Here is a 115343-nt window from a genome sequence, read left to right on the forward strand (position 1 = left end):
ATCAGCACCTATAAGTGCTGATCAGTGATAACTGGCAGGTGTTGTGATCTCCTTGCCCAAGGTGTGTGCTAATGAGTTATTTTTTTGTTTCCGTGCTACAAGCCTTTTTGCCCGTGGCCTTGCTACTGGGGTTAAGTTGGGTGATTCGTCCCGCCCCTGCATTGAGTCGGGTGGTATGGATAACAATACTTATGGCTATAGTCGGGATATGGGCCGGTACTCATTACCCTAAATCGCAGCAGTTGCAGTTAGCACTGGCGGGGATTCAACTGCTCGCGCTGTTGTTACTCTTATTCAGTCAATTCACTCCCCGCCGCTCATTAGGCTACTTCTGGCAGGCAGTTCTGGTATTCGGCGCAGCACTCAATTGGGGAAATAACCCTAATTTGGGGGCGTTTACCAACATCCATGTTATCAACACTGACCTGCTTCTCAATCTGGCGGCTATTATCGTCGCATTCGCTTGGGTAATTTTCTGTGCAGTATTATTGCTGATGATGATTCGGCAACTGCCACGCTGCCGCTGGCCGCTGTTGCTGCTATTAACACTGCTACTCATTTTGCCGTTGAGTGGCGATGCTATCCTGCTACTGATGAAGTTGCAGGTGTTGCCGTTAACCAAATCACTGCTCAGTTATGTTGCTTTGGTGACTAACGGACATGCCTGGCTCAGCTATATTTGTGCGCTGCTACTGGCATTGACGACCCTCTGTTATCTGCTGCCGCTGCGCCATGCTCGCCAGATGGTCAGTGAAAATTCAGAGCCGATTGCTCAACGTAAAGCTTTGGCAGCTTACCGCAATGTGCGCAGAATTTTTGTGTTGGCTTTATTGGCATGGATTGTGGTGACGGGCGCGCAACTCTATTGGGACAAAGTGGCTTCTCAGCCGCCACAACTCTCCGAAGCCTTACCCGTCACGCTAGCCGCAGATGGCTTAGTCCATATTCCGGTAGAGCAGGTGCGGGACGGCAAGTTGCACCGTTTTGTTTGGGTCGCTGATGATGGCAAAGCCGTACGTTTCTTCATTATTAACCGCTATCCCGACCGTTTGCGCCTTAGTGTGGTCTTTGATGCCTGCCTGTTATGTGGTGACCAAGGCTACGTGATGGAGGGTAATCAGGTTATTTGTGTTGCTTGCGCGGTGCATATTTTCATTCCTTCTATTGGCAAAGCGGGGGGATGCAATCCGATTCCGCTGGAAGAGTGGCGAAGTGATGATAAAGAGCTGGTGATCCCCAAAGCCTCTCTGGAGGCCGGGGTCAATTACTTCACCACGGTTGTGACATTAGATGTCATTGATCCGGTTGATAAAACGCACCTGACTAACCAAAAAGCCGAATTTAAGTACAGTTATGGCGATAAAACCTACTTCTTCTCATCAGAGGCGAATTACAACCGTTTCCGCGATAGTCCAGAACAATTTGTCACCCCGGTTATCAGCAGTGAAGAGAGTGATACTCAGGAGAACCCATAATTATGTTGTGGCGTATGCTCAAGCAGTCTTGGTTTAGGAATGTCCGCCGCAAGTCGCTGGCCGTATTTACGGTATTCCTTGCCGCAGGGCTAATCTCTTCACTGTTGGCGGTGTCGATAGATATTGGCGATAAAATGTCCCGTGAGCTGAAATCTTATGGTGCCAATATTCTGATTGAACCTGCCGGTCAGGTTGCGCTGCCGTCGCTGTTTGGTGAGCAGAGTAATCCACTGAGTGGCCAGGATTTCCTGGATCAAGCTGAGTTACCCAATATTAAAGATATTTTTTGGCGTAACAATATTGTCGGTTTCGCCCCATTACTCAGCGGTGAAACTGAGATCAATGGGCAGACTATTCCGCTACTAGGCACCTATTTTAATCAGCCAGTGGATGTGCCTGATGAAGAGGATTACCACACGGGTCAGCAAATTATCAGCCCATATTGGCAGGTCAATGGCGCTTGGCCGCAAGAGCCAATCAAGGCCGATGCTCACGAGGTTCAGGCGCTGCTGGGTAAACAATTGGCGCAACAAACCGGCTGGAAAACCGGCGATGAGCTGCATCTGAACGGCGTTTCTGGCCCGTTAATGGTGAAGATAAGCGGCGTGTTGAGCAGTGGTGGTGAAGAGGAGAGCCGTCTGGTGTTACCGCTGGCAGCAGTGCAATCATTACTGGGGCTGCCGGGGAAAATTCAGGCCGTACGGGTATCGGCACTGACGGTGCCGGAAAACGAATTGTCACGTAAAGCGCGTGAAAATCTTGAGGCCCTCAACGCCGAAGAGTATGACCTGTGGTATTGCACCGCCTATGTCTCTTCAATCGCCCACCAACTAGAAGAGGCCATCTCTGGATCAGTGGTCCGGCCCATCTGGCAGGTGGCGGCATCGGAAGGGGTGGTGATTGAAAAAATACAGCTGCTGCTGGCAGTCGTCACCGTGGCGGCGTTGATTGCCGCGGCCATGGGGATAGCATCACTGATGACCAGCACCATTATGGAGCGGGCTAAAGAGATCGGTTTGATGAAAGCATTGGGGGCGCGCCAGTGGCAAATTCTGATGTTGTTCTATCTTGAGGCCGCTATCAGTGGTCTGATTGGGGGCTTAGCGGGCTGTCTGGCGGGGTGGGGGTTAGCAAAAACCATCGGCTTGATGCTGTTTGGTGCGCCATTGAGCTTCGCCTGGATGGTGGTGCCTTGTGTGTTGGTGATCTCGATTTTGATTGCGGTCATTGGTACTTGGTTCCCTGCGCGGCGTATCGCCAGCCTCTATCCGGTGGAGGTGCTCTATGGCCGCTAATCATCCGGCAGTGCAACATAAAGGTAGCCATAGCATGTTTTGGCGGCTCGTGCTCCGTGCCTTACGCTTGCGGATGCAGCGGGTCAGTGTGGTCTTTGCGGCACTGACTGTCGGTGCGGCGATTGTCACGGCTATGTCGGCCGTCTATTTCGATATTAATGCCAAGATGAGTCAGGAGTTACGCACTTTCGGCGCGAATTTCTATATCGGCCCTGGGCATGGCAGTGCATTTGAGCAAGCGCGATTCCAGCCAATCATTGATGCGGCCCCGAAAGGGCTTATCAACGCCTCCAGCCCCTATATCTATGGCATGGCGCGGACTGAACTGGAGAAAGTGGTGTTGATGGGGGTGTGGTTTGAATCCCTGCAACAGCTTGTGCCTTACTGGCAAGTCACTGGCAATTGGATTGGCGTCAGTTTTGATGATCGCAACGCGATGATAGGTGTCAAACTTGCGCAGCGGCTGCATGTCAAAGTGGGCGATACCCTCACCTTAGTCAGTGAAGGTGCGCGGCAGCGTCTGCAAATCAAAGGCATTGTTGAGGCTGGCGATGCCACCGATAACATGTTGATTGTTAACCTGGAACTGGCCCAGAAATGGCTCAATCAACCGGGGCATATCAGTAACGCGCTGCTTAGCGTCAGTAATGATGTGGGTCAGGTCGAGACTTTTGCCAGCCATCTGCGTGAACAATACCCTGACCTTGAAATTCGGCCAATTCGAAAGGTATCCGCCTCTGAAGGGCAGGTGCTCGATAAAATAAAAGGGCTAATGGGGTTGGTGTCAGTTGTGATTCTTATTTTGTCCTCCCTATGTGTCAATACCACACTGATGGCTATCGTGGGCGAGCGCGCGAAAGAGTTTGCCTTACAAAAAGCACTGGGAGCCAGTGGTGGTGACATTATTCGCCAAATGTTGACCGAAACCCTGATTATCTCGCTGGCTGCCGCAATTTGTGGTGCTTTGCTGGGCTATATATTGGCACAAGTCTTGGGGCAAACAGTATTCAGCGCGTCAATAGCCTTACGCGCCCCGGTATTACCGCTGACACTGGTATTGTCATTGTTAGTGGCCGCTGTTGCGGCAATTGTTCCCACCCGCCGGGCTATTCATATTGAACCCGCTAAAGTCCTTAAAGGAGAGTAGCAAATGACATCAAAGCTAACACAGGTGAAACCTGAGCAAGTTACGGATGCTGTCATTGAAACCCGGCACTTATATAAGCGTTTCGGGCAGGTGACGGCGCTGGAAGATATCAATATTCGCATCAATCGTGGTGAGTTTGTGGCAATTATGGGGGCATCTGGCTCAGGTAAAACCACGTTGATGAACATTCTGACTTGCCTGGACACGGTAAGCGAAGGGCAGGTGTTGCTCGATGGCATTGATGCTGCGGGCCTGGATGAAGAGGGGCGCCGGAAATTTCGGGCTGACAAAATAGGGCTGGTTTTCCAGCAGTTCCACCTTATCCCCTACCTGACGGCGCTAGAAAATATTATGTTAGCGCAGCATTACCACAGTGTGGTGGATGAAGAGGCGGCGCGGCAAGTATTGGAGCAGGTTGGGATGACGCCACGTATGGGTCACTTACCCAGTCAGCTTTCTGGTGGCGAACAACAGCGGGTATGTATTGCGCGCGCACTGGTCAATCAGCCGCCGATTATTTTTGCCGATGAACCTACCGGCAACCTTGATGAAGAGAATGAACAGCGGGTCTTGGATCTGTTAAACCATATTCATCGCCAAGGTAGAACCATCGTTATGGTTACTCACAATCCAGACTTAGGCTGTGTTGCTGATCGGATAATCCGACTCCAGCACGGTAAATATCTTAACGAAGAGAGTCGTCATCATGTGGCTTAACGGGTTAAAAACGGTGGGCCTTTGTAGTCTGCTATTGCTGCTTAGCGCCTGTAAACAAGAAGAGGTTGCGGTGGGGGAAGTGGCCCCGCAACTGGCAGCTTATGATATGCAAGGTAAACCGGTCGCACTCGATCAATGGAAAGGTAAACAGATATACCTCAACTTTTGGTCGGCAAGCTGTGGCGGTTGTCTGGCTGAAATGGCAACACTGGATAAGCTGAGTCAGCAATATCAGAATGATATTGTGGTGGTGGCTATCAACACCGATCCGGCGCAGGTGGATATTAGCCCGGTATTGGTGCAACGCAATCTCAGCTACCCTGTCATTCGTGATCAACTGGGTATCACGCAGGAGCGCTATCAGGTTATTGGCACGCCAACCTCTTTTCTGATTGATCAAAGCGGCAAGGTAACTGAATTGCATCAGGGTGCACGTAATGAGAAGGATTTGACGGCGTTGTTCCAACAATGGGCAACGGGTGCATAATGAAATTAATGCTGTTGGCTCTGGGCATGATGACGTTTAGCTTAACCGCACAGGCGGCCACTGACGGTGAGCATATCTATAAACAAACCTGTTCAAGCTGCCATGGGCGTTTGGCTGACAGGAAAGGTTTGGATAAAGCTCCTCCGCTAATATCATTATCTCGCAATGAAATAGTTGACGGCCTCACTGCGCGGCGTGATGGCAAGATTGTCGGCAGGGGGAATAAAGCCAAAGCGCATCTGTCAGATGACGATATCCAAAAGCTTGCTGATCATATTGAAAACCTAAAAATAGCCAAGCCTAAAGCCCCTTGATATCTTGTCGTGATGCTATTTGATTGATTTTTAAAATTAAATTCGCGTAGGGTTATCACTAAATAGGCGTTTTCTTGCTGCTTCATTTGATCAGATGAATGCTGTATTATATGTTGCATATAAAATGCATCTTTAGGTTATTTGAGGAGTATCAGCATGGAAAATAGATCAACGCTACTTTGCTATAAAAAGTTACCTATCTGGAACAGTAGTGATGTGCCAGCGATGTTTCGTGAGAAACACAATACCAAAGCAGGCACTTGGGCCAAACTCACTATTCTCAGCGGGGAGATGGATTTTCTGATTCTGGATGAAGCAGGAAACACCCTGGAAAGGCACTCATTTTCAAATGAACATCAGCCACCGTTTATTGAGCCACAAGTTTGGCACCGTATTGCAGCTTGCTCAGATGATCTGCAATGCCAGCTTAGTTTTTACTGCACAGCAGAAGATTTTTACCATCAGAAATACAATTTAACCCCGACACACTCCGAAGTGATTGAAGCGGTAAAATGGGTTCAACCGGGTAAAGCATTAGACTTAGGTTGTGGTTCTGGGCGTAACTCGCTATACCTGAATTTATTGGGTTTTGATGTTACGGCGCTGGATAAGAGTGCCGATAGCATCAGTAACTTACAGCAGATCATTGCACAAGAAGAACTGCAAAAAATAACGGCCAATAGCTATGACATCAATGAGGCCAGTTTGGATAACCGCTACCACTTTATTCTGTCCACGGTGGTTTTGATGTTCCTGCAACCGGAAAGAATCCCCCATATTATTAACAACATGCAAGAGTGTACCTTGCCCGGTGGTTATAATCTGATTATCTCCGCCATGTCGACTGATGACTTCCCCTGCACGGTGCCATTCTCCTTTACGTTAAAGTCAGGTGAGTTAAGCCATTACTATAAAAATTGGGAAATTATTAAGTACAACGAAGATGTTGGGCAATTGCATAAGACTGACGCCCAAGGCAATCGGATAAAATTACGTTTTGCGACCTTGCTGGCGAAAAAACCATAATTGCAGCCTCGAATAAAGCTTGCCGCTGCGTGATATTTAAAATCTCATACTACATTGCGGTTAATTTAACGGGCGGTAAGTTGGGGCGTTCCTATCACGGCCAGTGAATGCTGTTGAGAATTATTAATTAACTTTATTGATAATCATTATCACTGAGTGTAATAATACCACCATACAGGTTCCGCGGAGTATGGATTGTGTCGAATGCAGCTGAAGTGATTATCCCTTCAACAACGGCGATTTCTGATGAAATCGCCAGTTTGTTTGCCCGTACATTCGTACACTTCTCAGAAACCTTTCATGTGGATGCGGTTGTCATACCGCAAGAGAGTCTGACACTGAACCAATGGTCTGCTGACAGCTGTTTGCCACGATTGATGCAAGCGTATGAAAATAGCTACTACCACGATGGTGCACTAACAGCGAATCATAAAGCACTGCACTCACTCTGGGGGCAGTGGTATTTTGGCCTGGTTATTCCACCTATCATATTGATGTTACTGGTATTACCCGCAACTATAGAGACTCGCCCGGAAAGATTTCGCATTAAATTTCATACGACGGGGCGACCTGAAGCTATCTATTATCAGCACAGCTGGTTGGACAAATCGCCCTCGTCGCTATTGGCGCGTCTCTATTTACTACTCGATCACCATATTATTCCTATTATGGAGAAAATAGCGCATCAGCCGCAGGCTAATATCCGGTTGATATGGAATAACATTGGCTATTTGATGTTTTGGTATCTACGTGAATTCAGCAATAAGCTGGGTGAAATTGAAGGTTTTGACGATATTATTGAAAACCTTTTTCTCTCCCCATACTTGCCTGACGGGCGAGAAAATCCACTCTTTCGTACGGTTATTCTGCGTAATGGCAGTATGCAGCGCCGTACTTGCTGTCAACGTAATAAGCTGCCAGGGGTGGGCAGTTGCCTCGATTGCCCGGTAGAATCTCGCCCATAATAACCCGCCTGGCTGCAACTTCAGTGACTTTGGGTATATGATTCAACTCACAGATAAAGAAAAGAGTTGAGGGCAGTTTCGGTGAATAACGAAAAGATTGCGCATTTAGACGCGGTAAGTCATAACGCCCGTAGGGTAATGGAACGAGAAGGGATAGATGCTTTGGTGGTCACAGTATGTGATAATTTTTATTATCTGACTGGGTTTGCTAGTTTCTTTATGTATACCTTCCGGCATACCGGCGCGGCCGTTGCTATCATGTTTCGCGATGACACCACTCCTTCGCAAATCATTATGAATGAGTTTGAGGCTGCCAGCACACACTTTGATATGCCCAATATGGAGCTGAAAACTTTTCCAGTATGGGTTGATGTCGACGATCCACGTAATCCGCTCAATCATCAGAAAAAAAGTGAGCGCCCGATTGGCCCGCCAGTTGAAGCTGTTTTCGGCTTAGTTAAAGCGGCGCTGGAGAGTGCGGGCGTAATGAATAAGACAATTGCTATTGAATTAAATGCAATGTCCAACGGCGGTAAAAGAGTGTTGGATCAAGTGGCCCCAGGGTTAAAATTGGTTGATTCCGCCCCGTTATTTAACGAAATAAGAGTGATAAAAAGCCCGTGGGAGATAAAACATCTACGAAAAAGCGCTGAAATTACCGAATATGGTATTGCTTGTGCGGCTAAAAAAATTCGTGTCGGTTGTACCGCTGCGGAATTAACCGCCGCATTTAAAGCGGCCGTCATGACGTTTCCGGAAACTAACTTTTCGCGTTTCAATCTTATTGCGGTTGGCGATAACTTCTCACCTAAAATTATTGCGGATGAGACGCCGGCCAAAATGGGGGACTTAATTAAGTTTGATTGCGGTGTTGATGTTGCCGGCTATGGTGCGGATTTGGCAAGAACCTTTGTGTTAGGGGAACCAGACCCACTGACGCAGCAGATCTATGACACCATCAGAATCGGTCATGAACATATGTTATCGATGGTAGCACCTGGGGTGAAATTAAAAGATGTTTTTGATTCCACCATGGAGGTCATCAAAAAGTCAGGCTTGCCGCACTATAATCGAGGTCATCTCGGGCATGGCGATGGTGTATTTTTAGGATTAGAAGAAGCCCCCTTTGTGAGTACATTGGCAACTGAAACCTTTCGTCCTGGAATGGTATTAAGTCTCGAAACACCTTATTACGGTATTGGTGTTGGTTCAATTATGTTAGAGGATATGATTCTCATTACCAATAACGGCTTCGAGTTTTTAAGTAAATTGAACCGTGACTTAGTGCGCTACCATTAATTTGTGCACAATATCTCACTTTACGTGAATTAAATTCATCTTTGTGAATAGCTCCTCGGTTCTTTCCGTGCACTTATTTACCTTTTACGGGAGCAGATGTGTAGGCTCCCGTAAATAATAATATTAGTCATATAAAATAGTGTGTTAGAGCACAGGAGTAGTTTAACTCTATTGTTAATAGTATTCTCTTGGTTATTTGTTATTTTGAAATAGTTCTATTAATAATGATAACGGAAGTGATAGTCGACCTTGCCAATAATAGTGTGAGTTTGTGATCCTAAATATAAAGAATATTTTATATAATCAAAATTCTAAGCAGTAAGTGGCGTCATAAAACCAAATCGTGCGGCCTTTTCACAGGATACTGTGTCGCGATATTCACTTAGTGAAAATATTTTATCTCCAATCATTGGATTTTCACGATACTTTTAACTAAGATTATTCTTAAGTGTGCTGGAATTGACGCATATACCACATTTTCACCTCTATTAATCGCTGGAATAACAATATTCTATAATAACTCGACAACAGTATTTTCTTTCAACTATCCTATGTAACATGCTGTAATACATTCTAAGGACTTCATTTCATCATAATTCCATAATGAAAAACGGAAGTTCGTGAAGTGGCTTTTCTTGATCATCAAACAAGTTGCTGGCTTAAGGGTTATATAATGTATAACGCATTTACGACACTGCTGCGCCCATTGCATCGGCACAGAATTACTTTATTAGCGCTATTAATTTCCGGCCTTGCAGTTAACCCCGTCATGGCAGAAACACAGTATGATTCATTAATCATCAAAGCCAGAGCAGGGGATACTGCGCCGGTTCTTGACTATTTACAAAAACAATCTAGCGCAGGCCCACTTAATAGCGGCCAAGTTGATGACTGGCTACAGATAGCCGGTTGGGCAGGGCGCGATCAAGAAGTGATCGACGTTTACGAAAAATATCACTCATCAATGAATCTCTCCTCGCGTGGATTAGCGGCTGCGGCGCGGGCTTATCGCAACGAAAAACGTTGGGATCAAGCTTTGGCGCTATGGCAAAGCAGCTTGAAGAAAGACCCGACCAACCCTGATCTTATCACCGGCATGATCATGACACAGGCGGACTCGGGGCGTGGCGGTGAGGCTTTACAGCAGGCAAAAGCGTTAGCCGAGCGTGATCCCTCCGCGAAAAACTACATGACACTCTCTTACCTGAGTCGGGCCACTAACCGCAATTATGATGCGTTGCAGGCTTCCAGTGAGGCGGTACGATTAGCTCCTGAGTCTGAGGAAGTATTAAAGAATCACCTTGAAACCTTGCAAAGAAACCGTATTGCCGATCCGGCGTTGCAGCTTGCTAAAGAGAATCCGAAGCTGGTCACCGCAGAGCAATATCGGCAGCTTGAGAGAGATGCCGCGGCGGAACAGGTTCGTATGGCGGTGCTGCCAACGCGCAGCGAAACGGAACGTTTCTATATCGCCGATCAGGCACTGGCAGACTATCAGGATTTGTTAACCCGTTGGAGCAAAGATCCTGAGGCTCAGGCAGATTACCAGCGCGCCCGTATTGATAGGTTGGGTGCATTGCTGGTGCGCCGTAATACTGTTGAGCTGATTAAAGAGTATGAAGCGATGGAGGCGGAAGGCTACAAAATGCCTGACTATGCCCGTCGCTGGGCCGCTTCTGCTTATATTGATCGCCGGATGCCAGAAAAAGCTGCGCCGATCTTGACCAGCCTGTACTACGCCGATGGTAAAACTTTCCGCAACAGTGATGACTTGCTTGATGCTGATGATCTCTATTATGCACTGAATGAAAGTGAGCAATTGGATAAAGCGCATCAATTTGCTAAGAACTATAGCGAGCAAACGCCATACCAAGTTGGGGTTTACGGCCTGCCGGGTAAAGAGCCTAATGACGATTGGATGGAGGGGCAGACGCTGCTGGTTCAGTCCCTGGTGGCGCTTAATGACCTGCCCGCAGCACAGAAAAAGCTGGAGACACTCTCCAGTACTGCCCCTGCTAACCAGAATCTACGTATCGCCTTAGCCAGTGTCTATCTGGCCAGAGATCTGCCGCGTAAAGCTGAGCAAGAGTTGAAAGCCGTTGAGTCCCTGGCGCCACGCAGCCTTATTTTGGAACGTGCACAAGCTGAAACCGCGATGGATTTACAGGAGTGGCGTCAGATGGAGTTGCTGACCGATGATGTGATTACTCGCTCACCGGAAGACGTGCCGTCGCAAGAGCTAGATCGCCAACGCAAAGTCCACCATATGTATGAGCTGCGTATTCTCGGTAACCACACGCTCTCCTCCAATAGCCCGGTTAGTGGTAGCAAAGATTTTGGTATTGAAACCCTGCTGTATAGTCCGCCGATAGCGGATAACTGGCGGGTATTTGGCGGTGGTAACTATGACAATGCGCAATTTGAAGAGGGTAAGGGCATTAATCGCGTGATGCGTTTAGGTGGAGAGTGGCGATCGCGTGACCATTGGGCTGAGGCCGAAGTGAATAACCAGAATTACGGTTTCGGCAATAAAACCGGTGCCCGGTTAGCCACTTGGTACGATTTTAATGATCACTGGCGGGTCGGGGGCCAGGTCGAAAGATTGGCTAAAGAGACCCCACTGCGCGCGTTGAAAAACAATATCACCGCCAACAGTGCTTCTGCCTTCGTGCTATGGAAGGCAGATGATCGACGTGATCTTGAGTTTAACGTCACACCATCAGATTTCTCTGACGGCAACAACCGTTGGGAATATGAGCTTAATGGGCGTCAGCGCATCTGGACCGGGCCATATCTGACGGCTGACTTCAGTTTGGGCCTGGCTGCGAGCCATAACACCAAAGAAGATGTGATCTACTACAACCCGAAAAGTGATTTCACTTACCTGCCGGCAGTGACCCTGAATCACATTATGTATCGCCACTATAAGACCGTCTGGAGCCAGCAAATACAGCTTGGCGTGGGGGGCTACTGGGAGAAAAATTATGGTAATGGCCTGGTCACCACGGCAGGTTATGGGCAACGTATTCAATGGAATGATGTTGTCGATGCTGGTGTAGCAGTTACCTATGATAAACGCCCTTATGATGGTGTCCGTGAGCATGACCTTTCGCTCGCTTTTGATTTGAATTACCGTTTCTAAGGGATCAGCGCTATGGCGAAGATACTATTTATTATCCGGATACTCGTAGTAGGAATGATAACGCTACTGGCCTCCGTGTGTTATGCCGAAAAACCGGTATTTGTTCCTCCGGCCGAGCGTGCGTTACCGCTAAGTGAAAGGCCATGGCAAAAAAATACCTTTGTGGTTATTGCTTATCATGATGTTGAAGATGACTCGGCAGATCAGCGCTATCTGTCGGTAAGAAGCAGTGCATTAAGTGAGCAGTTGGCGTGGTTGAAAGATAATCGCTACAACGTGGTTTCTGTCGATCAGATTTTGGCGGCCCGCAATGGGGGAACGCCACTGCCAAACAAAGCTATTTTGCTCACTTTTGACGATGGTTACCGCAGTTTTTACACGCGGGTGTATCCGCTGTTAGAAGCAAATAATTTTAGCGCAGTGTTGGCACCGGTAGGCACCTGGATTGATACACCGCCCAATAAAAAGGTCGATTTTGGTGGTTTAAGTACCGATCGCGATCGTTTCCTGACCTGGAAAGAGATCGCCGAAATGTCTAAATCAAAACTGATTGAGATAGGTGCGCATACCTATGCCTCACATTATGGTGTGATTGCCAACCCACAGGGGAATACTGAACCGGCGGCGGCCAACCTGATCTATGATCCAAAGACGAAGAAATATGAAACCGAAGCGGCATTCAAGCAGCGGATGGAAAAAGACGTTTCGTTAATTACTCAGCGGATTATCAAGGCCACAGGGAAACAACCGCGGGTCTGGGTTTGGCCATACGGTGCGCCAAACGGCACAGTATTAACTATCTTACGCCAGCAGGGTTATCAAATGGCGATGACCCTCGAACCGGGCATTGCTAACGTCAATGACCTGATGAATATTCCGCGTATTTTGATCAGTAATAACCCCTCGCTGAAAGACTTTGCCCAGTTGGTCACCTCGGTACAAGAAAAAGATATTATGCGGGTGGCACATGTTGATTTGGATTATCTCTACGATCCAGATCCGGCACAGGAGAAGGAAAATCTCGATAAACTGGTGCAGCGGATCTCTGATTTACGTGTTACCACGGTGTTTTTACAAGCTTTTTCTGACCCCAAAGGGGATGGCAATATCCGGCAGGTCTACTTCCCTAACCGCTGGATCCCAATGCGTCAGGACTTGTTTAACCGCGTAGCCTGGCAATTAGCCTCTCGTCCAGATGTCGATGTGTATGCCTGGATGCCAGTGCTGGCCTTTGACATGGACCCATCTTTGCCCCGCATCACCCGTATTGATCCGAAAACTGGCAAAACAAGCATCGATCCAGACCAATATCGCCGGCTGTCGCCATTCAATCCAGAGGTTCGGCAGCGCATCATTGATATCTATCGCGATATGGCCTACAGCGCACCTATTGATGGCATTCTCTATCACGACGATGCAGTGATGTCTGATTTCGAAGACGCCTCGCCGGATGCTATCCGCGCCTATGAGAAAGCTGGCTTCCCAGGTTCGATTGCCACTATTCGCAACGATCCCGAAACCATGGCGCGCTGGACCCGCTATAAGAGTAAATATCTGGTTGATTTCACAAATGAATTAACAAAACAGGTACGTGATATTCGTGGCCCGCAAGTAAAATCAGCACGTAATATATTCGCTATGCCAATTTTAGAACCGGAAAGCGAAGCATGGTTTGCGCAGAATCTTGATGATTTCCTGGCTAACTATGATTGGGTTGCCCCGATGGCCATGCCATTAATGGAGAAAGTGCCGCTATCTGAGTCAAAAGAGTGGCTATCGCAACTGGTTAATAAGGTTGCAGAACGCCCTGGCGCACTGAATAAAACTGTATTTGAACTGCAATCGAAGGACTGGACCAAGCCTGAAGGCAGCAATGCTATTAGCGGCCCGATATTGGCAGGATGGATGCGCCAGTTGCAGTTAAATGGCGCGCAAAATTTTGGTTACTATCCGGATAACTTTATCACTGGCGAACCACCGCTAAAAGATGTCCGCCCTGTGCTATCTTCTGCCTGGTATCCTTTATATGATCGATAGAATTATTGCGTTACTCATCCTATGCCTGGTATTGAGCATTCCTGCGGGAATGATCCTGCTCTTTACCGGTGACGTACTGCTGAATTTTGTTTTCTTCTATCCGCTCTTTATGTCCGGTATCTGGATAACCGGCGGCCTCTATTTCTGGCTACGCCGGGAGAGACATTGGCCGTGGGGCGATGATGTGCCAGCGCCGGAGCTGAAAGGTAACCCGTTGGTGTCGATTTTAATCCCTTGCTTTAATGAGGGGTTAAATGCGCGGGAGACCATTCACGCGGCATTGGCACAGACCTACACCAATATCGAGGTTATCGCGATTAACGATGGCTCCAGCGATGATACCGCCCAAGTGCTGGATTCGTTGCTGGCCGAAGATCCTCGTCTGCGAGTGATTCATCTGGCCCATAATCAGGGGAAAGCCATTGCCCTGCGCATGGGAGCTGCGGCGGCGCGCAGTGAATATCTGGTCTGCATTGATGGTGACGCCTTACTGGACAAAAAAGCGGTGCCTTATCTGGTCGCGCCACTGATTGCCAACCCGCGCACCGGTGCTGTCACCGGCAACCCGCGTATCCGCACCCGCTCAACCTTGATTGGTCGTGTTCAGGTTGGCGAGTTCTCCTCTATTATCGGGCTGATTAAGCGGACGCAACGTGTCTATGGTCAAGTCTTCACCGTTTCAGGTGTGGTGGCCGCTTTCCGCCGTAGAGCGCTAGCGGATGTGGGCTACTGGAGCCCGGATATGATCACGGAAGATATTGATATCAGTTGGAAATTGCAGGTTAGACACTGGTCAGTATTTTTTGAGCCTCGGGGTTTGTGCTGGATTTTGATGCCAGAAACTCTCGGGGGCTTGTGGAAACAGCGCCTGCGCTGGGCGCAGGGCGGGGCAGAAGTTTTCCTGAAGAATATGTTCAAGCTATGGCGCTGGCGTAATCGCCGGATGTGGCTGCTGTTCCTGGAGTATTCGCTCTCTATCACTTGGGCCTTTACTTACCTGTTCAGCATCACTCTATTCCTGCTGGGTCTGGTGATCCCACTACCGCCGGGAATTCATGTGCAAACGGTCTTCCCGCCAGCCTTTACCGGGATGGTATTGGCCTTAACCTGTCTGTTGCAGTTTGCTATCAGCCTGGTGATTGAACGGCGCTACGAGCCTAAACTGGGTAGTTCTCTGTTCTGGATTATCTGGTATCCGATGGTCTACTGGATGCTCAGTCTGTTTACCACTGTGGTTGCGTTTCCCAAGGTCATGCTCAACACCAAGCGTAAACGTGCGCGTTGGGTGAGTCCAGATCGTGGAATAGGGAGAGTTAAACCATGAATGAACCCCTGATTCATACCGAGCAGCGGGCTTTGCCCCGCTGGATCGACATCATCATTACCGCGTTGGCCTGGTTCGGTTTTATCTTTCTGTTTGTGAAAGGATTTCTGGATATGATCGACCGGGCGCCGCACATGGGGCCAATCCCGTTTCGGCTCTACATTCTCAGCGGCCTGACCACCATCGCCCTGTATGCGGCCATTGCGCTATTTAATGCTGTGATCATTATTATCTGGGCCAAGTACAACCAAATCCGTTTTCAGGTTGAACGCCGTGGTCATCGGCCACATCTGGATGATGAGGAGCTGGCGAACAGCATGGATATCTCGGGCGAGATGATAGCCCAGTTGAAGGCTGGCACTTGTCTCACGTTATACAACGATGAGCACGGGCAGATCCTTGAGGTCAAAGAGGGGCTACAACTGCCAACTGTCGCTCCGGTGGTTAATTTACGCCGAGGGTGATGGGCAATAATCTCTGGATACTTGAGGTCAGTGACCATCAGGCGCTGATATCGGGTATTCAGGGATAGCCGTTATTATTTTAGCCCTGCTTCTGAGATAGATGCCGCAAAACACCACTTTCTTTTATTACCCCTCCTTATATATTGTTATGATCTGGCTAAAATTATAGTGTGAAGTCATCATTGAGTTTCGTCATAACAGCTATTTCTCTGGCAGTTGAATTAAAAAGGGAGCACACAGTGAAGCAAAACGATTTCGGACAAACTATCGGAGCAGAACTATTGGATTGGCAAGCCGCACTGTTGCCGCAGCGGGAAATTTTGCCGGGCCATTTTTGCTATCTCGCTCCAGTCAATGCAGATAAACATGAGGCCTGCTTATATCAGGCGTATCACATGGTCAAAGATGCAGATGACTGGACCTATTTTTATTGTGAGCGACCGGAAAATGAAGCCAGTTTTCATCAATATTTGCAAACATTAATCAATAGTACAGATTCTCTCCACTATACGGTGGTTGATGCCCAAATGGGCCTCGCATTAGGCACTGCTGGCTTACAGCGAATTGATGAAAAAAATGGTGTTATCGAGATAGGCTCGGTTAATTGGTCACCGCGATTAAAGCGCAACTCGGCAGGGACTGAGGCGATATATTTACTCTTACATTACGTCTTTGACAAATTAGGATATCGTCGCTGTGAGTGGAAATGTGATTCATTGAATGAGCCGTCAAATGCTGCGGCATCTCGCTTTGGTTTCCAATTCGAGGGGCAATTTCGTCAGGCTATCGTGACGAAAGGGCGCAATAGAGACACCAATTGGTATTCAATCACTGACCGCGAGTGGCCATTAATTAAGCAGGCATTTAATGATTGGCTGGCTATGGAAAACTTTGATAGTCAGGGCAAGCAAAAAGCGCGTTTGCAGGATTTAAGAATCAGCCGTTAGTAATAATCAGATTAATAATATTTAATACTATCCCCTTGAATTACCTATTGATGATTAGATTTCGCCTTTACTTAAAGCTGCGATAAAAAGGGTAAGGGCGAAATAGCAGCGCGAGATTAATGCAGGAAGCAAAACGGGGCTAAATAGTATAGCGCGATTTGAAAAATGATTAGAGTGAAAAATAAACAAATAAAAAATTATATATTTTTTGCATTTTGATCGCGCGAAAGTTAAGAGTGTCATTATACTGTAATCATCTGGCGGTATTTTTCACACGGTGCATAGCTTAGGCTGTTGTTTATCACTGCGGGGATCGCTAATGGTAGAGTCCATGATTGGGCTGTTAAGACAAGACCAAAGTTTTACTCAAGCGACTCGCTGTGACGAGGGCTCCCCCTCCGACTCTCAATTTCCAGCACTACTGTCAGTCTCTACCCCTGATCTATTATCGCCAACATTTTTGTTCCCACTATTTATATCCCTTAAGACCCCCCGTTGCGATACTGTTTTCACTCCAGCTATTAGGCAGCTTGAGTGTTTACATGATACGCATTTTTCATTGGCTACTATTGGCTGCGAAGGAAGCCAAAACCTCATCCGTATGTGAAACATAATCGCGCAGGCAACTTCTGCTGCGGTAGGTGAAACAAACTGTAAGGTGCCACTATGGGAAGACAGAAAGCAGTGATCAAAGCTCGTCGTGAAGCAAAACGCGTCATTAGACGTGATTCACGTAGCCATCGTCAGCGTGAGGAAGAGAACGTGACATCGTTAGTGCAAATGGGCGGTGTTGAATCAATAGGTATGGCACGGGATAGCCGTGATACCTCCGTTATTCAGGCGCGTACGGAAGCTCAAGGTCATTACTTATCAGCCATAGACAGTAAACTGCTCATCTTCGCCACTGGTGAAGCGGGGTGTGGTAAAACCTTTATCAGCGCGGCCAAAGCCGCTGAAGCACTGATTCACAAAGAAGTTGATCGAATTATTGTAACGCGGCCTGTATTACAGGCGGATGAAGATCTGGGCTTCCTGCCCGGTGATATCTCGGAGAAATTCGCGCCTTACTTCCGCCCGGTGTATGACATTCTGTTACGCCGACTCGGCTCCTCTTTCATGCAATATTGTCTGCGTCCGGAAATTGGCAAAGTGGAAATTGCGCCATTTGCTTATATGCGAGGGCGTACCTTTGAGAATGCGGTGGTGATCCTCGATGAGGCACAAAACGTGACCGCCAGCCAAATGAAGATGTTTCTGACCCGTCTCGGTGAAAATGTCACGGTTATCGTAAATGGCGATATCACCCAATGCGACCTGCCGCGTGGTGTGAAATCAGGTCTTAGTGATGCGCTGGAGCGTTTCGCTGAGGATGAAATGATTGGCATTATCCGCTTTGACAAACAGGACTGTGTCCGCTCAGCGCTGTGCCAACACACATTGAATGCCTACTCATAACGCCAGTTTCTGAAGAGTTGACCCGATAAAAAAGGGCAAGCGCGATAAACGCTTGCCCTTTGCTTTCAATGAAAAAGCTGATAAATAGCCGCTACAGCATAATGGTCATCATGTAAGCGGCAAACAGTGCCAAATGGGCGGTGCCGTTCAAGACGTTGGTTCTGCCGGTGGAGAATGAGATCTGCGACAGAATCAGGACGCTGACCATCACCACGATATGTGGCGCTTCCAGACCAAAGGTCAACTCTTGCCCGGTCAGCACTGCTATTAGTGTCACCGCTGGAACGGTCAGTGAGATGGTCGCCAGCACTGAGCCGAAGAACAGGTTCATGGCGCGCTGCACCTGATTTGCCAGCACTGCTTTTAAAGCCCCCAAGCCTTCTGGAGAGAGGATCAGCAGGGCAATCAGGAAGCCTGTAAATTTGGCCGGTGCATTCAACTCAGTCAGCAGTGCTTCCAGTGGGTTAGCATCAAATTTGGTGACTGCAATCACCGCGACCAGATGAACCAACAACCAAAGTGTATGCCACAGGCTACTGTGAGACGACGGCTTACCGTGCGGGTCACTGGGATCATCACCTTCGTCTTCGTGTTCATAGACAAATAGATTTTGGTGCGTTTTGGTCTGGATCAGCAGGAAAACGCCATACATCGCCGCCGAAATGGCCGCGACAACCAGTGACTGTGCCACGGTAAAATTACCGCCGGGCAGGGTGCCGGGTAATACCAACACAATGATCGCCAGCGGAAAGATAGCCATCAGATATTGTTTGATACCCACCAAATTGACGTGCTGAGTGGCAAATTTACGCCCACCTAGCAGTAACGAGACACCCACCAATCCACCGATCACAATCATGATGATGGAGTAGAGTGTATCGCGCATCAACGCGGGGGCGGCATCGCCGGTTGCCATCATGGCCGAGATCAGGCTGACCTCAAGCACCACCACTGACAGACTGAGGATCAGAGAACCATAGGGTTCACCTAAGCGGTGTGCTAACACGTCGGCATGGCGAACCACGCTGAAAGCGCTGCTCAGAATACCCACCAGGGCAATCAGGTTGATAATGATAACGGCGGTGAAATTGCTGGTATTGCCCCAGATATTAAGAATAACCAGCGCAATAATGGGCAGAATAAGGGAGTATTCGTGATGGCGTGATTTAGATCGGCCAGGATCATTTTGCGACTTCATTTTGAGAAGGCTCCTGATAACTTTACTCTATTAAACGGGCATTACAGCCATTTAACGATAATTAAGCGCCATATTGCAGGCTAAGTAGCCTTAAGACTAACAAATAACAGGAAATTGTCGCAGAAAATTTACAAGGTTTTAACTGGGCATGGTCAAAAAAGAGCAAGAAAAAGGGGCGTCACCAGGTAATACCCCTTGATTTTTAGGGATTAATTGAGACTAATCGTCAATGTTGTCCATAACTTCGTGGCGTTTATGATGGTAGTCCTCTTCATTCAACCCTTCACGCCAGTAAGGGATGGCATAGAGTTGTTGGCGGTCACCACCTTTTTCACGGCGTAAATAGCGGCGTAACTGCACCACCAGACTATCTTCACCGGCAATCCAGAAGGCCGACTCTTCCATCGACAAATTCAGTGCGCAGAATTGGGTAATCACCTGCTGCGTTTTCTCGGTACCACCAATCACCCAACTGAGTTCAACAGCGGCAGGCTTGATCAGCTCCAGCACATCTTGTGGCGTATTCACACGAATAATGGCATGGCCTTTAGCATCAGCAGGCAGGGACTCCAGCAGTGCGGCAATGGCAGGGAGCGAAGAGGGATCGCCAACCAGATAGCGGTAAGTTGCCGCAGGCAGCAGAGTTTCAGGCCCACCGGGATTGGTGATGCCTAACCAGTCACCGGGCCTGGCATTGCGGGCAAAATTTACCGCCGGGCCACTGTGGTCATGGATAGCGAACTCAATATCTATCTCACATAACTCTGGGCGGATAGCCCGCACTGAGTAGGTGCGAACAATCGGGCGCACTTGTGCCGCTGGCCACACCGGGCCTTTCTCACCAAGCACCGGTAACTCCGGTTGCGTTTGACCCGCTAAAGGCAGAAATATCTTCAAATGCGCGCCACCACACTGTGGCGGATAGTTGTGCAAAGTGGGGCTAGCAAAGGTAATGCGGCGCAGATGAGGTGAGATATCCACCACTTTTTTCACCTGGACCAGGCGGGGCGGGGTTGGGCGATATTTGGGCTTTACTGCAGTAGATGTTGTGGTCACAGTTTATCCTGATTAGCGGCTGGCGGAGTATGCAGGCCATCAGCCAATATTGAGAGTAGCAATTAAAGCAATAAATCATGCCAATAATCAATAGTAATGATAACTATTATCAAAAAGAAGGATTATATTACCTTAAAAATAATAGGGCTGGGTTATAGCTGCAAGATAAAAACTTAACTTAATTACTGGGAAGAGATCCCGTGTCGTATTTAATTATTTATTTAAGTCGCGTGAACCAGATGATATATAACGGAGGTGTATTGGTTATTTCACATTTTATTATTTTTTATCATATAGTTAATGCTGGCTTGACTATTAAGTGGTTTTAATTTGATGGGTTATGATTTTAACTATAAGTTATTTTACCCCATACGTAATGGTTTTTTACACAAACACAAGGAGAGTTATCATGCCTAAGCAAAAGCTGCCTGAAGTTAATTATCTTATTGATGGTTATTTAGATGGACCTAAAGAAATAAGCCTTGGGGTATATACAATAATAGCCAACAAAAATAAGGAGGTTAAAATTCTGGTACCAGAAATTTCCAAGCTAGGAAGTGATAAAAAGAGAGTGCTGTTCTCTGATTTAAGCCACTTCTTAATTTCAAATTTTGATGATAATAACATTCCATCTACAATTATATTAGATAGTGATAAAATTACGGCTGATGGGGAAGTATTAGCCAGAAAGAGAGATGGTAAGTGGGTTAGTAACAAATCTGTGATAGAGCTTATTAAGCAACAGTGTTTCTATGATTTCTACACTAAAAACATTAACAACTCTAATGAGGGGATGAATAGTAATAACACCTATGGTATTAGATTATCACGGTATACGGACTCTTTATCAAAGCGTTATTTTAGTGATGTTATTAATAGATATATAAATATAGATCTATCCTCATATGAGGGTAGTAGTGCTGAAAATAAAAAGGTTATCCAGCAACATATAAAAATAATAAAGAATGCCATTTCTAACAGTTACACTAGGTTGGAAGAAGTGCCAGAAAGAATTGTTATAAAAAATAACCCATCAGATTCCACAATGCCATATATATATAGTAGAAGTGGAGATCTTTACCTGAGTAAAAAGCCGGATAGGAGTTATGTGTTCGAAAAAATTGATTTTTCTGCATATGAACACTCTTTAAGTGAGGAGTATCAACGGTTATCTGCCATAAAAAATCCAAATGCTAAAATTAAGAAAGAGATCGAGACGGTAAGCGAATTATATAAATTACTGTCTGAATACAATAAAAGCTCAATTGAGTTTTCAACCGGTAAGGCGAACGGGCAGCAACCTATTTCCTCGATAAATTATCTGATGCGGATTTTAGATAATATTTCATTATGGAGTAGAAGTAATAAGGTTATTATTGACTTATTAAGTGATGTTGAACGTTATAAAGAAAATATACTTCCAATGGGGAGTATTGATAGTGATTATTTTACCCATGATGCTGACACTTATCATCGGGAGTTAGGCGTGGATAGTGATCCTGTCTTAGCTGATAAATTATTTGAATTCGAGAGAAAACTGCAAATAGCAGAATCAGTTATTGATCAAGTGAGAGCTGACAAGGGGCAGAGTGAATCTTTGATTATCATTCACAAAGATGAGCTAGCTCCTTTTTTTTCAAAAAGTGATGGCTCAATAATTAAGTCTCTTGTACTTAAAGCTGCGACAGATAATGTAATAAATAAGTTATTTAAAGAGTATGTTAATACGATTAAGAAGGATCCTGCTCTCTCTCAGGGTAAAAATTGGATTACAGATATTCATAATAGTGACAAACAATTTAGTGACAGTTTAACCACTAAAATAGCTGAGCTACATCCTAAAAAAAATAAGCCTATTACTCGCTGGCCTTTACTGACAGAAAAAGTGGAAATAAATGAATATGCTAGGGTGACAAAATCAAATTATGAGTTTCAGATTATTTTTCAACTAAGCCACGATAAGTTGGTGGCAGATTCTGCCGTCAAGTTGGCAGGAAAACACCATCAGGGGGCAACTTCCGTCATTGTACAACTTGATGCTAATGGTTCGTATCGCACTTTTGGTGTGGATGCTGCTACTGGACTTTTTAATCTACTGGAGGAACATGCATTTATTGATCTGCTTAAACAGCGGGTCAATAATGGGAAAACGAAATTACGTTGGCAATTAGTCGGCCATGGTGAGGGGATAAAAAATCAGGAGTCAACAACGTTAGCCGGCCAACAACCTGATCAGTTGGCTAATAATCTGGGCCAATTTTATCGCAAATTACAGCAGCATCAGGTGGATATTAAGCCACAACAAATTAGCCTGGTGGGGTGTAAAATGACCGGGTTTGAGAATGTGCAGCAGAGTTTTGCTTATCAGTTTATGAAGGTGATGGGAAATAATGGAATTAAGTCAACACTTTCTGCGACAACCAAAGCGATAACTGTTGATCAAGAAGGGCATAAGCCTGTAGTGACTGCGAGAGAGGGTAATAGTCTTGTCACTAACAATGCAAAGGTTATCTTCAAATGGAGTGAGCAAGGGGAGATTGAACACCAATTTAAGGCCAAGAGCAAATTTGAGTATCATGAAAATATTAATAAGTTAAATTCATTAAGCGATAAGAATATTAATCAGCCAATACCAGAGTCATCGCCATCAATAAATAAAACTGTTGTTCATGAAGCATCAGCCACTAATAAGCTGGCTAAAATAGGTCCTAAAGTAGGTCGTGTGATGCAGGGTTATGGTGTTATTTCTGCTCTAAGGCAGGTTGCGGATTATAACCGACGAGTTAATAGTGGCGAGTTACCTCCCGAGCAAATTGCACAGATGGAGCAGGATTTAGCCTTAACCTTCGGCGCAATAGTCAGTGATTTCTCCATTGATGGTGCTCAATATGGGCTTAATAGCAAATTAGGGCAAGGGTTACTGAAACATAGTAAAGTTGCAGCAGGCGCGCGCGTTGGTATGCCTGTACTATCAGCGCTCAGTAGCTGTTTTGATATTTATCAGGCCTATAATGCATTTTCAAAATTAGCAGTAGAGAGTGATTCCCATTCACAGCGTGATCTCGTGGTGAGTGGCGTTTTTTCCACAGTGAATGCCTCTATTGGTATCGGTATGGGCATTGCCATGGCAATTGGTGGGAGCCTGGCCACCTATGCAGGCCCGGTGGGGATGATTGCTGCAGTAGCGATGCTAGCGGCCTCACAGATTTATTCCGCAGTGACTCAAATTGAGCGTATTCGGGATATTTTACCGGAGATGACGATAGGAGAGCGGATTGAAAATGGTCTGCGGTTATTCTTTGACATGCCAGTAACAGAGGATATAGCCAATAAAGTTAATGCTAAGAATGCTCAGAAAGTGCGGCAATATATATTAGAGCAGCAGCATCATACTTATCAGGAGTTATTAAAAAACAGTGTTGATAAAGATACGCTGTTCTATAGCCGTGGTGATATACGCCTTCATGAGATTATACATACTCGACCATCTACTTCAGATACTACTATAGATTATAGCCCTGGACTCTTAGGGATGGGGCGCCCTACTGTCAGTAGAAATAATAGTTCTTTAATAGCAACTGAATATAAAAACTATAGTCTGGATGAAATTCAAGGTGTTAATGATACCATTGTTGCCGATGAATATAGTGATGGCACTGATAACAGTGTTGTTAGAGTGGGAAACATAGAATATCCTGTCCGCCCTGACAAAGTATTAGCCCAGAATAAAGCTGCACTTTTCAGTTTGGGCAGTGGTGATGATACCGCCAGAGGCTATAAAAATAAAAGTAATGTCTTTATGGTGGAACAGGGGTATAAGGAATTTACTGGTGGAAACCAGAGTGATACTTTTATTTTTAATAATCCTGATATTGGAGAAAGAGTCAGTCAGCTGGATGGTGGCGAGGGGAGTGACACTATAATTTTGGCAGAACCAAAGAGTGACGACATAAGTAACAACGTCAATCTTACCTCAGGCGTGTATACTCAGCTCAGCACGGGGAAGGTGCAGCATATTGCCAAACTTAGCAATATCGAAAATATCATTAGTCATAAAAGTACGAATGATACTATCAACGGTAACAATCAAGATAATTATCTCAATGGCTTAGGTGGCAAGGATACTATATTTGGGTATGGTGGGAATGATTTTATTGCTTTACAAGCAGGGTTTGCTGCTGGTGGTGATGGAATTGACACTTATCATATCCTACAAAATAGCACCGAAAAAACAGTTGAAGTTATTATTGCTGAAAGCTCCGAGTCATTAACATCAAGAACAGAAACTAGTAATATTTTGCTGGATTATAGCGTCGAACAGATAACCTCATTACGGCGCACTGGTAATGGGATGTTATTTGAGTTGGAAAATAATAACGGTAGCCTGACTAAATTGGTGCTCAATGATTGTTACCAATCAGTGGAGGGGAAGCTATTACGAGTATTGGATTATAATTTCATCACTAATGATGGTTTTATTTTGACACCGCAATGGCCGGCTGAGCTACAAAAGGCCACTGAGTGGTTCCACCCGATTATGTTGGCGCAATATTCCCCACTGAGTGATCGTCGTTATAACAGGCTACTAGAGAAGTATCATCCACAAGAGATCACCGTCCGTTTCGAACTCGACGGTGAAAAAAAAGGTCACAGCGTGACACATCTGATTAAGCAACCATCAGGTGAGGATCTTATTCTGGCAGAAACAGTGCTGCCGCCAGTTATCCGACTCTCCGTTTATGATATGCCAATATTGATGGGTTATTTACCTAATTATGAGTTGTTAGGTGATGATCGCAGGAATGTTTTTCTTGCCAAACAGAACAATGGGTTATTAGCAGGAGGCGGTGGTAGTGATGATTACATCATTCAATATAATCCCGCTAATCCAATGGAGATCGTCATTGATAACTATGACAGTGAACAGGCCATCGATACACTTATTTTTGAAGGGGTAGAGGCGTATGAGTTTGTTGCCACTGCCGATGAGCAAGATGTTATTTTGACCCATAGAGAAAAACCGGCAGAGTATAATCGTGTCCGGCTGGTGAATTATCTACAGGATGAGAAATATCGTCATCTGGCATTAATGGACAGTAGTGATCCATTAATGCGTAAAGATAATACTCTAACCGGGGTGAGGATACATCAGATTGAGGTCGATACGAATGGAAAACCGACTGTTACACCGAGATTTATCCCCTTGGCCACTGACGATGTTAATCTTAATACTCATTTAGTTCAGTTATCAGAACTGATGGCGAGTATGCCGGTAACAGAGCGAATTGCAGTGAGTGATAACTACCACCAGGGGCTGAAAAATAGCGGGACTCACCTCACGATAAATACCGAATTAAGTGCTGCATAATTTTTGTATTATAAATTTGGCGAGTAGCGTTGTCTGCTCGCCAGTCAGATCCATCGGGCAGCGTGATAGCTTAATAGGGGCTGTAATGGCAGCGTGCTATATTAAAAAGTTATTTCATATAGCCAGCGGGATTATTCCACATCTGCTGGTATAAAATTGAGGGAGTTCTATTTCCACCTGCCAATATGATAAATAATACTATTTTTATTTCCTCATTCTCAATTGAGAGGATATCTATCTACTTAAGCTTTAGTTAGCACAAAAAAATATAAGAAACGTTTTTTTTGTATTTGTTTGACATCAACTTCCCCCGTAAAACTATCTCACCCCAGCCTATCGGCAACAGCAAGTTCTTTGGGGCGATTTATTAAAATGAAGTAAAAGGGGCTAAGTATGAATTTCCAACAACTGAAAATTATTCGGGAATCAGCCCGCTGCAATTACAACCTCACTGAGGTGGCTAATACTCTATTCACCTCACAGTCGGGGGTTAGTCGGCATATTCGCGAACTGGAAGAGGAGCTAGGGATTGAGATCTATATCCGCCGCGGTAAGCGCTTATTGGGGATGACTGAACCGGGCAAAGAGTTACTGACGGTGGCGGAGCGCATGTTGAATGATGCTAATCAAATTCGTCGTCTGGCCGATGTATTCAGCAATAATGATAGCGGGCAGTTACATATAGCCACGACTCATACGCAAGCGCGCTATAGCTTACCTCGGGTGATTAAAGAGTTTCGTTTGCTCTATCCGCAGGTGAAGTTGGTGATTAGTCAGGGTAATCCACAAGAGATTGCCGCTATGCTGCACTCCGGCGAAGCCGATATTGGCATTGCCACTGAGCTATTGATGAGTGATGAGTCCGTCGCGGCATTTCCTTACTACCGCTGGCACCACGCGATTGTAGTACCAGAGAATCACCCGTTAACCCAAGAAGCTAATATCACCCTGGCAACCTTGAGCAGTTTGCCATTAATTACCTATCGTCAGGGGATCACGGGCCGCTCACGTCTGGATAATGCTTTTAAAAACGCAGGTTTAACACCAGATATTGCACTTAGCGCGCAAGACTCTGACGTGATTAAAACCTATGTTGAGTTAGGTCTGGGGGTGGGGATTTTGGCGGATATGTCCTATGAGGCAGATCGTGATAAGGGGCTGGTACGACTGAATGCAGAGCACTTATTTGATGCTAATACTGTCTGGCTGGGGTTAAAACGGGGTCAGTTACAACGTAACTTTATCTGGTTCTTTATCCAGCTCTGTAATCCAACACTCTCCCTGCATGATATCAAAGAAAAAGTGCTGGCAGAGGCCAGCGAGGAGAGGGGGATTGATTACCAAATTTAGCCAATAGCCGGCGCTGACTGGCAGTGTCAACATCCAAGGTCAGTCAAGGTCAGTCAAGGTCAGTCAAGGTCAGTCAAGGTCAGTCAAGGTCATCATTGTCCGGGCTAAATTGCACCCGCACTTCAGTCCCACCCTCTTCTCGCTGACGAATATTACACTGTCCATGTAAGCTGGTGGCGCGATCCTGCATAATCATCAGGCCGTAATGATTCGGCCGCTCACTGGCTTGACCAATACCACAGCCATTGTCGATGATGGACATCACAACTTCACCCTCCTCAGCCACCACCCTGACCTCGGCCTTGCTGGCATGGGCGTGCTTATAGATATTGTTCAGCGCTTCACGGGCGATATTGACCATATGAATAGCTTGATGGTCGGGCACCGCGTCTGACGCCAGGTTAAAATCGAGGGTAATGGGCACCTTAGCCCGTTCGCTGAACTCATTGACCAGTGTCTGGAGCGCGGCATGTAAGGTGGCGGCATTGAGCTTCAGGCGGAAGGTGGTTAGTAACTCACGTAGCTGGCGATAGGCGATATTAAGTTCATCACGCATTTGCTGTATCAATAAGTTGCTGGCGACGGGCAGATCTGTAGTCTGCATCTGCAAGCAACTCACTTGTATCTTCAGACAAGAGAGGGATTGCGCGATGGAGTCATGCAGCTCGCGCGCAATGGATGAGCGCTCCTCCATCAACAATAGTTGCTGCTGATGTCTGGCCTGGCTCTCCAGCGCTAATGTACTGGTCAGTTGCTCAACCAACATGTTAACCAACTGCTGTTGATCTGAATTGAGAGGGCTGTCCGTGGGTAACTTCGCCAGCAGTAATCCATATTGACCGAGCTTATCACTCAGGCTCCAACTCAATGATTCACGTGATGTTGCCTGGCTGACCCCGCTAAATGCGCTGCTGATGGTTAATTGTGTTGGGACAGATGATTGTGTTGGGGCAGATGATTGTGTTGGGACAGATGATTGTGTTGGCACAGCTGATTGTGTTGGGCGATTTTGTGGTGGTAAATATTCACCATCCATATTATCCGAGAGGTGAGCACGGTAAAGGTGATTGCCGTACAAACAGATCTGCACATTTTCCAGCGGGGTCAGCGCTTGCAGTTGATCAATCACTGGAACCAGCCGTTCACTCAATGGTTGATGGGTATGGAGCTGACGACTGCTATGGTAAAGAAAGGCCAATACTTGGTTTTTCTGTTGTAAATCAGTGGTTTTTTGCGCAACTCGCTGCTCCAAATCACTGTAGATCAACGACAGTTCCTGCGACATGCGATTCAATGCGGTCCCCAGCATACCCATCTCGTCACGTTGATTGGCCAGGGTGTAGCGCTTGCTGAAGTCACCACGGCCAATTGCATTCGCCATTGAGATTAATTGCAGCCATGGGCGCAATAAGCGGCGGCGCAGATAGTAGATAGTGGCTAACAGCAGGCCCAGCGTCAGAATGATGAAAACCAGTTGAATCAGTGTCACCAGCAGCAGCCGCTGCTCTGTTTTATGGTCAATGGCTAATACCAGCGCATCAAGCTGGTGGACAAAATCAGCCACACTGGCAGCCACCTCGTCAGGGTGCTTGGCTTGCAGCAACTGTGGTTTTAGCTTGTTTTGCCAGTAGCGTTCGATTTGCAGATATTGATTGGTCAAACCTTCCCGTTTTAGGGCTTGCTGCAAATCACGGCTGGTTTTGTCCTGCTCCAGCGCCACCAGATAGGGTAAATCGCGATCATCCAGCGGCACCATAGAGAGCAGCCGATAACTTTGCATACGCAGTGAACCCGCTTTATTGATGGCGTGGGCATTACCCTGAATGCTTTGCGCCATCCACGACGAAATCGTCATGCCCGCTAACCCCAACATACCCAGCAGTATCATCAGTAAAGAGATCTGATTCACCAGTGGGATAAGGTAACGTTTCATTAAGTGGGATCCCTAGTCTAATTAGCCTGCAACTTTAACGGTTTTAAGAGTGAAATGTTAGCGCTAATGAGACTTCATCCCAGCCGCCGTCATCATCATACGGAACAGCATAGAAACCGCCAATAGTGCCAGTACGCTACCGCACCAGATAATTAGCATCCAACCGAGGCGCTGCCACCAGGGCGCTCTTCGCGGCTCAGTAGGTGACGAAGGTGATGGTGATTTAATCATTCAATGATAGCCCTGTTCGTGATTGATTTTCCCACGGAATACGTAGTAGCTCCAGAAGGTATAAACCAGAATAATGGGGATGATAAAGAGTGCGCCAACCAGCATAAATCCTAAGCTCTGAGCAGGGGCTGCCGCTTGCCATAAGGTAATAGCGGGCGGAATAAGATAGGGCCAGATGCTGATACCTAAGCCGCTATAGCCCAGAAACACCAGTAAGAGTGTCAACAGGAAGGGGGCGTAATGACCGCCACGTTTGACGGCGCGCAGCAAGGCCCAACTGGCCAGTAGCACCAATATGGGCACTGGCAGGAACCAAAACAGATTCGGTAAGCTGAACCAGCGCGCGGCAATTTGGGGATGTGCCAGCGGCGTCCAGAGACTAATGACAGCAATAATAAGCAGCATTACCCCGGTCAGTGGGGTGGCCAGTTTATGCATCACCTCCTGTAGATGGCCCTCGGTTTTCATAATCAGCCAGGTGCAGCCAAGTAGCGCATAGGCTGTCACTAACCCGATGCCACAAAACAGGGCAAAGGGGGTCAACCAGTCAAACGGCCCGCCGCTGTAGCTGCGGCCTGTTACCGGGAAGCCATGAATAAAGGCCCCGACCACCATGCCCTGGGTAAAGGTGGCAATCAGTGAACCGCCGATAAAAGCTTTATCCCAGATATGCTGCTTTTCAGGGCTGGCTTTAAAGCGGAATTCAAATGCCACGCCGCGGAAGATCAACCCCAATAGCATCAGAGTCAGCGGGATAGCCAGGGCATCCAAAATCACCGCATAGGCTAATGGGAAAGCCCCCAATAACGCCGCCCCCCCCAGCACCAACCAGGTTTCGTTGCCATCCCAAACCGGGGCTACACTATTCATCATCAAATCCCGGTCGCGACTGTTTTTGACCAGCGGGAACAGAATGCCAATCCCTAAATCGAAACCATCCATCACCACATACATCATGGTGCTAAATACAATGATGACGAACCAAATCAGTGGAAGATCAATACCCATCATTAGCTCCTGTTGGGTTGGTGGTCAGTTGGCGGTGGAGTGCTAACACTATCAAATGGCTCACTGACGGCAGAGAGTGGGCGGGCGGGGGTTTTGTGTTGCCCTGGGCCGCCGGGATCTTGCTGCTCACCTTCATGGGCCTTTGGCCCTTGGCGAATCAGCCGCATCATATAGGCGTAGCCCACGCCAAATACCGAGCCATAAACTACGATGAATACCAGCAAACTGATACTCATATGCATCTCGCCGTGAGATGACACCGCATCACTTGTGCGCTGCAAACCATAAACAATCCACGGCTGGCGGCCCACTTCAGTGGTAAACCAACCGGCCAGAATGGCAATCAGCCCGGACGGCCCCATCCACAGCACGAAATAGAGAAAAGGGCGCGACTGATACAAACCACCACGCCAGCGGAGCCATAAACTCCAAAAACCAGCCAAAATCATCAACATACCTAGCCCGACCATGATGCGGAACGACCAGAACACAATGGTAGAATTTGGGCGGTCTTCTGGCGGGAAAGATTTCAATGCCGGGATCTGTTTCTCCAGGCTGTGGGTCAGGATCAGGCTACCTAAATAGGGGATCTCCAGCGCGAAACGGGTTCTCTCCTGCCGCATATCCGGCCAGCCAAACAGAATTAACGGCGTGGCTTCACCGGGCTTATTCTCCCAGTGGCCCTCAATGGCGGCAATTTTAGCCGGTTGATATTTCAGGGTATTCAAGCCGTGGGCATCACCAATCACCGCCTGTAGCGGGGCGACAATCAGGGCCATCCACATCGCCATCGACAGCATTTTCCGCATGAGCGGTGTATCCCGCTTGCGCAGTAAATGCCAGGCGGCGGAGGCCCCGACAAAGAAGGCGGAGGCCAAAAACGCGGCGGTTGACATATGCAGTAGCCGATAAGGGAAGGAGGGATTAAAGATCACTTTCAGCCAGTCAACCGGCACCACTTGCCCATTAATCACTTCAAAACCTTGGGGTGTCTGCATCCAGCTATTGGAGGCCAGGATCCAGAAGGTGGACATCAGGGTGCCGAGCGCCACCATGCAGGTGGCAAAGAAGTGCAAGCCGGGGCCAACGCGGTTCCAGCCAAACAGCATCACACCGAGGAAACCGGCTTCGAGGAAGAACGCGGTCAGCACTTCGTAGGTCAGCAGGGGGCCGGTGATACTGCCGGCAAATTGTGAGAAAAAGCTCCAGTTGGTGCCAAATTGGTAGGCCATGACGAGGCCGGAAACCACCCCCATGCCGAAGTTGACGGCGAAGATTTTTGACCAAAAATGGTAAAGATCACGGTAATCCTCATTTTTGGTTTTTAACCATAAACCTTCTAATACCGCCAGAAAACTGGCTAGCCCGATAGTGATAGCGGGGAAGATAATATGGAACGAAATGGTGAAAGCGAATTGGATTCGGGCCAACTCAAGAGCGGTTAAGCCAAACATAATGACCTCGCTGCAAACATGGTACTGCCTCATTAATCGATAAAATGAATCAAGCCCAGTGTGGCGAGCCACAGGCGACTATTTCAGGGCGTAAACTTGGCAGTTAGTTAACCATAAGTTAAAGTGGCTATAATAGTGACAATTAATTCAATCTTACCTATAACAGTTGGTCTATGACTCGATATGAACAGTTAGCGCAACAAATACGGGCGCAAATAGAATCCAAAGTCTGGCAGGCGGGCGACAAACTGCCGTCGCTGCGGGAGAGTTGTAAGCAATCGGGCTTAAGTTTAATGACCGTGGTGCAGTCATATCAGCTACTGGAAAGTCAGGGGTGGATCGTCGCCCGCCCGCAATCGGGATACTATGTTGCCTCGCGTCCGACACAGCTACCGCAACCGCAGCGCGGGAAAAAACTGCATCTGGATGAGCAAGTAGACATTAATGCGTTTATTTTTGATGTACTACAAGCAGGTAAAGATCCGGCCATCATGCCCTTTGGTTCGGCATTTCCTGATCCGAGCTTATTGCTACAGCCCCGCTTATCCCGTGCGCTGGCCAGTGTCGCCCGCAGGATCTCGCCACAAAGCTCGGTAACCAACCTGCCGCCAGGGAATGAGAGTTTGCGGCGCAATATCGCCCAGCGCTATGCCGCCAGTGGCATGAATGTTTCACCGGAAGAGATTGTGATTACCGCCGGCGCGATGGAGTCACTGAGTTTGAGTCTGCAAGCGGTGACGCAGCCTGGAGATTGGGTGGTGCTTGAGTCGCCCGCTTTTTATGGTGCATTGCAGGCGATTGAGCGCCTGCGGTTAAAAGCCATTTTCATCACCACACATCCACAGCATGGCATGGATCTCGATGCCCTAGAGCAGGTCATCAGCCAATACCCCATCAAAGCTTGCTGGTTAATGAGCCATTTTCAAAATCCACTGGGATGCTCAATCTCTTGGCCGCAGAAAAAACGGCTGGTGGCGCTGCTGCAACAGCACCATATCTCACTGATTGAAGATGATGTTTATGGTGAATTGTACTTTGGTGCGGAGCGCCCATTACCGGCCAAAGCGCTCGATCAACACCGGCAGATTTTGCACTGCTCTTCGTTTTCAAAATGTCTGGCACCGGGATTCCGTGTGGGGTGGGTCGCCGCTGGGGAACATGCGCAGCGCATCCAACATTTGCAACTGATGAGCACGGTTTCGGCCAGCGTCCCGACCCAGTTGGCGATTGCGGATTATCTCACTCAAGGCGGTTACGATACTCATCTGCGCCGCTTACGCCGCTTAATGGAGCAGCGCTTGAACGCAATGCGGCAGGCGGTGGTTGAGCATTTTCCTAAAAATGTCAAAATCAGCCATCCTGCGGGGGGCTATTTTTTGTGGTTGGAGTTGGAGCCACCGTTTAATGCCAGCGAATTATATCGGCGTGCGCTGGAGCAGGGCGTCAGTATTGCCCCCGGCAGGATGTTCACCACCGGTAATCAGTTTGATCACTGCTTTCGGCTCAATGCCTCTTTTGCCTGGTCAGAGCAAAGCCAAAAGGCAATCCAGATCTTGGCGCAATTGATTAACCAGCTCACCGATAATAGATAATAGCCACTTCCGCTAACCCTCGTGCAATTCAAACTGCTGTGCCGCAGCCAATGGCTCCAGAAATTGGGGCCTAAATAGCATTATCCGCTAGTCATGTTGCGGTAACTCCCCCCCCTCTATGCTGCATAAGACTCTTATTTGTTGTCGCAATGCCCTTTGTCGCCACAGTAGAAATGCACTCAATTGAAGCATTCACTGCTCATTTATAGGGCGGCAGCAGTATCGATTGTTATTTATGTGTTGCAAAACTGTGATCTGGTAGAGCAAAAATCAAAATTGACCATAAATGCATATAATTGCTAGTCAAACCCGCACAAATGGTCAATTTAACCACTAAAATACAGAATGAATGCGGCTATCTTGCATAATTATGCATTTTAAATTATTGTTTTAATGGAATTTATACATTCTATTCACATATCTTGTGGTGTGGCACGAAAGCTGCTGTACACTTTATATCAGGTGAATATATTTCATTCTTTATTGTTATCAGAATAAGAGATTTTTGTTGGCTGCTATCACCAAGCCTAACCAGAGATCTCTCAACCCAATATTTACGCTGATTAAAGAGGCCACTATGGAACAGCCAATCCCGGTTACCCGACACTCTTTTGATGAATGGATCGTCCCAACCTATGCGCCAGCTGATTTTATTATCGTGCGGGGAGAGGGGGCGACACTGTGGGATCAGCAGGGCAAATCATATATCGATTTTGCCGGTGGTATTGCCGTCAATGCCTTGGGGCATGGGCATCCAGCGGTTAAGGCGGCACTGATTGAGCAAGCCGACAAAGTGTGGCACCTGGGCAACGGCTATACCAACGAACCGGTGCTGCGCCTGGCGAAGCAACTGATCGATGCGACTTTTGCCGAGAAAGTTTTCTTCTGCAACTCAGGGGCCGAGGCCAATGAGGCCGCACTGAAACTGGCGCGCAAATATGCGCTGGATAATTTTGCCAACAAGCCGGGGCAGCAGGGCGAGAAGAATCAGATTGTGGCGTTCAGAAATGCGTTTCATGGCCGCACGCTGTTTACTGTCTCGGCGGGGGGCCAGCCGAAATACTCGCAGGATTTTGCCCCGCTGCCGGGGGGGATTAGTCACGGTATTTTCAATGATCTGGCCTCTGCACAGGCACTGATCACTGACCAAACTTGTGCGGTGATTGTCGAGCCTATTCAAGGCGAAGGTGGCGTATTGCCAGCCGATCGCGAGTTTCTGCACGGCTTGCGGGCCTTGTGTGATCGCCATAATGCGCTGCTGATTTTTGATGAGGTGCAGACCGGGGTGGGCCGCACCGGCGAACTCTACGCCTATATGCATTACGGCGTGACGCCGGATGTCCTGACCAGTGCCAAGGCCTTAGGTGGCGGCTTCCCGATTGCCGCGATGCTAACCACCACAAAATATGCCAGTGCGCTGAATGTCGGCAGTCATGGCACCACCTATGGCGGTAACCCGCTGGCTTGCGCGGTTGCCGGTACGGTTTTGTCACTGATCAATACCCCGGCGGTGCTGGCGGGCGTGAAAGAGCGGCACCAGTGGTTCCTGGATGGATTAGCTGAAATCAATGCCCGCCACAGAGTCTTTGCTGAAATTCGTGGGCGCGGTTTGCTCATTGGCTGTGTGCTTCACAGTGATTATGCCGGTAAATCCAAAGAGATAGTTCAGGCCGCAGCTCAGCATGGAGTTATTGCGCTGATTGCCGGCCCTGATGTGGTGCGCTTTGCCCCGTCACTGATTATTTCGCAGCAGGATATTAAGGAAGGGTTGGCCCGGCTCGCCTTGGGGATTGAGCAGGTGTGTCGAAAGGCTAAGTCGTAACATTTATGCAGTCAGCAAGGGACCTTGAATATGATGATCATTCGCCCGGTAGAGCGCCGAGATTTAGCCGATATCCTTGAGTTGGCAGGAAAAACTGGCGTTGGCATGACTTCACTGCCACAAAATGAGCCACACCTCGCCGCTCGCATTGAGCGCGCGATAAATACCTGGCAAGGTGCTTTGACTGCGGGCGATCAGGGCTATCTGTTCGTCCTGGAAGATAGTGAGCGAGATAAAGTGGTGGGGGTCAGCGCCATCGAAGTGGCGGTGGGGATGAATGATCCTTGGTACAACTTCCGCGTTGGGACGCTGGTACATGCATCGAAAACGCTCAATGTGTACAAATCCGTCCCGACCCTATTTCTCAGCAATGACCACACCGGATATAGCGAGCTGTGCACGCTGTTTCTCGATCCTGAATATCGCATCAATAAAAACGGCCCCTTCTTATCAAAAGTGCGCTTTCTATTTATTGCCGCCTTTCGCGACTACTTCTCCCGCAAAGTCATTGCCGAGATGCGGGGCTACACCGATGAACAGGGCCGCTCGCCATTTTGGGAGAATGTTGGTCGCCACTTCTTCTCGATTGAATTCGCCAAAGCCGATTACCTCAGTGGTACTGGGCAAAAAGCCTTTATTGCGGAATTAATGCCTAAGCACCCGCTATATGTCGATTTTCTGGCGGCGGAGGCGCGGGCAGTGATCGGGCAGGTTCATCCCCACACCGCACCCGCACGGGCAGTTCTGGAGACTGAAGGGCTACAATATCAAGGTTACGTGGATATCTTTGATGGCGGCCCAACACTGGAAGCCAACACTGATGAAGTACGCGCTGTGCGTGACAGCAGTATGCGAAAAGTGGTTATCGATGATATCGATATTGACCCGAGTGGCACCGCCTATTTGGTGGCGAATGACCATTACCAACATTTCCGCTCAATATTGATTCACACTCATCTATCAGATGAATTGCTGCACTTAACCACTAAAAATGCGGCTGCGCTAGGTGTCACGGCAGGTGATTCGGTTCGGATAGTGAGCCTCTTTGCTCCGGAGATAAAAAAATGACCCATCCTGCACTGTTTATTCAGGGTGAATGGCGCACCGGCCAGGGTGCCCATTTCGACAAACATGACCCCATGGACCAGCAACTCTTGTGGCAGGCGCGAGCCGCTGATCCTCAGGATGTCGCGGCGGCTTGTCACGCCGCACGGGAGGCTTTCCCCGCCTGGGCGCGTGCGCCGCTGGAACAACGCGTGGCGGTGGTGCAACGTTTTGCCGCCTTACTTGAGCAGCATAAGCAACAACTGGCGCGCACCATTAGCCTCGAAACCAGTAAGCCGCACTGGGAAACCCTAACGGAAGTGCAGGCGATGATTGGCAAAGTGGCCATTTCGTTGCAAGCCTATCAAACCCGCACTGGCAGCAGCCGAACCCCGATGGCCGATGGTCTCTCGGTGCTACGTCATCGGCCTCATGGTGTCCTGGCGGTGTTTGGCCCTTACAATTTCCCGGGGCATCTGCCCAATGGGCATATCGTGCCGGCACTATTGGCCGGTAATACTGTGGTGTTTAAGCCCAGTGAACTGACACCGGTGACGGCAGAAGAGACCGTCAAATTGTGGCAGTTGGCTGGCATACCTGACGGCGTGCTCAATTTAGTGCAGGGCGGGCGCGAAACCGGCGAAGCGCTGGCGGCGCAGCCCGATATTGATGGCTTACTGTTCACCGGCAGTGCGAACACCGGTTACCACTTACATCGCCAGTTGGCGGGGCAGCCGGAAAAAATTCTGGCGCTGGAGATGGGCGGCAACAATGCCCTGATCGTCGAGCAAGTGACAGATCGTGATGCAGCGGTCAATCTCGCCATTCAGTCGGCATTTATCTCCGCCGGGCAGCGCTGCACCTGTTCACGTCGGCTGTTAGTGAAAATCGGGGCTGAGGGGGATGCCTTTTTGCAACGATTTGTCGCCGTCGCCAAAGCCCTGCGCATTGGTCGCTGGGACATGCAACCCGCCCCTTTTATGGGCGCGGTGATCTCATCGCAGGCCGCCGAAAAGATGCTGGCAGCACAGCAACATTTGCTAGCTTTAGGCGGCAAGCCACTGTTAACCATGACCCGCCCCGACAGCCAGAGTGCAGTATTGACCCCCGGTATCATTGATATCACCGGTATCGCGGCGGTTCCCGATGAGGAGTATTTCGGCCCGCTGGTCAGTGTGATTCGCTATGACGATTTTGCTCAAGCAGTGAAGATGGCTAATCAAACCCGCTTCGGGTTAGCCATTGGTCTGGTCTCTGATGATCGCCAACAATTTGAGCAACTGCTGCTGGAAGCTCGAGCGGGGATTGTTAACTGGAACAAACCGCTGACCGGGGCCTCCAGTGCTGCGCCCTTTGGTGGGATTGGCGCCTCGGGCAACCATCGGCCAAGTGCATTTTATGCCGCTGATTATTGTGCCTGGCCAATGGCATCACTCGAAAGTGAGAGCCTGACTCTGCCCGCGACTTTATCTCCGGGGATCTGTTTTGATTTACCCGACCAACACTGATTTACCCGACAAACACTGATCCGCGCAGGGAGAACATGATGGCAGGATATGAAGTTAACTTTGATGGATTGGTTGGGCTGACACATCACTACGCTGGATTGTCTTTTGGCAATGAGGCCTCGACGACCCATCAAAACAGCATCTCTAACCCTCGATTAGCCGCCAAGCAGGGGCTGCTAAAAATGAAGGCGCTGGCGGATTTAGGCTACAAACAGGGCGTTTTGCCGCCACAGGAGCGCCCGGCAATCGGGGTGCTGCGGCAGTTGGGTTTTAGCGGCTCTGATGAGCAAGTGTTGAGTGAAGTGGCCCGCAAATCACCGCGCCTGTTATCAGCGGTCAGCTCCGCCTCTTCGATGTGGACCGCTAATGCCGCGACGGTCTCCCCCTCAGCGGACAGCAGTGATGGCCGCGTCCACTTCACTGTTGCCAATTTGAATAATAAATTTCATCGGGCGATTGAGGTGGATACCACCTCCGCACTGTTAAAAGCGGTTTTCAACAACCATCGCCACTTTGTTCATCACGATGCTTTACCCGCTGTCGAACTGTTTGGCGATGAGGGGGCGGCTAATCACAACCGGTTGGGCGGCGAGTATCATCAGCCGGCAATTCAGATGTTTGTTTATGGCCGCAAAGGGCTGGAAAATGGCAGCAGCCCGAGCCGCTATCCTGCCCGCCAAACACTGGAAGCCAGTCAGGCGGTCGCGCGCTTGCACCAGTTATCACCTGAACAGACGGCCTTTGTGCAGCAAAACCCCGCGGTGATTGACCAAGGGGTCTTTCATAATGATGTCATCGCGGTCAGTAATAAAAATGTGTTGTTCCATCACCAACATGCATTTGTGCCAGATATCCAAGTAATGGATGATATTCGCCGCAAAATGGGGCGCATTGAACAACAACTGATCACGATTGAAGTGCCGGCTGCTGAGGTGTCAGTGGCTGATGCGGTATCAACCTACCTGTTTAACAGCCAATTGTTAAGTAAACCCAACGGCAAAATGCTGCTGGTTATCCCACAAGAGTCACAAGATAGCTCTGCGGTGTGGCGGTATCTGTCCGAACTGATAAATAGTGGCGGGCCAATTGATGAAGTTAGGGTATTCGACCTGCGGGAAAGTATGCGCAATGGTGGTGGCCCGGCCTGCTTACGGTTACGTGTGGCGTTGAATGACACTGAGTTACCTGCGGTTAATAGCCGAGTGATGATGACCCCAGCACTGTTTGTCGCGCTGAATAATTGGGTTGACCAGCATTATCGTGATCACTTGCAATTTAAGGACTTAGCAGACCCGCAGCTATTGCAAGAGGGGCGGCAAGCTTTGGATGAACTGACGCGGATACTCAATCTTGGCTCGGTATACCCATTCCAACGGGATTAGGCGCAAAGCGGAGGAAGGATAATGCCAGATTTCTTGTCGGTGACACTCTCGGGCCATTCACCGCAAATCACTCAAGGTGAAACGGCAAACCTCAAATGGCAATGGCTTGGCGCAGGGGTGTTGATGTTGACGCCCCATGGCAGCTACACCCAGTCGGTGGTGCTATCTGCCGGCATCCATGGAAATGAAACCGCGCCGATTGAGATCATTAATCAATTAGTCGCCGAGTTATTGCTGGGTGAATTGCCACTGGCGGTACGTGTGCTGGTGATATTAGGGAATCCGCCGGCCATTATAGCCGGTGAGCGCTACCTCATTGCGGATATCAACCGCATGTTTGGCGGGCGTCATCAGAGCTACTCAGCGGGGGAGGAGCCAGCAAGGGCGGCGTTTCTCGAACAGGTGATGGTTGATTTTTTTGATGCGGATAACCAATCAATACGGCTGCATTATGATTTACACACCGCGATCCGAGGTTCCCATCATACCCGCTTTGGTTTATTACCCTACCAGTCCGCGCCATACTCTGCGGCAATGCTGCGCTGGTTACAAGATATTGAACTGGATGCACTGGTGATGCACACCTCGGCGGGGGGAACCTTTGCCCACTTCAGTAGTGAGCACTGTCTGGCGGCAAGTTGCACGCTGGAACTAGGAAAGGCGCTGCCATTTGGTCAAAATCAACTCGCGCAATTTAGTGCGATTATTGCGGGATTGAGGGCATTAGTCAGTGGTGAGCAACTCTCTAAGCGCTCGACAGAGGCGATGATACTCTATCGGGTGGTTAAATCACTGCTTAAACAGCACACAGATTTTAAACTTTTGGTGGCGGATGACACGCTGAACTTTACCCTTTTCAGGCAAGGCACACTGCTGGCAGAACAACCCAATGAGCTTTATCGTGTCCAGCATGACGCGGAGTGGATCTTATTTCCCAATCCACGGGTCGCGATGGGGTTACGTGCCGGGATCATGTTGGTGCAAATGGATGAATGTGAGCTACCTACAGTATAAGTAAGAGGTGATTACCAATACCGCCCTGGATAGTGACGTGAGGTAATATCACGAGCAGAACTATTACTTAAGCTAAATTCAAAGCAATATATCTTTATTAACATACAAAATAATGGGCCAGGGAAGACAATGGCTCATTTTTTATTCATTAAATTAAAAAAGCTTCTCTTCCATTTTAGCCCACTCTTCCACTATTAATAAAAAAATGGCAGCTCATTAACGAATCCAAGAGACCATTTTTATATATTTATTAATTCAATTTATGCTTATTGCACCAAATGTGACATTTAATAGCTCACTCTTTGTGTTTTTATAGCCATTAAATAGCAGTGGATATATAAAAAAGTGCAATGGAACTGTGATAATCACTGCATTTTACAAATCTTATTGTCAAATAGAACAAAAAAGAAACAAATAGAAATGACTTTGCACTAAATTAGTGCTAATGCACTATTTTGGTTATATGTAATTACTTAAAATCCATTATAATCAATGTGTTATAAAAGTTCATTAAAATACATTTTGTTACAATTGATTACCTGTTTAAACGTATATATCTTCAAATTTACCGTTTTAACTTTTCGTGCTTAGTGATAATGTCTATTCGCTTTACAAGACAGGTAACTATAAAAAATTAAAAATTAACTTTTATGAGGCTAAAACCAATTTAGCCCGGCGGGTTAATTTTATTAAAATTTAAAGGAAAAAATAATGATGAAGCGCAGTGTGCTGGCCTTAGCGGTCACCTTGAGTATGGTTCCGACTCTGTCAAACGCAGCAGAGATTTATAATAAAGATGGCAACAAACTGGATCTTTATGGTCGCGTAGCCGCTAAATACCTTTTTACTAATCATAATAACTCAGATGCGACTTATGTTCGTTTTGGCTTTAAAGGCGAAACACAAATTAATAGCCAACTGACCGGTTTCGGCCAGTGGGAATATAACGTTGCAGCAAGCAATGCCGAATCTCAGGGCGATAAAGGCAATAAAACCCGTCTGGGCTTTGCTGGTTTGAAATTTGCTGAATTTGGCTCTTTTGATTACGGCCGTAACTACGGTGTAGTTTATGATGCACTGGCTTACACCGACATGCTGCCAGAATTCGGTGGCGACTCAATTGCTTACACCGATAACTACATGACTGGCCGCTCCACCGGCCTGGCAACTTACCGTAATTCTGACTTCTTCGGTCTGGTAAAAGGTCTGAACATTGCAGCGCAGTATCAAGGCCGCAATGATGATGGCGATACCACTAAGAACGAGCGCGCAATTCAGAAAGCTAACGGCGACGGTTTTGGTTTATCTGTTGATTATCAAGATATTGAAGGCAGCGGTGTTGGCTTTGTAGCGGCATACTCCTCTTCCAACCGTACTCTGGGTCAGAAAAATCTGGCTGACAGCGCTACCGGTGACAAAGCTCAAGCTTGGGCAACTGCGCTGAAATACGATGCAAACCAGGTTTACATCGCAGCAATGTACGGCGAAACGCTGAACATGACCCCATATAAAGCATTGATCGCCAACAAAACTCAGAACGTAGAATTGGTTGCTCAGTACCAGTTCGAAAATGGTATTCGCCCATCAATCGCTTATGTTCAGTCTAAAGGCAAAGACCTGTCAGCTGTAGGTGATGCTGATTTGCTGAAATATGCTGAAATCGGTGTGACTTACTACATCAACAAAAACATGTTCACCTATGTTGACTACCAGATTAACTTGCTGGATGAAAACAACCCACTGGGTCTGGGTACTGATGATACTGTTGCAGTTAACTTGACTTACCGTTTCTAAGTTAATTTAAGCAGTTGTTATTGCCCTTTTCTGTGTCGGAAATTGGTGAATTAAAAAGGCGGGATAACCCCCGCCTTTTTTGCTTTTCAATAATCACTATCAATTCAATCATTCCAATAAATGATGGAAAATTACTTACGATCATTCAGCGCTGATAATAGCTCTCGCCCCATAACAACATTCTATTAATCAGCTGTTGGAGTAATTGTTGTAAATGAGTTGCCCGCTCTGGCAGGTAGGGATAAGGTTCGGTTTCAGACATATAGTTGAGCTGCGATAACTCCAACTGTACTGCGTGTTGATGCTGCTGAGGTAAGCCATAGGCTCGAGTGATATGCCCCCCTTTAAAACGACCATTTAATATATGGCTAAATGAGGAGTGATGCTGACAACATTCAAGCAACTGCTCGCTTAATGACTGTGCACAGCTGGCCCCACTGTTAGTACCAAAGTTCAAATCTGGTAGTCGCCCCTCAAACAATCTCGGGATAACCGATGCAATCGAGTGAGCATCTAACAGCAACACATAGCCAAACTGGTTTTTAAGGCGAACCAACTCTGATTGAAGTTGCTGATGATAGGGGCGCCAAATATGTTGCAGGTAAGATTGACGCTCTTGCGGTGACGGCGTTTTACCCGGCATAAAGCAAGGACGGCCATCGAAAAGTGTTTCAGGGAACAAGCCAGTCGTTGCGGTGGTATATAGCGGCTGATCATCCTCTGGTCGATTGAGATCAACCACCAAGCGAGAGTAATTACCGATCACTAGGCTGGCCCCCATTTCATGGGCAAAGTCATAGAGACGAGGAATATGCCAATCGGTATCGGATAAAGGGCGAGCCGCGTCTGACAGACCCGCTGCAACGGCAGGCGTCAGCCGTGTTCCTGCATGAGGAATGCTGATTAATAGCGGCAGTTTACCCGCGCAGAAGCTCAAAGGGTCGGTGATATTCATGGGCGCGTCTCCCCTTGGAAAACGACAGTCGCAGGTAATTGGCCACCCAGCCAGTAAGCCAATTCGGCAGGGTGAGATAATGACCAATGAACCCAGTTCGCTAATTTACCTGTTTCCAGCGTGCCCTGGCTCTCTTGCAGACCAAGAGCCTGAGCGGCATGACAAGTCACTCCTGCCAGCGCTTCTTCTGGGGTCATGCGGAATAGTGTGCACGCCATATTAAGCATCAAACGCAAGGAGAGTGCAGGGGATGTTCCTGGGTTAGCATCACTGGCTAAGGCCATTGGTACCCTATATTGGCGGAACAGTTCGATTGGCGGGCACTGTGTTTCCCGCAATAGATAATAGGCCCCCGGCAGCAACACTGCGACAGTTCCCGCTTTAGCCATTGCCTGAACATCTGACTCGGTTACATATTCGAGATGATCGGCTGAGAGCGCATGATATTTGGCGGCCAGTGTGCTGCCATTCAGTGCAGAGAGCTGTTCAGCATGTAGCTTGACGGGTAAACCTGCTTGCTGTGCGGCCAGAAATACGCGTTCAACTTGCGCGGGTGAAAATGCCAGATGCTCACAAAAAGCGTCAACGGCATCTGCCACTCCCTCTGCGGCAACTTGCGGAATAATGGTATGGCAAACGAAATCAATATAGTCATCAGCTCGACCTGCAAATTCAGGCGGTAAAGCGTGGGCTGCCAGACAAGTTGTTTTAACCGTGACAGGCAGTAATTCACCTAACTGACGAGCAACCCGCAACATTTTCATTTCACTTTCAAGGTCAAGGCCATAACCGGACTTAATCTCAATGCAGGTTACGCCCTCTGCAAGCAGCGGTTTTAGGCGAAATAGAGCTTGTTCCAGCAGTTGCTGTTCGCTGGTATTTCGCGTGGCTTTGACAGTGGAGATAATGCCGCCGCCTTTGGCCGCAATTTCGGCATAACTAACGCCATTAAGGCGTTGCTCAAATTCGGCGCTGCGATCACCACCAAAAACCAGATGAGTATGGCAATCAATCAATCCGGGGGTAATCAGGCCACCTTGATAGGCGACTTCACGTGAGGCACTGAATGCGGGTAATTCGCTATGTGGCCCAATCCAGACTATTTTACCGTCAGTCACCGCCATCGCACCTTGCGGTATCAGGTGATACTTCCCACCACACATGGTCACGATGTCGGCGCCGTACCACAGGCTGTCGCAGTGAATTTCTGACACAATCTCACTCCCCAAAAAACAGACGAAATTAAGTTGTATATACAATCATGGACAACCTAGCGCATAAATTCACTATCAGCAAGATAGGGATTTCAACAATTGCGTAACACTTCGCAGTTCTCGCAGAGAAAAAAAATTGTTCAGGACGTCACGGTGCCTTGTGGGGTAAAACGACCATAGAGCTGATAGCGAGAACCTGGATAGAGCAGTTGAGCCGCGGTCACGATGGCTTTTCCATACCAGGTTCGACGGCGAATCAACAGGCAGGGTTCATGTTCATCCAGTTGCAGCAGTTGTCGTTCGATAGGGCTTGGGATCACCGCCTCAACAATATGTTCACCCTCAGTGAGCGGGGCCACTTGGGTGAGGTAGCTGTAAGGCGTTATCAGATTGAAATCCTGCTTCATGTAGTCGGGTGCAGTATTGGGATTGACGCAACGGTTTTCGACCTGAATGGGAACGTCATTCTCATAATGAACAATTTGCGAGTAGAACAGGGGTTGTCCGGGGTGAATAGCTAAAGTTATTGCTTCTTCAGGAGTTGCTGGGCGGGCCTCTAGTTGCAAGATTTTACTGCTGTGTCTGTGGCCTCGAGCTGTAATTTCATCAGCAATATTATGAACTTCTAGCAAGGCGCTGTGCGCTTTTGCCTCAGCAACAAAGGTTCCTACACCTTGCATGCGGATGAGGAAACCTTCGCTGGTCAGTTCACGTAGTGCGCGGTTAATGGTCATCCGGCTGACCCCTAACTCGGTAACCAGCTCACTTTCAGAGGGAATACGCTGGTGGGGCTGCCAGATGCCGGTTCTGATTTGACGAATGATAGCCAGCTTCACTCGCTGGTAAATTGGCGCAGGAGTATCGTCCATTGCGGCACTTAATTGTAAGACTGCTGGCTGTTCCGCCACGGCGTTAACCTCGTCAAATAATAAAATCATATGTTAAGTCTAAGGTTCAATTTAGCGTATGTATATGTATATACAAGTGGATGGTTTAATTAATTGACGCCGCTGCTGCTAGCGCGTTTGACTCTGAACAAAATATTGGGACATCGCTATGCCAGTTTATTTTACCAAGCGTGCTTTTTTACCTGATGGATGGGCAACGAATGTGCAGATCACTGTCAATGAACAGGGGGTCATTCAGCGTATTTGTCCTGGGAGCAGTGATGCAGGTTGTCAGATTTTATCAGGGCCCATCGTACCCGGTATGCCAAATCTTCACTCACACGCTTTTCAGCGCATGATGTCAGGGCTGGCAGAAATTGCGGGTAATCCGCAGGACAGTTTCTGGACTTGGCGGGATCTGATGTATCGGCTGGTACAGCAATTGACACCGGAACATATCGGTGTGATAGCGCGCCAGTTGTATATCGAAATGCTGAAAGGTGGCTATACCCAGGTTGCGGAGTTTCATTATTTACATCACGACACTGACGGTCACCCATACAGCGATCCGGGTGAAATGACGTCACAGCTGAGTCAGGCAGCACAAGAGGCTGGGATCGGGATGACTCTGCTGCCGGTATTGTACAGCTATGCGGGTTTTGGTGCCCAACCGGCTCAACGGGGGCAGCGTCGTTTTATTCAGGGCACTGAAAGTTATCTCAAACAGCAGCAAATTATCAGTAAACAGCTTGCTAACCAGCCGCTGCAAAATCAGGGTTTATGTTTCCACTCGCTACGCGCTGTGGAGTTAAGCCAAATGCAGGAGGTGCTTCATGCCTCAGATAAGCAATTACCGGTACATATCCACATTGCAGAGCAGCAAAAAGAAGTTAATGACTGCATGGAGTGGAGTGGGCAGCGGCCTGTTGCATGGCTGTATGACCATTTGCCTGTCGATAGCCGTTGGTGTTTGATTCATGCTACCCATCTGGATGAGTCAGAGCTTGTGCGCCTGGCTAAAAGTCAGGCAGTTGCAGGGTTATGCCCAACCACAGAAGCGAATTTGGGGGATGGTATTTTCCCTGGTGTTGACTATCTACAGTATCAGGGGCGCTGGGGTATAGGGTCGGATAGTCACGTTTCACTGGATGTGGTGGAGGAGTTACGGTGGTTGGAATATGGTCAGCGTTTGCGTGATCAACGGCGTAATCGCCTGACCAGTGAGCAGCTTCCTGCTGTTGCTGACTTACTTTATACGCAAGCGCTAGCGGGCGGGCGGCAGGCTTGTGCCAGCAAAATTAGCCAGTTAGCTGAAGGCTATCGTGCAGACTGGCTAGTTTTGGATGGTGATGATCCCTATATTGCCGGTACAGAATCAGCTTCTTTGCTGAACCGTTGGTTATTTGCGGGGGGCAAATCGCAAATTCGAGATGTTTATGTGGCGGGTAAAGCGGTAATAGTGGATAGATATCATCCACTGCAACAGCAAACTGCACAGGCTTTTCTAGCTGTACTGAAAGCCTGTCAACAGGAGGTCTGATGAGCTTTACCGTTTTTGACTTTGCCAGTTTACCGGTTAGTCGTTGGCGAAATGGGGGCGGAGAAACCCGTGAAATTGCATGCTGGCCAGTCGGGGGAGATGATTTTGCCTGGCGCGCCAGTATCGCGACGATTGAACAAGATGGCCCGTTTTCGCTATTCCCAAATATCGACCGGTCAATTACGTTACTCTCAGGAGAGGGCGTTGTACTCTCCAGCCCAGACTGGGAAGCTCATACACTCTCACTGCCATTACAACCTTTTGCTTTTCCCGGCGATACTCCTATTCATGCGCAGCTACTAGGTGGGAGCAGCCAAGATTTTAATATTATGACTCGGCGAGGCTGTTGGCAGTCCTCAGTAACTGCGGTGAGTTCGGCACGGGAATTACCCGCATCCCATGCAGGACTTCTCTATGTGGTGAAAGGGAAATGGCTCATCAATCACACCGCAACCCACGAACTAACTGTTTCACAGGGCTGTTGGTGGCTGCCTACAATCAAAGGGGGGCAACTACAACCGCTCGTGGCGGATAGTTGCTTGTTGTGGGTGGATCTGTTTTCAGAGCGATAACTTATCTATCACTTCCATCCTTTTTGCCGCTGACCATCGATATCAGGCATTGATTTATCATATTAATATAATTCAGATTTATGTGATTAATGCCCACAGACAGACCGTGGGCTACACTCTTTGACTGCTTTATACTGCGTCTCTTCTCTAGATAAATTTTGCCTAGGCGGTTTTTTGGTTGCTAAATAACACATTTAGTCGTCACCCCTCGCTCAAATTACCTGTATTTGCTAGATCCCTGCCATGGTTTTGTTATCTGCTCAATACAAATGCACATAGGTTATCTTAATGAAACAACGATAAATTTTACCCTGTAAGCTGGGTGTTCATTAGATCTAGGTTGGAAGATAGGTGCCTATTGATTACAATATATGTAATAGTATAACATTACATTTAAGTATTCAACCAGGAGCTATTCATGCCAAAAAAACTTGTCCATCGAACCATTATTGCACTCGGAGTTTGTGCCTCACTAAGCAGTTTTAACTCATTAGCTCACGGCAACCATAGCCATGGGCATGAGCATCAACAAACGGATGCAGAACGTAAAGCAAGTGAAGGCGTTTTTGAAGACCAAGAGGTTAAAGATAGAGCGCTCAGCGATTGGGATGGGGTTTGGCAATCAGTGAATCCCTACCTGCTAAAAGGGGATTTGGACGCGGTATTGGTTCATAAGTCGCAGAAAAATAAAGATAAAAGTGTTGAAGAGTACCGGGAGTATTACAAAAAAGGTTACGCCACTGATGTTAATATGATTGGTATTGAGGACAATACGATTGATTTCCATACCACTGAAGCCGTGTACTCCTGCAAATATAGCTACTCTGGTTTTAAAATAATGCACTACGATTCAGGGAAAAAAGGTGTGCGCTATCTATTTGAGTGCAAAGATACCCATTCGAAAGCACCCAAATATGTTCAATTCAGCGACCACATCATTAAACCACAAAAATCCCAGCATTTTCATATTTATACGAGCAATGAATCACATGAAAAATTACTTAAACAAATGGATAATTGGCCAACCTTTTACCCAATAACATTGGATAAAGATGACATCGTTCACGAGATGTTGCACCACTAAGATTGCTGTTTTGCCCCCTTAAAACGTCCATATAAGGCCGTTGTGGCCAAAATTTCAAGAGGAAATAGGGGGGCGTAACCCAAGCAATTCCGATGTGTGACGTGCGTAGAACTAATTTTCATTAAAATTGAAATGTTGTTTTACTAGTGCTATCTTCGATATAATCAAGCCAAACATAACACCTTCAATGAACCACGTGTCATTGACCAATCGGAGATAAAATAATGAAAATTGCACTGATGATGGAAAATAGTCAGGCAACGAAAAACGCGATAATCCTGAAAGAGCTGAATGCTGTAGCCTCGGAAAAAGCGTACCCGGTATACAACGTAGGTATGAGTGATGAAAACGACCATCACCTGACTTATATTCATCTGGGGATCATGGCCAGTATCTTGCTGAATTCTAAAGCGGTTGATTTCGTGGTCACTGGCTGTGGTACAGGCCAGGGCGCAATGATGTCATTAAACATCCACCCTGGCGTGGTGTGTGGCTATTGCATCGATCCAGCGGATGCTTTCCTATTTGCTCAAATTAATAATGGTAATGCACTGTCACTGCCATATGCCAAAGGTTTTGGCTGGGGCGCAGAGCTGAATGTACGTTATATCTTTGAAAAAGCGTTCACTGGCGTGAAAGGCGAAGGCTACCCACTGGATCGTAAAGAGCCACAAGTGCGTAACGCGGGTATCTTGAATCAAGTGAAAGCTGCGGTAGTGAAAGATAATTATTTGGATACACTGCGTGCTATCGATCCTGAACTGGTGAAAACTGCCGTTAGCGGCGAACGTTTCCAGCAGTGCTTCTTCGATAACTGTCAGGTTGAAGAGATTAAAGCATTCGTGAAACAAGTTCTGGCGTAACGCCGGAGGCGGGTGACAAAAAAGTCACCCGCACCCAAAATATAAAGGCTCCTAATCAGGAGCCTTTTTCCTTTCTGAAACATCACGTTATCTGAAACGGGTAGGATAAATCAACACTTAGGTGATGTTCCCTGAGGGGGTAAATAGCGCAGGGGATCAAGGGCTGTGGCGCGGTAACGGATTTGAAAGTGCAACATTAAGGTATCCGTCCCGCTACTTCCCATGGTGGCTATTTTTTGCCCAGCGCTCACATCCTGCGCATTCTTGACCAGCATAGTGTCATTATGTGCATAAGCGGTGATGAAATCATTGCCATGCTTAATCATGATTAAGTTTCCATAGCCGCGCAGCTGATTTCCCACATAGACGACCCGCCCTTTGGCTGAGGCGTAGACTGGCTGACCGCGTTTACCCGCAATATCTATGCCCTTATTGCCACCATCGGCGGTGGAATACTTCGAAATTATTTTGCCGCTAGTTGGCCAGCGCCAACAACGATTGGCGCCAGGGGGTGGCGCCGAATTGGCTAGCGCGGCACTTGAAGATTTACGTTTACCCGCAGCTTGACGCCCTGCGGGTGCGGAACCGCTGAGATGAATTTTTTGCCCAATCTCTAGTTGATAGGGGGGACGAATTTTATTGATGCGCGCAAGGTCACTGACTTCACTGTCACTGATCCACGCAATAAAATAGAGGGTGTCGCCCCGCTGGACGGTATAGGTTTTATCGTTGTAACTGCCTTTTGGCAGTGTGGCATAGTCACGATTTGATTTGCTTGAGCATCCTGCCAATAGGAAAATTGCCATTGCATATAAAGCTAAGCTTGGCCACAAATGCATTTTGCTTTTAGGGTTCAAAAAATTTCCTTTCTCATCGTGAAGTGTCGTTCCCTCAGCCCCCTATATTAACATTTGAACGATAAGCGTCAAAATATACGCAAGCGCAGGGATGTCAGGCTGCGCCGCTATTGTCATAATTCTAAAAGATTAACGCCCCACGCGCGCCTGCATCGCCGCAGGATAACGCTCACCTTGAATGCGAACCGTCTCCAGCGTGGCGGCCATGTTTTGCAGGTCGTTGGCACTCAATGCTATCTGGATCGCACCGAGGTTCTCCTCCAGACGATGGAGCTTAGTGGTGCCGGGGATGGGCACGATCCACGGTTTTTGCGCCAGTAACCACGCCAGTGCAATCTGGGCCGGTGTGACACCTTTTTGGCTAGCAATCTCAGTGATCAATGTCACCAGTTGCTGGTTGGCGTCGAGTGCAGCAGGTGCAAAGCGCGGCACTTTGCTTCTGAAATCGTCGGCACCAAAAGTAGATCCCGCTTTGATGGCACCGGTTAGAAATCCTTTACCCAAGGGGCTAAATGGTACAAAACCGATGCCTAGCTCTTCAAGTGTCGGCAGGATTTCGTGTTCGGGTTCGCGCCACCACAGCGAATACTCACTCTGTAATGCAGTCACCGGCTGAATGGCATGAGCGCGACGAATGGTTTGTACGCCAGCCTCTGAAAGGCCAAAGTGCTTCACTTTCCCTTCTGCAATCAGATCCTTGACGGTACCAGCAACATCTTCTATCGGCACCTCTGGATCGACGCGGTGTTGGTACAGGAGGTCGATAACATCGGTTTTCAACCGGCGAAGAGAGCCTTCAACAGCAAAGCGAATATGTTCAGGGCGGCTGTTCAGGATCTGCTGCTTATTATCATCACCAAAGGTAAAACCAAATTTAGTGGCAATGACCACCCGATCACGCATCGGCTTGAGTGCTTCACCGACCACATCTTCGTTGATGTATGGCCCATAAACTTCAGCGGTATCAAAAAAAGTGACGCCGCGATCAACGGCGGCGCGAATTAGCGCTACCGCCTGCCTGGTATCAGTTGCAGGACCATAACCATGACTCAGCCCCATACAGCCGAAACCTAATGCCGAGACTTCAAGCCCCGAATTGCCAAGAATACGTTTTTGCATGTGATAATTCCTGATTAAACATCCAGTTTACGTTGGGTCAGCCACTCAACCATGGCCGGATCACGGTGGGAGAAGAAGGCGCTGGTGGCGGTATCCATGGCGGCTATCTGTGTCATCTCTACGGCGTTGAGTGCAAAATCCAGCACATTAAAGTTTTCCGTTATGCGCTCTTTGCGAACTGATTTTGCCAGCGAAACAATGCCTCGCTGATAAATCCAGCGCAGAACAACTTGCCCCACACTTTTGCCATACTTCTCACCAATAGCGGCTAGCCGTGGGTTCTGGAATAGACCATTGCGGCCCTCAGCGAAAGGTGCCCAGGCCTCGGGCTGGATGGTGCGACTTTGCATCCACGGCACCGCATGAAGTTGTTGGTTGAAGGGGTTGACCTCAATTTGATTCACTGCGGGAATAATTTTGTTAAAGGCCATCAGGTCCGCGAGGCGATCCGGGTGAAAATTGCTAACACCAATCGCCCGGATTTTGCCCGCCTGATATAACTCCTCCATGGCACGCCAGGCACCATGGAGATCGCCATAGGGCTGATGAATCAAATAGAGATCAACATAATCAAGCTGTAGACGATTCAGCGAGCGCTCAAATTGTGCTTTCGCCCCTTCATAGTGAGTGTCCTGTAGCCAGAGTTTGGTGGTAACAAAGAGTTCATCGCGTGCCACACCACTCAGTTTCAGTGCATTACCCACTTGTGTTTCATTCTGATAAGAGGCTGCTGTGTCAATGAGACGATATCCCACATCAATTGCATCAATAACTGCCCGCTCACACTCGGCAGGATCAGTCATCTGAAAAACGCCAAAGCCCAATAAAGGTATCTGAATGCCATTATTTAATGTCACTGTGTTCATTGTGATCTCCTGTGCGGATGTGTTAGTCACCCAAAGAGTAGCGCAGCTGCAGTCATAAGATTAGACACTATAATCTGAATGGCTTTATTAGTTAGATTCATAAATAGTCATGATGACGATGCGATAAAACCTAATGGCGCCACCGGCGACGCCATTACTGCATGATTACTGAAGGTTTTTCTCTTTCAGGAAGGTAGAGACCAGATCGGCAATTTGGACGTTATTCAGATCTGAGAAGGGGAAGTGAGTGTTCCCTTTGATGCCAATTTCCGGCAGATGGATAACCGTCACGTCTCCGCCATGCTTATTCACCACATCCCGCCATTGACGGGCAACGGCCAGTCTGGCCCGCCAGCTATCCTGGGCCGGCAGGGCAGTCGGCTTATCCGGAATATTGTCGCCGTAGATGATAAGCACCGGGATTTTAGTCAGTGCCTTAAACTGCTCCAGTGGCACAGACTCCCCTTTGACAGTATCAAAGGCATTTTTGGTTGGCGGTGGGACTTCGCCTTCGGGAAAGACAAAGCTGCTGCCCGGTTCAAACGCGACTATCCCTTTTACATTGGTGTTCTTCATCGCGGTAAACCAGCCAGGGCCGCCCCCCTGAGAGTGGGTAAACAAAATCGCCGGGCCAGATTTATCCACTACCGCCGACATAGCATCTGCAATCACATTGATATCAAAGGGGCCGGTGTTGGGGGTCATCTGGCGGAAGTACTGATTTAATGCCTCTTTATCCGGGGAGAACTGTACGCCATCAAAGAGATCTGGCCAGACACCCAGACGGAACTGGTTAAACCATAACTGTTCATCCGCAACCGGTTTGACGGCACCTTCCACCATGCTGCGGCCAGCATCACCCCGACGTGGCTGATCAACCAGATAGGTCGAGAAGCCGCGGCGCAGGAAGATGTTCTGAAAACCTTCGCGACCATCTGGTGTGCTTTCCCATGTGCGGGAAGATTGCCCGGCACCGTGTAGCATCACAATGGGATATTTATGTGGGTTCTCAGGGATTTGATAGAACACCGCCGCGTGATCGCCATGGTAACTCTGGCCTGCCGGGTCTAGCGGTTTTTTCGGATCAAACTGACCCGGTGCCGTCATGACTGAGCCGCCTGCGGCAAAACTTCCCTGCGCCTGGATAACCAAGGGTTTGCTTGGTTCAGCCAATGCAGATTGCGATATTAATCCACTAACCAACATACAGGCGGCCAGTGTTTTTAGTAGATTTTTCAAGGTCATATCCTCATTGTGGGTACTGGGTATCAGTGACTTTCTCCATCCAGGTCACGGTGTTGCCATCGAGTGATTCTGAAACGGCAATATGTGTCATTGGCTCTTTTGCGGATGCGCCATGCCAGTGTTTGACACCCGGCGGTATCCACACCACATCACCGGTTTTGATTGACTGGGCCGCCCCCTGCCACTGCTGTACCCAACCAGTACCGGAAGAGACAATCAGTGTCTGCCCAAGGGGATGGGTGTGCCATGCTGTCCGTGCTCCGGCGTCAAATGAGACGGTTCCCCCGGAGATTCGCGCAGGTGTAGTGCCTTTAAAGCGCGAGTCAACTTTTGCCGTGCCGGTAAAGTACTCCGGTGCACCAATAGTAGTGGGTTGTGAGCCAGCAGGCGTGACGGTCACCGCCTCCTGCGTAGCGGCGATGGCCTGGGTGGCGGGCAGCAGAAGTGCCGCCAGTGTGATGAGGAGAATTTTCATATCGATTCAATCCTTTACGCGAGAGATCCAATTAAGCTATTGAAGGTAAAAACTATTTCCCCTCTTTAAACACCTCTTTGGCAATGGATATCGCCGTGACTGCTGTTGGCCAGCCTGAATAGAAGGCAAGGTGAGTGATGGTTTCGACCAACTCCTCTTCAGTGACGCCGTTTTGGCGCGCCAGACGCAGATGAGAACGCAGCTGGTCAGGGCGATCCATCGCCACCAGGGCGCTGACGGTCACCAGACTTCGATCACGTTTTGAGAGCTGCGGTCGCTCCCAGATATCGGCATACAGCACATCGTCAGTGAGTTGCGCCATCTTAGGGGCAATATCGCCCATTAATTGCTGCGCTCGTGACGGTTGCGCTGGCTGGTTTTTCTCGGCATCCTGCGCGGCATAGGCAGGGAGTGCAAATACTATTGATCCTGAAAATGCTATGGAGCTACAAAAAGCACACTGCTGAATAAATTTTTTCATCATCTTCTCCCTCGGTTATCGGCCCTATAAAAAAGGGCGGTATATATCAGTAACGATAAATTGAGTTTACGGGATGATTGATGTCATCAGGCTGACGGTTCACTGACATGTCTGTCAGAATGGCGGTTAAAATCAGGTTGATTAAAGGTGGTGATCTCCGCCGGCTCACTGCCGACGGCGAGAGTCAGACCGAAGGTATTAATCCCATTTTCACTACTGGCAAACACCTCTCCCCGATGCATTATTGCCACCGCTCTGACAATGGAAAGCCCGAGTCCATGGTGGGTGGCACTGTGGCTACGGGCAGTATCCACGCGATAAAAACGCTCAAATAACCGTTTTAGATGTTCAGCCGCAATAGGCTCGCCGATATTGGCGACGGCAATAGACGCAAGATTGTTTTGCTGGGTGATCCTCACGGTGACCGTGGTGTTGGGTGCGGCATGGCGGGCGCTGTTCTCCAGCAGATTTGCCAGCGAGCGGTGGAATAGTCGGCGATCAATCCGTGCGGTGATATCCCCGACGACCTGAATAGAGAGGTTTTTTTCTGCAAATGATGGCTCGACGTACTCTGTGGTTTTGTAGGCCTCTTCCCGCAGAGAGACGGCAGTTAATTGGGTGGCATGTTCGCCAGCCTGAGCATGAGAAAGAAACAGCATGTCGTTGACGATAGAGGTCATGCGCTCAAGCTCCTCCAGATTAGAGGCCAGTAAATCCTCCAGCTCCTGAGTGTCACGTGGACGTGATAGAGCCAACTGGGTCTGGCCCATCAGATTGGTCAGCGGGGTTCTCAGCTCATGTGCCACATCGGCATTAAAGCTCTCAAGTTGCCGCCAGGCGATCTCCTGCCGCGCCAGTACGCCATTGAAGGCGACGGCCAGCTTTTGCAACTCATCAGGTAGCGTCGCGGTATCCAGACGTTGCCCATGATTGCCCGGGGCGAGGTGATGGGCCTGACTACTGAGTTTGTTGACCGGGCGCATGCCGATTCGGGCAATGACAAAGCCCAGCAGCGCTACCAGCGAGACGCCAATCGCGATAATAATAATCAGCGTGCGGGTAAATTCATTCAGGGTGCCCATATAGGGGGTGGAATCGATAGCAACGACATAGCGCAGTGCGGGGCGCTCACCGGCGGCCGGAATCTCCGACATTAGCAAAAATAGCGAGCATGAATCTTCGGTTGCACCAGGAACTTTGCTGAATCCACTGCGCAGTGAGGCCCAGTTGACACCACTTGGCGGCGGGCCACCTATCTGAAGTTGCGGGCTATCACTGAGCAGCCAATATTGTACACGGCCGCCCTCAGTGGTGGCTAAATCGGTAAATTTGTTCGCCAGCGTCTGCCAGCCATCCAGGGTGGTGCGCGACACTATCCATGGTGCCATCAGCGACTCCCGAAAGCGCAATTCGTTATGCATCTGCTTTTGCAGTGATTCATGTAGGGAGCTTCTTAGCACAATGCCGACCACTGAAATGATCAGCACCGCGGCAAGGGCAAACATCAGCGCCAGTCGGCCTGAAATGGAACCTTTAATCATCGCCATCATCTCTATTGGGCCGGTTACTCGGGCCGGGTTTCAAGGACATAGCCCATGCCTCGTACGGTATGTAGCAGTTTGACCGGGTAGGGCGCATCCATTTTGGCCCGCAGGCGTTTTATCGCCACTTCGACGACGTTAGCATCGCTGTCAAAGTTCATGTCCCAGACCTGCTCTGCAATCATCATTTTTGACAGAATCTCTCCCTGATGTCTGGCGAGCAGGCTTAGCAGGGCAAACTCTTTTGCCGTGAGTTCAAGGCGCGCTCCACCTCGGGTGACCCGTCTCGCCAGTAGATCGAGATGCAGATCGTCAATATGCAGCTGTGTGACATCGGCACCGTCGCTGGGCCGCCGCCGCAACAACGCCTGGATGCGGGCTACCAACTCAATCAGCGAAAAAGGTTTCGGCAGATAATCATCCGCCCCATGACGCAGCCCCTTGACGCGCTCATCCACCGAACCGCGCGCAGATAACATCAACACCGGGGTTTGCTTGCTGGCCCGCAGACCTTGAAGAACACTGTACCCATCCATGCCGGGCAACATAACATCCAGCACAATCGTATCGTAATCATACTCAAGGGCCAGATATAACCCATCCGTGCCGTTGGCTGCCACATCGACAGTAAAACCCAGTTCGCTGAGTGCGCGATTGATATAGGAAGATGTCTTCTCTTCATCTTCGACCAAGAGTAGCCGCATGTCTGTTTGCCCTTTATCCATTAGGATAAGAAAAATATGATGATTTAGCTCATTATAGCGGTTCATGACCAACACTAAGCTGACATCTTCCTGACATTTTTGTCAGGAAAGTTATGGGGTCGACTGACAGAAATGTTATCTGGCGGTCATGCTGATGTCAGGGAGTTCCTTATAAACTACGATAAACCTTTACGCTCTACTTAAATATAAGTGACAAAATTTTAAATAAAAGTGAAGAGAACGGCAGAGTCGTTTTTATTATCCTATTAGGAGGTGCTTGCAAATGAAGATGAGATTATTCAACTTACTATTACTCACGGCAGTTATTAACCTATCATCAGGAGCGGTTATGGCAGCAGACTATAAATTAAATCCGTTTACATTAACCTATGACGGTGCAATTACTGAAAACGTGAAAGGCAAAGTTAATATCCATCCGGTAACTTATAAATTGAATGGTCTGGATATTTCGGCCAACGTTTATACCCCAGCGAATTATGACCCGGCAAAAAAATACCCGGCGGTGGTGGTGGCTCACCCTAATGGCGGCGTGAAAGAGCAAGTTGCCGGCCTATATGCCCAACGTCTGGCAGAACAGGGCTATATCACCATTGCTGCGGATGCGGCCTATCAGGGGGCCAGTGCTGGTCAGCCGCGCAATGTGGATAAACCGGCCTATCGTATTGAAGATATTCACGGTATGGCAGATTTCATCACCCAATATCCCGGGGTGGACTCTGAGCGTTTAGGTTTGTTGGGTATCTGTGGCGGTGGCGGCTATTCATTAAAAGCGGCGCAAACTGATAAGCGTTTCAGTGCTATTGCTACATTGAGCATGTTTGATTCAGGTTTAGTCAGACGTAACGGCTTTCAGGATTCACAGCTCTCGACAATACAAGAGCGCTTAAAACAAGCTTCCGATGCTCGCGCACAGGAAGCGGCGGGTGGTGAAGTGACCTATATAGGGGATGCCAAACTGACCGATGAGCAGATAGCTAAACTGCCATTTGACCTGTATCGCCAAGGTTTTGAGTACTATGGCAAAACGCACGCTCACCCTAACTCAACCTTCAGATACACCGCCAGCAGTCTGCTCGACTTAATGAGATTCGATGCGGCAAGTAATATGGATTTGATTAATAAGCCGCTGCTGATGATGGCGGGTAGCAAAGCCGACTCCCTTTATATGACTGAAAAGGCCTTCAAAGGCGCGACCAATGCGAAAGATAAAGAGTTATTCCTGATTGAAGGTGCAACTCATATTGAGACCTATTGGAAACCGGAATATGTGAATCAGGCTATGGGTAAATTAGATCAGTTCTTCGGCAAAAATCTGTCGTAAGCCGAAATAGAGTCAATAAGTTATGTTGTGCCAACACTATTAATATATCGACATTTCCGATGATACTCTCTAATGCCACAACTATCATTGTGGCATTAGAGAAATATAGTTTCACACCTGTCAGATGACCAGTGTTCACTGGGGTAGGTTATCATTGCGGTCCATTTAGGTATGCACTGGAAAATGCTCGCCAACTTTTTTAGCAGAATCTGGCATATCTCGCCGCACTCTTTTTGGGCAACATGGTTCATGCCCGCTATCTCCCTCAGCATTGCAGCCTATGGTTTTTATGCGTTTATTGAGCGGGGCATGCTGCCTTATTTACTCATGCAGGTAGATTTTGCATTTTTTGATTTTGAACAATCGAAAACACGGTTCTATCTGGATTTCCTGGCGATGACAGTGCTATTTGCTTACCTGACGCGGTTTTTATTGTGGCTAATGATATTCACAGTAAAGAAGTTAAAAACCACGGTATTAAATCTTGCATTGAGGCGCTTATAAGTGATGAGCATTATTGAAGCTGAATAGTCACTCCAGCAAGCCGACTGCTGCGCTCCTCACCATTTAAAACTGCGCTGCCACGAGATATTCTGAGACCCGATGAAAAATCCACGCAATTGCGTGGATTTTATGGATTTGGTCACTCTACGTGAGATTCAATAAAACCTCATGAGACAGCAAAAACTATTTAGACGTTAAATAAGAAGTTCATCACGTCGCCATCTTTTACGATGTAATCCTTACCTTCTGAACGCATTTTCCCCGCCTCTTTCGCGCCTTGTTCACCTCTGTAGGTGATGAAATCATCAAAGGCGATAGTTTGAGCGCGGATAAAGCCTTTTTCGAAGTCGGTATGAATTTTACCGGCAGCTTGTGGCGCGGTTGCACCTACAGGGATAGTCCAGGCACGGACCTCTTTGACACCGGCAGTGAAGTAGGTTTGCAGATTCAGTAATTCATAACCGGCACGAATAACACGGTTCAGACCTGGCTCTTCAATACCCAACTCAGCCATAAACTCTGCGCGGTCTGCGTCTTCCAGTTCAGCAATATCAGATTCAACAGCGGCGCAAACAGCAACCACGACAGAACCTTCTGCTGCGGCAATAGCACGGACCTGATCCAGATACGGGTTATTTTCGAAGCCATCTTCATTGACGTTGGCAATGTACATGGTTGGTTTCAGTGTCAGGAAGCTCAAATAACGGATCGCCGCTTTATCTTCATCAGTCAGGTTTAATGCCCGCAACATGCCCGCATTCTCTAAATGTGGCAGACATTTTTCCAGCGCTTCCAGTTCAGCTTTAGCGTCTTTATCGCCGCCTTTAGCTCTCTTCTGAACCCGATGCATGGCGCGTTCGCAAGCTTCCAGATCAGAAAGTGCCAGCTCAGTATTGATGGTATCAATATCATCAGCCGGATCAACTTTCCCTGCTACGTGGATAATATTGTCATTCTCAAAACAGCGCACCACGTGACCAATCGCTTCGGTCTCACGGATATTGGTCAGAAATTGGTTACCCAGACCTTCGCCTTTGGATGCCCCTTTAACCAGGCCCGCGATATCAACAAACTCCATGGTCGTTGGCAAGATACGTTGTGGTTTAACAATCTCAGCCAGTTGGTCCAGACGCGGGTCCGGCATTGGCACCACACCCGTATTGGGTTCAATGGTGCAGAACGGGAAGTTAGCGGCTTCGATGCCCGCTTGTGTCAACGCGTTGAACAGGGTGGATTTACCAACGTTAGGCAGGCCCACAATACCGCATTTGAATCCCATGTTTTATATCACCTTAAATAACTTAAAAATCAACTCGTTAGGGTTAACAGGTTGATGTAATCAAAATTTATGTCGTCATTATACACATAATGATGATTTATCTCGATCATGCTGTTTCAAGGTGGGAGATGATTTCGCTTTGATGACGGATAGGTGATTGATTTTTCTAACTCTGTGTCCGAGATCACGCTTCTGCCATCTGAAGTTTTCTGACGGATGTCCGATAACTAGTGATTACTATCTGCATATTGAGTTTGGATTATCCCAATGGAAATGAGCATCTATAAGTGGCTAGTGGTGATTTTGCTAGGGGGGATGGTCGGCATTGTAGGAATGCGGTTTTTAACGGCAGATATTGAACCCGCCGGGCCTGGCTTTGCCCAATTGATTGATCAATATGGCGTAGAAATAGAAAACCAGTCGGGCAAAAGCGTCAGATATGTGGGCTACAAGAAGAACAGACTATATGAGGATTTTGACAGCATTCAGCTGAAATTTACCGCTACAACCGACAAATTTGAGCGCAGTCACGAGTTGTCAGAAAATAAGAGAAAGGCGGTGGCATGGGATACGCTTTTTTGTACTGATAGACTCAGCGATATTGCTGATGAATATGATGGTAAGAGCACTAATTTTCTTGGTCAAGTGAGAGTGATTATTTCAGGTGTCGTATTAACCAGTGAGGGGCAGCAGGGAATTAATGCCTTGTGCAATAAGGGTGAATGAGGCAATAAACTGCGTAATGTGAAAGAGCCGCTCCCCGGCTTATTTATAGGCATCCGCTGAGGAGTCGGTAAGGTTTTATACGCCAGCCTTGAAGGAGTGCAGGCGATTCATCGCCTTAGTGATATCCTCCTTCATCAGTACTTCAGTACAGCGGATAGCTTCGTCAATGGCCTCGTCAATTAACAGCTGTTCGCTCGCCGGTGGTTTACCCAGCACAAAACCGACAACTTTGCTTTTATCCCCTGGATGGCCAATACCAATGCGTAAACGATAGAAATTAGGGTTGTTGCCCAGTTTGCTCTGAATATCTTTCAGGCCGTTATGACCGCCGTTGCCGCCGCCCAATTTCAATTTTGCCGCGCCCGGTGGGATATCCAGCTCATCGTGGGCGACTAAGATCTCTTCAGGCTGAATACGATAAAATCCCGCCATCGCCACCACGGCTTTGCCACTGAGATTCATAAATGTAGAGGGTACCAGCAAGCGAACATCCTGACCTGCCAGGTTTAACCGTGCGGTATAACCGAAGAATTTAGCTTCTTCTTTCAGTGATTGATTATGCCGTTCAGCCAATAAATCCACATACCAGGCACCGGCGTTGTGGCGGGTTTGGGCATATTCAGCGCCAGGGTTTGCCAGCCCAACGATTAATTTAATACTGCTCACGTCGTCATTCGCTATTACTCAAGGAATTTAAGTGCCACAGTTTACCTGTCATGGCGTGTAATGACAAAGTTGATATCCTTGCTACCGGCAGTGGTAGGGGGCGATTATTTAACGGTAACGCCAAATTTTTGGCTATATTTGCGAATGTGCAGATGTCGACGTAGCTAAATTAATTGAGTGAACTACTAATAATTATTAGTAATGTTAATAATCACCTTTTGGTATAATTCAATTTCAATCCTAAATGTTTGGAAAGTGTAAAGATTTGTTGGATTATATTTGCCAGTTGTGATCGCAAGCGCAATACCTTCCTCGCTAGCCTGACTATACTTAGTTATTAAGTGGAGATGAATAATCGCATTAAGCAAGCAGTTTCAAGGCTCGGCTGAGTGATTATTTATTGGCAACCCAGAGTGGAGGTGGCATATGAAACGTAAAAGCGCTGCAAGGCTAGGTAATGTGCTGATGGGATTGGGTTTGGTGACTATGGTGGTTGGGGTAGGTTACTCAATCCTGACTGAAGTCACCCAACTTGGCTTACCGCAATTCTTTGCCCATGGTGCTGTAATGAGTATTTTTGTGGGTGCACTGTTATGGTTGGTGGGCGCCCGTATCGGTGGCCGTGAAGAGGTTGCAGACCGCTATTGGTGGGTTAAGCACTTTGATAAACGTTGCAATCGTAATCAACGTCATTCATAGCCACTGGCTATAAAATGGCTAGCGGTTATAAAACAGCTGTCAGTTATTGAGTTACGACCCTATAGGTAACGTAGCCAATATTGCAGTAGCAAATCGAAACCTGTCTGCTCAGTTTTTCATTGAGCTGATGTGCAGGAGGGGTAAATGACGGCTCAAAAATCCATTGGTCAAGGAAACATTGATCAAGGAAATATTGATCAAGAGTAGAAAACCCGTTGTCGCATCTGCTTCAACGGGTTTTTCTTTATCTGCATCAGTTCAGTTATTGCATTATATCAACGAGTGACAAACATCCCACGTAATGCCCGCTAAGCGGCTCATCACAGTAATAGCCTAACGGCTAACTGCGGCCAAACAGCACCGCAGAAATGTTCATAGCCCGATAGTGATTAATGCTCAAACATCGCAGAGATCGACTCTTCATTGCTGATACGGCGGATGGCTTCAGCCAACATGCCAGACAGCGTCAGAGTACGTACATTTTTCAATGCTTTGATTTCAGCTGATAGCGGAATGGTGTCACACACAATCACTTCGTCAATAACGGAGTGTTTGATGTTCTCAACCGCATTGCCAGAGAAGATCGGGTGAGTTGCGTATGCGAATACACGCTTGGCACCACGCTCTTTCAAGGCTTCAGCTGCTTTACATAACGTGCCACCGGTATCGATCATATCGTCAACCAATACACAGTCACGACCCGCAACGTCACCAATGATATGCATCACCTGAGAAACGTTAGCGCGCGGACGGCGTTTGTCGATAATCGCCATATCAGTATCGTTCAGCAGTTTTGCAATGGCTCTGGCGCGGACCACGCCGCCGATGTCTGGAGAGACAACAATTGGGTTTTCCAGATTCTGCTGCAACATATCTTCCAGCAGGATTGGGCTACCAAATACGTTATCAACCGGAACATCAAAGAAGCCTTGGATCTGTTCAGCATGAAGATCCACTGTCAATACGCGGTCAACCCCAACACTTGAGAGGAAGTCTGCAACAACTTTGGCAGTGATGGGGACACGGGCAGAGCGCACACGGCGATCCTGACGAGCGTACCCAAAGTAAGGAATAACAGCAGTAATACGTCCTGCGGAGGCGCGACGCAGGGCATCAACCATGACAACCAGTTCCATCAGGTTATCGTTCGTGGGTGCGCAGGTGGACTGGATGATGAAAATATCACCACCGCGTACATTTTCGTTGATTTGCACGCTCACTTCGCCGTCGCTAAAACGACCTACAGCGGCGTCACCAAGACTGGTGTACAAACGGTTGGCAATACGTTGTGCTAGTTCCGGGGTGGCGTTACCAGCAAAAAGCTTCATATCAGGCACGAGAAGAACCTCAGGCATGCGTCCAGAGAAGATATTGTCAGATCAGTAATCCGGGGCGACTATTCATACTGATTGCAATATACATACGGGTATTTAAAGCCAAAACACAGTGATAACCATCATCATTCAAGTTGCAGAGGAGCCAGCTGCTCTCGCGTGCCGCTCTTCTACATTATGAAATCTATCCGGTACAAACAGCATTATGAACCGGCTTTCAATCAAGTGAGACAGGTATTTTCAGAACCCAAGGTCAGTGGGGCCATGACTTCGACCTTACATAACGCTGTAAATCGTTATCTGCGCTCACAACTTTCAAATTTCCCAGAGCGGAAACCATGCAGTGGCGAAACATTCACACCACGAGCGACAAAACCGTGCAACCACTCCGGGGCAATACTTAACACCTGCCGGGCTGATGACTCAGTGTCGAATTCTGCAAACACACAAGCACCTGTTCCGGTAAGGCGTGACGGTGCGTATTCTAACAGCCATGAAAGAGCCTGTTCAACCTCGCGAAAACGTTTTCTTGCGATCGGTTCGCAATCATTTGCGTAAGGAGTGCTTAAAAGCGCCGCCAGCGGGCGAACTGGCGTATTTCTTTTTAATTCAGGATCGGAAAAAATAATGGGTGTTGGGATGCTTACATCGGGGTGCGCCACCAAATACCACTTCTCCGCAGGTGTTGCTGGCTGCAATTTTTCGCCAATGCCCTCGGCAAAGGCGGCATGTCCGCGTACAAATACCGGGACATCGGCACCTAATGTCAGCCCAATAGTGGCTAACTCTTCATCAGATAAGCCACATTGCCACAGGGTATTGAGCGCGACTAGCACGGTTGCGGCATTGGAAGAACCGCCCCCCAAACCGCCCCCCATCGGCAGACGTTTATCAATACTGATATCCGCCCCCCGTGCTGTTTTGGTCGCGCGGGGCTGTTTTTGTAGCAATCTTGCGGCTCGGACTATCAAGTTCTGCTCGTTTTCCACACCCGCTATCGGCGTCAATAGGCGAATTTGGTCGTCATCGCGCGGCACAATCGTCAGTTCGTCGCCATAATCGAGAAACTGAAACAGTGTTTGTAATTGATGATAGCCATCGGCGCGTTGCCCGGTGATATAAAGAAATAGATTCAGTTTTGCCGGTGACGGCCACCGACGTTGGTTTGCGCTAACCATGTTATTTGACAGTCCAGTTATCCATTTTCAGTTTGATACGTTGCCCACCTTGGCTCAGTTCCATACGGCTAGGCAGTGCTGGTGTCACCTGCGTATTGTACTCCTGATAATCCACCGTCCAGGTCACCCCCGCCTGGGTGTAAGTCAGCTGTTTCAGGCGATACTTATCGTCGAGTGTGAAATCGGTAGTCTCCCCAGGCAAGCCGAGAATCCATTGACGTAGGCTATCCAATGGAATAGCCATGCCGGTCAATTTCTGAATCATCTCTTGCGGATTGTCACTGACGTAGCGTTTGCCCTGATTATCGGTCAACTGAGTTACACCCGGCTGTACCACCAACTCTAACTCAGTGCTACCTAACGGATTGGTCAGCAGCAGGCGATAACGCTCTGGCGCGGTTTGTTGCCAGAAGAAGCGGGCATAGACTTTTTGTTTTTCAGAGATATAAGCGAAAGCGCCACGGGTCTGGAATTGGCTGAGTTGCTGTAGTTGTTGTTCATGCTGACGCCATTGTGGCGATATCGGGCTGGTCGCAGGGCCTGTCGGCGGCGTGGTGCTACAGGCTGCCAGCAGCAGAGTAGCTAAAGGAAGTAAGCGATAAAAACTGATTTTGCGCTGCGGCATATGGGTATAAATCCTATCGGCCGCCGGGTTTGCACTGGCGGCACATTTCTGATGGAGCACTATGTTTCTCATTGGGCAATATAGTGTAAAGCAAATCCTGTTGATGCGCTGTAAACAGGCAATATTGCTGCTCACGCTAACGGCCTAACGGCGGAGCGTCAATATCTTGTTCGATTTTGTACAGCATATAATCAAATTCTGAGCATAATTTGGGATAATACTTAGGATGATGCACTGCGCCTTTTATTGATCTCGCGCATCAAGTAGAATGCGGTTCAGACGAGAATCCATACTAACATCAGTATTACTCGAAGCCGTTCCCATGACTCTGCTTGCATTAGGCATTAACCACAAAACCGCTCCTGTATCGTTACGTGAACGGGTGACATTTTCACCGGAATCGATCGATCAGGCACTTGCTAGCTTGCTCCAACAGCCGTTGGTGCAGGGCGGTGTCGTATTGTCTACCTGCAACCGAACCGAGCTTTACCTCAGCGTCGAGCAACAAGAAAATCTGCACGAACAACTTATCGCCTGGCTGTGTAGCTATCATAAGCTCAGCCCGGACGAAGTGAAAAAAAGCCTCTACTGGCACCATGGTAATGACGCGGTCAGCCACTTGATGCGCGTCGCGAGTGGCTTGGACTCTCTGGTATTAGGGGAGCCACAAATTCTGGGGCAGGTGAAAAAAGCCTTTGCTGAGTCTCAGCGCGGCCAATCGCTATCTGGCGAGTTGGAGCGTTTGTTCCAGAAATCCTTCTCGGTGGCTAAGCGGGTTCGGACTGAAACTGAAATTGGTGCCAGCGCGGTTTCGGTGGCTTTTGCCGCCTGTACGTTGGCGCGGCAGATATTTGAATCTCTGTCTGAGCTGAATGTATTGCTGGTCGGCGCGGGTGAAACCATTGAGCTGGTGGCTCGCCATCTCCGTGAGCATCAAGTCAAACATATGATTATCGCCAACCGTACCCGTGAGCGAGCACAAGCACTGGCGACGGAAGTGGGCGCTGAAGTCATTACCTTGCCAGAAATTGACGCCCGTCTGGCTGATGCTGACATCATTATTAGTTCTACCGCCAGCCCGCTGCCAATTATTGGTAAAGGGATGGTGGAGCGCGCGCTGAAAAGCCGCCGCAATCAGCCAATGCTGTTTGTGGATATTGCGGTGCCGCGCGATATCGAGCCGGAAGTTGGCAAACTCTCTAATGCCTATCTGTACAGTGTTGATGATTTACAAGCGATTATTCAGCACAATATGGCGCAACGTCAGGCCGCCGCGGTTCAGGCTGAGTCGATAGTGCAGCAGGAAAGTATGAATTTTATGACCTGGTTGCGTGCGCAGGGGGCGGTTGAAACCATTCGTGATTACCGCTCTCAGGCCGAACAGGTGCGCAGCGAGATGACCGCTAAAGCTTTAGCTGCCATTGAGCAGGGTGCTAATGTCGAGCAGGTGGTGAATGAACTGGCCTACAAGCTAACTAACCGCTTGATTCATGCGCCCACCAAATCCCTCCAGCAAGCCGCCAGCGATGGCGATATGGAGCGGTTGCAATTATTACGCGACAGCCTTGGGCTGGATCAGCACTAGTTTCCTCTAATTACAGGGTTTAAAACCACGGATGAAGTCTTCTATTGTTGCCAAACTGGAAGCATTACAAGAGCGCCACGAAGAAGTGTTGGCTTATCTTGGTGATGCCAGCGTCATTGCCGATCAAGACCGTTTTCGCGCGTTATCACGAGAATATGCGCAACTGACTGATGTCACTCGCTGTTTTAAAGAGTGGCGCAGTGCGCAGGAGGATATTGAAGCGGCAGAAATGATGCTGGACGATCTCGAAATGCGTGAGATGGCACAGGAAGAGCTGAAAGAGGCCAAAGCGCGCAGCGAAGAGCTGGAACAGCAGTTGCAACTGTTGCTGCTGCCGAAAGACCCTGATGATGAGCGCGACTGTTTCCTCGAGATCCGCGCGGGGACGGGGGGCGACGAAGCCGCTATCTTTGCCGGTGATATGTTCCGTATGTACAGCCGTTATGCCGAAGCCCGTCGCTGGAAAGTTGAGATTATGAGCGCCAGTGAAGGTGAGCATGGCGGTTATAAAGAGGTGATTGCTAAAGTCTCTGGCGAGGGGGCCTTTGGGCAGCTGAAATTCGAATCAGGCGGTCACCGGGTGCAACGTGTACCTGAGACTGAATCACAGGGGCGCATTCATACCTCGGCCTGTACTGTTGCCGTGATGCCCGCTATTCCTGAAGCTGAAATGCCGGAAATCAACGCCGGTGATCTGCGTATTGATACTTTCCGCTCTTCAGGGGCGGGTGGTCAGCACGTTAACACCACCGACTCGGCAATCCGTATTACCCACATTCCTACGGGGCTGGTGGTGGAGTGTCAGGATGAGCGTTCGCAACACAAAAACAAAGCTAAGGCGATGTCCGTATTGGGCGCACGTATTCGTGCTGCCGAAATGCAAAAGCGCCAACTGGCGGAGGCTTCCGAGCGCCGCAACTTGCTCGGCACGGGCGACCGCTCCGATCGCAACCGCACCTATAACTTCCCGCAGGGGCGCGTGACTGATCATCGTATCAACCTGACGCTGTACCGGCTGGATGAAGTGATGGAAGGTAAACTGGATATGTTGATCCAGCCGATTGTGCAGGAGTATCAGGCTGACCAACTCTCCGCATTATCTGAGCAAGATTAATGGATTATCAGCAGTGGCTGTCGTTAGCGGCGGCCCGTTTTAGCCAAAGTGATAGCCCGAAGCGCGATGCTGAGATTCTGTTGAGCTGGGTGACCGGGCGAGCGCGTACCTATTTATTGGCTTTCGGTGAAAGCCAATTGACTCCCGAGCAGCTAGCGGCGTTAGAGCCACTGGCCGCCCGCCGTGAGCAGGGCGAGCCGATTGCCTATTTGGTTGGTGAACGAGAGTTCTGGTCGCTACCACTGAGTGTTTCCCCCGCCACACTGATCCCACGGCCAGATACTGAATGCCTGGTTGAGCAGGCGTTGGCGCTTCTGCCCTCCACCCCTTGCCGCATTCTGGATCTGGGCACCGGTACTGGTGCTATCGCCCTGGCCTTAGCCAGCGAGCGGCCAGATTGCGCGGTGGTTGGCGTGGACATTAAAGCCGATGCTGTTGCGCTGGCACGGCATAACGCCGAGAAACTCGCGCTAGAGAATGTCGATTTTCTGCAAAGCAGCTGGTTTCAATCACTAGATGGTAAATTCACGCTGATCGCCAGTAATCCTCCCTATATCGATGCCAATGACCCCCATCTTAGTGAAGGGGATGTCCGCTATGAACCGCAGAGCGCGTTAGTCGCAGCGGCTGAAGGAATGGCTGACTTGGCTGACATTATTCGTCAGGCCCCGGATTATCTGGAGCAGGGCGGCTGGTTAGTGTTAGAGCATGGCTGGCAGCAGGCGCAGGCGGTACAAAAACACCTTAAAAAAGCGGGTTTTAGTGCTGTAATTACCCATAAAGATTATGGTAATAATGATCGTGTTACTTTGGGGCAATGGGCGTGTCATTAAGCAGAATAAAATAAGGAAGCAGAGTCATGTGGGTCGATTATCTCGCCATGAAGTATTTGCATTTACTCACCGTGGTCATCAGTATTACGCTGTTTGTATTACGTTTCTTCTGGAAATGTCGCGGTTCAGCTATGATGGACAAACGCTGGGTGAAAATAACGCCGCATATCAATGATACGCTGCTGTTTGGCAGTGGCATTATACTGATCTTTATAACCGGTTTTTATCCTTTCAGTCCGCAAGGAACATGGCTGACTGAAAAGCTATTTGGCGTTATTATCTATATCCTGCTTGGCTATGTTGCATTAGGTAAGCGAACCCGCAGCCAGAGTCGCCGCTGGCTTGCCTTTATACTCGCATTGGGTTGCCTCTATTTGATTGCCAAACTGGCAACAACTAAGTTACCACTGCTGATGGGATATTTATGAGTAGTATTGCTGATTTCGAATTTAACAACGCGTCCCTGTGTGATGGGGTGTTACTGGTTACCCAGGAGATTCGACACGATTTTCCACTGGCTGAAGTACGCAACCAACTGCAACAGCTGGTCGATGATGCGCGGGCGGCTATGCCTGCCGATCTCAATCAGGATCAGCAATTAGAAGTGCTTATCGATCTGTTTTACCGCCAGTGGAAATTTGGCGGCGCAGGTGGCGTTTACCGCCTCTCCGATGCTATTTGGCTGGATAAAGTCCTGGATAAGCGCCAGGGAACGCCGGTGTCGCTGGGGGTGATTTTCCTCTATATCGCCCATCAACTGGATTTGCCTTTAATGCCAGTTATCTTTCCAACTCAATTAATCCTTCGTGCTGATTGGCTGGACGAAGAGATGTGGCTAATTAACCCGCTAAACGGCGAAACACTGAACGAGCATATGCTGGAAGTGTGGATCAAAGGTAATTTAGGGTTAAGTGCCGAATTGGAAGATGAAGATTTAGAAGAGGCGGAAAATACCATTATTGTCCGCAAAATGCTCGATACGCTGAAAGCCGCATTAATGGAAGAGAAGCAGATGGAGCTGGCATTACGTGCCAGTGAAGCGGTATTGGCATTTGACCCCGATGATCCCTATGAGATTCGTGACCGTGGCCTGATCTATGCCCAGTTGGATTGCAATCACATCGCTATCTCTGATTTAAGCTATTTTGTCGAACAGTGCCCGGAAGACCCGATCGCTGAAATGATAAAAATGCAGATCCACTCCATTGAGCAACAGCGGGTAACATTGCACTGATTTTTTTCGACAGCGGGGGTGTCGCAGCGGCTAGATAACAGCCAGCATTTACCGCCCTTGGCGGTAGAGATAACCTGCTGTAATTAATCTCGATTTACCCTTTATAAAGGTATTAGTATGAAACAGAAAGTGGTTAGCATTGGCGATATCAACGTAGCGAACGACCTGCCTTTCGTGCTGTTCGGCGGCATGAATGTGCTTGAGTCTCGTGATCTGGCGATGCGCATCTGCGAGCATTACGTCACCGTGACCCAAAAACTGGGTATCCCTTACGTGTTTAAAGCCTCGTTCGACAAAGCCAACCGTTCTTCAATTCACTCTTACCGTGGCCCCGGCCTGGAAGAGGGGATGCGAATTTTCCAAGATTTGAAACAACAATTTGGCGTAAAAATCATCACCGACGTCCATGAAGCCAGCCAGGCACAACCGGTATCCGAAGTGGTCGACGTTATCCAACTGCCCGCTTTCCTGGCTCGCCAAACTGATTTAGTTGAAGCCATGGCGCGTACTGGCGCGGTGATCAACGTCAAGAAACCTCAGTTCGTCAGCCCTGGTCAAATGGGCAATATCGTCGAGAAATTCAAAGAAGCGGGTAACGATCAGGTGATTCTTTGCGATCGTGGTAGCAACTTTGGTTATGACAATCTGGTGGTTGATATGTTGGGTATCAATGTGATGGTGCAAGCCACTGGCGGCCATCCAGTGATCTTCGACGTGACCCATGCGCTGCAATGCCGTGACCCATTTGGTGCGGCATCAGGTGGTCGCCGTGCTCAAGTGGCTGAACTGGCCCGTGCCGGTATGGCGGTAGGTTTGGCGGGGCTGTTTATTGAAGCTCACCCAGAGCCAAACAGCGCCAAGTGCGACGGCCCGTCAGCACTGCCATTAGCTAAACTGGAGCCGTTCCTGGTTCAGATGAAAGCTATCGACGATTTGGTGAAGAGTTTCCCTGAGCTGGATACCAGCAAATAATATCTGGCATCACTGATGTTGAGTATTGCGCTATAAGTCGAATGATTGAAAAGGCAGCTATTGAGGCTGCCTTTTTTGAGCGCGGTAACCGCTATTTTGAATATAGCGCTTCCAGCGCTTCCGGCAGGGTGCCGTAGAAACTCAGCTTGCCCTCAACAGGCTGCACTCTGGCTCTTGCTAGCGTCTTCAGTGGCTGGAAAGGGATATCGGTGATGATGAGCTGCTGCTCATTGCTCAGGGCCTCAGTGAAGCGCAGAAACGCATTTAAGCCACCGGCATCCAAAACCGGCACCGCATCCCATTGCAGAATAATGGTCTGGTAATGCTCACTCCGGCCCCGCAACTCGTTAAATATCCGCTCAGCCGCTGCGAAGAACAGTGGCCCGTTCACCCGTAAGATTAATGTTTTCTCATCAACCGCCGCCGGTATTTCACTCAACCGCGTCATTCGCGCAATGCGCCGCATAAACAGCAGTGAGGCCAACACAATACCGACCGTGATAGCAATCACCATGTCGAATAACACGGTCAGACTCATGCACAGCAACATCACGATAATGTCGTCTTTTGGCCCTCGGCGCAGCAGATCAACAACTTTATGTGCCTCACTCATGTTCCAGGCCACAATCAGCAGCAGCGAGGCCATCGCAGCCAAAGGGAGATAAGAGAGCATCGGGGCCAGCACCAGTAAGGCCAGCAGCACCAGCAGGGCATGGACAATGGCTGACACGGGTGAGGTGGCACCGGCGCGGACATTTGCCGCAGAGCGGGCAATAGCCGCTGTGGCGGTGATCCCACCAAAGAATGGCGCAATCATATTTCCCAATCCCTGACCCACTAACTCACTGTTTGAGTGATGCTTTTGCCCAGTCATTCCATCAAGCACCACCGCACATAATAGCGACTCAATCGCCCCCAACATTGCCATCGAAAAAGCGGCCGGCAGCAAGGCGGAAAGTGTCGCCCAGTTCAAGACAAAATCCTGCCCATTGGCGGCAGGAAGATGCCAGGGCAAGACAAATTGTGGCAGGATGGGGGGAATGCCATGGCCCTGAGTGCCATCGGCCAACAAATAGCCAAATCGTGAACCAATAGTCGCGACCTGATGATCAAACAGTGATAACAGACCCATCACAGCAGTGCCGGCAACAAGCGCAGGTAAGTGACCCGGTAACTTTAATTTTAACCGGGGCCAGAGAATCAATACCAGCAGCGTAACAGTAGCAATTAAGGTATCACTGAAGTTGATGGTTGGCAGCGCTTGCGCCAGTGCGCCAACTTTGCCGACATAATTTTCCGGCACTTCGGTTAGGTGCAAGCCAAAAAAATCCTTCACTTGCATGGTGGCAATGGTGATACCAATCCCTGAGGTGAAACCCAAGGTTACTGACAGCGGAATATATTCAATTAAGCGGCCAAGTCGCCCCAGCCCCATGCAGAGTAAAGATATGCCGGATATTAATGTCGCCAGTAATAAACCGGCCAAACCGAACTGCTGTGACACAGGATAGAGAATAACAACAAAGGCCGCCGTCGGGCCGGATACGCTATAACGGGAGCCGCCACTGACCGCAATGACAATACCGGCAATCGCTGAGGTATATAAGCCATATTGCGGCGGGACGCCACTGGCAATAGCCAAAGCCATCGCCAGCGGAATAGCAATAATACCGACAGTGACACCGGCAATTATATCTTTAACAAGTCGTTGAAGTGTATAGGTTTCTCGCCAGCAAGCGTCAATTATCGCGCTGAACGGCCTAATGCCGTTAATTCCGTGCGTTTTCATCTAAGGTGCAAACCAAATAAAGAAAAGACAAAATAAATGGCGGGCCAATAAGGGTCCGTCTCGAGTAGCAGATACACACGATACGCCAATTAGGCGGCCAATATCTAGATGTATATCAATCTCTGTCGGAATTGAGAAAAGACGCGCTTTTAAAAAGGGCATTAAGTGAACAGTTACATTGCCGGTAGGTGAACTTCTCATCCGGATAAATGAAAAGTGACTATTATCCTCGCTAGCTATCTCTTTTACCCCCAAATAGCAGAAACTGAATATTAAACCGCAAGAAGAAGATGATACCGTATTAGGCGGAGGAGTTATGAGGCTAAACAATATCTTGTTACCTGGCGATATTGGCAAAACTCATCATCAAATTATTCCGGAATAAAGCCTGTTTCGCAGCTAAGATTTAGGTTAGAAACTATTGCCATTATCCATGCTCAATGTTTAGGAATTCCGATGAATAATTTCAGTCTAAATTATAATTTAACATTAATGGGAAATCGGTCACGTCAATGTTGGTTAAAATCAACAGTGAAAATTCAAAGGACTGACGCTACGCCATGAGTGAATTAGAATCTCTGTCAACGCTATATCGGGATGCTTGTGTCACTTATGCGACCCTCTCTATTAGTTATTTTGCTTTAAGTAAAAATAGTGCCTTCTCCTATCATGGGGATGTCTGGAAACGTGTTGTATTCGGTCTGGTGGCGGGGCTGGTTTCACTCTACCTCAATCAAGATCAGTGGATTATTTCCGGTTCATTTTTTTACAGTTTTGAATTGATCCCAATCGTTTTGGTTACTTTTTATGGTGGTTGGCTGAGTGGCTTAACGGCATTGGTGATAAATTATTTTTTTACCGGGTGGTTTACACTAGATAATGCATTAATAACAATAATGTTTATTCCACTTTTACTCGCCAAAGTATGGGAGAAAAAGAGTAATCGCATTTTTTACACCACAATTATCTCAATTGCCATTTATCGCATAATCGTCGCTGTTCTATTTGTTCCGAATGAACTGCTCTGGACTCAAATTGTGGTGTATCAACTGATTTCTGCCTTCTGTTTAGCTATTTGCTACCATGCATTGAATTTTAAAGAGCGCCATATTTACGCCTATTTTGCGATGAAAAATCGGGCTAATATCGACAAATTAACCCAATTAAATAACCGGGCCAGTGTTGATTATCGGCTGAATGCTATCCATAGCAGCCGATTGGCCTGTGGATTAATGATTCTGGATCTTGACCACTTTAAATCGGTGAATGACACCTATGGCCATGATGGCGGTGATCTGCTGCTGAGTGAAGTCGGGAAGTTATTAACCTCAACCATTCGGGATGAGGATTTCGTTGGTCGCTTTGGCGGTGAGGAGTTTATTGTTATTACACATAGCCATGATCCGCAAGCCATCAAAGCGGTTGCTGAGCGAATTCGTCGGCGAGTAGAGAATTTAGATGTGGAATTGTCTGATGGCCGAAAAATAGAGGCCACAATTTCAATTGGTGCTTCGCTTTATTTGCCGGGCATGTCGATGTTAAAAGCAATAAAAATGACTGACGAAGCGCTTTATCAAGCGAAAAATCAGGGTCGTAATCAGGTGGTTTACAGCCGATTAATGCCATTCTCCCCTCTGGGGGACCGTATCAATAGAGAAGGGCGTCGCCGCAGATCATAGCGGTAGGGGAATGAGGTGAGTACCAAAGAAAAAGGCCCTGACTTTCGTCAGAGCCTTTCGCTCGAATATGGCGGTGAGAGAGGGGTTCGAACCCTCGATACACTTACGCGTATACACACTTTCCAGGCGTGCTCCTTCAGCCACTCAGACACCTCACCGTAAGTTGCCGCGCTATGCACTGCAACGGGGCGGTACTATAGGGATAGGTGGCTTGATGGTCAAGTAGTATTTATCCGTTGCCATTCATCTGGTTATTCTGCACCCAGATAGGATGAATCGCAGGCAAATCACCTGACCCAACGCCAATATTAGGTGTTAGCTGGCGAGCCAAAAAGAGATAAAAAAAACGGCAATCGAATCACAAATACTGGGGTAAGACACCAGACTTGCTTTAATTGCCGTTTGATTTTACTGCCGCGACACCGCGCTTTGCGCTGTAACGACTTAATATGGCGGTGAGGGAGGGGTTCGAACCCTCGATACGCTTACGCGTATACACACTTTCCAGGCGTGCTCCTTCAGCCACTCAGACACCTCACCGTGTTACTGCTATTTATTACTGCGCTTACTGTTTACTGCTATTAACGACTATCAACCGCGCTAAGCATGGTCGACCGGCGTAATGTAGGCAAAAGTGTGCCCAGCGTCAACCCTCTTATGTCGCCTTTGTCACTCTTTTGCTAAAGTTACAGCAGTTTGCTGATTTCATCGGCATTTCTTGCCGGTAGCACTTGCATCTGGCCGTTAATCGCGGAAATCTAATCGGTACTTTCGCAAGGAGCTGGCAAATAATGAATATTATTTTTTATCACCCGTTTTTTGAAGCAAAACAGTGGTTGTCAGGTATACAGTCTCGCTTGCCGGCTGCGAATATTCGGCAGTGGCGACGTGGTGATACCCAACCGGCAGATTATGCGCTGGTTTGGCAGCCGCCACAGGAAATGCTAGCTAAACGCACTGAACTGAAAGGAGTTTTTGCATTAGGGGCGGGGGTGGATGCTATTTTGGACCAGGAGCGTCGCCATCCGGGGACATTACCTGCCGGGGTTCCGCTGGTTCGCTTGGAGGACACCGGTATGTCCTTGCAAATGCAGGAGTATGTTGTTGCCAGTGTACTGCGCTACTTTCGCCGGATGGATGAGTATCAACTGCAACAGCAGCAGAAAATGTGGCAGCCGCTGGAGCCACATCAACACGATAAATTCACTATCGGCATTCTTGGTGCGGGCGTATTAGGCAAAAGTGTGGCCCACAAATTAGCCGAATTTGGCTTTACGGTGCGCTGCTGGAGCCGAACACCAAAACAGATTGATGGCGTGGTCAGTTTTGCCGGCCAAGAGAAGTTACCCGCCTTCATCCAGGGGACACAATTACTGATTAATCTGTTGCCGAACACCCCAGAAACAGCCGGTATTCTAAATCAATCGCTCTTTTCGCAACTGAATGCCAATGCCTATATCATCAATATTGCACGGGGAGCGCATCTGTTAGAGCGGGACTTATTAGCCGCAATGAGTGCTGGTAAAATTGCTGCGGCAACACTGGATGTGTTTGCTGAAGAGCCACTACCCCCGATGCACCCTTTCTGGAGCCATCCACGCATTACTATCACGCCGCACATTGCCGCCGTGACTTTGCCTAATGCGGCCATGGATCAGGTGGTCGCCAATATTCAGGCCATTGAGGCGGGCAGGGAGCCGCTGGGCTTGGTTGATGTGGTGCGAGGTTACTGATAAGGGCAGCCTACGAGGGGGATAGCCATTTGCCAGACCAGGTTTTTAGGCTGCTGATGAGAGGAATTCCTGCTATCATTAGCAGGCTATATTTTGCCTGCGAATAACTGTCCCCCGCGTTAAAAGACTTTGTGGAGTAGTCATGTATCCTGTTGATTTACATATGCATACCATTGCCAGTACTCATGCTTACAGCACTTTGCACGATTACATCGCCGAAGCTAAACTCAAAAATATCAAACTGTTTGCCATTACCGACCATGGCCCGGATATGGCGGATGCGCCCCATTATTGGCACTTTATGAATATGCGAGTCTGGCCGCGCCTGGTCGATGGCGTGGGCATCTTGCGGGGTATTGAAGCCAATATTAAGAATCTGGATGGTGATATTGATTGTACCGGCCCAATGCTCGATGCCATCGATCTGCTGATTGCGGGTTTCCATGAACCGGTGTTTCCGCCGCAAGATAAGGCCGCCAATACTCAGGCGATGATCGCGACGATGGCGCAGGGGAATGTGCATATTATCAGCCATCCCGGCAACCCTAAATATCCGGTTGATATTCCGGCGATAGCGCAAGCGGCGGCAAAATACCATGTTGCCCTTGAGCTGAATAACTCCTCTTTTAGCCATTCACGTAAAGGGAGTGAGCCGAATTGCCGCGCGATAGCTGAAGCTGTCCGTGATGCCGGCGGCTGGCTGGCGTTAGGTTCTGATTCCCATATCGCCTACTCATTGGGGATTTTTGAGCATTGCGAGCGTATTATCGCTGAGGTGAATTTCCCGCAAGAGCGCATTTTAAATGTCAGCCCGCGCCGTTTACTCAACTATCTTGAGATGCGGGGCCGTCCCGCCATCCCCGAATTAGCCGATTTATAAGAGAATAGGTGACGTTGTCACTATTATTTTTTATACAAAAAAATCAAAAAGAAACAGGAAGATGTAGATGAATGATTTCTCTCTGGTGTGCCGGGTTCTGGGGTCACTGTTCTATCGTCAGCCACAAGATCCACTATTGGAACCGCTGTTTGCCCTGATCAGTCAAGGCAAGCTTGAGCAACACTGGCCACTGGAGCAAGGTGAGTTGCTGGCGCGTTTGCAGCAGGAGTATCAGCCAGATGCTTTGGCTGCTGATTATAGTGCGATGTTTGTGGGCGATGATTGCCGCGTGTCACCTTATGGTTCCGATTATGAGGATGGCTGCCCAGAAGTTGAAGTCAGAGCTTTTCTGCAACAGCGCGGTATGCCGCTAGGCGATGCGCCAACTGACCATTTTGGTGGATTATTACTGGCCGCCTCCTGGCTGGAAGATCAAGCGGCTGAAGATGAAGTCGCGGCACAAATTGCACTGTTTAATGACTATTTACTACCATGGTGTGGTCGTTTTCTTGGCAAAGTGGAGGCACATGCTTCCAGCGGTTTTTATCGCACACTGGCGCAGTTGAGTCGTGAGGCGTTGCAAGCGATGTGGGATGAGTTATCAGAAGATACCCTTCGTCCTTGACGCTACAACTGTGTTAGCGGCACTCGCGCACCCGAATCACTTACCAACGTAAGCTCATCGGGATTTGCTCGTTTGCTGCCTTGTTGTAACGCCAATGACTTTGGGTATTACCCTTAGTTTTTGATACTACAACTGTGTTAGCGGCACTCGCGCACCCGAATCACTTACCAACGTAAGCTCATCGGGATTTACTCGTTTGCTGCCTTGTTGCAACGCCAATGACTTTGGGTATTACCCTTGGTTTTTGACGCTACAGCTATTTGCGGGCAGGGTCGATTAGTCAGTGAATGGGATGACTAGTTGGCCCGGCTTCACTTCTAAGCCTTTCGCCAGCTTCTTCGCCATCGCTTCTGCTTTACTCTTCTCGCCATCTAACACATAGGCGGGTTGCTGATCAAAATAGGACTTCAGTGACTGGTTCAGATAAGGCGTCAGCGCCTTCATCACGGAATCCATCTTCTCTGGTTTGACTGTATAATCGGTCAACTCCATATCTTTCAGGAAGATAGCGCCTTTTTCGCGATCGAATGTAGGCTGTGCTTTTAAGGTCAGCGTCATATCGGCACTTTGCGGGCCAAGGATCGAGGTGATATCCACTTTGGCGTTACCGGTTAATGTCACTTTACCGGGTTCAGCGCGACCAATCTGGCTCTGCAATTGCATCAGGGTGATATGAGCATCAACCAAACCGGGAATACCAATCTGCTTTTCATAATTATTATGTTTTTGCAGGTAATCATTCACTTCCTGCTCGCTCAGTGAGTACTGAGTCAGTTGGTTACAGCCGACCAGTGTAACGGCCGTCAGCAGCGCCGCTGCGCCCCAAGTTATTCTCTTCATTAAAACCTCATAGCAATATGCACAATCACATCAGACAAGACGAATTTGCCCAATGATAACGGGTTAATCTGCTGTTTTGTATTATTAACCGTTGCTGTTCAACAACGGTTTGGGATTAGGCGTGTTTGGGACTGGAGGCTATAGTGCGGTAGTGCCCGGCAATTGCCCATCAGATAACCCTGAATCAGGGTGAATAGCAGGCTAATTGCCGCTGAGCATCGCGGATTCAATCCGGCGCTGATTAAATTGCCAGTAGAGTCCAATCAAGGTAATTAAACCAATAACACCTAACATGAACCACGGCAACTCCGGCATCTCAAGGGTGCGTCCCGTGTCGTACATCCAGCCGCCACCGGTATAACCCAATGCGCCACCCAGAGCCAGCCCGAGGCGGCTAAAGCCCATATAGCTGCCGCGAGCCCGTGAGTCGGCCAGTGATGCACCCAGGGTTTCACGGGCCGGTTCGGCGATGATTGACCCCATATAGAAGAAGCAGATAAACATAAACAGGGTTTGCAGATGGCTAATCAGGCCGATTGGGAACAGGCTGAGTGTCATGATCAACAACCCGGCCATCAAGCGCTGCTCAAGGCTAAAGCGCTTTTCGCTCCAGCGGGCAATCGGGTAGAGCAGTGTTAGAGAGAGCGCCGCTTCAATGGCATACATCCATTTAACCGCGGCAGGTGAACCGGCAATCTCATTGACCATGATTGGCAGCATCAGCATCACCTGCACGGCGAGCATGTAGTAGCCAGTCAGCGTCAGGACATAGGTCACAAAGCGGCGATCACGCAGCACCCGCATTAGCCCCTCTCTCATTGGCGCGCGGACAGTCGAGATGCGGTAAGCGGGCAGTAGCCAGAGATTCCAGCCCGCCGCCAGGACGAAGATAGCCGCGCCGGTCCAGCAGACAAAGTGGAAGTCGTATTGCAGCAGCCAACTGCCGATCAATGCGCCAATGACCGCGCCAGCACTGTCTTGCATCATCAGCAGTGAGTAAAAACGGCCACGTTCGTGCGGGCGGGTGAGTTTAATCACCAATGCGGTACGCGGTGGATCGAAAAGCGTGCCCCCTAAACCGGACAACGCACAAGCGAGCCACAGTATCCATGGCTCATCAGCCATTGCCATCAACGCGAAACCCGCTGCGCGCATCAGCATCCCGGTGACTATCATTGGTTTGGCGCCGAAGCGGTCGGCGATAGCCCCGCCGAAAATCCCGAGTCCTTGCTGAACCAGTTGCCTTAATCCCAAGGCAAGTCCCACGATCAGCGCGGCCCAACCCATTTGATCGACAAATCGGATAGAGATAAGTGGGAAGACAACGAAGAAACCCAACACCACTAATAAGTTATCAAGCAATAAAAAATACTTACCCAAGCTCCGAGCTTGCGATACCAAGGCCATGCTTCACCGTCAGAAATCAAATAAGGAGGGAATAGAAACTACATTTATGGTCTATAACCCATATATGGTCTATAGCCCATATAGTTTGTAGTGAAGTAGTTTGTACCCAAATCATCAGAAACGATAGGGGTTAGATTGATAATATTTTTTTATCGTCAATACGTTACCTCACCGACAATTTCATCATAGAATGATTTTTTAGTCCTTCAATGACACCATTTTGTGGTGTTGATATCTGAAAAGAGCGCAAGGGTGGTGTTACGCGACAGCGGTGTAACAGGTATATTGAAGCTTAGAGTCGCCGTTAGCCGCTAAATGCTAAATTAGGTGCAGCGCACCGCCAAGGGGAGCAGATGTTCGGCTATCATTCAGCAACACCTAAAATACGCCTAACCACTGACCGCATGTCACTGCGGCTGGTTCATGAGCGTGATGCTTACCGCATGGCGGAGTATTACGCTGAAAATCAGGTATTTCTCAAACCCTGGGAACCGGTGCGTGATCAAAGCCACTGCATGCCGTCCGGTTGGCAGGCGCGGCTGGGTATGATCATGGAGCTACAAAAACAGGGCAGCGCCTACTACTTTATTTTGCTAGATGCGGAGGAGAAAGAGGTGCGCGGGGTCGCTAACTTCAGCAATGTGCTGCGCGGCTCCTTTCATGCCTGTTTCCTGGGTTACTCATTAGGTGAGCGCTGGCAGGGGCAGGGCTTAATGTTTGAAGCGTTGCAACCGCTGATTCGCTATATGCAGCGGCAGGAGCGGATGCACCGTATTATGGCTAATTATATGCCGCATAATCATCGCAGTGGCAGCTTACTTGAGCGCCTGGGTTTTGAGCGCGAAGGCTACGCGAAGGATTATTTACTGATTGACGGCCAGTGGCGCGATCATGTGCTGACGGCCTTGACTAACAAAGAATGGACACCCACGCGCTGAGGTCAGGATGAAACAGAGTCTAAATGCATTAGAGGCCAGAGTGATTGGCTGTTTGCTGGAAAAACAGGTGACGACGTCAGAGCAGTATCCGATGTCGCTCAATGGTGTGACGGTAGCTTGTAATCAGAAAACTAACCGTGAACCGGTGATGGAGCTATCCGAATCGGATGTGCAGCAGACACTGGATTTTTTGCTGAAAAAACACCTTATCCGCACACAAAGCGGCAATAGGGTCATGAAGTATGAGCACCGTTTCTGCAATTCTGAGTTTGGTAACCTTAAATTCTCCCCAGCGGAGTTGGCGGTGATCACCACACTACTATTACGTGGCCCACAGACGCCAGGTGAGTTGCGCACCCGCACCAACCGCATGTATGAGTTTGCGGATGTGAGCGAGACCGAAGCGGTGCTGAGTCAGCTCTCCCAACGTGAAGATGGGCCATTTGTGGCGCGTCTGGCCCGTGAGGCGGGTAAACGCGAGAGTCGCTATAGGCATCTGTTTAGCGGCGATGCGGCAGCAACTGCACCCGCAGACGAGGGTGTTGACGGGGTAACCGGCACCCTTGAAGCCCGAGTTGCGCAGCTTGAGCAACAGGTTATGGCGCTGACACGCCGTTTGGATGAAGTGCTGATCCAGTTAGATGATTGATAAGGATGCTATGAACAAAGCGGGCGTTGGCAAAAAACTGCGTGTGGGTATCGTTGGCCTGGGGGGGATTGCGCAAAAAGCCTATCTGCCGATCCTGACCCAAGCGCTCGATTGGCAGCTGATTGGCGCTTTTTCGCCCAATCAAATTAAGGCGCAGTCGGTGTGCGACAGCTACCGAATGCGCTATTTCTCGCGCTTGGATACCCTCGCCGCTGAGTGTGATGCTATTTTTGTTCACAGCAGCACCGCCAGCCATTTTCAGGTGGTGAGTGAGCTGTTGCAGGCCGGAATTCATGTTTATGTCGATAAGCCGCTGGCTGAAACACTGGCGCAGTCGGAGCAGTTGATCGCTTTGGCCACCAAACAAAAGTTGGCGTTGATGGTCGGTTTTAACCGCCGTTTTTCGCCGTTATACCAGCAGCTTAAGCAAGAGATGGCCCTGCCGACCTCACTGCGCATGGAGAAACATCGCCAAAACGGCATCGGGCCAAATAGTGCCCGTTTTACCTTGCTGGATGACTATCTGCATGTGGTGGATACCGCGTTATGGCTGGCGGGGGAGTCGGCAACATTGACCAGCGGCCGCGTGCAAACCAACGCGCAGGGGCAGATGTTGTATGCCGAGCACCATTTCGACGCGGGCGATTGCCTGATAACCACCAGTATGCATCGCGATGCCGGTACTCAGCGGGAGAGTGTGCAAGCTATCAGCTCCGGGCGCTGTTATCAGATTAATGATATGCGCCAGTGGCAGCAGGAGTCTGATGGGCAGGTGATTAGTTTGCCCGCCCCCGGTTGGCAAACCACCCTGGAGCAGCGCGGCTTTGTCGGGGCTGTACGTCACTTTATTGACGCGGTGAGCCATCAAACGGCCCCGCAACTCTCGGGTGAAGAGGCGATTTATGCTCAACGCATGATAGAAGTGATGTTACAGCAGTAGAGTGCGGGCTAGGTTAGAGGCGCTGAGCAAGCATGAACAAAAGATCAGCGCTCTCAGTAAGTTGTTACACTTTTCGATGGCTATTCATAGCCGGTTACGTAGACTGGCGGCTGTTTTTAAACAGTATCAGGGCAGCGCTGATGCCCACCCTAACCCCAGATCAGAAACCTATGAATTTACTGAAATCACTGGCAGCCGTCAGTTCAATGACCATGTTTTCCCGCGTATTGGGCTTTGCCCGTGATGCCATTGTGGCGCGGGTCTTCGGTGCAGGTATGGCAACGGATGCCTTTTTTGTGGCCTTTAAATTGCCTAATCTCCTGCGGCGTATTTTTGCTGAGGGGGCATTCTCGCAGGCTTTTGTGCCGATTCTGGCTGAATATAAGAGCCAGCAGGGCGAGGAGGCGACACGAACATTTGTCGCCTATGTCTCCGGCTTATTAACCCTGATACTGGCGGTAGTCACGATATTGGGCATGTTGGCAGCACCTTGGGTTATCTTTATTACCGCCCCCGGTTTTACCGACACCCCCGATAAATTTGCACTCACCTCTGCGCTGCTGCGGGTGACATTCCCCTATATCTTGCTGATCTCACTGGCCTCGCTGGTGGGGGCTATCCTCAATACCTGGAACCGCTTCTCCATTCCCGCGTTTGCACCAACCTTCCTAAATATCAGCATGATAGGTTTTGCACTCTTTGCCGCGCCTTACTTTAATCCCCCGGTGATGGCGCTGGCCTGGGCCGTGGTGGTGGGCGGGGTGCTGCAATTGGGTTATCAACTGCCTCATCTGAAAAAGATAGGTATGCTGGTACTGCCGCGGTTGTCACTGCGTGATGCGGGGGTCTGGCGGGTGATGCGCCAAATGGGGCCGGCGATCCTTGGGGTGTCCGTCAGCCAAATCTCACTGATCATCAACACTATTTTTGCGTCGTTTCTGGTCTCAGGCTCTGTCTCCTGGATGTACTATGCTGACCGCTTGATGGAGTTTCCATCCGGTGTCCTGGGCGTGGCGTTAGGCACCATTTTGCTGCCCTCACTGGCAAAAAGCTTCTCCAGCGGTAACCATGATGAGTATTCCCGACTGATGGATTGGGGTCTGCGCCTCTGTTTCTTGCTGGCGTTACCCAGTGCGGTGGCATTGGGGATCCTCGCTAAGCCGTTGGTGGTGTCACTGTTCCAGTATGGTAAATTCAGTGCCTTTGATGCCGCGATGACCCAGCGAGCGCTGGTAGCTTACTCGGTTGGTCTGATGGGGCTGATTGTGGTTAAAGTGCTGGCACCGGGGTTCTACTCGCGCCAAAACATCAAAACCCCAGTGAAGATTGCTATTGTCACACTGATATTGACTCAGGTGATGAATCTGATTTTCATCGGGCCACTAAAACATGCGGGGCTATCGCTGTCGATTGGTCTTGGGGCATGTCTGAATGCCAGCTTGCTGTATTGGCAGTTGCGTAAGCAGCAGATTTTCCAGCCGCAACCCGGCTGGGCGCTATTCCTGACGAAATTGGTTATCGGCGTGATTGTGATGTCAGCGGTGTTGCTGGGGCTGTTGTGGGTCATGCCGGCGTGGGATATCGGCGGCATGGCTTATCGGCTGTTGCGCTTATCGGCAGTGGTGGCGGCGGGGGTGATTGCCTACTTTGCTTCACTGGCGTTACTCGGATTCAAATTGCGAGATTTTGCCCGGCGAAGCAATGGCTGATGTGACCTGCTGATGGTCAATCGGTTTGATGATAAAACAGCAAAAGGCCCCTTGGGGCCTTTTTTGTCGTCAATTATTAGCTAAAACGGCGAGCGGTGAGAACTACATCCGCTCTACTGTGCGAATACCGAGGGTATCCAGACCTTGCTTCAGGGTTTTTGCCGTCAGCATCGCCAGTTTCAGGCGGCTTTGGCGGATCTCTTCACTTGCGGCATTCAGGATCTGGCAATGCTCGTAGAAACTGGAGAATAAGCCCGCTACGTCATACAGATAGGAGCACATCACATGAGGCGTCCCTTCGCGGGCGACGGTAGTGATGACCTCTTCAAATTGCAGCAGGCGCGTTGCCAGTGCCGCTTCACGATCTTCGGTTATCACCAGTGGCAGTGTCAGGCTATTCTCATCAACGCCTGCACGTTTAAACACCGAAACCACGCGGGTATAGGCATATTGCATGTAAGGTGCGGTGTTGCCATCCAGCGCCAGCATGTTATCCCAGTCGAAGATATAGTCGGTGGTGCGGCTTTTTGACAAGTCGGCATATTTCACCGCGCCAATACCGACCGCTTCCACCACCTGCTTCAGTTCATCCGCAGGCATATCCGGGTTTTTCTCGGCGATCAATTTGCCGGCACGCTCAATAGCTTCGTCCAGCAAGTCGGATAGCTTAACCGTGCCACCTGAGCGGGTTTTAAATGGCTTGCCATCTTTCCCCAGCATCATGCCAAACATATGGTGTTCTAGTGGCACTGACTCAGGGACGTAACCGGCTTTGCGCACGATAGTCCATGCTTGCATCAGATGTTGGTGCTGGCGAGTGTCGATGTAATACAACACGCGGTCTGCGCCCAGTGTTTCATAGCGATACTTGGCACAAGCGATATCCGTGGTGGTATAGAGGTAACCGCCATCTTTTTTCTGGATAATGACGCCCATTGGCTCGCCATCTTTGTTTTTATACTCATCCAGATAGACCACAGTGGCCCCGTCGCTCTCGACTGCCAGACCCTTGGCTTTCAGATCCGCAACAATGCCCGGCAACATGGCGTTATATAGGCTCTCGCCCATGACATCATCTGTGGTCAGGGTGACATTTAGCCGATCATAGGCAATCTGGTTCTGCGCCATGGTGATATCCACCAGTTTGCGCCACATCTGACGGCAATATTCGTCGCCGCTTTGCAGTTTCACCACATAGGCACGGGCGCGCAGGGCGAACTCTTCGTCTTCGTCATAGGTTTTCTTGGCTTGCTGATAGAAAAGCTCCAGATCCGATAGGTCCATATCGCTGGCGCTTTCATTCTGCATTTTTTCCAGATACGCAATCAGCATACCGAACTGTGTGCCCCAGTCGCCGACGTGGTTAGCGCGGATAACATGGTGCCCCAGGAACTCCAGAGTCCGCACCGCCGCATCACCGATAATGGTTGAGCGCAGGTGACCGACGTGCATCTGCTTAGCCACGTTAGGTGCCGAATAGTCAACCACGATAGTTTGCGGTTCAACCGGTGCCACGCCCAGTTTGGGTGCTGTTAACGCGAACTCTACTTTGCTGGCAACCCACTGACGGTCTAAGAAAATATTGATAAAACCGGGGCCGGCGATCTCAACCTTGCTGGCAATACCCTCAAGATCAAGCAGCTCAATGACTTTTTCTGCCAGTTGTCGGGGTTGCATGCCCATTTTTTTGGCAACGGCCATGACGCCATTAGCTTGATAATCGCCAAATTGCGCTTTGGCAGATTGGCGAACTTGAGCTTCGCTACCTGCTGGAGCACCTGCTGCAATCAGCGCCTGGCTGACTTTATCTGAGAGAAGAGCCTGAATATTCACCGGGTTACCTTAATTACGCACAAAAGAGACATTAGTGATGCACAAAAGAGTCTCTGTGCCAGTTAATTCAAACGAGGCCAGCGCCTGATACCGCAATCAATGAGTGACGGTGGGGCGGGCTGACAGCGTGTTAGTCGCAAGATGGCAGGATTTATACCATATTTGCCTTTCGGCGTCAGCATCGGGGCGGTGGTTGCGGTGAAGAAAGCCCGCAAAGAGATCAACTGACTATTTTATTAGCAATGATTGAGGTGGTGCCATAAATCAATCAGATAAAATATGGCTGATTAGCGCTAATAACTGTAGATTATGGCCGCTTCAATGTCGGAAATCGCCGCTTAAAAGGAGAGCCAGATGCGCCGTTTGCAAGATATCGCCGAATTACAGGATTTAATCACTGATCTGCCAATTTTTGAGCAGAAACTGGTGAGTTTTTCGGCCAAATTAAATTTGGATTTGACTCAATTTAGCGCCGACCATATTTCATTGCGCTGCTATCAAATTGAAACCGCGCAGCGCTGGCGTAGCGGATTATTACATTGTGGCAATTTGATGTCCGAGACGCAGATTAATGGCCGACCCATTTGTCTGTTCGATTTAGCGCAACCTTTAGCTATTGGCCCCTGGCAGATAGATTGCATTGAGCTGCCGTATCCGGGGAAAACCCATTATCCCCATCAGGGCTGGGAGCATGTGGAGCTGGTTTTGCCCGGTGACCCGCAAACCCTGCAACACCGCGCCCGAGCCTTGCTACCCGCGACATTTCCCGTGGGCATCAATGAAAAATTTAGTTCACCGCAAGGGGAGCATGAACGTTTAGCTAACCCAACGCTGGCGGTGAGTGATGGCGAGATAACCATTAAATTTCACCCATATACCTTGCGGCAAATAATAGATAGCGAGAACCATAACTAACGTAAATGGGTTATTTATTTCAACACCGACTATCACTTATGGTTATCACTGTGACTGACATCTACTCACGAACTCAAAATGGGTGCCATAGTAAGTCTCTAGCGCGCGGGATGAGATCCAGCTTTAGCGCGAGTGATATATTAAGCATATAAATTATTCAGAAATAGAATTATTCAATTCTTAGGTGATATCTATGCCCAGAGTTACCGGGTAAAACAACTGCCGCAGTGGCATCCGTCAAACGGGGGAGATAATGACTAAATTGGAAATTTGTTGCTATAGCGTCGATTGTGCGCAGGTAGCAGAAAAGGCAGGAGCCGACCGGATTGAACTATGCTGCGGTCAGTCCGAAGGGGGTTTAACACCTAGCGTCGGTGCATTAATGCAAGCCAGAGAGACCGTAACTATTCCGGTGCATCCAATCGTGCGACCTCGGGGCGGTGATTTCTGCTATAGCCATAATGATTTTGCCATCATCAAAAATGATATCGCGCGCATCCGTGATATGGGTTTTGCGGGCGTGGTCGTGGGGGTGCTGGATACTGATGGGCATATTGATATGCCGCGGATGCGCGAGATAATGTCCCTCAGCGGTGACCTGGCGGTCACATTCCATCGTGCATTTGATATGTGTCAAAACCCGATGGTCGCCTTGCAGCAATTAACCGACCTGAATGTGGCGCGGATTCTAACCTCGGGCCAGCAACAGAATGCGGAACTGGGGCTGTCACTACTGAAAGATTTAGTCGCCGCCACCCAAACGCAAGGGCCGATTATCATGGCGGGTGCGGGTGTTCGGCTGACCAATATGCAGAAATTTATTGATGCCGGTATTCGCGAGTTACACAGCTCTGCGGGGCGTTCGGTTCCCTCGACGATGAAATATCGCAAAGCTGGCGTGACTATGTGTGCCGACAGTGATGTCGATGAGTTTGCGCATTATTGTGTTGATGGTGAAGTGGTTGAGGCGATGAAGAGTTTGCTGGTGATGGGCGCGCCACTTTCACGTTCAGCCTAGATCCTTCGTCCTTGAAGCTACAGCGTTGTTAGCGGCACTCTCTCACCCGAATCACTGACCAAAAGTCAGCTCATCGGGATTTGCTCGTTTGCTGCCTAGCTGTAACTCCAATGACTTTGGGTCTAGCGACAGAGACTGAAGCCACAGCGTTGTTAGCGGCACTCTCTCACCCGAATCACTGACCGAAGTCAGCTCATCGGGATTTGCTCGTTTGCTGCCTAGCTGTAACTCCAATGACTTTGGGTCTAGCGACAGAGACTGAAGCCACAGCGTTGTTAGCGGCTCTCGGTGGTTAATCCGAGGGCCGTTTTTATAGCTGAGGATTATGGCTTACGAGCGATTAATACGGCTCTAACTGGGGCCGGATAGCCTTCCACGGTTTTGCTTGGGTCTGTTGGATCGAGGAACTCAGCTAATGACTCGCTGGTCATCCAGTCGGTGCGGCGCTGCTCATCGGTGGTGGTCACCGCCATATCAGCGATTCTGACATCCACAAACCCACATTTTTCCAGCCACTCCTTCAATGCGGGTGCCGACGGAATGAAATAGACGTTACGCATTTGGGCATAACGATCGCCGGGCACCAATACCTGCCGACTATCGCCTTCAACCACCAATGTTTCGAGCACCAATTCCCCCTCGCTAACCAACTGGCTTTTTAGCTGATAGAGGTGATCTAGCGGTGAGCGGCGGTGATAGAGCACCCCCATAGAGAACACCGTGTCGAAGGCTGCCAACTCGGGCAGTTGTTCAATGCCCAGCGGCAGCACATGGGCACGTTGGTCACCACCCAACAGCTTACGGATGGCTTCAAACTGACACAAAAACAGCTGCATCGGGTCGATACCCACTGCCAACTGGGCACCTTCACCAATCATGCGCCACAGGTGATAGCCGCTACCACAGCCGACATCCAAAATGGTGCGCCCGTCCAGTGGCGTGATGTGCGGCAATACCCGCTGCCATTTCCAATCAGAGCGCCATTCGGTATCGATCTCCAGCCCATAGAGAGAGAAGGGGCCTTTGCGCCACGGCATCAGGGCGCGTAACATATTTTCCATCCCCTCCCGCTGACCGGCAGAAAGAGGTGGCAACATCTCTGCCCGCACGCCATCGCGTAGATCCAGTGAGGTTGGGGTGAGCTGCGGCAAATGCTCTACCGCGTTAAACCAGGTTTTAAACTTGCCGTGCAGTGATTCGCGCTGCCAGGCACTGAGCTGCGCGGGCAGGGTATCTAGCCATGGGCTTAATGGGCCTTTGGCAATCAGCCGGTAAAAATCGCCAAATTCAATCATTGAGCCTCTCCTGCTTTCAGGGCAATTAGCGAACCGAAATTAAAACACTGGAACCAGACTTCCGCGTGCTCGAAACCGGCTTGATGCAGACGCTGTTTATGGGTTTCAACGGAGTCGGTCAACATGACATTCTCCAGCATGCTGCGTTTCTGGCTGATCTCCAGTTCGCTATAACCATTGGCGCGCTTAAAATCGTGGTGCATGTTAAACAGCAGTTCGCCGATATCGCTATCCTCAAAGTTGAACTTCTCGGACAACACCAAGGCCCCCCCTGGTCGCAACCCTTGGTACACCTGATTGAGTAGCCGTTGGCGGTCAGCCGGCTCCAGGAATTGCAAAGTGAAATTCAGCACCACCATCGAGGCATTTTCCAGCTTGATATCCAGAATATCTGACTCCACCACGTCGACGGGCGTCTCTGCGCGAAAAGCGTCGAGATGGCGACGGCAGCGCTCGACCATCGCGGGCGAGTTATCCACGGCAATGATTTTGCAACCTTCCGCCTTGATATTGCGGCGCATTGACAGTGTCGCGGCACCCAGCGAACAGCCCAGATCGTAAATCTGGCTATGGGGCTGCACAAAACGCTCCGCCAACATGCCGATCATCGAGATAATGTTGGAGTAGCCGGGAACCGATCGCTGGATCATATCAGGGAACACTTCAGCGACCTTTTCGTCGAAGGTCCAGTCACCTAATTTGGCAATAGGGGCAGCAAACAGGCTATCACGCTGTGGCTCTGTCGCCCCAGCGTGCTGGCGTTGCGCATCGTTTTGAGATTGAGTGTCGCGATTTGGCATGACTGTCATTGGCATTAACAAGAAATTAAAGGCGCATATTATAACAGAGAAATGGACAAATAAGCGCGATAAACCGAGGGTAAGCAGGAGATAGCGGGGGGAGACATGAAGGCGGGGATAACCCGCCCGGACTAACAGTGCTCCGGCGGCTTTGGTGCGCGGAGCGGATAACGCGGTAACAGGGTCAGGTTAGACTGAAAATCTGATCCCAAGGTAGGTAGTAAATATTAGCAATAACCATCAATACCAAAGAAACATAAGTGGCACTCATCCCAGAGCGACGCCAGCGAATTTCGCGATGGCGTAAACCATAATAATGCAGCAGGCGGCCGACTATCAGCATCAATCCACAAAGGTGAATCATCCACGTCAGTGCACCATTCATCTCCATCATAATGAGCAAAATTACAGCAATAGGAATATATTCTACGGCATTACCATGTACGCGGATGGCGGTTTGTAACTCATAAAAACCACCGTCGCCATAAGCTACCCGGTACTGGTTTCTTAATTTCACCACATCAAATGAAAGTTTGATCAATAACAGTGCGCCCAACACGACATAAAGCGAGCTAACCATTTTTAACTCCATTGCCCAACCATAGACTGGCTGAATGATGATAACCGCCTACCGGGTCACTGTCGCTAGAAAAATGGCGGGAGTGTCATTTCTTGAGTTTCAGTTTAGCGTTTGGAAAGAGGGGGTTGTCTGCGCGTGATAGTGGTTCACCGAAATCACCCACAGGCCAGGATGTGATTCCGGTGAGTGTATGGGGGCGTTATGCGTCTAGCGCGGCAAGAATTTCAGTGCTGCTGCGAACGCGGGAAATGCGTGGGAAGATATGGTTCACCGCAAACTGCTGCATCTCGGCACTCGCCGTGCTGCAACCATCTTCAGCAATTACTAACTCATAACCCAGTTCCCAGGCGGTACGGGCGGTCGATTCAACACCAATATTGGTGGCAATGCCCGCCAGTACCACGCTTTTAATCCCACGACGGCGCAACTGCAAATCTAAATCAGTGCCGTAAAACGCGCCCCACTGGTGTTTGATCACCTTAATATCCTGATCACTCACCGCCAGCTGTTCAGGGAATCTCCACCATGACTCGGGCAAACCGCCATCAGGGGTAGGGCTAGGCTGATCGACCGGCTGTTTTAGCGCCTCAGCGAAGGAGTCAGACCACCCCACGCGCACCAACACGACTGTAGCACCGAGTTGGCGAAATTTATCGGCCAGCCGCGCATTGGTTGCGATGACCTGCTCAGCGCTATAAGGGCCTTTGGCATAGGGCAAGATCCCCTGTTGCAGATCAATCAGTACCAGTGCGGTGGTTTTTGCATCAAGTTTCATTATGTCGGGCCTCGAGATCATGACGGGAGAATAGCGGCGGTTGGCTCAATCTGCTGACCAATTTATGCCAGCATAGGTTATCGGGCGCGCCTTGTGAGGGGGGAAATTTGTTAAATGATGTGTTAAAACATCACGGAAAGGGATTTTGTCGCACCTGAGCTGTGCGTTCGCTCTTATCTATGCTCCGAATTTCCTTTATAATGACCCCCTTTTTCAACACGCTAATCCAAAAAATACCTATGCCTATAGACGGTCGATTTGGATAAAATAGGGTGTGTAGCGCTTGCAACCATCAATTAGAGAAATTGCAGAAATTTTCCGACGCGCCACTGACTCAATGTCCTGCGTGTCATCAGCCTGCGTTATCGAAACTTATCTCTGCGGCCGGTTTTCAATTGAAAGGCACCGGCTGGTACGCGACAGATTTCAAACCGGGCAGTAAGAGCAAACCAGACAGTAGTAGCTGAGGCATACCTGAAAAGGGTTCATCAGAAAACAGCCGCACGGAGAGTGTATAACGCGTGCGGCATCGGCTGAGTAAAAGGATATTGTATGCGTACTGAGTATTGCGGGCAGTTGAATCTGTCCCATGTGGGCCAGGAAGTGACACTTTGTGGTTGGGTTAATCGTCGCCGTGACCTAGGTGGCCTGATTTTTATTGATATGCGAGATCGCGAAGGCATCGTTCAGGTATTCTTCGATCCGGACCATAAAGCGGCTTATGAGCAAGCATCAGAGCTGCGTAACGAATTTTGCATCCAGATCACCGGTACCGTGCGGGCGCGTCCTGATAGCCAAATCAATAAAGATATGTCTACCGGTGAAGTGGAGATCTTTGCTAACGCGCTGAATATCATCAACCGTTCTGAGCCGTTGCCACTGGACTCTAATCAGATCAACAGCGAAGAGCAGCGCCTGAAGTACCGCTATCTGGATTTACGTCGCCCGGAAATGGCTGATCGCCTGAAAACCCGCGCCAAAATCACCAGCTTTGTTCGCCGCTTTATGGACAGCCACGGTTTTCTCGATATTGAAACCCCGATGCTGACCAAAGCGACACCAGAAGGTGCCCGTGACTATCTGGTGCCAAGTCGCGTCCATAAAGGCAAATTCTATGCTTTGCCACAATCACCACAGCTGTTTAAGCAGTTGCTGATGATGTCTGGTTTTGACCGCTACTATCAAATCGTAAAATGCTTCCGTGACGAAGATTTGCGTGCTGACCGTCAGCCTGAATTTACCCAGATCGATGTTGAAACCTCTTTCATGACCGCCGATCAAGTGCGTGAAGTGATGGAAAAACTGGTGCGTGAATTGTGGCAGGAGACCAAAGGCGTTGATCTGGGTGATTTCCCGGTCATGACCTTTGCCGAAGCCATGCGCCGTTACGGTTCTGATAAGCCGGATCTGCGTAACCCACTGGAATTAGTGGATGTTGCGGATCTGGTTAAAGAGGTGGAATTTAAAGTCTTCTCTGGCCCGGCGAATGATACTAAAGGCCGCGTTGCAGCACTGCGTGTTCCTGGCGGCGCACAGGTGACTCGTAAGCAAATTGACGAGTATGGCCAGTTTGTTGGCATCTACGGCGCTAAAGGTTTGGCATGGTTGAAAGTTAACGATCGCGCAGCCGGGATGGAGGGGGTGCAAAGCCCGATTGCCAAGTTCCTCAGCGCTGAGGTTCTGGAGGCGATTCTGACTCGCACTCAGGCAGAAAGCGGCGATATCCTGTTCTTCGGCGCGGATAGCAACAAGATAGTCACTGATGCCATGGGCGCATTGCGTCTGAAAGTGGGCCGTGATCTGCAACTGACCCAGTTGGGCACATGGGCACCACTGTGGGTTGTTGACTTCCCGATGTTTGAAGATGACAGCGAAGGCGGCCTGACGGCGATGCACCATCCGTTTACCGCGCCAAAAGAGATGAGCCCGCAACAGTTGGCGGCAGCACCGACCACCGCAATCGCCAATGCGTACGATATGGTCATCAACGGCTATGAAGTGGGCGGGGGTTCTGTGCGTATTCACCGCACTGAAATGCAGCAACAGGTGTTTGGTATTTTGGGCATCAATGAACATGAGCAGCGTGAGAAGTTTGGCTTCCTGCTGGATGCACTGAAATATGGCACACCACCCCATGCGGGTCTGGCCTTTGGTCTGGATCGCTTAGTGATGCTGCTGACTGGTACTGACAACATCCGTGATGTGATAGCCTTCCCGAAAACTACGGCGGCGGCTTGTCTGATGACTGACGCGCCAAGCTTTGCCAATCCTGCTTCACTGCAAGAGCTGTCTATCAGCGTCGTGGCGAAGAAAGGTGCAGCGGAAGAAGAGAATCAGTAATGAATTATAAACGCCCCGAATCGATTCTGGCGGTTATCTACGCCAGATCCAGCGGTCGGGTGCTGATGTTGCAACGGCGAGATGATCCTGATTTCTGGCAGTCAGTGACTGGCAGTCTGGAGGAGGGGGAGACCCCGTTGCAAACTGCGCAGCGCGAAGTAAAGGAAGAGGTCGGCATTGATATACTGGGTGAAAATCTGGAGCTGTTCGACTGCCAGCGCTGTGTGGAATTTGAACTCTTTGCGCATTTGCGCCGTCGCTATGCACCGGGTGTGACACGGAATAAAGAGCATTGGTTCTGTCTGGCGCTACCCGAAGAGCGAGATGTGGTGATCACCGAACATCTCGCTTACCAGTGGCTCAATGCGGCGGATGCCGCTGCATTGACCAAATCCTGGAGCAACCAGCAAGCGATTGAAGAGTACGTCTTTTAGGCTATTTTGGAGATACTTATGGCAGGTCATAGTAAATGGGCCAACACAAAACACCGCAAAGCGGCGCAGGATGCCAAACGCGGTAAGATTTTTACTAAAATTATCCGCGAGCTGGTGACTGCCGCCCGTCTGGGTGGTGGTGATCCCGGTGCGAACCCACGGTTACGTGCGGCTATCGATAAAGCGCTGTCGAATAACATGACCCGCGACACCCTGAACCGTGCAATTGCCCGTGGTGTTGGTGGTGACGAAGATAACAACATGGAAACAATCATTTACGAAGGCTATGGCCCAGGCGGCACTGCCGTGATGGTTGAGTGTCTGAGTGATAACCGTAACCGTACCGTATCTGAAGTCCGCCATGCATTCACCAAAACCGGTGGCAATCTGGGGACTGATGGCTCTGTTTCTTACCTGTTCACCAAAAAAGGCGTCATCTCTTACGCGCCAGGTTTGGAAGAAGATGCCGTGATGGATGCGGCGTTGGAAGCGGGTGCAGATGATATCGTGGTCTATGACGATGGTGCCATTGACGTGTTCACGCCTTGGGAGTCTCTGGGGGCGGTAAAAGATGCTTTAGATGCCACAGGGCTGGTGGCAGAAGGCGCGGAAGTCGCTTTGATCCCATCAACCAAAGCGGATCTGGATGCCGAAACAGCACCAAAACTGCTGCGTTTGATCGACATGCTGGAAGATTCTGATGATGTGCAAGAGGTTTACCATAATGGTGAAATCTCTGATGAAGTTGCAGCAACACTGTAAAGCTGTGCTATCTCATGCTACACATTAGCGATAGCTGTCATCATCGCTGGTCACTGTTAGTGGCCAGCGTTTTTTGCAGTGCCGCAGAGGCCCGATTAATGTGGTGCTTTTATCCCTCGGTATCACTAAAGTCATATCGTTGAGCCGCAACTGGGCGAACAAGGTAAATAAATTGGTATGGCGATCGTATTAGGTATCGATCCCGGTTCTCGGGTCACCGGCTATGGCGTCATCCGCCAGGAGGGTCGCCAACTCACTTATCTGGGTAGCGGCTGTATCCGTACTGTGGTTGACGATATGCCAACGCGGCTGAAGCTGATTTATGCTGGCGTGACTGAAATCATCACTCAGTTCCAACCCGATTTTTTTGCTATTGAACAAGTGTTTATGGCGAAAAATCCAGATTCGGCTTTAAAACTGGGGCAAGCGCGTGGGGCGGCGATTGTTGCTGCGGTAAACCTGAATTTGCCGGTTTCTGAATATGCCGCTCGTCAAGTGAAGCAAACCGTCGTAGGAACGGGAGCTGCTGAAAAAAGCCAGGTTCAGCACATGGTGCGTTCACTGTTGAAGCTACCTGCGAATCCTCAGGCCGATGCGGCCGATGCCTTGGCTATTGCCATCACTCACTGTCATCTCAGCCAAAATACCCTTCGATTGGGTAATAATCAGATGACATTGGCGCGCGGCAGGATCCGTTGACCCAGGTTTTAATGCGAGCCGGTTAACTGTTATTACGGGCTGGATATCCATCCAGCCTTTTTTATGCTATAAACAGCCAATTATGTTTCTACCCAAAGTAATTTGAATTGCCGCTAGCATCTATGCAGCTTCAAGTGCAAAGGGGATTATGGGTAAGGAGAGATTCACGTGATAGGCCGCCTCAGAGGTATCATTTTGGAAAAACAGCCACCACTGGTGCTGTTGGAAGCAAACGGTGTTGGCTATGAAGTCCAACTGCCAATGACCTGTTTTTATGAGCTGCCTGAACTGGGGCAGGAAGCCATTATCTTTACCCAATTTATCGTGCGTGAAGATGCCCAACTGCTGTACGGCTTCAATGATAAGCAGGAGCGGGCACTGTTTCGCGAATTGATCAAAGTGAATGGCGTCGGGCCAAAATTGGCGTTAGCCATTCTCTCCGGTATGTCAGCGCAGCAGTTTGTGGCAGCGGTTGAGCGCGAAGATATTACGACACTGGTAAAACTACCGGGTGTTGGTAAGAAGACGGCTGAACGTTTGGTGGTCGAAATGAAAGACCGCTTCAAGGGGCTGAATGGCGACCTGTTCAACAATACCGGCGACATCACCTTACCGGCCTCCTCTTCATCACAACTCTCTGATGCGGATATTGAAGCTGAAGCCGCTTCAGCCTTGGTGGCGTTAGGCTATAAGCCGCAGGAAGCCAGCCGTTTGGTGAGCAAAATCGCTAAACCGGGGGCGGATTGTGAAACCTTGATCCGTGATGCTCTGCGTGCCGCGTTATAAATAGGGGAAGATGATGATTGAAGCCGACCGCCTGATCTCAGCGGGCGTTATCAGTGATGAAGAGAGCATTGATCGGGCCATCCGCCCGAAACTGTTGGCTGAATATGTCGGGCAGCCCCATGTCCGTGAGCAAATGGAAATCTTTATTCAAGCGGCCAGACAGCGCGGTGATGCACTCGACCACGTGCTGATCTTCGGCCCGCCAGGCTTGGGTAAAACCACATTGGCGAATATTGTCGCCAATGAGATGGGGGTGAATCTGCGCACCACTTCCGGCCCCGTGCTGGAAAAAGCGGGTGATTTAGCCGCGATGTTGACCAATCTTGAGCCGCACGATGTGCTGTTTATTGATGAAATACACCGCCTGTCACCGGTCGTCGAAGAGATTCTGTATCCAGCCATGGAAGATTACCAGTTGGATATCATGATTGGCGAAGGCCCAGCAGCCCGCTCAATCAAACTTGATTTACCGCCCTTTACCTTGATCGGCGCCACGACCCGTGCTGGCTCATTGACCTCGCCGTTACGTGATCGCTTTGGTATTGTGCAGCGCCTTGAGTTTTACCAGGTCGCTGATTTAGAACACATTGTTTCGCGCAGCGCCAGATGTATGGGGCTGGAGTTAACCGCTGAAGGGGCGCACCAGTTGGCGCGTCGTTCAAGAGGCACGCCACGAATCACCAACCGGCTATTACGCCGCGTGCGGGATTTTGCTGAGGTGCGAGCTGATGGTGCCATTGATGGTGATGTGGCGATGAAAGCACTGGATATGCTGAATGTCGATGCTGAAGGGTTCGACTTTATGGACCGTAAACTCTTGCTGGCTGTGATTGATAAGTTTATGGGCGGCCCGGTAGGGCTGGATAACCTGGCGGCAGCTATTGGCGAAGAGCGGGAAACCATTGAGGATGTACTGGAACCTTATCTCATCCAGCAAGGCTTTATTCAGCGCACTCCCCGTGGGCGTATTGCCACTAATCATGCCTACAAACATTTTGGTATCACCCGCGAAGAGTAAGCTACAGCTAGGGGGTGCGGAGTTAACCGCCTTAAAGCGGGTAGTACGGCGATAAAAATGGGGCTTATTAAGATAAGCCCTCAGACTGCTGACAAACCCCGATGACGCGATCTGGAACGGAGAGGACGGGTAGAAGAGTAAAGCGTCCGCGCCATGGATGGCGCGGCTCGAGCCTCCAGGGAGGGATTTACGGCGTCTTTACGATCTAGCTGTTCTCTCCGCAACCGGCACTTTGTTAATAACCTCAGGACTTATCAAGCTAAGCCCTACTCAATCAAAACCACTATCCGCGCGCTTTTTGTGACAAGCTCAGTACAAACATCACCGCGGCACAAAGCACCACTGAAGGCCCGGCGGGTGTGTCATATAAAGCCGAGAAGGTTAAGCCGCCAGTCACGGCAATCACACCAATCCCGACGGCAATTCCCGCCATCTGCTCAGGTGTGCGGGCAAAACGACGAGCGGCAGCAGCTGGGATTATCAGCAGTGAGGTGATAATCAGAGCGCCGACAAACTTCATCGATAACCCTATCGTCAGTGCGGTGACCAGCATCAGCAACATCCGAACCCGCTCCAGATTAACCCCATCCACATGGGCCAATTCTGGGCTGACGGTCATTGATAGCAAAGCGCGCCACTGCCAACACAACACCCCCAAGACCACCATCACCCCAGCAGCAATCAACCAGATATCACTCAATGTGACTGACAGCAGATCGCCAAACAGATAGGCCATCAAATCGACTCGCACATTATGCATCAGGCTAACCACCACCAGACCCAGAGATAATGCGCTGTGAGCCATGATCCCCAGTAGGGTGTCGACCGCGAGCTGTGGACGGCGCTCCAACCACACCAAAATCAGTGCTAGCACCATGGTCATAACAATAACGGCATAAAAAGGATTTACATTGAGCAGCAAACCGAATGCCACACCCAGTAGCGAGGCGTGGGCCAGGGTATCACCAAAATAGGACATCCGCCGCCAGACGACAAAAGAGCCCAATGGGCCAGCGGCTGTCGCCAGCAAAATGCCAGCTAACCAGCCCGGCAGCAATAGTTCAATCATGCGTCACGACTCCCACTGTTTTTCAAAATAATCTTTCCGTGCAGATCGTGGCGATGGTTATGGTGATGGCGATAAACGGCTAACTGTTCGGCACCGCGATTGCCAAACATGGCGATAAATTCAGGATGCGTTGAAACCACTTCCGGCGCACCGGAGCAGCAAATATGTTGGTTTAGGCACAAAACTTCATCGGTTTTAGCCATCACTAAATGCAAGTCATGGGAGACCATCAACACGGCGCAGCCCAACTCCTTGCGTAATTGCTCGATCAAGTCATACAGTGCCAGTTGCCCATTAACATCAACACCTTGCGTTGGTTCATCCAGCACTAATAACTGTGGGCGGTTCAGCAATGCGCGTGCCAGCAGCACCCGCTGGTTTTCACCGCCGGACAGTTTTTGCATCGGCTGATCCAACAAATGCGCGGCATGTACCCGTTTAAGTGCTGGCAAGATATCAGCCTTTTTGACACCGGGTTTCAGCCGCATAAAACGGCTGACCGTGAGAGGCAATGTGGCATCCAGATGGAGCTTTTGCGGAACATAACCAATGCGTAGCCCCGGCTGGCGAATCAGCGTGCCGCTGGTGGGGGCAACCAATCCCAGCACCACGCGAACCAGTGTCGATTTACCTGCGCCATTTGGCCCGAGCAGAGTCAGAATCCTTCCCGGACGCAGAGAAAGGGAGATATCATTCAGTACCCGCCGAGAACCAAAAGTGACGGATATCTTATTTAGAGTTACCAATGTGGACATTATGATTACGTTTGCAGAACCGAATGGATGTTATAATATTACGCTTTACTCAACAAAACGTCGAGAATTCGTATTATGTTACATAAAAATAAGTGGCTAAAACGGGCAATGCTAGCCAGCGCAATTGTCATTGCCAACCCATTTAATATTGCCTCAGCTGCGGTCGTTACTTCAGTACGACCATTAGGTTTTATTGCCTCTGCCATTGCTGATGGCGTGTTACCGACTGAGGTTTTATTGCCCGATGGTGCCTCGCCGCACGATTATGCGCTTCGTCCATCAGATGTCCAGCGGTTACGCAGTGCTGAGCTGGTTATTTGGGTCGGCCCTGAAATGGAAGCATTTTTATCCAAACCTCTTTCACAAGTTGCTGATAAAACACAAATTGCATTGGCTCAGCTCCCATCCATTATGCCTTTATTAATGAAAGGTGATGAAGATGAGGAGCATGAAGGGGAAGCCGCAGGGCATGACCATGATCATGCTAAAGATAATAGTGGTGATGAGCATCACCACGGCGAATACAATATGCATATTTGGTTGTCGCCTACCATAGCAAAACAATCTGCAATCGCGATTCACGACAGATTATTGGAACTTATGCCGCAAAATAAGGACAAATTAGATGCAAACCTGCGCCGATTCGAGGATCAACTAGCGCAAAATGAAAAAAATATTGCTACTATGCTAAAGCCTGCCCAAGGTAAGGGATACTTCGTTTTTCATGATGCCTATGGCTACTTTGAAAAACACTTTGGCTTGAGCCCATTAGGGCATTTTACAGTCAATCCCGAAATACAGCCTGGTGCGCAGCGTTTACATCAAATTCGAACACAGTTGGTTGAGCACAAAGCGGTATGCGTTTTTGCTGAGCCACAATTCAGGCCGGCCGTCATTAATGCCGTTGCCAAAGGAACAGGCGTCCGTTCAGGTACGTTGGATCCCTTGGGCAGCGGCATAGTATTAGGCAAGGACAGCTATGTGGACTTTCTGTCTCAGTTGTCGAACCAATACGTGAGCTGCCTGAAGCAAGATTAAAAGGATACTCATAAGTGCAGCAGATAGTCCGAACTATCACTCTGGCGTATAACAATCTCCCTCGGCCCCATCGAATTATGTTGGGGTCGTTGACTGTAATGACACTGGCTGTAGCTGTTTGGCGGCCTTTTGTTTATCACCCTGAGCATGAGCCGATCGCCAAGAGCGTGGTATTAGATACCAGTCAAACCCGCATTTTATTACCTGAAGCCAGTGAACCCATTGATCAGCCCACACCTGATGATGAAATTCCGCAAGACGAATTAGATGCCAAAGATGCCAGCGAAACCGGCGTCCATGAGTATGTTGTCTCTACGGGGGATACCCTGAGCAGCATTCTTACCCAGTATGGTATCGATATTTCGGATGTCTCCCTGCTCGCCACCTCAAACCGCGACCTTCGTAATTTGAAAATTGGGCAGCAAATCTCCTGGACCGTCAATGATGCAGGTGATTTGCAACGTCTGACGTGGGAAATGTCTCGCCGTGAAACGCGCACTTATGATCGTGTCGGCAATACATTCAAAGAGACGAAAGAGCTACAAAAGGGCGAGTGGAGCAACAAAGTTCTGGCTGGCAGCCTTGATGGCAGCTTTGTGACCAGTGCCAAGAAGGCGGGCTTAACCAGCTCTGAAATTCGTGCGGTAACCAAAGCACTGCAGTGGCAGTTAGATTTCGCCAAACTGCGCAAAGGTGATCAGTTCTCGGTTTTGATGTCACGTGAAATTCTTGATGGCCGCAGTGAGCAGAGCCAGTTGGTCGGGGTTCGTATGCGCTCCGGCGGTAAGGATTACTACGCTATTCGTGCCGATGACGGTAAGTTCTACGATCGTCAGGGTTCTGGTTTGGCCCGTGGTTTTATGCGTTTCCCAACCATGAAACAGTTCCGAATCTCCTCTAACTTCAATCCTCGCCGCATTAACCCGGTAACTGGGCGTGTTGCGCCACACAAAGGTGTGGATTTCGCGATGCCAGTAGGAACGCCCGTTCTTGCTGTTGGTGATGGTGAAGTGGTGATTGCAAAACGCAGTGGAGCGGCGGGCAACTATGTGGCTATTCGCCATGGTCGCCAGTACACCACCCGTTATATGCATTTGAAGAAATTGCTGGTTAAGCCGGGTCAGAAAGTTAAACGTGGCGATCGCATTGCGTTGTCAGGTAACACTGGCCGTTCTACTGGCCCGCATCTGCACTATGAATTCTGGATGAACCAGCAAGCCGTTAACCCATTAACCGCCAAATTGCCGCGTTCGGAAGGCTTAAGTGGTAAAGATCGCAGTGAATATCTGGCTATCGCCAAGCAGGTTATTCCACAACTGCAATTAGATTAACCGTTATCCGGTAGCCACGTTCTACCGGAGAGTTTTATACCTGGAGTTATGGGGGGGTGTTGGTCGTCGCCTCGTCGTGGCGAGATCCATGGATGGGTCGAGTAACGAGCGTCACTAATCCCCTGTAACTTCAAGGATCAAGGGTATGTTATTATTAGCCCACTGCCAACTCCAAGAGTTCCTCCATGCATAAAGAGAAAAACGACGCCGCTGGCTTTATTCCGGTATTTAAAAAATCTTTCCTACACCCACGATTTTGGGGTGTTTGGTTGGGCGCCGGAGCAATGGCGGCGATGGCTTATGTCCCGCCTAAATTCCGTGATCCATTGCTGGCGGGTATTGGCCGTCTTGCAGGGAAGTTCGCTAAGAGCGGCCGTCGCCGTGCCCGCATAAATCTTCTTTATTGCATGCCGGAACTGCCAGAAGCTGAACGCGAACATATCATTGATCAGATGTTTGCCACTGCGGCACAGCCGCTGATGATGATGGCTGAACTCTGTTTTCGCGATCCGAAAAAAGTACTGTCTCGCGTTCATTGGCACGGATTGGATATCTTGGACGAGCTGCAACGGCAGGAGCGTAACGTTATTCTGTTAGTGCCTCATGCCTGGTCAATTGATATTCCGGCCATGCTGTTAGCCGAGCAGGGTAAACCGGTTGCCGGTATGTTCCATCATCAGCGTAATCCGCTGGTGGACTATTTATGGAACAGTGCGCGTTTGCGGTTTGGTGGGCGTATTCATGCGCGTGAGAGTGGTATCAAGCCCTTTATCAGCTCAGTACGTCAGGGATTCTGGGGCTACTATCTGCCCGATGAGGACTACGGCCCTGAGCAAAGCGAATTTGTCGATTTCTTCGCCACCTATAAAGCAACATTGCCAGCGGTTGGGCGGTTGATGAAAGTCTGCCGTGCGGCGATTGTGCCGATGTTCCCAGTCTATAATTATCGTGAACATCGCCTTGATATTTATATTCGTCCACCGATGGATGATTTGGCGGATGCTGATGATAGCTATATCGCCCGTCGGATGAATGAAGAGGTGGAGCTGTTGGTTAAACCTAATCCCGAGCAGTACACCTGGATTCTTAAGCTACTGAAAACCCGCAAAGAAGGCGAGATCGAGCCCTATGTGCGCAAGGATCTTTAACGCCAATTTCTTTGGGTACAACCATTAAGATTGAACATAAAAAGCCCGCTATTGATTAGCGGGCTTTTTGCTAATTAAGGCTTAAAATTGATTATTCAACGCGAATGATACGGCTGGTATTGGTGGTGCCAATCGTCCCCATCACATCACCTTGGGTCACGATCACCAGATCGCCAGAAACCAGGAAGCCTTTATCTTTCAATCGATTAACCGCCTCAGTGGCGGCAAGAATACCATCAGTGTGGGTATCGCAATAGACCGGGGTGACGCCACGGTAGATAGCCGTCAGATTCAAAGTATGGTCGTGACGTGACATCGCAAAGATGGGTAAACCGGAGCTGATACGGGACATCATCAGCGCAGTGCGACCTGATTCGGTCATGGCGATAATCGCCGTAATCCCTTTCAGATGGTTTGCCGCATACATGGTCGACATCGCAATAGCTTCTTCGACATTGTCGAATTGCACATCAAGGCGGTGCTTAGAGACATTAATGCTGGGGATTTTTTCTGCGCCCAGACAGACTCGCGCCATTGCAGCCACTGTCTCTGCCGGATACTGACCGGCTGCGGTTTCTGCCGACAACATCACGGCATCGGTGCCATCCAGTACCGCGTTTGCCACGTCCATGACTTCTGCACGAGTTGGCATTGGGTTAGTAATCATCGACTCCATCATCTGAGTCGCGGTGATCACCGCACGGTTAAGCTGGCGAGCGCGGCGAATCAGTTTTTTCTGGATACCGACTAATTCAGGGTCACCAATTTCCACCCCCAAGTCACCACGAGCAACCATCACCACATCAGAAGCGAGGATGATGTCATCCATGGCCTCATCGGTTGCCACCGCTTCAGCGCGCTCAACTTTGGCCACGATTTGCGCATTGCAACCCGCATCACGGGCCAGACGACGCGCATAGTGTAAATCTTCGCCAGTACGCGGGAAGGAGACTGCCAGGAAATCTACGCCAATTTTAGCGGCGGTAACAATATCGGCTTTATCTTTTTCAGTCAGCGCTTCTGCTGACAGGCCGCCACCGAGTTTGTTAATGCCTTTATTATTAGAGAGCGGGCCGCCGACGGTGACTTCGGTGAAGACCTTCATGCCTTGAACTTCAATCACTTTCAACTGTACCCGGCCATCATCCAGCAGCAGAATATCACCAGGGACGACATCCGCGGGTAGGCCCTTATAATCGATACCGACTTTATCTTTATCGCCTTCGCCTTTAGCCATGTTGGCATCAAGCAGGAATTTATCGTGCACATTAAGGAAAACTTTGCCTTCCCTAAAAGTAGATACCCGGATTTTAGGACCTTGTAAATCGCCAAGAATAGCAACATGACGCCCAAGTCGAGCGGCGATTTCACGGACTTTATTTGCCCGCAACTCATGATCTTCAGCGCTACCATGGGAAAAATTCAGGCGGACTACGTTAGCACCAGCAGCAATAATCTTTTCCAGATTATTGTCGCGGTCAGTAGCCGGCCCCAGTGTAGTAACAATTTTGGTCCTTCTGAGCCGTCTGGACATCTCTTACTCCGTTGACTGATGAAGCATGGTGTTGTTAAAACAGCGGATAATAATCCGAGTAAAATGTAACTAAGCTACAAATTTTACGACGAAACTTTTTCATGTTTTACGACAAAATCATGTCATGCATGTTATCCGCTTGCGGATGTAAAAACGATCGATACACAAAATGATCGACTTACAAAGCGAGCTCTTTCTCAACATATCGGCTCTGGTGACATTTACCTGAGCCAAAGTAACGTTTATTTTTCAATAATACGTCAAATTGTGACGACGGAAGATGCGCTAACACAATTTTCAGGCCAGGCCAAACAAGGCGACTTCCGCGTCTGACATCTCTTTCGCATTTATATCTCTATTCACCGCTGTTGACGCGCGGTAAATCTTTATCAAAACGAGACTCTTTCAATGCATCTTTAACCCGTTTCAGGTTATCCCTGAACTTTGCCCCGCGGCGTAGGGTAAAACCCGTCGCCAGGACATCAATTAATGTCAGTTGAGCAATGCGGGACACCATCGGCATGTACATATCGGTGTCTTCCGGCACATCTAACAGCAGTGGTAATGTCGCTTCATTTGCCAGTGGTGTATCGCGCGAGGTAATAGCAATCACGGTGGCATCGTTTTCACGAGCTAAGTGAGCTAACTCAACCAGGCTTTTTGTGCGACCGGTATGGGATATTAATACCACCACATCACCTTCACTGGAATTCATGCAACTCATACGTTGCATCACGATATCATCAAAATAAATTACCGGAATGTTGAAGCGGAAAAATTTATTCATTGCATCATGGGCCACAGCAGCAGATGCACCCAGGCCAAAGAACGAAATCTTCTTGGCCTGGGTCAATAGATCCACGGCCCGATTGATAGCGGCAATGTCTAAATTGTTTTTCACCATATCCAGACTGGCCATGGTCGATTCGAAAATTTTACCGGTGTAAGCGGCTACACTATCATCTTCTTCAACATTTCGGTTCACATAAGGTGTGCCATTAGCCAGACTTTGTGCCAAATGAAGTTTAAAATCAGGGAAACCTTTGGTATCCAGCCGACGGCAAAAACGGTTTACCGTGGGTTCGCTGACGTTCGCCATTTTGGCGAGGGTGGCGATACTTGAATGGATAGCTGTTTGCGGGGAGGCAAGGATCACCTCGGCGACTTTCCTTTCAGATTTGCTCAGGAGGTCCAGATTATTTTGGATATTTTCCAGCGTATTCATATAACGAGAGTCACCCATGGGTTTTACCGATTTCATTTAAAGGAGAAATCTATGTCGGTTTAATGAAAATATACTACGAGCTGGGACCCGTTGGCAGTGGCATCTGGTGGGAAGTGTGGCTTTTTCACCAGAATATGACCTGTGTCTAATTTTCATAATGGTAAATGGTTGTCAAAAACGTCATAAAATTACATTTTTAAGTTGCGCAGCCTGATTTGACGCGGCTTGCCGCCTGAATGGATGTTTTTTAACCTTTTTTGATTCACTTTTATCTGGGTTTACTGGCTATAGCCAAAGAGAGTACATTAGGAATGTAAGAAAATTACAAATATCCTGCAACGAGGAGAATAACATGGCGGTAACTAATACAGGCCAAGCAGCCCAGGCGTGTGATCTGGTGATTTTCGGCGCTAAGGGAGACTTGGCTCGCCGGAAACTGCTGCCTTCCCTTTACCAATTAGAGAAAGCGGGTCACATCCACCCAGATACTCGGATCATCGGTGTAGGCCGTGCCGATTGGGATAAAGACGCGTACACAGCCGTGGTAAAGGAAGCCCTCGATACCTTTATGAAAGAGGCATTGGACGATGAATTGTGGCAAAAGCTCAGTTCACGTCTCGATTTCTGTAACTTAGATGTCAATGACAGCAAGCATTTCACCAAATTGGGCAAAATGCTGGATCAAAAAAATCGCATAACCATTAACTACTTTGCGATGCCGCCGAGCACTTTTGGTGCGGTTTGCAAAGGGTTAGGTGAGGCGGGGCTGAATAAAGAGCCAAGCCGAGTGGTGATGGAGAAACCTTTGGGGACGGATTTGGCCTCTTCTCGGGTGATAAACGATCAGGTTGCTGAATATTTTAACGAGTGCCAGGTCTATCGCATCGACCACTATTTGGGCAAAGAGACAGTGCTAAATCTGTTGGCACTGCGGTTTGCTAACTCGCTGTTTGCTTCCAACTGGGATAATCGCACCATTGATCACGTGCAGATCACGGTGGCAGAAGAGGTGGGTATTGAAGGGCGCTGGGGCTATTTTGATCAGGCCGGTCAGATGCGCGACATGATCCAGAACCACTTGCTGCAAATCCTGACCATGATTGCCATGTCACCACCGGCGGATCTGAGCACTGACCGTATCCGTGATGAGAAAGTGAAAGTGCTGCGATCGCTACGCCGTATCGATCACACCAATGTGCGGGAAACAACCGTGCGTGGCCAGTACACGGCTGGGTTTGTGCAGGGTAATAAAGTACCTGGCTATCTCGAAGAGGAGGGGGCGAACAAGAGCAGTAATACTGAGACCTTCGTCTCTATTCGTGTCGATATTGATGACTGGCGTTGGGCCGGTGTGCCGTTCTATTTGAGAACCGGTAAGCGCCTGCCAAGCAAGTGTTCAGAGGTGGTGGTTTACTTCAAAAACCCTGCGCTGAATCTGTTCCGCGAGTCCTATCAGCAATTGCCACAGAACAAGCTGACCATTCGTTTGCAACCGGATGAAGGCATCGAAATTGAAGTGCTGAACAAAGTGCCGGGTCTGGAGCATAAGCACCGTCTGCAAACCACCAAACTTGACCTCAGTTTCTCTAAGACGTTTAACGAACAGCACCTCGCTGACGCCTACGAGCGACTGTTACTGGAGACCATGCGTGGGATTCAGGCGCTGTTTGTTCGCCGTGATGAGGTTGAGGAAGCTTGGAAGTGGGTGGATTCAATCATGGATGCATGGGCGGCGGATAACGAAGCACCTAAACCTTACCAGTCCGGGACATGGGGGCCGGTAGCATCTGTTGCCATGATCACCCGCGATGGCCGTTCATGGAACGAGTTCGAATAAGTTGATGACTCAACACATCAGCAGATGAGATTTTGCTGGTGTGCCACCGTCAGGGATGCAGGCGGGCAGCTAGGGGCAGGAGGCCCGCGCAATAATAAAGAGTCGTTAGCTGGCTCGCATTCTGATTCTTTATGGCAGGCGGAGAGCATCTGTAGGAGTTCTGTCTGCCATATTTCAACTGACACCTTCGGGTGAGTACATGCCAATCGGCATAAGTGGAGATAACAACTGATGAAAAGCTGGAAAACGAGCGCAGAACAGATCATGACCGCAGGCCCCGTTGTCCCGGTGATTGTGATTACCCAGCTCGAGCAAGCAGTACCCTTGGCAAAAGCCTTGGTGGCAGGCGGTGTTCGGGTACTGGAAGTGACGTTGCGCACCCCTTGTGCTGTTGAGGCGATCCGCGCCATTGCCAAAGAAGTGCCTGAGGCGATTGTGGGTGCCGGCACCGTGCTTAATCCGCAGCAATTGGCTGACGTAGTGGAGGCGGGTGCACAGTTTGCTATCAGCCCTGGGCTGACGGATGAACTACTTAAAGCGGCAACGAAAGGCTCTATCCCACTGATTCCTGGGATCAGCACTGTTTCAGAGCTGATGTTGGGCATGAGCTATGGCCTGCGTGAGTTTAAATTCTTCCCAGCTGAAGCCAACGGCGGTGTTAAAGCACTGCAAGCCATCGGCGGCCCATTCTCACAAGTGCGTTTCTGCCCAACGGGTGGGATTACACCTAATAACTACCGCGATTATCTGGCGCTGAAGAGCGTGCTGTGTATTGGCGGTTCATGGTTGGTTCCGGTGGATGCGCTGGAAAAAGGTGACTATGCGCGCATTACAGAATTAGCGAAACAAGCTGTTGCGGGTGCGACTGCATAAGTTGTTCTAACTCCCTGAACTGACGGGAGAATCCCAGCATTCGTGCTAAAAACAAAACCCCTGTCATGCAGGGGTTTTGTTTTTTTGAAATCACTAACTTATTATTTTTAAATCTCTTTTTTTAAACTATTTGCTAAATTGATGGTTTGCTTTATAAAATTGGCTGTGGTAAAACTGCACTAGTTAATTATTCCAATTTGATGAGGATTTTAGGCGTATCGCACTAGGTTTGGCTAACAAGTAGGTGGCTAAGGCAGGTGTGGCTAAAAAAAATAGATATATTATGATGAAAATTAATGGAATTACTTTCAAACCTTCTACCTGTCAACTCTTCCTGTCTGCCATTCTGGCCAGTGAGCATCACTGGTGCAGCGAGCTGTAGCGTCTCTCCTCTTCCGTTTTAAGTCAATTTTCGAAAAAAATTATACGCCAAGTGAGTTTCTATTTCTTACGGCCTGCGCACACCTATGCCTTGTGAATAGGGTGCCAAGTGAGGATAACCGTAATAAATAGACCTTAGCGTGCGTTGATGCGTGTTAGGAGAAGAAAGATGATTTATTGGATATTTTTGGGGTTAGCTATTGTTGCTGAGATCATTGGCACTTTATCAATGAAGTACGCCAGTGTCAGCGGTGAGATGACCGGGCATATCGTGATGTATTTTATGATAACCGGCTCCTATATTTTGCTGGCTCTGGCGGTTAAAAAAGTGGCGCTGGGGGTGGCGTATGCCTTGTGGGAAGGGATTGGCATTCTGATTATCACTATTTTTAGTGTGTTGTGGTTTGATGAAAGTCTATCCGTGCTGAAAATAGCGGGCTTAGCAACCTTGGTGGCAGGGATTATGTTAGTGAAATCAGGAACCCGTAAACCGAAGAAGCCGGGTAACCAGAGCAGGAATGCAGGTGAGCACCATGCAACAGCTTGAGTTTTATCATATTGTCTTTTTGATTCTGGCGGTCATTTTGGAGATCATCGCCAATATCTTGCTGAAGATGTCAGATGGTTTTCGCCGTGTATGGTTGGGCATCTTATCATTGCTGTCGGTGTTAGGGGCATTTAGCGCCTTGGCGCAGGCTGTCAAAGGCATAGAATTATCAGTGGCTTATGCTTTGTGGGGCGGCTTTGGTATTGCGGCAACCGTGGCGGCCGGCTGGATTTTATTTAACCAGCGCCTGAACTATAAGGGTTGGATTGGTTTGATTTTGCTGCTGGCTGGGATGGTGATGATTAAGTTGTCCTAATATACCCGTCGTACTTGAAGTTGCAGGGGTGTTCGCTGCGCGCACGAACCCGAATCACTTACTTGTGTAAGCTCATCGGGATTCGCTTGCTGGCTGCCTACCTGCAACGCCAATTACTTTGGGTATAATCTGTATTGATACCTGCTCGCAACGCGCAGTAAACTAGATTGCCGCAATAATTTTGATCTCAACTTTATACTTCGGATTCATCAACTTGGATTCGACAGTACAGCGCACAGGCGCATGGCCGTCGACCACCCAGGCATCCCACGCCGCATTCATCGCCGCGAAATCAGCTTTATCAGCCAAAAAGATGGTGGCATCCAGAATACGGCTTTTATCTGAACCGAGCTGATTCAGCATGATATCAATCGCCGCCAGCGTGTTAGCGGTCTGCGCGGTGGCGTCGGCATCCAGATTTTCCGGCACACTGGTGTAGTAAATGGTGTCGTTGTGAATCACCGCATCGGACCAACGTTTTGCTGGATTAATTCGCTCAATACTCATTTTCACTCCCTTATGTGAATCTTAATGTCAGTTATTGGCATAAGGGTAGCATAGCTGATGGTGAGAATGTGTAGTCGCGGGGCGATAGGCTTGGCATAATCACCGCTGATTTCGCCCGGAAGAGACAGTGTGATAGACGATTTTGCAACAGATGGCGCACTGGCGCAGGCCATTACAGGTTTTAATCCCCGAGAGTCCCAGCGCCAGATGGCTGCGGCCATCAGTGAATCCATTGATGGCAAACAGCAATTGGTGGTTGAGGCGGGCACGGGTACTGGCAAAACATTTGCCTATTTGGCACCGGCACTGCGGGCTGATTGCAAAGTGATCATCTCCACCGGCTCCAAAGCGTTACAAGACCAGCTCTATTCCCGCGATCTGCCCACCGTGGCAACCGCTTTGAAATATAAAGGGAAATTGGCCTTGCTTAAAGGGCGTTCCAACTACCTCTGTCTGGAGCGCCTTGAGCAGCAATCATTGGCGGGGGGCGAGTTGGCGGGTGAAACATTGGTCGATCTGGTTCGCCTGCGCGGCTGGTCAGCGGAGACGATTGATGGCGATATCAGCACTTGTGGTCAGGTCGCTGAGGACAGTTTTGTCTGGCCGCTGGTCACCAGTACCAATGATAACTGTCTGGGCAGTGATTGCCCGTTGTACCAAGAGTGTTTTGTGGTGAAAGCTCGCCGCAAGGCGATGGATGCGGATGTGGTGGTGGTTAACCATCATCTGTTTCTGGCTGATATGGTGGTCAAAGAGAGCGGTTTTGCTGAATTGATCCCCACCGCAGATGTCATGATCTTCGATGAAGCCCATCAGATTCCAGATATTGCCAGCCAATATTTCGGCCAGCAGCTCACCAGCAGACAGCTGATGGATCTGGCGAAAGACATCATTATTGCTTATCGCACCGAAGTGCGGGACTCGGCGCAATTGCAGAAAAGTGCTGATCGCCTATCGCAAAGCACGCAAGATTTCCGCCTGGTTCTGGGTGATCCGGGTTATCGCGGCAATTTACGTGACGTGATGGAGCAGCCTGCGATTCAGCGGGCGCTGTTGTTACTCGATGATGCGCTAGAGCTATGTTATGACGTGATGAAACTGTCGCTAGGGCGCTCAGCTATGTTAGATGCCGCCTTTGAGCGCGCTACTGTCTATCGTAACCGCCTAAAGCGCTTAAAAGAGGTCACCACACCCGGTTACAGCTACTGGTATGAGTGCAATTCCCGCCACTTTATTTTGGCGCTGACACCACTTTCGGTCTCCGATCGCTTCCGTGAGTTGATTGAAGAGAAGCCGGGAACCTGGATTTTCACCTCCGCCACGCTATCGGTTAACGACCAATTATCCCATTTTACTGCTCGGCTAGGGCTGACCAACGCCAGAACCTTGCTGTTGCCCAGCCCGTTTGATTATGCTAATCAAGCTTTGCTCTGTGTGCCGCGTAATCTGCCCTCTGCCAATGAGCCGGGGGCGGCCCGCAAACTGGCGGTGATGCTAAAACCCTTAATTGATGCCAATAAAGGGCGCTGTTTCTTCCTCTGCACCTCGCACCAGATGATGCGCGGATTGGCGGAGGAGTTTCGCGCCAGCATGACATTGCCGGTTTTGGTGCAAGGTGAAACCAGCAAAGGGCAGCTACTGGCGCAGTTTGTGGCGGCGGGTAATGCGCTGCTTGTCGCGACCAGCAGTTTTTGGGAAGGGGTGGATGTTCGCGGCGATGCATTATCTTGCGTTATCATCGACAAACTGCCATTCACCTCACCGGATGATCCGTTACTGAAAGCACGGATTGAGGATTGCCGTCTGCGTGGGGGGGACCCCTTCAATGATGTGCAATTGCCCGATGCTGTTATCACGTTGAAGCAGGGCGTGGGGCGATTGATTCGTGACATTGATGATCGCGGTGTGCTGGTTATCTGTGATAATCGGTTGGTGATGCGCCCTTATGGCGCTATGTTCCTTAATAGCCTGCCACCAGCCCCCCGCACCCGCTCATTGGCGAAAGCTATCGCTTTTCTCAAGCAACGCGATTAAAAGAAAAACGAGCAGGGGTGTGCTATCATGCGCGCCCTGTATTGAATTGATACTCTTTTCCTGCCGAGGTTGGCATGTCCACGCGAATTTTAGCGATCGATACCGCAACAGAAGCTTGTTCTGTCGCACTCTGGAATAACGGCGAAGTCCAGGCACTGTTTGAGCTTTGCCCACGGGAACACACCCAACGTATTTTACCGCTGGTGCAGCAAGTGTTGGCTGAATCGGGCTTATCACTAGGGCAGCTTGATGCATTGGCCTTTGGCCGAGGCCCCGGTAGTTTTACGGGGGTGCGTATTGGTATCGGTATTGCTCAAGGGCTGGCACTGGGTGCTGACTTGCCGATGATTGGTGTCTCCACACTACAAACCATGGCCCAGGGCGCATTTCGTCTGACGGCGGCGTCGCGAGTATTGGCCGCGATAGATGCCCGCATGGGCGAAGTCTATTGGGGTGAGTTTGAGCGAAATGCCGCCGGGGATTGGCTGGGTGAAGCGACTGAAGCGGTGATGACACCGGATCAAACGTTGGCACGCTCTCAAATGCTGAGTGGTCGTTGGGCCACGGTCGGCACTGGCTGGCAAACTTATCCTGAACTGATTAGCGGCAGCAATGTGCAACTTACTGACGGCCAAATGCTGTTGCCGCAAGCCGAAGATATGCTGCCTTTGGCGCTCTCATTGTGGGCGAACGGGCAAGCTGTCAGTGTGGAAAATGCCGAGCCGGTCTATCTGCGCAACGAAGTTACCTGGAAGAAACTGCCGGGCCGTTAGAAAAAGTACCCAATAGATTTCACAATACAGAAAGGCGGCAATCCCGATGAGCTTACATCAGTCAGAAATTTAGGGAAGTTAGCGCCGCTAACGCCGCTGTAATGTGAAAGATGGAGGGTATAGAAACTTGTTATTCAAATTAGAGTCTAAAATATTAGGACAACTAATGATAATAAGGAGTAACAGACTATGACGATTAAAACGTCAGTAGCTCAATCGACAAAACATAAAAACCGTAAATGGATGTTGGGTTGGCTGGGTTTGGGTGTGTTGTTACTTTCTGGTTGCGTGACGATCCCACCGGCGATTCAGGGCACGACAGCAACGCCGCAGCAAAATCTCAATTTGGTCAGAACCGCACCGCAGGCATTTATCGGTCAGGAGGCGCGTTTCGGCGGTACAGTGGTTAGTGTGGTCAATGAACCACATCGCACCCGGCTTGAGATTGCCACTGTTCCATTGGATTCCGGTGCCAGACCTATATTAGGTGAACCCTCACAGGGGCGGATTATTGCCTATGTGAATGGTTTCCTTGAGCCAGCGGATTTCCGTGGGCATCTTGTCACCGTCGTCGGGCCTATCACCGGAGTTGAAGCCGGTAAAATTGGTATGACGCCATATAATTTCGTGGTGATGAATGCCACGGGCTATAAGCGCTGGCATCTTGAACAGCAAGTGATGTTGCCACCAACGATGGGGCCATGGGGCTATCGGCACCCTGAAATGTGGGGGCCGGGATGGGGTTGGTATGGCCCAGGGCCAGTGCCGGTACAAACGATCGTCACTGAGTAAGCTGTTGCAGTATTATAAGTAGGCACATCATGAGAGAAGGCGCTAAATTTAGCGCCTTTTTTATGTCTGTTTTACCGCGATTAATCTATAAAAGATTATATAATCAAATGGTTACCATATTTAACACTATCATAAAATGATAACATTCTGATTTTGTTGTGTTTTTTCGGGCGGCATTGGCCGCCTTGACTATTTATGGGATCTCGATATCAGAAAATAGTGATGTATCTCCCAACCTTAAAATTGTTTAAAAGCAAACTGGTACGCTGAGTTAAAATATTGTTAAAGTTCTGGTGTAAATTTGCGTCTTTTCTTCGTGACCAATAACAATTTCAGGAGCGCTACCTTGGAAAAAGTATGGCTAAAGCGTTATCCGGCAGATGTCCCCGCAGAGATAGACCCGGATCGCTACTCTTCTTTGGTGGAAATGTTTGAGAACGCGGCATTGCGTTATGCGGATCAACCCGCGTTTATCAATATGGGCGAGGTGATGACTTTCCGTAAGCTGGAAGAGCGTAGTCGTGCTTTCGCCGCTTATTTGCAGCAAGGTTTGGGGCTGCAAAAAGGTGACCGTGTCGCATTAATGATGCCCAATCTGCTGCAATATCCTATCGCTTTGTTTGGCATTCTACGTGCAGGTATGGTGGTGGTGAATGTTAACCCGCTATACACCCCAAGAGAGTTGGAGCATCAGCTTAACGATAGCGGCGCTGCGGCGATCGTTATTGTTTCCAACTTTGCCCACACGTTGGAAAAAGTGGTCTTTAAAACGCAGGTTAAACACGTCATTTTAACCCGCATGGGGGATCAACTGTCGGCAGCTAAAGGGACGTTGGTGAATTTCGTGGTGAAATACATCAAGCGGCTGGTGCCGAAATACTATCTACCTGATGCCATTTCGTTCCGCACTGCGCTGCAAAAAGGTCGCCGTCTGCAATATGTTAAGCCGGATGTGATTAATACGGATATGGCTTTCTTGCAGTATACCGGCGGCACGACGGGGGTGGCGAAAGGGGCGATGTTGACCCACCGTAATATGCAGTCGAACCTGGAACAGGCGAAAGCTGCCTATGCGCCACTGCTGCAACCCGGGCATGAATTGGTGGTCACCGCGCTGCCGCTCTATCACATCTTTGCTTTAACCATGAACTGCCTGCTGTTTATTGAGTTGGGTGGGCGCAGCTTATTGATCACCAACCCGCGCGATATTCCCGGCATGGTTAAAGAGCTAAGTCATTACCCATTCACGGCGATGACTGGGGTGAATACATTATTTAATGCTTTGTTAAATAACGAAGAGTTCGCTAAGTTGAATTTCTCTACGCTGAGGTTGTCGGTCGGCGGGGGAATGCCGGTACAGCAGGCGGTGGCTGAACGTTGGGAAAAACTCACCGGTAAACACTTGCTGGAGGGCTATGGTCTGACTGAGTGTTCACCGTTAGTGACCGGTAACCCTTATGACTTGAAACATTACAGCGGCAGCATTGGCCTACCGGTGCCGTCAACGGATGTTCGGCTGGTAGATGATGAGGGCCATGATGTGGCATTTGGCGAGCCGGGTGAACTATGGGTGCGTGGCCCACAAGTTATGTTAGGCTATTGGCAACGGCCAGAAGCCACGGATGAAGTGCTAAAGGAGGGCTGGTTGGCAACAGGTGATATCGCGACTCTTGATGAACAAGGCTTTTTGCGCATTGTTGATCGTAAAAAAGATATGATTCTGGTGTCAGGATTTAATGTCTACCCCAATGAGATTGAAGATGTGGTCGCGTTACATCCGAAAGTACTCGAATCTGCCGTCATTGGGGTGCCTAATGGGGTTGCTGGTGAGGCGGTAAAAGTGTTCATCGTGAAAAAAGATGCCACGTTGACACAGGAAGAGCTGCTAACCCATTGCCGCCGCTACCTTACAGGGTATAAAGTACCGAAAATAGTAGAGTTCCGTGACGAATTGCCGAAATCGAATGTCGGCAAAATTTTGCGTAGGGAATTGCGTGATGAACTTGTTACCAATAAGGCTGGCGATCAAGACGCAGCTTAGCGTAACGGTATCACCCAATCATTATCAACAACGCCGGTCATCGCCGGCGTTGTTGTGTTTGCCATAGACTATAGCCGCCCCTCGCAAGATGGCGGTTATAACGACCAAGAGAATGACGTTTTGAATTATCAGTTGATCACCACCAATGATGCGTTGCAGCAGGTCTGCGAACAAGCCCGGAAACATGCTCATGTCGCGCTGGATACTGAGTTTGTCAGAACACGCACTTACTATCCGCAGTTGGGCCTGATTCAACTGTATGACGGTGAACAACTTTCACTGATTGACCCTTTGCCAATTACTGAATGGCAACCCTTCCGCGAGCTACTGCAAGATCTGGCTGTCGTGAAATACCT

General features: G+C 49.2%; 101 protein-coding genes, 2 tRNA genes and 2 pseudogenes (1 of these 105 running past the window's edge). 68 read left to right on the plus strand and 37 right to left on the minus strand.

What is annotated here, in order from left to right:
• Window positions 1-71: 71 nt before the first annotated feature.
• The 16 genes and pseudogenes from FFE93_RS08890 to phoH all read left to right on the plus strand — a co-directional run bounded on the left by FFE93_RS08890 (window position 72) and on the right by phoH (window position 18094).
• The gene (locus FFE93_RS08890) at window positions 72-1475 is read left to right on the plus strand and encodes a Fe-S-containing protein (RefSeq protein WP_054871982.1); all 1404 of its coding nucleotides are present in this window, start codon (window positions 72-74) and stop codon (window positions 1473-1475) included.
• 2 nt (window positions 1476-1477) lie between these two features.
• Window positions 1478-2770 carry an ABC transporter permease gene (locus FFE93_RS08895; protein ID WP_054871983.1) on the plus strand — a complete coding sequence of 431 codons (1293 nt, stop codon included), beginning with the start codon at window positions 1478-1480 and terminating at the stop codon, window positions 2768-2770.
• A 34-nt stretch (window positions 2771-2804) separates the two neighbouring features.
• A complete protein-coding gene (locus tag FFE93_RS08900) occupies window positions 2805-3917 on the plus strand; it encodes an ABC transporter permease (protein ID WP_072083865.1) in 1113 nt (370 codons plus the stop codon).
• A gap of 3 nt (window positions 3918-3920) precedes the next feature.
• On the plus strand, window positions 3921-4634 hold the full coding sequence (locus FFE93_RS08905; RefSeq protein ID WP_005271884.1) for an ABC transporter ATP-binding protein: 714 nt from the start codon (window positions 3921-3923) through the stop codon (window positions 4632-4634).
• Window positions 4624-5121 (plus strand): TlpA family protein disulfide reductase, encoded by a 498-nt coding sequence (locus FFE93_RS08910; protein ID WP_186367702.1) that lies wholly within the window; start codon window positions 4624-4626, stop codon window positions 5119-5121. Before FFE93_RS08905 ends, FFE93_RS08910 begins: the two co-directional genes overlap by 11 nt.
• Complete coding sequence (locus FFE93_RS08915; RefSeq protein WP_138775050.1) at window positions 5121-5435, plus strand: c-type cytochrome; 315 nt, start codon at window positions 5121-5123, stop codon at window positions 5433-5435. Before FFE93_RS08910 ends, FFE93_RS08915 begins: the two co-directional genes overlap by 1 nt.
• 156 nt (window positions 5436-5591) lie before the next feature.
• Complete coding sequence (gene tehB / locus FFE93_RS08920; RefSeq protein WP_057646800.1) at window positions 5592-6461, plus strand: SAM-dependent methyltransferase TehB; 870 nt, start codon at window positions 5592-5594, stop codon at window positions 6459-6461.
• A 197-nt stretch (window positions 6462-6658) separates the two neighbouring features.
• Window positions 6659-7426: a siderophore-iron reductase FhuF gene (gene fhuF, locus FFE93_RS08925; RefSeq protein ID WP_005271892.1), complete on the plus strand. Its 768-nt coding sequence runs from the start codon at window positions 6659-6661 to the stop codon at window positions 7424-7426.
• 81 nt (window positions 7427-7507) lie between these two features.
• Window positions 7508-8725 (plus strand): M24 family metallopeptidase, encoded by a 1218-nt coding sequence (locus tag FFE93_RS08930; protein WP_032896842.1) that lies wholly within the window; start codon window positions 7508-7510, stop codon window positions 8723-8725.
• A gap of 673 nt (window positions 8726-9398) precedes the next feature.
• Window positions 9399-11867, plus strand: coding sequence for a poly-beta-1,6 N-acetyl-D-glucosamine export porin PgaA (pgaA, locus tag FFE93_RS08935; protein WP_005271895.1), 2469 nt, complete (start codon window positions 9399-9401; stop codon window positions 11865-11867).
• A gap of 12 nt (window positions 11868-11879) precedes the next feature.
• On the plus strand, window positions 11880-13904 hold the full coding sequence (pgaB, locus tag FFE93_RS08940; RefSeq protein ID WP_032896844.1) for a poly-beta-1,6-N-acetyl-D-glucosamine N-deacetylase PgaB: 2025 nt from the start codon (window positions 11880-11882) through the stop codon (window positions 13902-13904).
• The gene (gene pgaC, locus FFE93_RS08945) at window positions 13894-15228 is read left to right on the plus strand and encodes a poly-beta-1,6-N-acetyl-D-glucosamine synthase (protein WP_032896846.1); all 1335 of its coding nucleotides are present in this window, start codon (window positions 13894-13896) and stop codon (window positions 15226-15228) included. Before pgaB ends, pgaC begins: the two co-directional genes overlap by 11 nt.
• Window positions 15225-15692 carry a poly-beta-1,6-N-acetyl-D-glucosamine biosynthesis protein PgaD gene (gene pgaD / locus FFE93_RS08950; RefSeq protein WP_032896848.1) on the plus strand — a complete coding sequence of 156 codons (468 nt, stop codon included), beginning with the start codon at window positions 15225-15227 and terminating at the stop codon, window positions 15690-15692. The genes pgaC and pgaD overlap by 4 nt, the downstream gene beginning before the upstream one ends.
• Before the next feature lie 239 nt (window positions 15693-15931).
• Window positions 15932-16639 carry a GNAT family N-acetyltransferase gene (locus tag FFE93_RS08955; RefSeq protein WP_032896850.1) on the plus strand — a complete coding sequence of 236 codons (708 nt, stop codon included), beginning with the start codon at window positions 15932-15934 and terminating at the stop codon, window positions 16637-16639.
• A gap of 319 nt (window positions 16640-16958) precedes the next feature.
• Window positions 16959-17246: pseudogene (locus FFE93_RS21935) on the plus strand (hypothetical protein).
• Between the two features lie 59 nt (window positions 17247-17305).
• A complete protein-coding gene (phoH, locus tag FFE93_RS08965; protein ID WP_005271909.1) occupies window positions 17306-18094 on the plus strand; it encodes a phosphate starvation-inducible protein PhoH in 789 nt (262 codons plus the stop codon).
• Between the two features lie 91 nt (window positions 18095-18185).
• Here the strand turns inward: phoH and chaA are convergent, their stop codons facing one another.
• A complete protein-coding gene (gene chaA, locus FFE93_RS08970) occupies window positions 18186-19292 on the minus strand; it encodes a sodium-potassium/proton antiporter ChaA (protein WP_005271911.1) in 1107 nt (368 codons plus the stop codon).
• A gap of 219 nt (window positions 19293-19511) precedes the next feature.
• Complete coding sequence (locus FFE93_RS08975; protein WP_049602490.1) at window positions 19512-20348, minus strand: siderophore-interacting protein; 837 nt, start codon at window positions 20346-20348, stop codon at window positions 19512-19514.
• Between the two features lie 409 nt (window positions 20349-20757).
• Between FFE93_RS08975 and FFE93_RS08980 the strand changes: the two genes are divergently transcribed.
• On the plus strand, window positions 20758-25716 hold the full coding sequence (locus FFE93_RS08980) for a C80 family cysteine peptidase (protein WP_005271916.1): 4959 nt from the start codon (window positions 20758-20760) through the stop codon (window positions 25714-25716).
• Between the two features lie 393 nt (window positions 25717-26109).
• Entirely contained in the window at window positions 26110-27066 is a 957-nt protein-coding gene (gene cbl, locus FFE93_RS08985; RefSeq protein ID WP_138775052.1) for an HTH-type transcriptional regulator Cbl, read from the plus strand.
• Between the two features lie 79 nt (window positions 27067-27145).
• On the opposite strand, the gene narX is transcribed toward cbl, so the two are convergent.
• The 4 genes from narX to FFE93_RS09005 form a co-directional block, all read right to left on the minus strand.
• A complete protein-coding gene (narX, locus tag FFE93_RS08990) occupies window positions 27146-28999 on the minus strand; it encodes a nitrate/nitrite two-component system sensor histidine kinase NarX (RefSeq protein WP_138775053.1) in 1854 nt (617 codons plus the stop codon).
• Window positions 29000-29062: 63 nt separating this feature from the next.
• A complete protein-coding gene (locus FFE93_RS08995; protein WP_005271934.1) occupies window positions 29063-29230 on the minus strand; it encodes a DUF2474 domain-containing protein in 168 nt (55 codons plus the stop codon).
• Window positions 29231-30238, minus strand: coding sequence for a cytochrome d ubiquinol oxidase subunit II (cydB, locus tag FFE93_RS09000; protein ID WP_032896857.1), 1008 nt, complete (start codon window positions 30236-30238; stop codon window positions 29231-29233).
• A 2-nt stretch (window positions 30239-30240) separates the two neighbouring features.
• Window positions 30241-31692 (minus strand): cytochrome ubiquinol oxidase subunit I, encoded by a 1452-nt coding sequence (locus FFE93_RS09005; RefSeq protein ID WP_054871992.1) that lies wholly within the window; start codon window positions 31690-31692, stop codon window positions 30241-30243.
• A gap of 173 nt (window positions 31693-31865) precedes the next feature.
• On the opposite strand from FFE93_RS09005, the gene FFE93_RS09010 reads away from it, so the two are divergent.
• The 7 genes from FFE93_RS09010 to FFE93_RS09040 all read left to right on the plus strand — a co-directional run bounded on the left by FFE93_RS09010 (window position 31866) and on the right by FFE93_RS09040 (window position 41848).
• Window positions 31866-33284 (plus strand): PLP-dependent aminotransferase family protein, encoded by a 1419-nt coding sequence (locus tag FFE93_RS09010; protein ID WP_049602494.1) that lies wholly within the window; start codon window positions 31866-31868, stop codon window positions 33282-33284.
• Window positions 33285-33861: 577 nt separating this feature from the next.
• Window positions 33862-35106, plus strand: coding sequence for an aspartate aminotransferase family protein (locus tag FFE93_RS09015; RefSeq protein ID WP_032896859.1), 1245 nt, complete (start codon window positions 33862-33864; stop codon window positions 35104-35106).
• Window positions 35107-35136: 30 nt separating this feature from the next.
• A complete protein-coding gene (gene astA, locus FFE93_RS09020; RefSeq protein ID WP_005271949.1) occupies window positions 35137-36174 on the plus strand; it encodes an arginine N-succinyltransferase in 1038 nt (345 codons plus the stop codon).
• Window positions 36171-37658: a succinylglutamate-semialdehyde dehydrogenase gene (gene astD / locus FFE93_RS09025; protein ID WP_049602495.1), complete on the plus strand. Its 1488-nt coding sequence runs from the start codon at window positions 36171-36173 to the stop codon at window positions 37656-37658. The genes astA and astD overlap by 4 nt, the downstream gene beginning before the upstream one ends.
• A gap of 38 nt (window positions 37659-37696) precedes the next feature.
• Window positions 37697-39040 (plus strand): N-succinylarginine dihydrolase, encoded by a 1344-nt coding sequence (gene astB / locus FFE93_RS09030; RefSeq protein WP_138775219.1) that lies wholly within the window; start codon window positions 37697-37699, stop codon window positions 39038-39040.
• A gap of 21 nt (window positions 39041-39061) precedes the next feature.
• Window positions 39062-40054 carry a succinylglutamate desuccinylase gene (gene astE, locus FFE93_RS09035; protein WP_138775054.1) on the plus strand — a complete coding sequence of 331 codons (993 nt, stop codon included), beginning with the start codon at window positions 39062-39064 and terminating at the stop codon, window positions 40052-40054.
• Window positions 40055-40765: 711 nt separating this feature from the next.
• Complete coding sequence (locus FFE93_RS09040) at window positions 40766-41848, plus strand: porin (RefSeq protein ID WP_005271953.1); 1083 nt, start codon at window positions 40766-40768, stop codon at window positions 41846-41848.
• Window positions 41849-41993: 145 nt separating this feature from the next.
• Here the strand turns inward: FFE93_RS09040 and hutG are convergent, their stop codons facing one another.
• The 3 genes from hutG to hutC form a co-directional block, all read right to left on the minus strand.
• Entirely contained in the window at window positions 41994-42803 is an 810-nt protein-coding gene (hutG, locus tag FFE93_RS09045; RefSeq protein WP_032896865.1) for an N-formylglutamate deformylase, read from the minus strand.
• A complete protein-coding gene (gene hutI, locus FFE93_RS09050; RefSeq protein ID WP_049602508.1) occupies window positions 42800-44020 on the minus strand; it encodes an imidazolonepropionase in 1221 nt (406 codons plus the stop codon). The genes hutG and hutI overlap by 4 nt, the downstream gene beginning before the upstream one ends.
• 137 nt (window positions 44021-44157) lie before the next feature.
• On the minus strand, window positions 44158-44925 hold the full coding sequence (gene hutC, locus FFE93_RS09055; protein WP_049602509.1) for a histidine utilization repressor: 768 nt from the start codon (window positions 44923-44925) through the stop codon (window positions 44158-44160).
• 148 nt (window positions 44926-45073) lie between these two features.
• Here hutC and FFE93_RS09060 point away from each other — a divergent pair, with 148 nt between their 5' ends.
• The 4 genes from FFE93_RS09060 (at window position 45074) to FFE93_RS09075 (ending at window position 48963) form a co-directional block, all read left to right on the plus strand.
• The gene (locus FFE93_RS09060; RefSeq protein WP_138775055.1) at window positions 45074-46444 is read left to right on the plus strand and encodes a formimidoylglutamate deiminase; all 1371 of its coding nucleotides are present in this window, start codon (window positions 45074-45076) and stop codon (window positions 46442-46444) included.
• Window positions 46444-47016, plus strand: a complete 573-nt coding sequence (locus FFE93_RS09065) for a HutD family protein (protein WP_032896867.1) — start codon at window positions 46444-46446, stop codon at window positions 47014-47016. Before FFE93_RS09060 ends, FFE93_RS09065 begins: the two co-directional genes overlap by 1 nt.
• A gap of 418 nt (window positions 47017-47434) precedes the next feature.
• A complete protein-coding gene (zinT, locus tag FFE93_RS09070) occupies window positions 47435-48100 on the plus strand; it encodes a metal-binding protein ZinT (protein ID WP_005271966.1) in 666 nt (221 codons plus the stop codon).
• Between the two features lie 224 nt (window positions 48101-48324).
• Window positions 48325-48963: an RpiB/LacA/LacB family sugar-phosphate isomerase gene (locus FFE93_RS09075; RefSeq protein WP_005271968.1), complete on the plus strand. Its 639-nt coding sequence runs from the start codon at window positions 48325-48327 to the stop codon at window positions 48961-48963.
• Window positions 48964-49073: 110 nt separating this feature from the next.
• Here the strand turns inward: FFE93_RS09075 and actS are convergent, their stop codons facing one another.
• From actS to FFE93_RS09115, 8 genes are all read right to left on the minus strand, one after another.
• Entirely contained in the window at window positions 49074-49802 is a 729-nt protein-coding gene (actS, locus tag FFE93_RS09080) for an amidase activator ActS (RefSeq protein WP_032896870.1), read from the minus strand.
• Window positions 49803-49949: 147 nt separating this feature from the next.
• Entirely contained in the window at window positions 49950-50939 is a 990-nt protein-coding gene (locus tag FFE93_RS09085; RefSeq protein WP_049602500.1) for an aldo/keto reductase, read from the minus strand.
• 14 nt (window positions 50940-50953) lie between these two features.
• On the minus strand, window positions 50954-51805 hold the full coding sequence (locus tag FFE93_RS09090) for an aldo/keto reductase (RefSeq protein ID WP_005271975.1): 852 nt from the start codon (window positions 51803-51805) through the stop codon (window positions 50954-50956).
• Between the two features lie 165 nt (window positions 51806-51970).
• Window positions 51971-53044 carry an alpha/beta hydrolase gene (locus FFE93_RS09095; protein WP_032896897.1) on the minus strand — a complete coding sequence of 358 codons (1074 nt, stop codon included), beginning with the start codon at window positions 53042-53044 and terminating at the stop codon, window positions 51971-51973.
• A gap of 10 nt (window positions 53045-53054) precedes the next feature.
• Window positions 53055-53525 (minus strand): cupin domain-containing protein, encoded by a 471-nt coding sequence (locus tag FFE93_RS09100; protein WP_005271981.1) that lies wholly within the window; start codon window positions 53523-53525, stop codon window positions 53055-53057.
• Window positions 53526-53577: 52 nt separating this feature from the next.
• Window positions 53578-54009 (minus strand): carboxymuconolactone decarboxylase family protein, encoded by a 432-nt coding sequence (locus FFE93_RS09105; RefSeq protein ID WP_005271983.1) that lies wholly within the window; start codon window positions 54007-54009, stop codon window positions 53578-53580.
• An 83-nt stretch (window positions 54010-54092) separates the two neighbouring features.
• Window positions 54093-55547, minus strand: a complete 1455-nt coding sequence (locus tag FFE93_RS09110; RefSeq protein WP_138775220.1) for a heavy metal sensor histidine kinase — start codon at window positions 55545-55547, stop codon at window positions 54093-54095.
• Window positions 55548-55570: 23 nt separating this feature from the next.
• Window positions 55571-56251 (minus strand): heavy metal response regulator transcription factor, encoded by a 681-nt coding sequence (locus FFE93_RS09115; RefSeq protein WP_032896900.1) that lies wholly within the window; start codon window positions 56249-56251, stop codon window positions 55571-55573.
• A 283-nt stretch (window positions 56252-56534) separates the two neighbouring features.
• Here FFE93_RS09115 and FFE93_RS09120 point away from each other — a divergent pair, with 283 nt between their 5' ends.
• Window positions 56535-57593, plus strand: coding sequence for an alpha/beta hydrolase (locus FFE93_RS09120; RefSeq protein ID WP_057646777.1), 1059 nt, complete (start codon window positions 56535-56537; stop codon window positions 57591-57593).
• Between the two features lie 124 nt (window positions 57594-57717).
• A pseudogene (locus tag FFE93_RS09125) lies at window positions 57718-58097 on the plus strand (hypothetical protein); the annotation flags it as partial.
• A 187-nt stretch (window positions 58098-58284) separates the two neighbouring features.
• On the opposite strand, the gene ychF reads toward FFE93_RS09125, so the two are convergent.
• Window positions 58285-59376: a redox-regulated ATPase YchF gene (ychF, locus tag FFE93_RS09130; RefSeq protein WP_005271995.1), complete on the minus strand. Its 1092-nt coding sequence runs from the start codon at window positions 59374-59376 to the stop codon at window positions 58285-58287.
• A 267-nt stretch (window positions 59377-59643) separates the two neighbouring features.
• Here ychF and FFE93_RS09135 point away from each other — a divergent pair, with 267 nt between their 5' ends.
• On the plus strand, window positions 59644-60102 hold the full coding sequence (locus tag FFE93_RS09135; RefSeq protein ID WP_005271997.1) for a hypothetical protein: 459 nt from the start codon (window positions 59644-59646) through the stop codon (window positions 60100-60102).
• Window positions 60103-60177: 75 nt separating this feature from the next.
• Here the strand turns inward: FFE93_RS09135 and pth are convergent, their stop codons facing one another.
• Window positions 60178-60768, minus strand: coding sequence for an aminoacyl-tRNA hydrolase (gene pth / locus FFE93_RS09140; protein WP_005271999.1), 591 nt, complete (start codon window positions 60766-60768; stop codon window positions 60178-60180).
• A gap of 426 nt (window positions 60769-61194) precedes the next feature.
• Between pth and ychH the strand changes: the two genes are divergently transcribed.
• Window positions 61195-61467, plus strand: coding sequence for a stress-induced protein YchH (gene ychH, locus FFE93_RS09145; protein WP_005272004.1), 273 nt, complete (start codon window positions 61195-61197; stop codon window positions 61465-61467).
• Between the two features lie 389 nt (window positions 61468-61856).
• Here ychH and prs read toward each other — a convergent pair whose 3' ends face one another.
• From prs to lolB, 3 genes are all read right to left on the minus strand, one after another.
• Window positions 61857-62804: a ribose-phosphate diphosphokinase gene (prs, locus tag FFE93_RS09150; RefSeq protein WP_004390739.1), complete on the minus strand. Its 948-nt coding sequence runs from the start codon at window positions 62802-62804 to the stop codon at window positions 61857-61859.
• Between the two features lie 293 nt (window positions 62805-63097).
• A complete protein-coding gene (gene ispE, locus FFE93_RS09155) occupies window positions 63098-63979 on the minus strand; it encodes a 4-(cytidine 5'-diphospho)-2-C-methyl-D-erythritol kinase (protein WP_054871998.1) in 882 nt (293 codons plus the stop codon).
• A gap of 1 nt (window position 63980) precedes the next feature.
• Window positions 63981-64604, minus strand: coding sequence for a lipoprotein insertase outer membrane protein LolB (gene lolB / locus FFE93_RS09160; RefSeq protein WP_138775221.1), 624 nt, complete (start codon window positions 64602-64604; stop codon window positions 63981-63983).
• 322 nt (window positions 64605-64926) lie between these two features.
• Here lolB and hemA point away from each other — a divergent pair, with 322 nt between their 5' ends.
• The 6 genes from hemA to kdsA all read left to right on the plus strand — a co-directional run bounded on the left by hemA (window position 64927) and on the right by kdsA (window position 70342).
• Complete coding sequence (gene hemA / locus FFE93_RS09165; protein WP_005272017.1) at window positions 64927-66189, plus strand: glutamyl-tRNA reductase; 1263 nt, start codon at window positions 64927-64929, stop codon at window positions 66187-66189.
• Window positions 66190-66220: 31 nt separating this feature from the next.
• The gene (gene prfA / locus FFE93_RS09170; RefSeq protein ID WP_005272020.1) at window positions 66221-67303 is read left to right on the plus strand and encodes a peptide chain release factor 1; all 1083 of its coding nucleotides are present in this window, start codon (window positions 66221-66223) and stop codon (window positions 67301-67303) included.
• Window positions 67303-68136, plus strand: coding sequence for a peptide chain release factor N(5)-glutamine methyltransferase (gene prmC / locus FFE93_RS09175; protein ID WP_049602502.1), 834 nt, complete (start codon window positions 67303-67305; stop codon window positions 68134-68136). Before prfA ends, prmC begins: the two co-directional genes overlap by 1 nt.
• Before the next feature lie 26 nt (window positions 68137-68162).
• Entirely contained in the window at window positions 68163-68564 is a 402-nt protein-coding gene (locus FFE93_RS09180; protein ID WP_005272024.1) for a SirB2 family protein, read from the plus strand.
• Window positions 68561-69370, plus strand: coding sequence for an invasion regulator SirB1 (gene sirB1, locus FFE93_RS09185; protein ID WP_032896877.1), 810 nt, complete (start codon window positions 68561-68563; stop codon window positions 69368-69370). Before FFE93_RS09180 ends, sirB1 begins: the two co-directional genes overlap by 4 nt.
• Before the next feature lie 117 nt (window positions 69371-69487).
• Window positions 69488-70342, plus strand: a complete 855-nt coding sequence (gene kdsA / locus FFE93_RS09190) for a 3-deoxy-8-phosphooctulonate synthase (protein ID WP_005272030.1) — start codon at window positions 69488-69490, stop codon at window positions 70340-70342.
• A 91-nt stretch (window positions 70343-70433) separates the two neighbouring features.
• Here kdsA and dauA read toward each other — a convergent pair whose 3' ends face one another.
• Window positions 70434-72131 (minus strand): C4-dicarboxylic acid transporter DauA, encoded by a 1698-nt coding sequence (dauA, locus tag FFE93_RS09195; protein WP_138775056.1) that lies wholly within the window; start codon window positions 72129-72131, stop codon window positions 70434-70436.
• A 560-nt stretch (window positions 72132-72691) separates the two neighbouring features.
• Between dauA and FFE93_RS09200 the strand changes: the two genes are divergently transcribed.
• A complete protein-coding gene (locus tag FFE93_RS09200) occupies window positions 72692-73810 on the plus strand; it encodes a GGDEF domain-containing protein (protein ID WP_049602505.1) in 1119 nt (372 codons plus the stop codon).
• A 68-nt stretch (window positions 73811-73878) separates the two neighbouring features.
• Here the strand turns inward: FFE93_RS09200 and FFE93_RS09205 are convergent.
• A tRNA-Ser gene (locus FFE93_RS09205) sits at window positions 73879-73968 on the minus strand.
• Between the two features lie 292 nt (window positions 73969-74260).
• A tRNA-Ser gene (locus FFE93_RS09210) sits at window positions 74261-74350 on the minus strand.
• Window positions 74351-74601: 251 nt separating this feature from the next.
• Here FFE93_RS09210 and ghrA point away from each other — a divergent pair.
• The 3 genes from ghrA (at window position 74602) to FFE93_RS09225 (ending at window position 77048) form a co-directional block, all read left to right on the plus strand.
• On the plus strand, window positions 74602-75543 hold the full coding sequence (gene ghrA / locus FFE93_RS09215) for a glyoxylate/hydroxypyruvate reductase GhrA (protein WP_005272041.1): 942 nt from the start codon (window positions 74602-74604) through the stop codon (window positions 75541-75543).
• Between the two features lie 142 nt (window positions 75544-75685).
• Window positions 75686-76423 carry a phosphatase gene (locus FFE93_RS09220; RefSeq protein ID WP_005272043.1) on the plus strand — a complete coding sequence of 246 codons (738 nt, stop codon included), beginning with the start codon at window positions 75686-75688 and terminating at the stop codon, window positions 76421-76423.
• A 67-nt stretch (window positions 76424-76490) separates the two neighbouring features.
• Window positions 76491-77048, plus strand: a complete 558-nt coding sequence (locus FFE93_RS09225) for a molecular chaperone (RefSeq protein ID WP_049602506.1) — start codon at window positions 76491-76493, stop codon at window positions 77046-77048.
• Window positions 77049-77324: 276 nt separating this feature from the next.
• Here the strand turns inward: FFE93_RS09225 and FFE93_RS09230 are convergent, their stop codons facing one another.
• Entirely contained in the window at window positions 77325-77888 is a 564-nt protein-coding gene (locus FFE93_RS09230; protein WP_138775057.1) for a lipoprotein, read from the minus strand.
• 201 nt (window positions 77889-78089) lie between these two features.
• On the minus strand, window positions 78090-79295 hold the full coding sequence (gene mdtH / locus FFE93_RS09235; RefSeq protein WP_049600121.1) for a multidrug efflux MFS transporter MdtH: 1206 nt from the start codon (window positions 79293-79295) through the stop codon (window positions 78090-78092).
• 353 nt (window positions 79296-79648) lie between these two features.
• On the opposite strand from mdtH, the gene rimJ reads away from it, so the two are divergent.
• From rimJ to murJ, 4 genes are all read left to right on the plus strand, one after another.
• Window positions 79649-80233: a ribosomal protein S5-alanine N-acetyltransferase gene (gene rimJ, locus FFE93_RS09240; RefSeq protein ID WP_005272053.1), complete on the plus strand. Its 585-nt coding sequence runs from the start codon at window positions 79649-79651 to the stop codon at window positions 80231-80233.
• A gap of 7 nt (window positions 80234-80240) precedes the next feature.
• Window positions 80241-80882, plus strand: a complete 642-nt coding sequence (locus tag FFE93_RS09245; protein ID WP_138775058.1) for a DUF480 domain-containing protein — start codon at window positions 80241-80243, stop codon at window positions 80880-80882.
• Window positions 80875-81822 (plus strand): Gfo/Idh/MocA family protein, encoded by a 948-nt coding sequence (locus FFE93_RS09250; protein WP_186367703.1) that lies wholly within the window; start codon window positions 80875-80877, stop codon window positions 81820-81822. The genes FFE93_RS09245 and FFE93_RS09250 overlap by 8 nt, the downstream gene beginning before the upstream one ends.
• A gap of 170 nt (window positions 81823-81992) precedes the next feature.
• Window positions 81993-83531, plus strand: a complete 1539-nt coding sequence (murJ, locus tag FFE93_RS09255) for a murein biosynthesis integral membrane protein MurJ (RefSeq protein ID WP_005272063.1) — start codon at window positions 81993-81995, stop codon at window positions 83529-83531.
• Window positions 83532-83633: 102 nt separating this feature from the next.
• On the opposite strand, the gene argS is transcribed toward murJ, so the two are convergent.
• Window positions 83634-85364 (minus strand): arginine--tRNA ligase, encoded by a 1731-nt coding sequence (gene argS, locus FFE93_RS09260; RefSeq protein ID WP_005272066.1) that lies wholly within the window; start codon window positions 85362-85364, stop codon window positions 83634-83636.
• A gap of 354 nt (window positions 85365-85718) precedes the next feature.
• Here argS and FFE93_RS09265 point away from each other — a divergent pair, with 354 nt between their 5' ends.
• Complete coding sequence (locus FFE93_RS09265; RefSeq protein WP_005272071.1) at window positions 85719-86279, plus strand: VOC family protein; 561 nt, start codon at window positions 85719-85721, stop codon at window positions 86277-86279.
• A 253-nt stretch (window positions 86280-86532) separates the two neighbouring features.
• Window positions 86533-87297 (plus strand): copper homeostasis protein CutC, encoded by a 765-nt coding sequence (cutC, locus tag FFE93_RS09270; RefSeq protein ID WP_032896882.1) that lies wholly within the window; start codon window positions 86533-86535, stop codon window positions 87295-87297.
• Between the two features lie 323 nt (window positions 87298-87620).
• On the opposite strand, the gene cmoB is transcribed toward cutC, so the two are convergent.
• The 4 genes from cmoB to FFE93_RS09295 form a co-directional block, all read right to left on the minus strand.
• Window positions 87621-88592 (minus strand): tRNA 5-methoxyuridine(34)/uridine 5-oxyacetic acid(34) synthase CmoB, encoded by a 972-nt coding sequence (cmoB, locus tag FFE93_RS09280; RefSeq protein ID WP_049600135.1) that lies wholly within the window; start codon window positions 88590-88592, stop codon window positions 87621-87623.
• On the minus strand, window positions 88589-89392 hold the full coding sequence (gene cmoA / locus FFE93_RS09285; protein WP_032896886.1) for a carboxy-S-adenosyl-L-methionine synthase CmoA: 804 nt from the start codon (window positions 89390-89392) through the stop codon (window positions 88589-88591). Before cmoA ends, cmoB begins: the two co-directional genes overlap by 4 nt.
• Window positions 89393-89576: 184 nt before the next feature.
• Window positions 89577-89972 (minus strand): MAPEG family protein, encoded by a 396-nt coding sequence (locus FFE93_RS09290; protein WP_019209819.1) that lies wholly within the window; start codon window positions 89970-89972, stop codon window positions 89577-89579.
• 199 nt (window positions 89973-90171) lie between these two features.
• Window positions 90172-90747 (minus strand): hydrolase, encoded by a 576-nt coding sequence (locus FFE93_RS09295; protein ID WP_049600145.1) that lies wholly within the window; start codon window positions 90745-90747, stop codon window positions 90172-90174.
• Between the two features lie 272 nt (window positions 90748-91019).
• On the opposite strand from FFE93_RS09295, the gene FFE93_RS09300 reads away from it, so the two are divergent.
• The 7 genes from FFE93_RS09300 to ruvB all read left to right on the plus strand — a co-directional run bounded on the left by FFE93_RS09300 (window position 91020) and on the right by ruvB (window position 96786).
• Entirely contained in the window at window positions 91020-91214 is a 195-nt protein-coding gene (locus FFE93_RS09300) for an FmdB family zinc ribbon protein (RefSeq protein WP_071984890.1), read from the plus strand.
• A gap of 85 nt (window positions 91215-91299) precedes the next feature.
• Window positions 91300-93087: an aspartate--tRNA ligase gene (gene aspS, locus FFE93_RS09305; RefSeq protein WP_005272087.1), complete on the plus strand. Its 1788-nt coding sequence runs from the start codon at window positions 91300-91302 to the stop codon at window positions 93085-93087.
• Complete coding sequence (nudB, locus tag FFE93_RS09310; RefSeq protein ID WP_032896889.1) at window positions 93087-93521, plus strand: dihydroneopterin triphosphate diphosphatase; 435 nt, start codon at window positions 93087-93089, stop codon at window positions 93519-93521. Before aspS ends, nudB begins: the two co-directional genes overlap by 1 nt.
• Window positions 93522-93539: 18 nt before the next feature.
• Window positions 93540-94283: a YebC/PmpR family DNA-binding transcriptional regulator gene (locus tag FFE93_RS09315; protein ID WP_005272090.1), complete on the plus strand. Its 744-nt coding sequence runs from the start codon at window positions 93540-93542 to the stop codon at window positions 94281-94283.
• A gap of 177 nt (window positions 94284-94460) precedes the next feature.
• Window positions 94461-94982 carry a crossover junction endodeoxyribonuclease RuvC gene (gene ruvC, locus FFE93_RS09320; protein WP_005279945.1) on the plus strand — a complete coding sequence of 174 codons (522 nt, stop codon included), beginning with the start codon at window positions 94461-94463 and terminating at the stop codon, window positions 94980-94982.
• Window positions 94983-95150: 168 nt separating this feature from the next.
• The gene (gene ruvA / locus FFE93_RS09325) at window positions 95151-95768 is read left to right on the plus strand and encodes a Holliday junction branch migration protein RuvA (RefSeq protein WP_032899199.1); all 618 of its coding nucleotides are present in this window, start codon (window positions 95151-95153) and stop codon (window positions 95766-95768) included.
• A gap of 13 nt (window positions 95769-95781) precedes the next feature.
• On the plus strand, window positions 95782-96786 hold the full coding sequence (gene ruvB / locus FFE93_RS09330; protein WP_032899200.1) for a Holliday junction branch migration DNA helicase RuvB: 1005 nt from the start codon (window positions 95782-95784) through the stop codon (window positions 96784-96786).
• 283 nt (window positions 96787-97069) lie between these two features.
• Here ruvB and znuB read toward each other — a convergent pair whose 3' ends face one another.
• Window positions 97070-97855, minus strand: coding sequence for a zinc ABC transporter permease subunit ZnuB (gene znuB / locus FFE93_RS09335; protein WP_032896133.1), 786 nt, complete (start codon window positions 97853-97855; stop codon window positions 97070-97072).
• Complete coding sequence (gene znuC / locus FFE93_RS09340) at window positions 97852-98610, minus strand: zinc ABC transporter ATP-binding protein ZnuC (protein ID WP_005270181.1); 759 nt, start codon at window positions 98608-98610, stop codon at window positions 97852-97854. Before znuC ends, znuB begins: the two co-directional genes overlap by 4 nt.
• 75 nt (window positions 98611-98685) lie before the next feature.
• Here znuC and znuA point away from each other — a divergent pair, with 75 nt between their 5' ends.
• The 3 genes from znuA (at window position 98686) to lpxM (ending at window position 102127) form a co-directional block, all read left to right on the plus strand.
• A complete protein-coding gene (gene znuA, locus FFE93_RS09345; protein ID WP_049600150.1) occupies window positions 98686-99648 on the plus strand; it encodes a zinc ABC transporter substrate-binding protein ZnuA in 963 nt (320 codons plus the stop codon).
• A 14-nt stretch (window positions 99649-99662) separates the two neighbouring features.
• A complete protein-coding gene (gene mepM, locus FFE93_RS09350) occupies window positions 99663-100979 on the plus strand; it encodes a murein DD-endopeptidase MepM (RefSeq protein WP_032896137.1) in 1317 nt (438 codons plus the stop codon).
• 185 nt (window positions 100980-101164) lie between these two features.
• Entirely contained in the window at window positions 101165-102127 is a 963-nt protein-coding gene (lpxM, locus tag FFE93_RS09355) for a lauroyl-Kdo(2)-lipid IV(A) myristoyltransferase (RefSeq protein WP_138775061.1), read from the plus strand.
• A 91-nt stretch (window positions 102128-102218) separates the two neighbouring features.
• Here lpxM and pyk read toward each other — a convergent pair whose 3' ends face one another.
• Window positions 102219-103661 (minus strand): pyruvate kinase, encoded by a 1443-nt coding sequence (gene pyk, locus FFE93_RS09360; RefSeq protein WP_005270189.1) that lies wholly within the window; start codon window positions 103659-103661, stop codon window positions 102219-102221.
• A gap of 355 nt (window positions 103662-104016) precedes the next feature.
• Window positions 104017-104904 carry a MurR/RpiR family transcriptional regulator gene (locus FFE93_RS09365; RefSeq protein ID WP_276324381.1) on the minus strand — a complete coding sequence of 296 codons (888 nt, stop codon included), beginning with the start codon at window positions 104902-104904 and terminating at the stop codon, window positions 104017-104019.
• Window positions 104905-105238: 334 nt separating this feature from the next.
• On the opposite strand from FFE93_RS09365, the gene zwf reads away from it, so the two are divergent.
• From zwf to mdtI, 4 genes are all read left to right on the plus strand, one after another.
• Window positions 105239-106723 carry a glucose-6-phosphate dehydrogenase gene (gene zwf / locus FFE93_RS09370; RefSeq protein WP_005270195.1) on the plus strand — a complete coding sequence of 495 codons (1485 nt, stop codon included), beginning with the start codon at window positions 105239-105241 and terminating at the stop codon, window positions 106721-106723.
• 231 nt (window positions 106724-106954) lie between these two features.
• The gene (locus FFE93_RS09375) at window positions 106955-107596 is read left to right on the plus strand and encodes a bifunctional 4-hydroxy-2-oxoglutarate aldolase/2-dehydro-3-deoxy-phosphogluconate aldolase (protein ID WP_005270196.1); all 642 of its coding nucleotides are present in this window, start codon (window positions 106955-106957) and stop codon (window positions 107594-107596) included.
• Between the two features lie 550 nt (window positions 107597-108146).
• On the plus strand, window positions 108147-108524 hold the full coding sequence (gene mdtJ, locus FFE93_RS09380; protein WP_005270198.1) for a multidrug/spermidine efflux SMR transporter subunit MdtJ: 378 nt from the start codon (window positions 108147-108149) through the stop codon (window positions 108522-108524).
• Window positions 108511-108840: a multidrug/spermidine efflux SMR transporter subunit MdtI gene (mdtI, locus tag FFE93_RS09385; protein WP_049600153.1), complete on the plus strand. Its 330-nt coding sequence runs from the start codon at window positions 108511-108513 to the stop codon at window positions 108838-108840. The genes mdtJ and mdtI overlap by 14 nt, the downstream gene beginning before the upstream one ends.
• Window positions 108841-109002: 162 nt before the next feature.
• Here mdtI and FFE93_RS09390 read toward each other — a convergent pair whose 3' ends face one another.
• Window positions 109003-109347, minus strand: coding sequence for a RidA family protein (locus FFE93_RS09390; protein WP_032896141.1), 345 nt, complete (start codon window positions 109345-109347; stop codon window positions 109003-109005).
• 129 nt (window positions 109348-109476) lie between these two features.
• On the opposite strand from FFE93_RS09390, the gene FFE93_RS09395 reads away from it, so the two are divergent.
• The 5 genes from FFE93_RS09395 to rnd all read left to right on the plus strand — a co-directional run.
• Window positions 109477-111381 (plus strand): ATP-dependent DNA helicase, encoded by a 1905-nt coding sequence (locus FFE93_RS09395; RefSeq protein ID WP_049600155.1) that lies wholly within the window; start codon window positions 109477-109479, stop codon window positions 111379-111381.
• 74 nt (window positions 111382-111455) lie between these two features.
• A complete protein-coding gene (gene tsaB / locus FFE93_RS09400) occupies window positions 111456-112154 on the plus strand; it encodes a tRNA (adenosine(37)-N6)-threonylcarbamoyltransferase complex dimerization subunit type 1 TsaB (RefSeq protein WP_005270209.1) in 699 nt (232 codons plus the stop codon).
• Window positions 112155-112343: 189 nt separating this feature from the next.
• Window positions 112344-112946 carry a Slp family lipoprotein gene (locus tag FFE93_RS09405; protein WP_005270219.1) on the plus strand — a complete coding sequence of 201 codons (603 nt, stop codon included), beginning with the start codon at window positions 112344-112346 and terminating at the stop codon, window positions 112944-112946.
• A 346-nt stretch (window positions 112947-113292) separates the two neighbouring features.
• The gene (gene fadD, locus FFE93_RS09410; protein ID WP_138775062.1) at window positions 113293-114987 is read left to right on the plus strand and encodes a long-chain-fatty-acid--CoA ligase FadD; all 1695 of its coding nucleotides are present in this window, start codon (window positions 113293-113295) and stop codon (window positions 114985-114987) included.
• Between the two features lie 120 nt (window positions 114988-115107).
• On the plus strand, window positions 115108-115343 hold the 5' portion of the coding sequence (gene rnd / locus FFE93_RS09415) for a ribonuclease D (RefSeq protein ID WP_032896268.1). The gene runs 886 nt beyond the window's last position; 236 of the gene's 1122 nt are visible here — the first part of the coding sequence; the start codon lies at window positions 115108-115110; its stop codon lies off the right edge, out of view.

Origin of the sequence: Yersinia sp. KBS0713, from assembly GCF_005937895.2 — a bacterium.
GTDB lineage: Bacteria > Pseudomonadota > Gammaproteobacteria > Enterobacterales > Enterobacteriaceae > Yersinia > Yersinia bercovieri.

What these genes read in the sequence shown, in the direction of transcription:
- FFE93_RS08890 (WP_054871982.1), top strand. Translation starts at nt 72, where the DNA reads ATGAGTTATTTTTTTGTTTCCGTGCTACAAGCCTTTTTGCCCGTGGCC.
- FFE93_RS08895 (WP_054871983.1), top strand. Translation starts at nt 1,478, where the DNA reads ATGTTGTGGCGTATGCTCAAGCAGTCTTGGTTTAGGAATGTCCGCCGC.
- FFE93_RS08900 (WP_072083865.1), top strand. Translation starts at nt 2,805, where the DNA reads ATGTTTTGGCGGCTCGTGCTCCGTGCCTTACGCTTGCGGATGCAGCGG.
- FFE93_RS08905 (WP_005271884.1), top strand. Translation starts at nt 3,921, where the DNA reads ATGACATCAAAGCTAACACAGGTGAAACCTGAGCAAGTTACGGATGCT.
- FFE93_RS08910 (WP_186367702.1), top strand. Translation starts at nt 4,624, where the DNA reads ATGTGGCTTAACGGGTTAAAAACGGTGGGCCTTTGTAGTCTGCTATTG.
- FFE93_RS08915 (WP_138775050.1), top strand. Translation starts at nt 5,121, where the DNA reads ATGAAATTAATGCTGTTGGCTCTGGGCATGATGACGTTTAGCTTAACC.
- tehB (WP_057646800.1), top strand. Translation starts at nt 5,592, where the DNA reads ATGGAAAATAGATCAACGCTACTTTGCTATAAAAAGTTACCTATCTGG.
- pgaA (WP_005271895.1), top strand. Translation starts at nt 9,399, where the DNA reads ATGTATAACGCATTTACGACACTGCTGCGCCCATTGCATCGGCACAGA.
- pgaB (WP_032896844.1), top strand. Translation starts at nt 11,880, where the DNA reads ATGGCGAAGATACTATTTATTATCCGGATACTCGTAGTAGGAATGATA.
- pgaC (WP_032896846.1), top strand. Translation starts at nt 13,894, where the DNA reads ATGATCGATAGAATTATTGCGTTACTCATCCTATGCCTGGTATTGAGC.
- pgaD (WP_032896848.1), top strand. Translation starts at nt 15,225, where the DNA reads ATGAATGAACCCCTGATTCATACCGAGCAGCGGGCTTTGCCCCGCTGG.
- phoH (WP_005271909.1), top strand. Translation starts at nt 17,306, where the DNA reads ATGGGAAGACAGAAAGCAGTGATCAAAGCTCGTCGTGAAGCAAAACGC.
- chaA (WP_005271911.1), bottom strand. Translation starts at nt 19,292, where the DNA reads ATGAAGTCGCAAAATGATCCTGGCCGATCTAAATCACGCCATCACGAA.
- FFE93_RS08980 (WP_005271916.1), top strand. Translation starts at nt 20,758, where the DNA reads ATGCCTAAGCAAAAGCTGCCTGAAGTTAATTATCTTATTGATGGTTAT.
- cbl (WP_138775052.1), top strand. Translation starts at nt 26,110, where the DNA reads ATGAATTTCCAACAACTGAAAATTATTCGGGAATCAGCCCGCTGCAAT.
- narX (WP_138775053.1), bottom strand. Translation starts at nt 28,999, where the DNA reads ATGAAACGTTACCTTATCCCACTGGTGAATCAGATCTCTTTACTGATG.
- FFE93_RS08995 (WP_005271934.1), bottom strand. Translation starts at nt 29,230, where the DNA reads ATGATTAAATCACCATCACCTTCGTCACCTACTGAGCCGCGAAGAGCG.
- cydB (WP_032896857.1), bottom strand. Translation starts at nt 30,238, where the DNA reads ATGGGTATTGATCTTCCACTGATTTGGTTCGTCATCATTGTATTTAGC.
- FFE93_RS09005 (WP_054871992.1), bottom strand. Translation starts at nt 31,692, where the DNA reads ATGTTTGGCTTAACCGCTCTTGAGTTGGCCCGAATCCAATTCGCTTTC.
- FFE93_RS09010 (WP_049602494.1), top strand. Translation starts at nt 31,866, where the DNA reads ATGACTCGATATGAACAGTTAGCGCAACAAATACGGGCGCAAATAGAA.
- FFE93_RS09015 (WP_032896859.1), top strand. Translation starts at nt 33,862, where the DNA reads ATGGAACAGCCAATCCCGGTTACCCGACACTCTTTTGATGAATGGATC.
- astA (WP_005271949.1), top strand. Translation starts at nt 35,137, where the DNA reads ATGATGATCATTCGCCCGGTAGAGCGCCGAGATTTAGCCGATATCCTT.
- astD (WP_049602495.1), top strand. Translation starts at nt 36,171, where the DNA reads ATGACCCATCCTGCACTGTTTATTCAGGGTGAATGGCGCACCGGCCAG.
- astB (WP_138775219.1), top strand. Translation starts at nt 37,697, where the DNA reads ATGGCAGGATATGAAGTTAACTTTGATGGATTGGTTGGGCTGACACAT.
- astE (WP_138775054.1), top strand. Translation starts at nt 39,062, where the DNA reads ATGCCAGATTTCTTGTCGGTGACACTCTCGGGCCATTCACCGCAAATC.
- FFE93_RS09040 (WP_005271953.1), top strand. Translation starts at nt 40,766, where the DNA reads ATGATGAAGCGCAGTGTGCTGGCCTTAGCGGTCACCTTGAGTATGGTT.
- hutG (WP_032896865.1), bottom strand. Translation starts at nt 42,803, where the DNA reads ATGAATATCACCGACCCTTTGAGCTTCTGCGCGGGTAAACTGCCGCTA.
- FFE93_RS09060 (WP_138775055.1), top strand. Translation starts at nt 45,074, where the DNA reads ATGCCAGTTTATTTTACCAAGCGTGCTTTTTTACCTGATGGATGGGCA.
- FFE93_RS09065 (WP_032896867.1), top strand. Translation starts at nt 46,444, where the DNA reads ATGAGCTTTACCGTTTTTGACTTTGCCAGTTTACCGGTTAGTCGTTGG.
- zinT (WP_005271966.1), top strand. Translation starts at nt 47,435, where the DNA reads ATGCCAAAAAAACTTGTCCATCGAACCATTATTGCACTCGGAGTTTGT.
- FFE93_RS09075 (WP_005271968.1), top strand. Translation starts at nt 48,325, where the DNA reads ATGAAAATTGCACTGATGATGGAAAATAGTCAGGCAACGAAAAACGCG.
- actS (WP_032896870.1), bottom strand. Translation starts at nt 49,802, where the DNA reads ATGCATTTGTGGCCAAGCTTAGCTTTATATGCAATGGCAATTTTCCTA.
- FFE93_RS09085 (WP_049602500.1), bottom strand. Translation starts at nt 50,939, where the DNA reads ATGCAAAAACGTATTCTTGGCAATTCGGGGCTTGAAGTCTCGGCATTA.
- FFE93_RS09090 (WP_005271975.1), bottom strand. Translation starts at nt 51,805, where the DNA reads ATGAACACAGTGACATTAAATAATGGCATTCAGATACCTTTATTGGGC.
- FFE93_RS09100 (WP_005271981.1), bottom strand. Translation starts at nt 53,525, where the DNA reads ATGAAAATTCTCCTCATCACACTGGCGGCACTTCTGCTGCCCGCCACC.
- FFE93_RS09105 (WP_005271983.1), bottom strand. Translation starts at nt 54,009, where the DNA reads ATGATGAAAAAATTTATTCAGCAGTGTGCTTTTTGTAGCTCCATAGCA.
- FFE93_RS09110 (WP_138775220.1), bottom strand. Translation starts at nt 55,547, where the DNA reads ATGATTAAAGGTTCCATTTCAGGCCGACTGGCGCTGATGTTTGCCCTT.
- FFE93_RS09115 (WP_032896900.1), bottom strand. Translation starts at nt 56,251, where the DNA reads ATGCGGCTACTCTTGGTCGAAGATGAAGAGAAGACATCTTCCTATATC.
- FFE93_RS09120 (WP_057646777.1), top strand. Translation starts at nt 56,535, where the DNA reads ATGAAGATGAGATTATTCAACTTACTATTACTCACGGCAGTTATTAAC.
- ychF (WP_005271995.1), bottom strand. Translation starts at nt 59,376, where the DNA reads ATGGGATTCAAATGCGGTATTGTGGGCCTGCCTAACGTTGGTAAATCC.
- FFE93_RS09135 (WP_005271997.1), top strand. Translation starts at nt 59,644, where the DNA reads ATGGAAATGAGCATCTATAAGTGGCTAGTGGTGATTTTGCTAGGGGGG.
- ychH (WP_005272004.1), top strand. Translation starts at nt 61,195, where the DNA reads ATGAAACGTAAAAGCGCTGCAAGGCTAGGTAATGTGCTGATGGGATTG.
- ispE (WP_054871998.1), bottom strand. Translation starts at nt 63,979, where the DNA reads ATGGTTAGCGCAAACCAACGTCGGTGGCCGTCACCGGCAAAACTGAAT.
- lolB (WP_138775221.1), bottom strand. Translation starts at nt 64,604, where the DNA reads ATGCCGCAGCGCAAAATCAGTTTTTATCGCTTACTTCCTTTAGCTACT.
- hemA (WP_005272017.1), top strand. Translation starts at nt 64,927, where the DNA reads ATGACTCTGCTTGCATTAGGCATTAACCACAAAACCGCTCCTGTATCG.
- prfA (WP_005272020.1), top strand. Translation starts at nt 66,221, where the DNA reads ATGAAGTCTTCTATTGTTGCCAAACTGGAAGCATTACAAGAGCGCCAC.
- prmC (WP_049602502.1), top strand. Translation starts at nt 67,303, where the DNA reads ATGGATTATCAGCAGTGGCTGTCGTTAGCGGCGGCCCGTTTTAGCCAA.
- FFE93_RS09180 (WP_005272024.1), top strand. Translation starts at nt 68,163, where the DNA reads ATGTGGGTCGATTATCTCGCCATGAAGTATTTGCATTTACTCACCGTG.
- sirB1 (WP_032896877.1), top strand. Translation starts at nt 68,561, where the DNA reads ATGAGTAGTATTGCTGATTTCGAATTTAACAACGCGTCCCTGTGTGAT.
- kdsA (WP_005272030.1), top strand. Translation starts at nt 69,488, where the DNA reads ATGAAACAGAAAGTGGTTAGCATTGGCGATATCAACGTAGCGAACGAC.
- dauA (WP_138775056.1), bottom strand. Translation starts at nt 72,131, where the DNA reads ATGAAAACGCACGGAATTAACGGCATTAGGCCGTTCAGCGCGATAATT.
- FFE93_RS09200 (WP_049602505.1), top strand. Translation starts at nt 72,692, where the DNA reads ATGAGTGAATTAGAATCTCTGTCAACGCTATATCGGGATGCTTGTGTC.
- ghrA (WP_005272041.1), top strand. Translation starts at nt 74,602, where the DNA reads ATGAATATTATTTTTTATCACCCGTTTTTTGAAGCAAAACAGTGGTTG.
- FFE93_RS09220 (WP_005272043.1), top strand. Translation starts at nt 75,686, where the DNA reads ATGTATCCTGTTGATTTACATATGCATACCATTGCCAGTACTCATGCT.
- FFE93_RS09225 (WP_049602506.1), top strand. Translation starts at nt 76,491, where the DNA reads ATGAATGATTTCTCTCTGGTGTGCCGGGTTCTGGGGTCACTGTTCTAT.
- FFE93_RS09230 (WP_138775057.1), bottom strand. Translation starts at nt 77,888, where the DNA reads ATGAAGAGAATAACTTGGGGCGCAGCGGCGCTGCTGACGGCCGTTACA.
- mdtH (WP_049600121.1), bottom strand. Translation starts at nt 79,295, where the DNA reads ATGGCCTTGGTATCGCAAGCTCGGAGCTTGGGTAAGTATTTTTTATTG.
- rimJ (WP_005272053.1), top strand. Translation starts at nt 79,649, where the DNA reads ATGTTCGGCTATCATTCAGCAACACCTAAAATACGCCTAACCACTGAC.
- FFE93_RS09245 (WP_138775058.1), top strand. Translation starts at nt 80,241, where the DNA reads ATGAAACAGAGTCTAAATGCATTAGAGGCCAGAGTGATTGGCTGTTTG.
- FFE93_RS09250 (WP_186367703.1), top strand. Translation starts at nt 80,875, where the DNA reads ATGATTGATAAGGATGCTATGAACAAAGCGGGCGTTGGCAAAAAACTG.
- murJ (WP_005272063.1), top strand. Translation starts at nt 81,993, where the DNA reads ATGAATTTACTGAAATCACTGGCAGCCGTCAGTTCAATGACCATGTTT.
- FFE93_RS09265 (WP_005272071.1), top strand. Translation starts at nt 85,719, where the DNA reads ATGCGCCGTTTGCAAGATATCGCCGAATTACAGGATTTAATCACTGAT.
- cutC (WP_032896882.1), top strand. Translation starts at nt 86,533, where the DNA reads ATGACTAAATTGGAAATTTGTTGCTATAGCGTCGATTGTGCGCAGGTA.
- cmoB (WP_049600135.1), bottom strand. Translation starts at nt 88,592, where the DNA reads ATGATTGAATTTGGCGATTTTTACCGGCTGATTGCCAAAGGCCCATTA.
- cmoA (WP_032896886.1), bottom strand. Translation starts at nt 89,392, where the DNA reads ATGCCAAATCGCGACACTCAATCTCAAAACGATGCGCAACGCCAGCAC.
- FFE93_RS09290 (WP_019209819.1), bottom strand. Translation starts at nt 89,972, where the DNA reads ATGGTTAGCTCGCTTTATGTCGTGTTGGGCGCACTGTTATTGATCAAA.
- FFE93_RS09295 (WP_049600145.1), bottom strand. Translation starts at nt 90,747, where the DNA reads ATGAAACTTGATGCAAAAACCACCGCACTGGTACTGATTGATCTGCAA.
- aspS (WP_005272087.1), top strand. Translation starts at nt 91,300, where the DNA reads ATGCGTACTGAGTATTGCGGGCAGTTGAATCTGTCCCATGTGGGCCAG.
- nudB (WP_032896889.1), top strand. Translation starts at nt 93,087, where the DNA reads ATGAATTATAAACGCCCCGAATCGATTCTGGCGGTTATCTACGCCAGA.
- FFE93_RS09315 (WP_005272090.1), top strand. Translation starts at nt 93,540, where the DNA reads ATGGCAGGTCATAGTAAATGGGCCAACACAAAACACCGCAAAGCGGCG.
- ruvC (WP_005279945.1), top strand. Translation starts at nt 94,461, where the DNA reads ATGGCGATCGTATTAGGTATCGATCCCGGTTCTCGGGTCACCGGCTAT.
- ruvB (WP_032899200.1), top strand. Translation starts at nt 95,782, where the DNA reads ATGATTGAAGCCGACCGCCTGATCTCAGCGGGCGTTATCAGTGATGAA.
- znuB (WP_032896133.1), bottom strand. Translation starts at nt 97,855, where the DNA reads ATGATTGAACTATTGCTGCCGGGCTGGTTAGCTGGCATTTTGCTGGCG.
- znuC (WP_005270181.1), bottom strand. Translation starts at nt 98,610, where the DNA reads ATGTCCACATTGGTAACTCTAAATAAGATATCCGTCACTTTTGGTTCT.
- znuA (WP_049600150.1), top strand. Translation starts at nt 98,686, where the DNA reads ATGTTACATAAAAATAAGTGGCTAAAACGGGCAATGCTAGCCAGCGCA.
- lpxM (WP_138775061.1), top strand. Translation starts at nt 101,165, where the DNA reads ATGCATAAAGAGAAAAACGACGCCGCTGGCTTTATTCCGGTATTTAAA.
- pyk (WP_005270189.1), bottom strand. Translation starts at nt 103,661, where the DNA reads ATGTCCAGACGGCTCAGAAGGACCAAAATTGTTACTACACTGGGGCCG.
- FFE93_RS09365 (WP_276324381.1), bottom strand. Translation starts at nt 104,904, where the DNA reads ATGGGTGACTCTCGTTATATGAATACGCTGGAAAATATCCAAAATAAT.
- zwf (WP_005270195.1), top strand. Translation starts at nt 105,239, where the DNA reads ATGGCGGTAACTAATACAGGCCAAGCAGCCCAGGCGTGTGATCTGGTG.
- FFE93_RS09375 (WP_005270196.1), top strand. Translation starts at nt 106,955, where the DNA reads ATGAAAAGCTGGAAAACGAGCGCAGAACAGATCATGACCGCAGGCCCC.
- mdtJ (WP_005270198.1), top strand. Translation starts at nt 108,147, where the DNA reads ATGATTTATTGGATATTTTTGGGGTTAGCTATTGTTGCTGAGATCATT.
- mdtI (WP_049600153.1), top strand. Translation starts at nt 108,511, where the DNA reads ATGCAACAGCTTGAGTTTTATCATATTGTCTTTTTGATTCTGGCGGTC.
- FFE93_RS09390 (WP_032896141.1), bottom strand. Translation starts at nt 109,347, where the DNA reads ATGAGTATTGAGCGAATTAATCCAGCAAAACGTTGGTCCGATGCGGTG.
- tsaB (WP_005270209.1), top strand. Translation starts at nt 111,456, where the DNA reads ATGTCCACGCGAATTTTAGCGATCGATACCGCAACAGAAGCTTGTTCT.
- FFE93_RS09405 (WP_005270219.1), top strand. Translation starts at nt 112,344, where the DNA reads ATGACGATTAAAACGTCAGTAGCTCAATCGACAAAACATAAAAACCGT.